A 113,569-nucleotide genomic window follows, 5' to 3' on the forward strand; every position below is an offset into this window, starting at 1 on the left:
TGCGGGCCCGCTCGATGGCCCGCTCCTTCGCGGCCCGGACGTACGGCCCGGACGCCGCACGGGCGGTCGGGGAGTACGAGACCTTCGCGACGACGCTCGCGTTCCTGCGCCACCGGGCCGAGCGGGGCATCACGGACCAGGACTTCGCGGCCCGCGAGCAGGAGCTGCTGCACCACCTCTGGCAGCGCCGGCAGGTCGCCTCGCCCGCGCTGACCTACGCGGCGCGGGCCACCGGCCGGGTCTGGGCGCCGCCGCAGTACCTGGACTACGGCGGCTACAACCCCTACCGCAGCTAGTGTTCCGACTCGGGCGACCTTCGCCCTGGGGCGACGCCCGGCAGGACGACGACTCGCGGCGTCGCCGAATCAACCGGGTAGGCCCCCCTACGAGCTCGATCCGGCGCCTCGCGGTCCACCGCACCACGGCGCGGCCTCCGAGGGCCCGGTACGACGGAGCCGCGAGCAGCGGAAGGTGCCCGCGGCCGGGCCTGGGATGCCTCCGCTCAGACGGAGAGGCCCTTGCTCGCCAGCCAGGCCGCCGGGTCCACACCGTCGCCGCCCGGGGTGTGCACCTCGAGGTGCAGGTGCGGGCCGGTCACGTTGCCGGTGGCGCCCACCCGGCCGATCGTGTCGCCGGTGCCCACCGACTGGCCCACGGAGACGGTCATCGAGGACAGGTGGCAGTACCAGACCTCCGTGCCGTCGGCCAGCTCCAGGACGATCCGGTAGCCGTACGAGCCCGACCAGCCGGCCGACATGACCGTGGCACCGTGCACCGCCTTGACCGGGGTGCCCGTGGGGGCCGCGAAGTCGAGACCGGTGTGATAGCCGGAGGACCACATCGAGCCGGCCTGGCCGTACGTCGAGGTCAGCGTGTAGGACGAGGTGGGCAGCGAGTAGCTCGCCGCGAGCTTGGCCAGGCGCTCCGCCTCTGCCTTCGCCGCGGCCTCCTCCTCGGCCTTCTTCTTCGCCTCGGCCGCCGCCTTCTCCGCCGCGTCGGCCTTGGCCGCCGCCTCGGCGGCGGCCTTCTCGGCCGCTTCCTTCTCCGCGGCGGCCTTCTCGGCGGCGTCGGCGGAGACCTGCTGCTGCTCGGCCTGCTGGAGGATGCGGGCGCGCAGCGCCTCGCCGGCGTCACCGCCCTCGCTCTTCGCGGCGCCGGCTTCGACGGGCGCCGCGACCGAGGCGGTGAGCGCGTGCAGGTCGTTGCCGGTGCCCGCGGTCGCGTCCCGCTCCTCGTCCCCGGACATCAGCGCGGCGACGCCGGGCAGATCGGCGGCGTCCGGCAGGTCGAGGTCGGGGAGGGCTATGGAGACCTGGGGGCGCTCCTGCGCGGTGGCCAGGCCGCCCGCGCCGACGGCCGCGATCACGCCGACGCCGAGCACGGTGGAGGAACGGGCGAAGCCGGAGCGCTGCTTCACCACGCGATGACGGCCGCCGGACCGGCTCTGCCGCTGGAGCGATTCCTCGGTGGGGTTCCACTCGCCCGACGTCGTGGCGTCGGGGTCGGTCCCGGCGGCACCCGAGGCACCAAACGCATGGAAGGGGGCTTCGGGGGCAGGGGTGTTGGACGCCACGGAGGCGTACTCCTTTCCTTCCTTGCCGCCTACCGGGTTAGCTGACGGGTTCGGAGCAGGAAGGTCTCCTACGGGCGCTGTCGCACGAGTGCGAAGGCGTCCGATTCACCCCAAATAGTGGTTCCCCGGTTCCCTTTCGGGATTCGGCGCGTGCGCACGGTGCCGTCTCTTGCGACGGCTGGGACAACCGCGCTGCGTTATCGAACGTTAATAGACGCGGGGGTCCGATTCCAAGCCGTTCCTCTTGATCGTTCAGGAGATTGATGCAGTACAGGGCGATTTGACCGGCGCTCAGGAGCCAATCACGAAACACCCCTTATCTGATGGTGCGTCAATTGTTATCTCAGTGATACCCCCCGACTACGGATGGTCACCCGCGCCGGCCCGCCCTCCCCGGCCGCCCGCGACGGGCGCTCAGGGGACCACCGGCATCGTCAGGCGCCGTACCGGCTGCCCGTGCGCCGGCCGGGCCACGGCGAGCAGGGCCATGTCGTCCGTCGAGCCACCTCCCGTGTACCGGCGGATGTCGCCGACGAGCGCGTCCAACAGCTCCTCGGGCCCCGGAAAGATCCGCCCGGTGAGCCGGGCCGCGGGCTCGTAGAAGACGCCCTCGGCATCGCGCGCCTCGGACAGCCCGTCGGTGTAGAAGAGCAGCGTCGCCCCCGGCGGGTACGGGGTCTCGTCGACGTGGTCCGGCCAGGCGGCCAGCTCGCCCATGCCGAGCGGCAGCGCCTGCCGGCTGGGCTCCAGATGCCGCAGACCACCGTCCTGGTACAGCAGCAGCGGCTCCGGGTGCCCCCGGTTCACCACACGGACCAGCCCGTCACCACGCGGGATCTCGGCCAGGACCGCGGTGGTGAACCCCTCCACGGCGTCCAGGTCGTCACGGCGTGTGCCCTCGCGGGTCAGTGCCCGCTCCAGCCGCTGCGCCACTCCCTCCAGCGTCGCCTCCTGGTCGGCCGCCTCCCGGAACGCGCCGACGAGCACGGCGACCGCCTCCACCGCCTCCAGCCCCTTGCCCCGCACGTCACCGACGACCAGCCGCACGCCGTACGGGGTGTCCTGCACGGCGAACAGGTCGCCGCCGATGAACGCGTCGGCCTGCGCGGCCTCGTAGCGCGCCGCGATCCGGAGCCCGCCGATCCGCTCGGTGGGCGTGGGCAGCACCGCCTTCTGGACGGTCTCGGCGATCACCCGGGCCGAGGCGAGCCGTTCGCCACTGCGCCGCACGACCCGGTTGATGAGCAGCGCCAGCCCGGAGACGGTGACCACCGTGAGGGTCTCGGTGAGGCTCGGGACCTGACCGCTGGTGCCGTTGTACGCATGCAGACCGAGGCTCGCGAGCACGGCGGCGATTCCGGTCAGCAGCGTCGTCAGAGGCGAGAAGAAGGGCGCCGCGGTGAGCGGCGCGGCCGAGAACATCGGGGAGGCGGTATAGCCGGCCGGGGTGGCGAGGTCGAACAGCACCCCGCCGACGATGATCAGCGGAGGCAGGGCACGGATGAACCGCCGGGCCCGCTCGCCACGCGGACGCGACGGGCCGACGGACCCGCCACCCGCCGTTCGCTGCCCCACCTGTGCTCTCCTGCCCGGTCCTCACACGGCGACGGACCGTGCCGCGCCTTCCCAGCCTGGGTGCCGCCGCGCCGGGCAGCGACCTCCCGTGCTCCGATCGGGGGAGCAGAGGTGCTGCGGGTGCTGTGGCGAAGGCACCGGGCGCCGGGCGCGGCGTGGCCCTTCGGCCCGCCGGGCGGGCCGGAGGGCGGCGCTACAGGTTCCGCTCCGCGTAGACGGTCATCGCGTCCCGGACCAGCAGCGCCGTACCCTCGCCGTGCCGGTCGTAGGTGGCGGCGAAGCGCGGGTCCTCGACGTACATGCGGCCGAGCCCGATCACGTACTCCTTCGTCGGCGACGTGGTGACCGACAGCCAGGCGAACTGGCGCTGGGCGATGGCCTGCACCTCGTCGCTGCCGGCCTCGAGACCGGCGCGCGCGGCCTGCCCGAAGTCGCGGGCGATGCCGGCCTGCCGGTCCATGAACGCCTGCTGCTCCGAGGCACTGAGCGAACGCCACCAGCGGTCGCCCGCGCGGTAGGCGTCGGCGCCCCATCGTTCGGTGACCTCCTCCTCGTACCGCGTGTGGTCGAACCCGTCGAATACTTCCTCGGCCATGAGCTCTTCTCCTTTCTCGGTCTTGTGGAGAGTGGTCCGGACGGCCTCGATCTGCCGCCCGATGCGTTCCCGTTCCTGTTCCAGCAGGGAGAGATGGGTGCGCAGGGCGGCGGACGTGTCCCGCTGCCCGTCCAGGACCTCGCCGATCGCGGGCAGCGAGAGCCCCAGCTCGCGCAGCAGCAGGATGCGCTGGAGCTGCACGAGCGCCGCCTGGTCGTAGTACCGGTAACCGTTGGCGCCGATCCGGCTGGGCTCCAGCAGTCCGAGCTCGCCGTAGTGGCGGAGCGTGCGGCTGGTGGTGCCTGCCTTCCTGGCGATCTCTTGGATCGACCACTCCATACCGAGAACGCTAGAACTTGACGCTGCGTGAAGGTCAAGCGGAACAGAGCGGGCCGTCCCGGACCGGCGACGGCCCGGCTCGCGGGAGGGGACGCTCCAGGGGAACACGACGAAGGCCCGGATCCGACTGGATCCGGGCCTTCGTTCGCTACTGAGTAGCGGGGACAGGATTTGAACCTGCGACCTCTGGGTTATGAGCCCAGCGAGCTACCGAGCTGCTCCACCCCGCGTCGGTGAATATGACCTTACGGCATGGGAGGCAGATCCGGAAATCCACTTCCTCAGCAGCCGCAGTCCCCGGCGTCGGCCGGCGCGGTCAGGGGGTCCGCGCCCCTCCGCTCGGGACCTTCCCACGTCTCGTACGCGAAGCCCTCGCGCACCCAGTACTCGAAGCCTCCGAGCATCTCCTTGACCTGGTAGCCCAGCTCGGCCAGAGCGAGCGCGGCGCGGGTGGCGCCGTTGCAGCCGGGGCCCCAGCAGTACGTGACCACCGGCACGGACTTGTCCAGCAGCTGCTCCGCCCGCTCGGCGATCAGTGCCGTGGGCAGGTGGATCGCGCCGGGAACGTGTCCCTGGTCCCAGGAGGCGGTGGAGCGCGAGTCCAGCACCACGAACCCGGGGTCGTCGGCGTCGGCCAGGGCGGCAGCGACGTCGGACACGTCGGCGTGGAAGGCGAGACCGGCGGCGAAGTACGCGACCGCGACGGCGGGCGGGGCGGGCGGGGTGCGAAGTACGGCGTTGGCCTGCGCTGTTGTCGTCATGCATGAAAACCTACGGTCGAAGATCACCGCGCTGAAGGGACGTTGCCCGGAGCCGTGGCCGATCGCCCGGGGAATTCCGCGCGTTCGCCGCCGCGGAGCAGGGATCTCACGGAGCGGACCACGGGCGGCCGGTCGGCTGTCCCATCCGGCGGTTGCCCTCCATCCCGCCGATGACGGGTCACGACGAGGGAGAGGCACCCATGGACGAGCAGGACCTCCTGGCCGAGCGCTTCCAGGCCGACCGCGGTCATCTCCGCGCGGTCGCCTACCGGATGCTCGGCTCGTTGAGCGAAGCCGAGGACGCGGTCCAGGAAGCGTGGCTCAGGCTCAGCCGGTCCGATGTGCGCGAGGTACGGAACCTCAGCGGCTGGCTGACGACGGTGGTCGGCCGGGTCTGCCTGGACATGCTGCGCTCGCGCACCGCACGCCGTGAGGACCCGCTGGAGCACCACGTCCCCGATCCGGTGGTGAGCCGCGCCGAGGACGCCGAGGGTCCGGAGGACGAGGCGCTGCGAGCCGACTCGGTGGGCCTGGCGTTGCTCGTGGTCCTGGAGGCGCTGGGGCCCGCCGAACGGCTCGCCTTCGTGCTGCACGACATGTTCGCGGTGTCCTTCGAGGAGATCGCACCGATCGTGGGGCGCACCCCGGCCGCCACCCGGCAGCTCGCGAGCCGCGCCCGCCGCCGCGTCCGGGGCGCGGCCCCGGACGGAGCCCCGGACGCCACGCGGCAGCGCCGGGTCGTCGACGCCTTCCTGGCGGCCTCGCGGGACGGCGACTTCGAAGGGCTGCTCACGGTCCTCGACCCGGACGTGGTCCTGCGGGCGGACGGCGGCTCGCTCCGCGCGGGTGCCTCCAAGCTGGTGCGCGGAGCGGAGGCGGTCGTCCGGCAGGCCCTCGCCTTCGCCCGCTTCCGGCACAGTTCCCTGCCGGTGGTGGTCAACGGCTCCCCCGGTGTCGTGTCCCTGCAGGACGGGCGCCCCGCGGCCCTCATGGCCTTCACGATCGACGGCGACCGGATCGTCGAGATCCACATCCTGGCGGACCCGGCCCGTCTGGCGGCTCTGCCGCTCGGCGGTCCCCGTGACCGGCACCCCCGCGCCGACGGCGGGTGACCCGGCCACCGCATACTCTCCGGAGGCGTGGCTTGCCGCTGTGCCGGCCGCCGCCGAGAGCCCGGAAGTCGCCTCGATCGAGCGCTGGTCCACCGCCCCGGAACCGGGCTCCCAGCGGGGCGTGACGGTGAGCTTCCACAACGCGGCGCGGGTCTTCGCGGGGCGTGACGGTGAGCCTCCACAACGCGGCGCGGGTCTTCGCGCGCCGGCTCCGAGGTCTCCCCGGATCGCCCGGGAGGCCGCACCATCTGTCAGCACCACCGATCGAGGAGGACTGATAGGCGATTCGCCCCGGCCAGGTTGAGGGCAACTGCCCCGTCTGTGGCGCTGGAACGGGGGCCCCGTCCCGCGCGCCGACGGCGACGCACCAGCGTGGCGGAACCGGCACGGAGACCTGCTCCGGCAGCGGCCGGCCCGCCCCGTAGCCACCGCGCCCCGGTCGGGGTCGGGGGAGTGCGAGGCCCCCGAGAGCGTTCGGACGTCCGCTCTCGGGGGCTTCTTCGTCTGTACCTCGGCTGAGCATCGGCTGAGCAAGACCCTCTCCGCCGCCCTCAAATGCGTGTGGGCCCAGGTCAGATGGTCTCTGACCTGGGCCCGGTGCGTAGGCCGCGTGGGACTCGAACCCACAACCAACAGATTAAAAGTCTGCTGCTCTGACCAATTGAGCTAGCGGCCCGCCGCCCCAGCATAGCCGCACGACCGGGTCGGGATCTCGGCCATATCCCCGATGCCGCGAGCCGGGCCCCGCCCGGGGGTGGAGGGACGGGTGCGGGGAGGGTTCCGGAGACGCCCGAAGGCCCGCCCCTCTTCAAAGGGGCGGGCCTTCGCTACCGGTTCGCCGTCGCCCGAGCGACGGCCACGGCTCGGTCAGCCGTTGCGCTTCCAGCGCGGCTTCTCGTCACGGCGGCCGAAGGAACCGGTGCTGGTGCCGGTGCCGCGGTGCTCACCGCCGCGGTGGTCGTCACGACGGCCGTACGGGCGGTCGCCGCCCGAGCGGAAGCCGCCGGAGGGACGGTCGTCACGACGGTCGCGGTTGAACGGACGGTCGCTGCCCCGGTGGTGGCCGCCGGAGGGGCGGTCGTCGCGGCGGAAACCGCCGCGGTCACCGCGGTCACCGCGGTCACCGCGGTCGCCGCGGTCGTCACGGTTGAAGCCGCCCGAGGGACGGTCGTCCCGACGGAAACCACCGGACGGACGGTCGTTGTCCCGACGGAAACCACCCGAGGGACGGTCGTCACGACGCTCGAAGGAACGGCCACCACGGTCGTCACGACGGTCGTCCCGGCGGAAACCGCCACGGTCGCCGCGGTCGTCACGGTTGAAGCCGCCCGAGGGACGGTCGTCCCGACGGAAACCACCGGACGGACGGTCGTTGTCCCGACGGAAACCACCGGACGGACGGTCGTTGTCCCGACGGAAACCACCCGAGGGACGGTCGTCCCGACGCTCGAAGGAACGGCCACCACGGTCGTCACGACGGTCGTCGCGGCGGAAACCGCCCCGGTCGCCGCGGTCGCCGCGGTCGTTGCGGCGCTCGAAGTTGCCGCGCTCGTCGCGGGACGCCGGACGCTCCTCGCGGCGCTCGGCCTGGGCGGCGGCCTGCGCGGCGGCGGCGATCTCGGCCTCGGCGGCCTCGGTCACCTCGGCGATCGCGGCCTCCGGGTCCTCGCCCCGCTCCCGCGCGGAACGGGCGACCAGGCGGTCGGCCTCCTCGCGGAGCTCGACGGCGCGGCGCTGGAGGCGCTCCAGCTGCTTGGTGAGGTCGGCGACCTCACGCTCGGCCTGCTTGGCGGCGTTGTTCGCGGAGTCGGCCTGGACCTCGGTGAGTGAGCGCGCACCGGTGATCTCGGCGACCTCCGGGTCGAACGCGCCCGCACCGCCGACGATGTGACGCGAGGCGTCGACGCCCGCGTCCTCCATCAGACGGAAGATCTGGCGGCGCTGGTGCGGAAGCGCCAGCGAGACCACGACACCCGAGCGGCCGGCTCGCGCCGTGCGGCCGGAGCGGTGCAGGTAGTCCTTGTGGTCGCCGGCCGGGTCCACGTTGAGGACCAGGTCGATGCCGTCGACGTGGATACCGCGGGCGGCGACGTCGGTGGCGACCAGCGCGTTGACGTATCCGTCCTTGAAGTCGGCCAGCACGCGGGTACGGGCACCCTGCGTCATGCCGCCGTGCAGCGCGTCCGCCTTCACACCGGACTCGACGAGCTGCTCGGCGATGCGGTCGGCGCCCAGCTGGGTGCGGACGAAGATGATCGTGCGGCCCTTGCGGGCGGCGATGGCGGCGGTGACCGGAGCCTTGTCCTTCGGCTTCACGACGAGCACGTGGTGGCTCATGGTGGAGACGTTGCCCTGGGCGCTGTCGACCTCGTGGCTGACCGGGTCGACCAGGTAACGCTTGACCAGCGTGGAGATCTCGTTCTCCATCGTGGCGGAGAACAGCATGCGCTGGCCGCCGGCCGGGACCTGGTCGAGCAGTTCGGTGACCTCGGGCAGGAAGCCCAGGTCGGACATCTGGTCGGCCTCGTCGAGAACGGCGACCTCGACGTTCTCCAGGGAGCAGGCGCCGCGGTTGATGATGTCGCGCAGTCGGCCCGGGGTGGCGACGAGGATGTCGACGCCGCGCTCCAGGGCGTAGATCTGGTTGCCCATGGACGTACCGCCGCAGACGACCTTGATCTTCAGGCCGAGCACGTCGCCGTACGGCTGGAGGGCGTCCGCGACCTGCATCGCGAGCTCACGGGTCGGGGTGAGGATGACCGCGCGGGGCTTCTTCTTCTCGGTCCGGCCGTCGGCCAGCCGGGCCAGGGTCGGCAGGCCGAACGACAGGGTCTTGCCGGAGCCGGTACGGCCGCGGCCGAGGATGTCCTTGCCGACCAGGGCGTCCGGGATGGTCGCCGCCTGGATCGGGAAGGGAGTGGTCACGCCGTTCTGCGCGAGCTTGCGCACGACGCCCTCGGGCAGGCCCAGCTCGGCGAAGGTGATCGTCGGCTCCGCGGGCTCGTCGGTCTCGACGGCGCCTTCGGCCGCCTCGTCGGCGAGTTCGGCGAGTTCGGCGACGACGGTCTCGGGGGCCTCGGGGGCCTCGGGGGCCTCGACGATCTCGTCGTTCTCGGGCATGACGGCGTGGTCAGAACTGAAAATGGACATGCGAAATGCGAAACCTTCCGGAGTCTCGGCACGCGCCCGTCAACTCCGTGAATTACGCAAATCGACCGCCTCAATGCGGTCCAGCCACGGCTAGGGAGAGTACGCGCCACACGGCGCTCTTCTGTTTCGGCGCCGGGCAATGGGATCAAACGATCTATAACCATACGCACCCTCCCCGCCTCAGCGCAAGTCCGGTCCCGTCATGCCGGTCCGACCTGCGGCGATGCCTCCGGCTCCATCGACACACCCGACCTCTCGGCCGCCTTCATGGCACCCATGTGGGTGTCCGCGCCGGGTGTCACGGAAGGCAAAAAGGTGGGCTCCGCCGTCGGCTCCTGTGTCGGGTCCGGATCGGCCGTCGGTTCGGGGGTCGGTTCCGGCGACCTGGTGGGGGTCGCCGTACCACCGCCCGGCGCACCGGGCCCGCCGGCGCCTCCCGCGCCACCGGCCTCGCCGGGCCCGCCCGGGTCGTCCGGCTCGGGGAGCGGCTTGCCCCCGCCCGGACCGGCCGTCGGGACCGTCGAGGGACTGCCGGAAGGGGACGGCGAACCGCTCGCCACGGGTGACTCGCCGCCCTCGCCGTCCGCGTCCGGCGCACTCCGGCCGGAGAGGTCCCGCCCGTTCCCGCCGTTCCGGCCCGAGACCCCGATCCCGCCGTCGGACTCGGCCGCCACACGCCGCTCGCGCGCGGACTCGCCGGGCGCCGGTGTGGCGGCGTCGTCACCGACGCTCATGCAGCCGCTCAGACCGGCGCAGGCGGCGACCGCGAACGCGGCGGCGGCCCATCTCACAGGGGTGGGGAAAGGGCGCACGGGGCACCTCCAGGGCGCGACAGGGCAGGACGCAGGACGTTTCGCTGCCCAACTCCCTTCGCACCGCGAGGGACACGCCCAGCGCCCCGCCAGTGCGGCCCCGTTACCGTCCCGTGTCCGGCCGGGGACGGGGCCGGTGCGCGGTGACGGACGCCCGCCCGCCCTTCGCGCCCCGCGCTGAAGGCCGGTGACGACGCAGGGACGACACCGGGGACGGGGCGCGGGGCCGGTGCGTCGCCGCGGTCCGGCCGGAGGGACCGTCAGGGGATCAGCCCCAGCCCAGTTCGTGGAGCCGCTCGTCGTCGATGCCGAAGTGATGGGCGATCTCGTGGACCACGGTCACGGCGACCTCGTGGACCACGTCCGCCGGGGTCTCGCAGAAACGGAGGGTCGAGCCCATGTAGATCGAGATGCGGTCCGGCAGGACCCCCGCGTACCACTCGCCCCGCTCCGTCAGCGGAGTCCCCTCGTAAAGCCCCAGAAGCTCCGGATCGTCGGCCGGGGGCTCGTCCTCCACGAACACCGCCACGTTGTCCATGATCCGCGTCAGTTCGGGCGGGATCGTGTCCAGGGCGTCGGCCACCAGCTCTTCGAAGGCTTCTCGCGTCATCTCCAGCACAAGGCCCATTCTCCGCGAGCGACGTCCCGCCCACGGAGGGAACGCGGATGAGCACACGGAGGGGAATGCGGAGGGAAGGCGCGAGAAACCCGGACGGCCGGCGGCGGAGGCCGGGGCGGACCGCGCACGTCACGCGCGTCGGGCGCCCGGGCACCGCGCGCGTGGCGGTCCCGGGCGCCCGTCGCACCCGGGGGAAACCGTTTTGGCGATAGCGGCCGGCATCCCATATGCTTCTCACGTCCCCGACGCGCTGCGAAGCGCCCAGGTGGGCCCTTAGCCCTCATCGTCTAGTGGCCCAGGACGCCGCCCTTTCAAGGCGGTAGCACGGGTTCGAATCCCGTTGGGGGCACGCATCACCATGTGCGAGACTCGTTCTCGCACATTGCAAGGTCCTGTGGAGCAGTTGGTTAGCTCGCCACCCTGTCAAGGTGGAGGTCGCGGGTTCAAGTCCCGTCAGGATCGCTGAGGCTCCTCGGAGCCTCGTGGCTGGGTAGCTCAGTTGGTACGAGCGATCGCCTGAAAAGCGATAGGTCGCCGGTTCGACCCCGGCCCCAGCCACAAACGAAGGCCCCCGTCCGATGGACGGGGGCCTTCCTCGTGTCCCTGGACGCCCGCCCGCTCGCGAGAACGGCGGGCGGGGGCGGTGCCCGGCCGCACCGACGGCCGGGCACTCTCGCGTCAGGCCCGCTCGCTCCGGCGCCCGTCCGGGGCGCCGCGCCGACCGCGTACCGCGAGTACCAGCGCCACCACCGCGACCACCCCGACGAGCAGCGCCCAGTCCGGGACCAGGGCGCTCACCGACGCCACCCGCTCCTCCACCGCGAACGAGACGTCCACCGACAGCAGCCCCGGCAGGGCGGTCGTTCCGTCGAAGACCAGGAACACCGCGCCGAGGACCACGAAGAAGAGCCCCGACAGCAGGGAGGTGCTGTGCAGCTCGAAGCGGCCCGCCCGCAGGGTCCGGCCGCGCAGCCAGCGCCGCCGGCCCAGGTCGAACCGCTCCCAGAGAAGCGCCAGCAGGAAGAGCGGGACCGCCATGCCCAAGGCGTAGACCGCGAGCAACAGCCCGCCGTAGACCGGGCTGCCGCTGACCGCCGCCACCGTCAGCACGCTGCCGAGGATCGGGCCGGCGCAGAAGCCCGCGAGGCCGTAGACCAGACCGAGGGCGTAGACGGAGAGCGCGGTGGTCGGGCGGATCCGCCCGCTGACCTCGGCGAGCCGGCGGGAGGCGAAGCCCATGCCGAGGATCTGGAGCACTCCGAGCACGATGATCAGCCAGCCACCGAGGGCCACCAGCAGGTCCCGGTGACCGTAGAACAGGCGCCCGGCGAAGGACCCGGCCGCACCGAGCGGGACGAGCGTGGTGGCCAGGCCCGCGTAGAAGACGCCGGTCCGGGCGAGGAGCCGGCTCGTCGAGTCGATCGAGTACGCGAAGAAGGCCGGGAGCAGCAGGGCGCTGCACGGACTCAGCAGGGCGAGGAGGCCGCCGAGGAGCGCGGCCGGATAGCCGATGTCGGTGCTCATCGGCCGGGCGTCGCCGTCGCCGTCACCGCGGGCCGCGCCGGTTTCGCCGCCGCCGCGTCGGCCGCGGCCTCGATGGCCCGCTCGAAGGTCTCCTCGGGCTGGGCGCCCGCGATGGGTCGCCCGTTGACCAGGAACGAGGGCGTCGCGGTCGCCCCGATCGAGTAGCCCTGCTCCTGGTCCTCGCGCACCGCCGCGCGGGCCTCGGCACTGCCCGCGTCCCGGGTGAAGCGCGCCAGGTCGGGGACCCCGGCCTGGCGTGCCAGAGCCGCGAGACGCTCCTCGCCGAAGCCCTTCTCCTTGGCTCCCTGGGCGTAGGCGGCGCGGTGGAACTCCCAGAACCTGCCCTGCCGGCCGGCGGCCCACCCGGCACGGGCCGCGGCCTCGGACTCCTCGCCGAAGAGGGGGAAGTTGCGCCACTCGATGCGCAGGGTGCCGTTCTCCACGTATTTCTTCACCAGGGCGGGTTCCGTGTCCCGGGCGAACTTCGCGCAGTAGCCGCACTTGAAGTCGGCGTACTCGATCAGGACCACGGGGGCGTCCGCCCTGCCGAGGGCGAGCGGGTCGGCCGCGTCCCGGCGGGCGTACGCCTCCAGTGCCGGATAGACGCCGTCACTCGGGTCGGCGGAGACCTCGGCGACGGTCGACGAGGAGCCGGCGGAACCGTCCGAGGAGGGCTTGGTGGCGGTGTAGGAGGCGTACCCGAGCAGCGCGGCGGCGACCGCCACTCCCGCGACGATCGCGAGCGGCCGGGACTTCGCACCGGAACCGGAGGAGGCGGGGGAGGACGCGGAAGGGGAAGGGGACATGCGGAAACACTCCTGGACATGGAGGAAGAGGGCGGACGGCGACGGCGGCCGGCCTCTACACGCGCAGGATCGACAGTTCCACGGGGGACGGCGGGGCGAGGTCCGGCGGTGTCCGGCCCGGCGGTACGGCGTGGACGTCCTGGTCCGCGCCCCGGTCCGCGGTGGCCCGGCCCCCGGCGAGCCCGGACGGCGGCTCTCCGAGGCCGTGCGGGCGCGGCGGCGTGGCCGGACGGGCGGCGCCTTCGGCGGGATGCCGCTCACCGCAGCCCGGTGCCTCGCTCCCGGTGCCCGTGACCACCGTGCGGGCGGGGACGGCCGCGGCCGTCCCCGCCCGCACGGTGCCGGTGGGGTCGCTCGCTCCGGGGCGTCCCGTACCGTCCGTGCCGCATCCCAGGGCCACCAGCAGGACACCCGCGAGCGCGGCGAAGGACGCGAGCGCGCGGGCGGTGCGGGACATCGGGAGACCTCTCTCGGGGCTGCCCGCGATACTACGGGCCGCCCACGGCGCGTCCGGGGAAATCGGTTCGCCGGTTCTCGGCGCGGGGTGCGATCCTGGACTCCGTATGTCTACTTCCTTCGCCGCCCTCCAGTCCCTCCTGGCCGAGGTCTCGCTGCGGGACGCCCACCGGCTCGGCCGCCGCCTCGAGGGCGCTCGCCGCATCCGCAAGCCAGAGGCCCGTGAGGCCGTCCTGGACGAGATCGCCGCCGAGGCCGGCAAGGCCAAGGAGCGCACCGACGGGCGGGCCTCCCGCGTGCCCGTCGTCACGTACCCCGAGCAGCTGCCCGTCTCCCAGAGGAAGGACACGATCCTGGAGGCGATACGCGACCACCAGGTCGTGATCGTCGCCGGCGAGACCGGTTCCGGTAAGACGACGCAGATCCCGAAGATCTGTCTGGAGCTGGGCCGGGGCGTCCGGGGCATGATCGGTCACACCCAGCCGCGCCGGATCGCCGCCCGCACCGTCGCCGAGCGCGTCGCGGAGGAGCTGCGGACACCGCTGGGCGAGGCGGTCGGCTGGAAGGTCCGGTTCACCGACCAGGTGAATCCCGACGCGACCTTCGTGAAGCTGATGACCGACGGCATCCTGCTCGCCGAGATCCAGACGGACCGCGAGCTGCGCGCCTACGACACGATCATCATCGACGAGGCGCACGAACGGTCCCTCAACATCGACTTCCTGCTCGGGTACCTGGCCCAGCTGCTGCCCAGACGTCCCGACCTGAAGGTCGTCATCACGTCCGCGACCATCGACCCCGAGCGCTTCTCCCGTCATTTCGGGGACGCCCCGATCGTCGAGGTCTCCGGACGCACGTACCCGGTCGAGGTCCGCTACCGCCCCCTCCTGGAGGAGGACGGCGACGAGGCGGACCGGGACCAGATCACCGCGATCTGCGACGCCGTCGACGAGCTCCAGTCCGAGGGTCCGGGCGACATCCTGGTCTTCCTCTCCGGCGAGCGGGAGATCCGCGACACCGCGGACGCGCTGCTGAAGAAGCAGCTCCGCAACACCGAGGTGCTCCCGCTGTACGCCCGGCTGAGCCACGCGGAGCAGCACCGCGTCTTCCAGGCCCACTCCGGGCGGCGGATCGTCCTCGCCACCAACGTGGCCGAGACCTCGCTGACCGTGCCCGGCATCAAGTACGTGATCGATCCGGGTACCGCCCGGATCTCCCGCTACTCCCACCGCACCAAGGTGCAGCGGCTGCCCATCGAGCCTGTCTCCCAGGCCAGCGCCAACCAGCGCAAGGGCCGCTGCGGCCGTACGTCGGACGGCATCTGCGTCCGGCTCTACTCCGAGGACGACTTCCTCACCCGCCCGGAGTTCACGGACGCGGAGATCCTCCGCACGAACCTCGCCTCCGTCATCCTGCAGATGACCGCGGCCGGCCTCGGCGAGATCGAGAAGTTCCCCTTCATCGACCCGCCGGACCACCGCAACATCCGCGACGGCGTGCAGCTCCTGCAGGAGCTCGGCGCGCTGAACCCGACCGAGAAGGATCCGAGGAAGCGGCTGACGGAGCAGGGCCGCAAGCTGGCCCAGCTTCCCGTCGACCCGCGGCTCGCCCGGATGGTCCTGGAGGCCGACCGCAACGGATGTGTCCGCGAGGTCATGGTGATCGCGGCGGCGCTGTCCATCCAGGACCCGCGCGAGCGGCCCTCCGACAAGCAGGCCCAGGCCGACCAGCAGCACGCCCGCTTCAAGGACGAGACCAGCGACTTCCTCGCCTTCCTCAGTCTCTGGCGTCACATCCGCGAGCAGCAGAAGGAGCGGGGCTCCTCCTCCTTCCGCCGGATGTGCAAGCAGGAGTACCTGAACTTCCTGCGCATCCGGGAGTGGCAGGACATCTACGCGCAGCTGCGGACCGTCGCGAAGCAGATGGGCATCCACCTCAACGAGGAGGACGCCCCGGAGCAGTCGGTGCACGTCTCGCTGCTCGCGGGTCTGCTCTCGCACATCGGCATGAAGGACATGAAGACCACCGGCGGCGAGACCGGCAGGACCACCGGCCGGGAGGGCGCGAAGAGCCCGGGGAAGAACGAGTACCTCGGCGCACGCAACGCCAAGTTCGCCGTCTTCCCGGGTTCGGCGCTGTTCCGGAAGCCGCCGCGGTTCATCATGTCCGCCGAGCTGGTGGAGACCTCGCGGCTGTGGGCCCGGGTCAACGCGCGTGTCGAGCCGGAGTGGATCGAGCCGCTCGCCGAGCACCTGGTGAAACGGACGTACAGCGAGCCGCACTGGGAGAAGGACCAGGCGGCGGTGATGGCGATCGAGAAGGTCACGCTCTACGGCGTGCCGATCGTGACCGACCGCAAGGTCAACTACGGGCGGATCGACCCCGAGGTCTCCCGCGACCTGTTCATCCGCAACGCGCTGGTCGAGGGCGACTGGCGCACGCACCACAAGTTCTTCGCCGACAACCGCAAGCTCCTGACCGAGGTCGAGGAGCTGGAGCATCGTGCCAGGCGCCGGGACATCCTGGTCGACGACGAGACGCTGTTCGACTTCTACGACCAGCGGGTGCCCGAACACGTCGTGTCGGGAGCGCACTTCGACTCCTGGTGGAAGCACAAGCGCCGTGAGGAACCCGATTTCCTCGACTTCGAGCGCGAGATGCTCATCAACGAGAAGGCCGGGGCGGTCACCAAGGCCGACTATCCCGACTCCTGGCGCCAGGGGCCGCTGAAGTTCCGGGTGACCTACCAGTTCGAGCCGGGCGCGGACGCGGACGGCGTGACGGTCCACATCCCGCTCCAGGTGCTGAACCAGGTGACCGACGAGGGCTTCGACTGGCAGATCCCCGGGCTGCGGGAACAGGTCGTCACCGAGCTGATCCGTTCGCTGCCCAAGCCGGTCCGGCGCCACTACGTCCCGGCGCCGAACTACGCGACGCGCTTTCTGGACGCGGCCGTCCCGCTCCAGGAGCCGTTGCCGTCCACGCTGGCCCGAGAGCTCCAGCGGATGGTCGGCGTCCCCGTGGCGGCGGAGGACTTCGACCTCTCCCGGGTACCCGACCACCTCAAGATCACTTTCCGGGTCGTGGACGAGCGGCGCCGCAGGATCGCCGAGGGCAAGGACCTGGAGGCGCTCCGGCTCCAGCTGCGCCCCAAGGCCCGCCAGGCCCTCTCCCAGGCCGCGGCCGCGGCCACGGGCGGCCCCGGCGGCTCCGGGCAGTCACTGGAGCGCACCGGCCTCACGGACTGGACGATCGGCGCGCTCACCCAGGTCTTCGAGACCCGGCGGGCCGGCCAGCCGGTCAAGGCGTACCCGGCGCTGGTGGACGCCGGCGACACCGTCTCGGTGCGTCTCTTCGACACGGAGGCCGAACGGGCGGCGGCGATGTGGCGGGGCACCCGGAGACTGATCCTGCTGAACATCCCGGTGAACCCGGCCAAGTTCGTCTCGGACACGCTGACCAACCAGCAGAAGCTGGCGCTGTCCCGCAATCCGCACGGCTCCGTCCAGGCGCTGTTCGACGACTGCGCGACCGCGGCGGCGGACAAGCTGATCGCGGACCACGGCGGTCCGGTCTGGGACGAGGAGTCCTTCCGGAAGCTGTTCGACAAGGTGCGCGCCGACCTGGTCGACACGACGGTGCGGACGGTGGGTCAGGTGCAGCAGGTCCTGGCGGCCTGGCATGCCTGTGAGCGGCGGCTGAAGGGTGCGAACAGCCTGGCGCTGATCGACAACCTGGCGGACGTGCGCGAGCAGCTGGCGCGGCTGATGCCGGCCGGCTTCGTCACGCGGACGGGCCTGCGGCGGCTGCCGGACCTGATGCGCTATCTGGTGGCGGTGGACCGGCGGCTCCAGCAGATGCCGACGGGCGTCCAGCGGGACACCACGCGCATGCGGAAGGTCCACGAGATGCAGGACGAGTACGCCTGGCTGCTCGAACAGCTCCCGCAGGGCCGCCCCGTGCCGAAGGAGGTCACCGACATCCGCTGGATGATCGAGGAGCTCCGGGTCAGCTACTTCGCGCACGCCCTGGGCACGGCGTACCCGGTGTCGGACAAGCGGATCGTGAAGGCGATCGACGCGGCGGCACCCTGACGGGGAGCTCGCCGTCGGTGAGTTCGACCGGACCCTCTGACCTGCTGTACAGTCTTCCTCGCAGCCGCTTTCCAGGAAGCAGCGGCATCTGGTCCTGTGGAGCAGTTGGTTAGCTCGCCACCCTGTCAAGGTGGAGGTCGCGGGTTCAAGTCCCGTCAGGATCGCCGTCATGAAAGGCCCGCACCGTTCGGTGCGGGCCTTTCGTTGTGTTCCCGCGTATTGACGGCGCGGCACGGAGGCGGGTACCCCAGACTCAGGGAGTCGGGGGCCCACACCGGAGGTGGTCGCGCATGGCCGCGGCGTCCGAAGCACGGCAGTCCAGGCACGAGACACGCGCGCTGCTGCGCGCCCATCTGGCGGCGGCGTCCCGCTACGGCCACATCACCCGGCAGTGCTCGGTCTGCCACCGCCTCCTGCGGCTCGCGATGGAGCTTCCCGACCCCGACGACACCGATCCGGCAGGGGACGAAGGTCCCACCGGCCCGTGACCAACGGCGGGTTGGACATCCTCCCGGAAGTGGGAGGCTGGTCACTGACAAGGCTTCACCCCTGTGACGGGTGTCACTGAAGGAGTTTCGGGAGCCCCCTCACTTACACCCTCCCTACACTCACCCGATTTAATATGTGCAATTGCACCACCCTTCACACCGAGCACGCGGACACCCCGGCGGACCCCCTCGCGGGCACCCGCCCAGGCTCGCCCGCGGACACACACCAGGCACCCCACGCGGGCACAAAAAAGATCGCGCTGGACCCGGCGGAGTCCAGCGCGATCGATGACCGGGAGCCTGTTGGGGCAGGCGCCGGCCGAAAGAGCAAAAAGATGGGCTCTCCAGGTTGGGGGACCCGGATACGCCCGGTCGAACGGGGTGTTGCGTGTTGCGTCAGGTACCTCAGGCCTCGCTGCGCTGCTGCGGAATGCCCGCCAGCAGTGCGCGGACCTCAGCCTCGCGGTACCGGCGGTGTCCACCCAGGGTGCGGATGGACGTGAGCTTGCCGGCCTTCGCCCAACGGGTCACCGTCTTCGGGTCCACGCGGAACATCGTGGCGACCTCGGCAGGGGTCAGCAGCGGCTCGGCATCAGGGGTGCGAGCGGTCATGAGCGGCCTCCTCGGGAGAACCGAACCTTCTCGGTTCTTTCCTCTAAATTCTGCACCTTGACCCGCGTTGCCCGAAATGGCAGAAGCGGGCCGAGTCGGTTATAGGACGAACGGCTTGTCCTCGGCACTACAACTACACCATCCGTCCAGCCACGTCGGCCAAACCGATGGAATTGCCCTCGCAGGTGTTCATCAGCGGCGGAAGTCGATGGACCATGCCATAACGGACAGTCACGCGCCTGTGACGATCAGTCACAGGGCGATCAGGAGTCATCAGACCCCCCATAGAGTGCAATGCTGAGCGTTCCGCCCACACTTGGACGGAAGGAACCCTCCCCGGACTCCTTGTCCTATTTTGGCACGAGGGTGGGCGATGGGCGCAAGGGCGCCGTAAGTGCGATCCGTCACGCTTGAGCCAAAGGCCCGGATCGGGACCTACGTCCTGCCACCCCCGCCCCAAGATCCCCGCGGCACCACACCGAGGTCCCGCGACGCTTAATGATCATTTACATCAGGCGGACGCGTCTTGTCGATGATCAATTCGCGAACTGCAGGTTCCGGATCGCCCGCCAGCGCTCCGCGAGACGCCCGTACGCCTCGCTCGCGCCCTCCCCGTCACCGTCCCGCAGCGCCGCGATCCCCTCGGCCACGTCGGCCGCCGAGCGGTCCTCCGTCAGCCTCTCCGGCGACAGCGCGTGCACCAGACCGCCGTAGTCCAGTTCCACCAGGGCGCGCGGATGGAACTCCTCCAGCCAACGCCCCACCTCGACCAGCCCCTCGGTCAGCGGCCCCTCGTCGAGCGACTCGCGCAGCGTCCGCAGCGCCCGCGCCAGCCGGCGCCGCGCCTGCACCATCGGTGTCCGGTAGCGGAAGACCGTCGCACGGGCGCCCGGCCCGTCCGTGCCCGGCACGTACTCCCGCTCCTCGTCCGCGAAGAGCGTGAACCAGCGCACCGGCACCTGCCACAGCGCCGTCCTGATCCACGGCCGCGCGTCCGGGTTCCGCTCACGCCAGCGCTCGTGGTCCGCCGTCACCTGCGCGCGCACCACCGGCGGCAGCATCGCGTCGAGCACCGTCGGCGGCAGCGTCCCGTCCAGCTCCGACAGCGCCAGCCAGCCGCGCAGCCGGGTCCGCCACGGGCAGACCACGACCACCCCGTCGACCAGCGCGACGAAGGCGTCCCCGCTTTCGTGGACGGGCACCGGGACGGGCGGGGTCGGCAGCAGGTCCGCGAGCGAGCGCCGCAACTCCTCCTGTGCGCCCGGCGTCTCCGCCCGGCGCGCGTAGCGGGCCCAGTGGTCCCGCTCGGCCTCCGGAAAGGCCGCCAGCGGCTCGTACACCCGCAGATAGGAGGTGTACGGGACAAGGAGGTTCGACGCCGCCGGCATGTGGCAGATCCTTCCATGGAGGTACTCCGTGAGAGGTGATCCTGAGCACTGCGCCCGATCTACGCGCGCGTAGGACTTACTCTCTTGCCGAAGCGGCCCCGAAACGGGCCGCCCGAGCCCCTTCCCCACCCGCCAGGAGGGGCGTACAACCGCCGCTTCGTACTTGGGAGTCACCACCGTGACCGATGTGACCGACGGCGTCCTGCACACCCTGTTCCACTCGGAACAGGGAGGCCACGAGCAAGTCGTGCTGTGCCAGGACCGCGCCTCCGGCCTGAAGGCCGTCATCGCTCTTCACTCCACCGCTCTGGGCCCGGCCCTCGGCGGCACCCGGTTCTACCCGTACGCGTCCGAGGAGGAGGCCGTCGCCGACGCACTGAACCTCTCCCGCGGCATGTCGTACAAGAACGCCATGGCCGGACTCGACCACGGTGGCGGCAAGGCAGTGATCATCGGAGACCCGGACACGGTCAAGAGCGAGGAACTCCTCCTCGCCTACGGCCGCTGCGTCGCCTCCCTGGGCGGCCGGTACGTGACGGCCTGCGACGTCGGCACCTACGTCGCCGACATGGACGTCGTGGCCCGCACCAACCGGTGGACCACCGGCCGCTCCCCCGAGAACGGCGGCGCGGGAGACTCCTCGGTCCTCACCGCCTTCGGCGTCTTCCAGGGCATGCGCGCCTCCGCGCAGACGCTGTGGGGCGACCCGACCCTGCGCGGACGCAAGGTCGGCGTCGCGGGCGTCGGCAAGGTGGGCCACTACCTCGTCGAGCACCTCCTGGAGGACGGCGCCGAGGTCGTCGTCACCGACGTCCGCGAGGAGTCGGTACGCCGGATCACCGACCGGTTCCCGCAGGTGTCCGTCGTCGCCGATACCGACGCGCTGATCCGCGTGGAGGGCCTGGACGTCTACGCCCCCTGCGCGCTCGGCGGCGCGCTGAACGACGACACCGTGCCGGTACTGACCGCGAAGATCGTCTGCGGCGCGGCGAACAACCAGCTCGCGCACGCCGGCGTCGAGAAGGACCTCTCGGAGCGCGGCATCCTCTACGCGCCCGACTACGTCGTCAACGCCGGTGGCGTGATCCAGGTCGCCGACGAGCTGCACGGCTTCGACTTCGACCGGTGCAAGAAGAAGGCCACGAAGATCTTCGACACCACGCTGGCCATATTCGCACGTGCGAAGGACGACGGCATCCCTCCGGCCGCCGCCGCCGACCGGATCGCCGAGCAGCGCATGGCCGAGGCGCGCCTCGGCTGAGAGCCCGTCGGGTGGCCTTCGGCCGGCAGGCTCTGAGACGTGAGGCCGGGGCCCTCCCCCGGCCGATCTCGGCGGACCGGCCCGCCGAAGGTCCTTTGGACGTTCACCCAGACCGAGACAAGACTCACCCCGGTCGGCGGGTCGGCCGCCGAGAAGAGGTTAAAATCGCGATTGACCAGCGAGGACGGGGCGCCTCGATGGTTCTGTACCGAGGCATGTGATGCGGACGGCGTACCGTATGGCCACGGAAGCAGGTACCGTTGAAGCCCTACGGACCGGTCTCTCCACCGAGAGCCCGTTCCGAACTATGAACGCGTGTCAAGACTCTGGGGCCGTCGAGCCCCGTCACCGAGGGGGTCGAGCCATGGGGCGCGGCCGGGCAAAGGCCAAGCAGACGAAGGTCGCCCGCCAGCTGAAGTACAGCAGCGGCGGGACTGACCTCTCGCGTCTGGCCAATGAGCTGGGCGCTTCGACTTCGAGCCAGCCGCCGAATGGCGAGCCGTTCGAGGACGACGACGAGGAAGACGACCCGTACGCGCAGTACGCGGATCTCTACAACACGGACGATGAGGACGAGGACGACGAGTCCGGTCCCGGCGCGTCGTCCCAGCGCCGCGCTTGACCTCGTAAAGAGCGCTGCTTCACAAGGAAACCCGGTTCGGAAACCCCGGACCGGGTTTTCGTGCTGTCCGTTTCCGGACGCGGACGTACGGGCGTCCCGGAGATCGCCTCCGGAACGCCCGCGGTCGGGTCCTACCGGGCGTAGTCGCCCACCAGCTCCGCGCCCGTGGTGTGGTCGCCACGTTCGGTGATCTCACCCGCGACCCAGGACGCGACGCCCCGGTCGGCCAGCGTGGTCAGCGCCGCGTCCACGGACTCGGCCGGGACGACGGCCATCATGCCGACGCCCATGTTGAGGGTCTTCTCCAGCTCCAGTCGCTCCACCCGGCCGGCGGTGCCGACGAGGTCGAAGACCGCGCCCGGGGCCCAGGTCGAGCGGTCGACGGTGGCGTGCAGACCGTCCGGGACGACCCGGGCCAGGTTGGCGGCCAGACCGCCGCCGGTGATGTGGCTGAAGGCGTGCACCTCCGTGGTCCGGGTGAGCGCCAGGCAGTCCAGGGAGTAGATCTTCGTCGGCTCCAGGAGCTCCTCGCCCAGGGTCCGGCCGAGCTCGTCGACCTGCTGGTCGAGGGTCATGCCGGCCCGGTCGAACACCACGTGGCGGACGAGCGAGTACCCGTTGGAGTGAAGGCCCGAGGACGCCATGGCGATGACCGCGTCACCCGTACGGATACGATCCGCGCCGAGCAGCCGGTCGTACTCGACCACGCCCGTGCCGGCGCCGGCGACGTCGAAGTCGTCGGGTCCCAGTAGCCCGGGGTGCTCCGCGGTCTCCCCGCCCACGAGGGCGCAGCCGGCGAGGACGCAGCCCTCGGCGATGCCCTTGACGATGGCGGCGACCCGCTCCGGGTGGACTTTGCCGACACAGATGTAGTCGGTCATGAAGAGCGGCTCGGCCCCGCAGACGACGATGTCGTCCATGACCATCGCGACCAGGTCGTGGCCGATCGTGTCGTACACGCCCATCTGGCGGGCGATGTCGACCTTCGTGCCGACGCCGTCGGTGGCGGAGGCGAGCAGCGGACGCTCGTAGCGCTTGAGGGCGGAGGCGTCGAAGAGGCCGGCGAATCCGCCGAGGCCGCCGAGGACCTCGGGGCGCTGCGTCTTCTTCACCCATTCCTTCATGAGCTCGACGGCGCGGTCACCCGCTTCGATGTCGACGCCCGCGGACGCGTAGGAGGCACCGGTGGTCTCAGACATAGGTGAGAGCTTTCGTGTCGTTACTGCGGTACTGCGGGGGTCTTACGGGCGACGGAGCGCGTCGGCGGCCGCGGTGGCGGCGGGTCCGGCGGCCAGCTCGGTCTCCAGCAGCTGCTTGCCGAGCAGCTCGGGGTCCGGCAGCTCCATCGGGTACTCGCCGTCGAAACAGGCACGGCAGAGGTCGGGCTTCTCGATCGTCGTCGCCTCGATCATCCCGTCGAGGGAGATGTAGGCGAGCGAGTCCGCGCCGAGGGACTTGCCGATCTCCTCGATCGACATGCCGTTGGCGATCAGCTCCGCGCGGGTGGCGAAGTCGATGCCGAAGAAACAGGGCCACTTCACCGGCGGCGAGGAGATCCGGATGTGGATCTCGGCAGCGCCGGCCTCGCGGAGCATCTTGACCAGGGCGCGCTGGGTGTTGCCGCGGACGATCGAGTCGTCGACGACCACCAGGCGCTTGCCCTTGATGACGTCCCTGAGGGGGTTCAGCTTCAGCCGGATGCCGAGCTGGCGGATGGTCTGGGAGGGCTGGATGAAGGTGCGGCCGACGTAGGCGTTCTTCACCAGGCCCGCGCCGAAGGGGATACCACTGGCCTCGGCGTAGCCGATGGCCGCCGGTGTGCCGGACTCCGGTGTCGCTATGACCAGGTCCGCCTCGACCGGGGACTCCCCGGCCAGACGCCGGCCCATCTCCACACGGGAGAGGTACACGTTACGTCCGGCGATGTCGGTGTCCGGGCGGGCCAGGTACACGTACTCGAAGACACAGCCCTTCGGCTTCGCTTCCGCGAAGCGAGAGGTGCGGATGCCGTTCTCGTCGATCGCGATCAGCTCGCCGGGCTCGACCTCGCGGACGAAACTGGCGCCGCAGATGTCGAGAGCGGCGGACTCGGAGGCGACGACCCAGCCACGCTCCAGCCGGCCGAGGACCAGCGGGCGGATGCCCTGCGGGTCACGGGCCGCGTAGAGGGTGTGCTCGTCCATGAAGACGAGGGAGAAGGCGCCCCGGACGTCGGGGAGGACCTTCGCGGCGGCCTGCTCGATGGTGAGCGGCTTGCCGTCCTCGTCGACCTGTCCCGCGAGGAGTGCGGTGACGAGATCGGTGTCGTTGGTGGCGGCCACCCGAGTGGTGCGGCCTTCCTTCTTGGGAAGGTCGGCGACCATCTCGGCGAGCTGCGCCGTGTTGACGAGGTTTCCGTTGTGGCCGAGCGCGATCGAGCCGTGGGCTGTCGCCCTGAACGTCGGCTGCGCGTTCTCCCATACGGAGGCCCCGGTGGTCGAGTAGCGGGCGTGACCGACCGCGATATGACCTTGGAGGGAGCCGAGAGAGGTCTCGTCGAAGACCTGGGACACGAGGCCCATGTCCTTGAAGACGAGGATCTGGGAGCCGTTGCTGACCGCGATTCCCGCGGATTCCTGACCCCGATGCTGGAGGGCGTAGAGCCCGAAGTACGTGAGCTTTGCGACCTCTTCACCCGGAGCCCAGACCCCGAAGACGCCGCAAGCGTCCTGAGGGCCCTTCTCGCCGGGAAGCAGATCGTGATTGAGTCGACCGTCACCACGTGGCACGCCTCCGAGTGTAGGCGAGGTCGACCACTGGTCCGAATTGGCGATATCCGCGGGGCCCGGTTCTGGTGTGATCGCACGAAGTGATCCACCGGCCTTCGCGGAAGGACCCCGGAAGGGCGCACGGGCCAAGGGGCGCACGGGTTCGGAGCTCTCACCGGGCAAGCGCCACGAGCGCTCTACCGGCGAGTAACACGGGGCTCGATCGCCCCCCGATGTGACGGAGTTCGCAACGCCGGAGGCCGCTGGACCCCGGCGGAGCACGCCGTACCCGGGCCGGCCCGTCAGGAAGCGGCGGCCGGGGAGGGTTTCGCGACCGCCACGAAGCCCCCGCCGCCGGGCGCGGTGAGCGTGAGACCGCTCCGGTTCCGCTCGTACGCCGCCGAGTCGCCGAAGACCTCGTACAACTTCGTCTCGAGCTGCATCTCGGGACCGGTGCAGCGCATCCGGGTGGTCGTGATCTCCCCGAAGGAGATCGTCCCGGCGGAGACCTCCGCCTGGGTGGAGAAACGGTTGCAGCCGAGACTGCCCCGGACCGCGCCGTCCTCGTCGATGACGAAATACGCCGTGCCCTCCGAACCCCGGGGCAGCGACGCGGCGGAGTCGCCGCTCAGCAGGGAGTCGACGGTCCAGGTGGTGCCGCGCAGCGGGGCGGGCGGTGCGGCGGTGAGCGCCAGGACGGTGCCGCCGTCGGACGAGGTGAGGGTGAGCCGCTCGCCGTGGAGCTCGGCCCCGAGCGGATCGGCGAAGACCTTCCGGAGCGTGTCCTCGAAGGCCGCCGGTCCGCCGGTGCACGCCTTCTCGGTGGTCTGCTCCTGCCGCACGGTGAGCGTGTTCCCCTCGACCGTCACCCGGGCGCCGAAGCGGTTGCAGCCGGTGTCGCCCGAGGCCCGGCCGTCCCGCGCGATGTCGAGGTGGGCACCGGCGGGGGCCCGGGTCTCCTCGCCGGCGACGGTCACGGTGTCGAAGGACCAGTCGGCACCGGTGACGGGCACGTCCGGGGCGACCGTGCCGGCGCCCGGAGCGGAGCCGGCCCGTTCGGATCCGCACGCCGAGAGCACGACGAGCGAGGCCAGGGCGGCGATGGCCGTGGTGGTACGCGTCTTCAGCATGGTGATGGGACGGGCGGACGCCACGGACGGTTCCGCCCGCCGGACGGTCCACCGCAGGCCACCCGAGGCTCAGCGCAGGATCGGCAGCAGCCCCGCCAGGTCCGCCCGCTCGCCGCTCGCCGTGACCTTCGCCGCGGCCAGCGCCTCGGCCCAGCTCGTACGGCCGGTGGCCAGGCGGATCCAGGTGAGCGGGTCCGTCTCGACCACGTTGGGCGGGGTGCCTCGGGTGTGCCGGGGTCCCTCCACGCACTGGACCACCGCGTACGGCGGCACCCGGAACTCCACCGCGCCGCCCGGGGCGCGCACCGCGAGCGCGTCCGCGAGCAGCCGGGTGCCGGCGGCGAGCGCCTGCCGGTCGACCGGGATGCCGAGCCCGGTCGCCGCGTTCAGGTCGTCGGTGTGCACGACGAGTTCGACGGTCCGGGTCACCAGGAAGTCCGCCAGCCGCATCGCGCCGTACCGGGTGGGCACCAGCCGCTCGTCGGAGGCGCCGACGATGCGCTCCTCGTACCGCGACGCCGTCCGCTCGTACAGCCCGGCCGGATCGCTCGCGTCGATCACCCGGGTGTCCTCGTCGATCCGCGCCGCGGCCCGGCCCGCCGCCGAGGGCCAGTCGAGCAGCCCCAGTTCCCGCTCCGCCGGTTCGGGCTCGTCGAGGTGCCGGGCGACGGCCTCGACCACCGACGCCACGTGCACGGCCAGCTCCCGTACGGTCCAGTCCCCCACCCGGGTCGGCCCGTCGAGCTGCTCCGGGGTGAGACCCACGACCGCCTCGCGCACGTTCCGGAACTGGGCGAGCACGGCGGCCCGCGTCTTGGCGGAGTCGTACCCGCGGATGCGTTTCCTGACCGGTGGCATGAGGGCGAGGGTAGTCCGTTCCGCATGGCAGCGAGGCCCGCCGCGGCGGACACTGGAAGGGACCGGAAGCAGTCCTCGCACGCGTACGAGAGGGGTCGAGCGATCATGGCTGTCCACCCGGACAGTGCCCTGGTACGCCAGGGCTACGAGGCGTTCGTCAAGGGAGACATGGAGACGCTGGGCTCCCTGATGACCTCGGACTGCACGCACCACGCTCCCGGCGCGAGCCGGATGTCGGGGCACTTCAAGGGCCGGGACAACGTCCTCGGCATGTACAGCAGGATGGCCGAGCTCACCAACGGTTCCATGCGGGTCGAGCTGGAGAGCGTCTGCGCCGACGGGCGCGGGCACGTCATCGCCGGCCACACGTTCCACGCGGAACGCGGGAACCGTGGCATCGAGATGAAGGGCGCGCTCTTCTTCACCATCATCGGAGGCAAGTTCTCGGACATCGACGAGTGCGTCGAGGACATCGACGAGGCCGACGCGTTCTGGGATCAGGACGTCTGAGCGCCGCGGCCGGGGCGGCGGCGAGGCGCCTTCGGGGCGGGAGGCCGCCGGCGGGCGCACCGCCCCTCCCGGGCCACCGCCCCCCACCGCGCCTTCCGGCACCACGGCCCGGCCGAAGGGGTGGGAGACGGCGGGACGCACGAGAAGCCCCGGCCGGGGACCCGAAGGTCCGGCCGGGGCTCCGCGCGGTACGACCGGTCAGGCCAGCAGGCCCGGAATCGTCGCCTCGTGGGCGACGCGCAGCTCCTCCAGGGAGACGCTGAACTCGCCCTGCACGTCGACCTCTTCGCCGTCCACGACACCGATCCGGGTGACGGGCAGGCCGCGGGCGCCGCACATGTCGGTGAAACGGAGTTCCTCGCTGCGCGGGACGGACACGACCGCGCGGCCGGCCGACTCGCTGAAGAGGAAGGTGAAGGCGTCCAGTCCGTCCGGGACGACCAGGCGCGCGCCGGTGCCACCGCGCAGGCAGGACTCGACGACCGCCTGGACCAGCCCACCGTCGGACAGGTCGTGCGCCGCGTCGATCATGCCGTCGCGGGAGGCGGAGATCAGGATCTCGCCGAGCAGCTTCTCCCGGTCGAGGTCCACGGCCGGCGGCATGCCGCCGAGGTGCCGGTGGACGACCTCTGACCAGGCCGAGCCGCCGAACTCCTCGCGCGTGTCGCCGAGCAGGTAGAGGAGCTGGCCCTCTTCCGCGAAGGCGATCGGCGTCCGGCGGTTGACGTCGTCGATCACGCCGAGCACGGCCACGACCGGCGTCGGGTGGATGGCGACCTCGCCGGTCTGGTTGTACAGCGAGACGTTGCCGCCGGTGACCGGGGTACCCAGCTGGAGGCAGCCGTCCGCGAGACCGCGGGTGGCCTCGGCGAACTGCCACATCACGTCCGGGTCCTCGGGCGAACCGAAGTTCAGGCAGTCCGAGATGGCGAGCGGCTTGGCGCCGGAGGCGGCGACGTTGCGGTACGCCTCGGCCAGCGCGAGCTGCGCACCCGTGTACGGGTCGAGCTTCGCGTACCGGCCGTTGCCGTCGGTCGCCATGGCCACGCCGAGGTTGGTCTCCTCGTCGATGCGGACCATGCCCGCGTCCTCGGGCTGCGCCAGGACGGTGTTGCCCTGGACGAACCGGTCGTACTGGTCGGTGATCCAGGACTTCGACGCCTGGTTCGGGGAGGAGACCAGCCTCAGGACCTGATCCTTGAGCTCCTCGCCGTTCTGCGGCCGGGGCAGCTTGCCCGCGTCGTCGGCCTGGAGCGCGTCCTGCCACTGCGGCCGGGCGAACGGCCGGTGGTACGTCGGGCCCTCATGGGCGACGGACCGCGGCGGGACGTCCACGATCTGCTCACCGTGCCAGAAGATCTCCAGACGCTCGCCCTCGGTCACCTCGCCGATGACGGTGGCGATGACGTCCCACTTCTCGCAGATCTCCAGGAAGCGGTCGACGTGCCGGGGCTCGACGATCGCGCACATCCGCTCCTGCGACTCGCTCATGAGGATCTCCTCGGGCGAGAGGGAGGCGTCGCGCAGGTGCACCCGGTCGAGCTCGACACGCATGCCGCCGGAGCCGGCGGAGGCCAGCTCGGAGGTGGCGCAGGACAGCCCGGCACCGCCGAGGTCCTGGATGCCGGCGACCAGCTTCTCCTGGAAGATCTCCAGGGTGCACTCGATGAGGAGCTTCTCCTGGAAGGGGTCGCCGACCTGGACCGCCGGGCGCTTCGTCGGCTTCGTGTCGTCGAAGGTCTCGGACGCGAGGACCGAGACACCGCCGATGCCGTCGCCGCCGGTGCGGGCACCGTAGAGGATGACCTTGTTGCCGGGGCCGGACGCCTGGGCGAGGTGGATGTCCTCGTGCTTCATCACGCCGATGCAGCCGGCGTTGACCAGCGGGTTGCCCTGGTAGCAGGCGTCGAAGACGACCTCGCCGCCGATGTTGGGCAGGCCCAGGCAGTTGCCGTAGCCGCCGATGCCGGCGACGACGCCGGGCAGCACGCGCTTGGTGTCGGGGTGGTCGGCCGCGCCGAAGCGCAGCGGGTCCACGACGGCGACCGGGCGGGCGCCCATGGCGAGGATGTCGCGGACGATGCCGCCGACGCCGGTGGCCGCGCCCTGGTAGGGCTCGATGTACGAGGGGTGGTTGTGCGACTCGACCTTGAAGGTCACCGCGTACCCCTGGCCGACGTCGACGACTCCCGCGTTCTCGCCGATGCCGACGAGCATGGCGTCGTTCTCGGGGGTCTTCTCGCCGAACTGCTTCAGGTGGACCTTGCTGCTCTTGTAGGAGCAGTGCTCGGACCACATGACGGAGTACATGGCGAGCTCGGCGCCGGTGGGACGGCGGCCGAGGATCTCCCGGATGCGCTCGTACTCGTCCTGCTTGAGTCCGAGCTCCTTCCACGGCTGCTCGGCGTCGGGCGTCCCGCCCGCGTGCTTGACGGTGTCGAGAGTCATGCGTTGACCAGCTTCTTCAGGATCGAGGTGAAGAATCCGAGGCCGTCGGTACGGCCGGTACCGATCAGCGGCTCGACGGCGTGCTCGGGGTGCGGCATGAGGCCGACCACGTTGCCCGCGGCGTTGGTGATGCCGGCGATGTCGCGGAGCGAGCCGTTGGGGTTGCCGTACCCCTCGACGGCCGGGCCGTCGGCCAGGTAGCGGAAGGCCACCCGCCCCTCGGCCTCCAGCTCGTCGAGGGTGTGCTCGTCGGCCACGTACCGGCCGTCCACGTTCTTGAGCGGAACCCGGATCTCCTGGCCCTGCTCGTAGTCCACCGTCCAGGCGGTCTCCGCGTTCTCCACCCGCAGCTTCTGGTCGCGGCAGATGAAGTGGAGGTGGTTGTTGCGCAGCATCGCGCCCGGCAGCAGGTGGGCCTCGGTGAGGATCTGGAAGCCGTTGCAGATGCCGAGGACGGGCATGCCGGCCTTGGCCTGCTCGATGATCGTCTCCATCACCGGCGAGAAGCGGGAGATGGCGCCGGCCCGCAGGTAGTCGCCGTAGGAGAAGCCGCCGGCGAGGACCACGGCGTCGACCTGCTTCAGGTCCTTGTCGCGGTGCCAGAGGGAGACGGGCTCGGCACCCGCCAGACGGGCGGCACGCAGCGCGTCCTGGTCGTCGAGCGTTCCGGGGAACGTGACGACGCCGATGCGTGCGGTCACGACTCCACCTTCACGACGAAGTCTTCGATCACGGTATTGGCAAGGAAGGTTTCGGCCATCTCGTGGATGCGGGCGAGGGCGGCGTCGTCGACCGGCCCCTCCACCTCCAGCTCGAAGCGCTTCCCCTGACGGACGTCGGCGATCCCGGCGAACCCGAGGCGGGGCAGCGCACGCTGCACCGCCTGTCCCTGCGGGTCGAGGATCTCCGGCTTGAGCATGACGTCGACTACGACGCGTGCCACTGGCACTCCCGGTGGTGTGTTGCGTGGGCGGTTCCCTCAGCGTACCTGCCTCCAAATTCTACGCGGGTAGAAGTCTGGAGGACCCTACAAAAGACACGAAAGACCCACACGGAAAATTCAAGTGAAATATCGCGCGCCCCATTGCGGCGGGACACGCGCATGCAATTGGCTGGGCTTCACACTGTGAGGGCTTCCGCTGTACAAAGGAATACAGGGGAAAGCAGCATTGCCCCGGGGCAGCCGTCAAGCCGGTTTCGCCGCACGTCAGAGGCGCCCAAGGCGCCGACAGGGCACGGCGTACCGCAGGAAAGGACCGATATCCGTGGCTCAGCGAGTAGTGGTCACTCTCTTCGACGACATCGACGGCGGAGAAGCAGCGGAAACGGTCACGTTCGGCCTGGACGGGAAGATGTACGAGATCGACCTGAATCCCGCCAATGCAAAGAAACTACGCAAGGCGCTGGCACCCTACCTCGCGGCCGGCCGGAAGCAGACGGGCCGGACGACGGTGGGGCGGGCCGGCGGGCCGGGTGCACCCGTCACTTCGTACAAGCACACCGCGCTCGCCCCCGACCCCGCGGCGGTCCGCGCCTGGGCCCAGTCCCACAAGATGGACGTGCCCGCCCGCGGCAGGATCCCGAAGCGGGTCTACGAGGCGTTCCGCGCGGCCGGGTGAACCGGGTGCGCCATCACTCCGCCCGTGCCGGCGCACCCCCGCACCGAAAGCGTCGCGCCCGCCCGCCCGTACGGACGCGCCCGCGAGGTCCATCGGCACGGCGCCCCCCGGGAACGGATTTGCATTGCACCCCCGCTGATCGGCTAGAGTCTGGATCACGCCGAGGGGCGAGGCCGCAGGGCCGAACCTCACGCAGCGTGCGGGTGTAGTTCAGTAGTAGAACATCCCCCTTCCAGGGGGAAGGCGCAGTGTGCAATTCCTGTCACCCGCTCTGCACCGAAGGACCGACCACTCCGGTGGATCGGGTACAGTGGTGCTCGCACCGCCCGGTGAAAGCCGGTCGGAGGCATGCGGACGTGGCTCAGTTGGTAGAGCATCACCTTGCCAAGGTGAGGGTCGCGAGTTCGAATCTCGTCGTCCGCTCGGAAAAGAAGCCCCGGTTCTCAGGAACCGGGGCTTCTCCGTGTTCCGGGTCCGCGCATCGCGAGGGCGGAGACCGTCCGACCTCGGGCGGACCGGCTGGTGAGGGCCGCCACAGGACCCTTCGGTCCCCGCCACGGAAAACCTTGGGTATAGTTGGCTCCGCGCTACGGCGCATGCGGACGTGGCTCAGTTGGTAGAGCATCACCTTGCCAAGGTGAGGGTCGCGAGTTCGAATCTCGTCGTCCGCTCGGAAAAGAAGCCCCCGGCCCTCTCGGACCGGGGGCTTCTTCGTGTCCGGGCTACGACCAGGACGTGCCGGTCAGCAGCTCGTACGCCTCGATGTACTTGGCACGGGTCGCCTCGACGATCTCCTGCGGCAGCGCGGGCGGCGGCTGCTCGCTCCTGCGGTCCCAGCCGGAGGCCGGCGAGGTCAGCCAGTCGCGGACGAACTGCTTGTCGTACGAGGGCTGGGCGCGGCCCGGCTCCCAGGCCGCGGCCGGCCAGAAGCGGGACGAGTCCGGGGTGAGGACCTCGTCGGCGAGGACCAGACGCCGCCCGTCCGCGGTGTGCTCGAAGCCGAACTCGAACTTGGTGTCGGCGAGGATGATCCCGCGCTCGCGCGCCACGTCGCGGGCCCGCGCGTAGACGGCCAGCGTCGTCTGGCGCAGCAGCGCCGCGGTCTCCGGGCCGACCTGGCGGGCGACCTCCTCATACGACACGTTCTCGTCGTGGTCGCCGACGGCGGCCTTCGTGGCGGGCGTGAAGATCGGCGCGGGCAGCTCGGAACCGTCGCTGAGCCCCTCGGGCAGGGTGAGACCGCAGACCGTGCGGGAGTCCTCGTACTCGAGGAGGCCCGAACCGGTCAGGTACCCGCGGGCCACGCACTCCACCGGGACCATCTCCAGCGACCTGCAGACCAGGGTGCGCCCCTCCCAGTCGGCGGGGGCACCGGCCGGGACGTCCGTGGACAGGACGTGATGGGGTACCAGGTCCCGCAGCAGGTCGAACCACCACAGCGAGAGCCGGGTGAGGACCCGGCCCTTGTCGGGGATCTCGGTCGGCAGTACCCAGTCGTACGCGGACATGCGGTCACTGGCCACCATGACGAGGTCGCCGGCCTCGTTCCGGTAGAGGTCACGCACCTTGCCCGTGTGGAGGTGGGTCAGGCCCGGGACCTGGACAGGTTCGGGCTTTTCTACGAATCCGGACACGGTTCCTCCGCGTAGGTTGATCCAGGAGCGGTTCGATTCTCTCGCACCCGGACGCGGAGCCCGTGGCCGGGCCCGCTCAGTCCCTCTTACAGATGCGGTCCAGCAGATTCGCCGTGGCGCGCTGGATCCGCGCGTCGACATGGCCCGGGCGGTCCAGGGCCGGCGACCAGGCGAAGGTGCCGGAGGCGAACACCCAGGCGCCGGACGGGGCCCGGTACAGCGAGGTCTCCTGGTGGCGCAGGGCGCCGTCGCCGTCCCGGTAGGGCGAGTGGGCGAGCAGGATGCGGCCCTCGTGCTGGGGCAGCGCGGTCCGTGGGAAGTACCGGTCGGCCTCCCCGGCGACCAGCCCCGGGATCTCGTCGCCGTCGCCCGCGCCGGTGGCCTCCCAGAGCCAGTGGTCCGCGTTGCGGACGACCAGGGGGTGCGGCTCGGGCACCCTGCCCGCGTACTGGATGCCGAGGAGCTGCTGCTCGGGCCGGTCGATCTCCCGCCAGAGCGCGGGCTTGCCCGGACCTCGACGCTTGCGGCACGTCAGCAGCCGGTCGGGGACCCCGGACGGGGAGGGCCCCAGCTCCACCTGCCAGTACATGGTGTTGGCGGACAGGAACACGAGCGAGGTGCCCTGTTCGCTGGCCAGCTCGACGGTCCGGCGCATGGGGACGGACCAGTACTCGTCATGGCCGGGGAAGACCAGGCCGCGGTAGCGGGTGGGATCGACCCGGCCCGCGTGCAGGTCGCGGGTCTCGGCGTAGGCGAGGTCGTAGCCGTAGCGTTCGGCCCAGCGGATGAAGTCGTACGCGTGGCCGACGTGCAAGGGCAGCCCGGCGCCGGCGTAGGGCCTGTCGAAGGAGACCGTCGCGGCGGCGTCCTCCTCGCCGAGGAGCCGGCCCTGCTCGTCCCAGGCGTGGTAGAGGCTGGCCCCGGTCCGGCCGTCCTCCGGGTAGAGGTTGTACGCCTGCCAGGTCACGTCCGGCAGGATCAGGAGCAGATCGGCGGGGTGATCGTCCCGGACCGTGAAGGGGATGTGGGAGCGGTGGCCGTCGGCCGTGGTGAGCACGGCGACATACGCGCCGATCGACCAGTAGGCCGGGATCTGGAGGCGCCAGGACTGCCACCAGTGATGGCAGGAGACGGTGCGGTCCGCCGTCAGCGGGGCCGGCTGGACGATCCCCGACAGACGCGGACTGGTGGTGATCTTGGCGGCGCCGTCGCCCGCGTAGTGACCGATGCGGTAGATGTCGACCGAGAACTGCTGCGGCGGGTCCACCGTGATGTGGAAGTCGATCGCCTCGCCGGGTGCCACCGCTCCGTCGGAGGCGAACCCCTTGACCTGGCGGCGGACGTCGTCGGCGGTCCGCGGACCGCCACCCGCACCACGGGCCAGGGTGGCGTCGGCGTACCAGGGGACGACCTGCCCGGTGTCGTCGAAGTAGTTCTCCGACCCGCGCAACCAGGGCAGCGGGCCCTGACCGAAGGGGTCCGTGACGGCATGGGCGAGTGCGCCCGATTCCCACCGCCTGATGTGCTCCGCCCCCATACCGCGCCCCTCCCTCGACTCCCCCGGTTCGTCGGCGGCCCATTCCGGCCGTCGTTGTATGGCTCATTCGGCCTCTGTCAGTGCCGGTCCCCAGCACATCACATAACGCACGCACTCCGTCACCGTTCGTCGCTAATCGACGTGAGTGGAAGACAAGCTTCCGGGGGCGGGGGCGGAGTGGAGGCCGGTCAGGGCGCGTGAGGGCAGGGAAGGCCGGGGTGGCGGCGAGCATGGCCGGCGGGGTGCGGGGGCGGTGGCGGCCGGGACGGGGCCGGGGAGGGGAGGGAGCCCGGCGTAGGTCCCGGTGGCCGGTACCGCTCGGTGCGGGCTGGGTGGGAAGCGGAGCCGGTGCGGGGGTACGCGGGGAGCGGAGCCGGTGCCGGGGGCGGCGCCGTCGGGTCGCTGCCGCCCGCTCGGGGGTGGGGCCGACGGCAGCGGGAACGTCCGCTGCGGAGCCGCGGTCGCGGAGTCCGGTCTCAGACGAGTCGGACGGGCTTCTCCGGGCGGACCCCGGTCGCGGTGAGCCAGGCACGCAGCGGCTCCGGGTCGCCGCCTTCGACGAGAGCCAGGACGCGAGCGGTCAGGTCCGTGTTCCGCTCGCCGCCGACGAGCAGCGCGGGGCCGTCGAGCCAGTCGAGACCGGGTGCGGCGCCCGCGGTGTCGACCGCGGCACAGCAGACCATCGCCGCCACGTGGTCCGCGAGCAGGTCACGTCCGGTGCGGGGCGGCTGGAGCGGGAAGAGCGGCAGCGGTTCGCCGCCGTCCGCCCCGTTGTCGCCCCAGGCTCCTCCGGGCGGGCCGGGGACATGGGCGGGGGGCATCGCCGTCTCCTCGCGGGCGAGCTGTGCGGTCAGCGCGGCGGCGAGGGCGTCGGCGGCGGGGTGCGGCTCCTCGTCCCCCTCGCCTCCCTCGCCTCCCTCGCACACGGCGGCAACGGCGGGGGCGGTGGCCCCGTCGGGCATGCCGTCGGCCCGGTCGCGGAGAGGCTCGTGATCGTCGGACGAGACGTGCAGGGCGCCGTCGGCCGCACCGGTGTCCGGGTCGCCGGGCAGCGCCAGGTGGGCCATCACGCGGGTCAGGGTGGGGCCGTCGGCGGGCCCCGGTTCGCCGCCGCGCTGAGCACCCAGGTCGCCCGCGGGACGGACGCCCAGCTGGTCCAGGACCTGGTGGAGACGGGCGGCGTCGGCACGCCACTTCCGGTCGACGACCTCCTCCGGGTACTGGTCCCAGTCCACCGGGGACCAGTCCGGGCCGGACTCCGCGGGGCCGCCGTGGAAGAGCCGGGCGGCCAGTAGCGACGTGGCCTCGTCGACGGCACCGGGCTGCTCGAGGAGATCGCAGGCCGGACGCTCGCCGAGCCGGGTGGTGAAACCGTCGGCGAGCCGGTCGCGGCGGGAGAGTTCGGACAGGGCGGAGACCACGCCGACGTCCAGCCGGGAGGGCCAGCGCCCCATCCGCCAGGCGGGCAGCGCGACCCTGGTGAGCAGCCGGTCCCAGCCCGCGTAGGCGAGGCCGACCTGCTCCTGGGCGACGATCCGGACGCCGTAGTCCACGGCCTGCGCGCGCTCGGAACCCGCCGCGGCGACCCCTCGCTCCATCTCCAGGGCGTGTCCGCGGCAGCTCCGCAGCAGCACCCGGGCGATCCGGCCGACACCGCGGGCGCCGAGCCGGCTGACGGGGTCGAGTCCGGGACGGCGGGGCGCGGCGACGGCCGCGTCCAGTCCCTGCACGAAGCGGCGCGCCTCGGCTATGTCGGTCTGGGCCGCGGGCCCCGTACCGGCGACGACGGGGGCGAGTACGGCGCGCAGCTCCCCGACGCGCATCCACCAGAGGAAGGGCGAACCGACGACGAGGACGGGGGCGGGGGCGGGGGCGGAACCCCGGGGGCGCCGCCGGCCCCGGCCGTGCGCCGGATGCGTGCGGTCCTCGAGCCAGCTGTCGCAGTCCGGCGTCAGGGCTATGGCGGAGGGCGCGGGCACCCCGAGCCGGTCGGCCAGGTCCCGGACCATCCGGTAGAGATCGGGGGCGGCGCTCTCCGCGAGTTCCACCGTCGGCGTGACGGCGGGCCGGGAACGGGCGACGACCAGTGCCACGGCCGCCGCGACGACCAGGACGACCAGCGCGAGCACGGTCGTCACCCAGCGGGCGGCGCCCCAGCCGGGGCCCGTGAAATGGCCGGTGACACCTCCCGCGTACAGGATCACGGCCGCGGCGGCGGGAAGCAGCGCGGCGCCCAGTGCCCTGCCGCGGACGCGGAGTACGGCGAGGGCCCTGGTGCGCGCGGCGCGCGCTCCCATCTCCTCGCCGACGACGGAACCGGTACCGGACACGCCGTACCTCACCCCCTGCCCTGGTCGGGACTGCCTGTGGCGGTGTTGCTCACTCCCCCACTGTGGCACCCGGCACGGACATCGCAATGCCGGTGGGCCAAGTGCCGGAACGCCTGCGCCGCACCCTAGTTGGGGCGTCGACAGGCGTCATCCGGATGGCCCAGCGTCACTCGATGGAATGGCTTTGGGTAAAGGTGATGGCGTCAGGCGGCCGAGGGGTTCACTCCCCCGCGGCCTTGCGCGCGATGTCCGTGCGGTGCTGCGAGCCGTCCAGGCGGATGCGGCCGACGGCCGTGTAGGCGCGCTCCCGGGCCTCCTTCAGATCGGCGCCGGTCGCCGTGACCGACAGGACGCGTCCGCCGGCGCTCACGATCGCTTCGCCGTCCCGTCGGGTGCCGGCGTGCAGCACGTAGGCGTGCGGGGCGTCCTGCTCCGCGACCTCGCCGAGGCCCTCGATCGGGTCGCCCGTGCGCGGGGTGGCGGGGTAGTCGTGCGAGGCGACGACCACCGTGACGGCCGCGTCGTCACGCCAGTTGAGCGGCGGCTCGTCGTCGAGGGTGCCGTTGGCCGCGTTCAGCAGGACGCCGGCCAGCGGGGTCTTGAGCCGGGCCAGCACCACCTGGGTCTCGGGGTCGCCGAAGCGGGCGTTGAACTCGATGACCCGCACCCCGCGTCCGGTGATCGCCAGACCCGCGTAGAGCAGTCCCTGGAACGGCGTGCCGCGGCGGCGGAGCTCGTCGACCGTCGGCTGCAGGACGGTGGCCAGGACCTCGTCGACCAGCTTGGGGTCGGCCCAGGGCAGCGGCGAGTACGCGCCCATACCGCCGGTGTTCGGGCCCTCGTCGCCGTCCAGCGCGCGCTTGAAGTCCTGCGCGGGAGTCAGCGGCAGGACGGTCACACCGTCGGTGATCGCGAAAAGGGAGACCTCGGGGCCGTCCAGGTACTCCTCGATGACGACCCGGCCGCAGGCGAGCGCGTGGGCGCGGGCCTCGGCGAGTTCGGACGTCACCACGACGCCCTTGCCGGCGGCGAGACCGTCGTCCTTGACGACGTAGGGGGCCCCGAAGGCGTCGAGCGCCTCGTCGATCTCGGCGGGGGTGGTGCAGAGGTAGGAGCGGGCGGTGGGCACGTTCGCGCCCGCCATGACGTCCTTGGCGAACGCCTTGGAGCCCTCCAGTCGCGCCGCCTCACGGGACGGGCCGAAGCAGGGGACTCCGGCCGCGCGGACGGCGTCGGCGACACCGGCGACGAGCGGTGCCTCCGGACCGACGACGACGAGGTCCGCCTGGAGGTCGACGGCGAGTCGCGTGACCGCGCCGCCGTCCAGCTGGTCGACGGGGTGCAGCTCGGCCACCTCCGCGATTCCGGCGTTGCCGGGCGCGCAGTGCAGAGCGGTGACGTCGGGATCGAGGGAGAGAGAGCGGCACAGGGCGTGTTCGCGGGCGCCGCCGCCGATGACGAGGACCTTCACGCCAGCCAGGGTAGCCCGCGGGACGGGATGCCCCTTGTGCGGGCCACCGAGCGAGACGCCCCTACTCGTTCGTGTATTCCTCCACAACGGTGGCTCCGAGCTCGCGCACGATCAGGTCGTGGCCGGAGAGCGCGGAGTCGACCAGGTCGGGATCGTCCTCCTCCGGCACGTCGTCCTCAGGCGCGACGGGCGGCGGCACCGGGCGCGCGGGCGAGGCCGGCGGCGCGCCCGGGGGCTGCTCCCGGACCGGGGGCGGCGCGGCCGGAGCGGGCGCCTGGCGCACGGGCGGGGCGGCCGACGGGGGGGCCGCCTGCTCGAAGGACGGCGCGGGAGGCGGCGAGGAGGCCGGCCGGCCGCCGCCGAAACCGGTCGCGGCGGGCGGCGGCGTGGCACCGCCGGAGGGATCGATGATCGCCTCGATCTTCCACTGGACGTTGAACTGCTCGGCCAGGGCCTGCCGCAGCACGTCCTCGCTGCCGCTGCTCGCGAAGTTGTCACGGGCGCCGGCGTTCAGGAACCCGAGCTGCAGGGTGGTGCCGTCGAAGCCGGCGACCTGTGCGTTCTGGCTGAGCAGGATCCAGGTGAAACGGCGGCGGTTCTTCACGGCTTCGAGGATCGCCGGCCACATGTTCCGGACCTGCGCCGCGCCCTGACCGGCCATGGGCGCGGCGGGGGCCGCCTGGGCGGCGGGGGCGGGCTGCGGCGGGGGCGAACCCTGTGCCGGGGCGTGCGCGGGAGCCTGCGCGGAGGCGGAGGCCCCCGGCCAGGCACCGGGGGCGGCCGCGCCGGGCCAGGCGCCGGGCCGCGGGGCCTCGGCGGGCGGCGTTGCCGGACGGGCGGGGGCCTGGGGCGGAGCCGGAACCTGGGGCGCGGGGGCCTGGTCCGGCTCGACCGTCCGGGGGCCGGGGGCGTGCGTCCGCGCGGCCGGAGGCGGCGGGGCCATCGGCGTGTGCGCGTCGGGGCCGGGCACGTAGCCCAGGGGCGGCGCGGCCGGTGTGGCCGAGAAGACGGGCCCGGGCGCGGCGGCGGCCCCGCGCTCCAGGCGGTCGACCCGGGCCTGCAGCGACCGCTCGTCGTCATAGGCGGCGGGCAGCAGCACCCGCGCGCAGATCAGCTCCAGCTGCAGTCGCGGTGAGGTGGCACCGCGCATCTCGGTCAGTCCGCTGTTGACGAGGTCGGCGGCCCTGCTCAGTTCGGCCGCACCGAACACGGACGCCTGGGCCTGCATGCGCTCGACGACATCGGCCGGAGCGTCGATGAGCCCCTTCTCCGCGGCGTCGGGCACGGCGGCCAGGATCACCAGGTCGCGCAGCCGTTCCAGGAGGTCGGAGACGAAGCGGCGGGGGTCGTTGCCGCCCTCGATGACCCGGTCCACCACTTCGAAGGCCGCCGCGCCGTCGCCCGAGGCGAAGGAGTCGACGACGGAGTCGAGCAGGGAGCCGTCGGTGTAGCCGAGCAGTGACGTCGCCATGGCGTATGTCACACCGTCTTCGGCGGCGGCGGCCAGCAACTGGTCCATGACGGACATCGAGTCACGCACGGATCCGGCACCGGCGCGCACGACGAGGGGCAGCACCCCGTCCTCGACCGGGATGCCCTCGCGACCGCAGACCTCACCGAGGTAGTCCCGCAGGGTGCCCGGCGGGACGAGCCGGAAGGGGTAGTGGTGGGTCCGGGAGCGGATGGTCCCGATGACCTTCTCGGGCTCGGTCGTGGCGAAGATGAACTTCAGGTGCTCGGGCGGCTCCTCGACCACCTTCAGCAGGGCGTTGAAGCCCGCCGAGGTGACCATGTGCGCCTCGTCGATGATGTAGATCTTGTAGCGGCTGGACGCCGGGCCGAAGAACGCCTTTTCCCGCAGGTCACGGGCATCGTCCACGCCACCGTGCGAAGCCGCGTCGATCTCGATGACGTCGATGGAACCCGGCCCGTTGCGCGCCAGGTCGCGGCAGGACTGGCACTCCCCACAGGGGGTGGGCGTGGGCCCCTGCTCGCAGTTCAGACAGCGGGCGAGGATGCGTGCGCTGGTCGTCTTCCCACAGCCACGCGGCCCGCTGAACAGGTACGCGTGATTGACCCGGTTGTTCCGCAGGGCCTGCTGCAGGGGGTCGGTGACATGCTCCTGCCCGATGACCTCGGCGAACGACTCGGGGCGATAGCGGCGGTACAGCGCGAGAGACGACACATCTACGAGGTTATAGGCGCCCACCGACAACCCGGGAACGCAAGCGCCCCCCACGCACCCGCCAGAGCCGACCTACCCTTGCTGCCTTCCGGCCCTGGGGGAGTTCAGTCAGATAGCGCCACGTGAGGGGCTGCGCCCAGGGTACCCGATCCCGAGGGCCGTCCGGTCCCCCGACCCCCACCCCGGGAAGCCGGTCTGGATCACGTTCGCGAGCACCCCTCAGCGTCTTGTATTGTTTGCGGCGGAGGATTCGCCTAGTGGCCTAGGGCGCACGCTTGGAAAGCGTGTTGGGGGCAACCCCTCACGAGTTCGAATCTCGTATCCTCCGCCAGTGCCTCACCGGGCACGTTGTCGAAGGGCCCCACCGTTCGCGGTGGGGCCCTTCGACGTGCGTGGTCTCAGTTTTGGTCTCAGTTGCCGTTCGCCCCTGGTCTGGGGGCCGGCCCTGTGCCCGCTCGGTGCGGCATGGCTCATGGGGCACACACTGAGGAACAGAGACGCCACCACCCGTCACCACCCATGTGCGCTCCCTCACAGAAGGAGGAGCGCACGCAGCTCCTCGTCTCTCAGCAGGGCGAGGACCTGAGGGTCCGTATCCACGAAGATGGCGTCGGCGTTTTCGGAGACGGCCTTGTGCAACGCCGCGTAGCAGACATCGGCGAAGGGCTGGTCTCGCATGCGCCAGACGTGGAAACGCATATCGTCCGGTCGGCCCTCGTCCCGCGCACGTGCCCACTCCTTGAGGTCGCCACCCAGGCTCCGCCAGGCACCTTCCCGGGCCCTTGGGCGCTTCCCCTCATTGAGCCCGCACACGTCGATCGTCCACTGGCCTTTCTTCGAGCCTTCGACCGCGCGGTAGAGGCCACTCTCCAGCTGTAGATCGAGATGCTCCACGGGGTCGTCGCGCGTCGGATCTACAAGGAGGGAGCCGACAAGCCCATCGCTCCTGTGCTGATCTCTCTTGAACCGAGAGTTACAGGTGGAGCAGGCGAGCAGAAGGTTCGGCCAGTAGAACGTCCGGAGCGCACACCGAGACTTGGGAACGAAGTGGTCGACCGTGTCGGCCATGTGGTTGCCGCAGTACATGCAACAGTCCAGGCCCGGGGCCATGGTCTCAAGCTCGTCCTTCACCGGCCGATAGACGTCCCGGCGTACGGTTCTCCGGTCCCACATCCGGTCGGCGTGCTCGATACGTTCGGCTATCGGAGTGCCCGCGAGTTCCTGGGTCAGCCTCACGAGGGAGGATTCCAGTTCGGACGACAGGCGCTGCCGTACGAGTTTGATCACGTACTGCCGGCCCCCCGTCTCCTTGCCCCCAGATCGAGCTCGTCCAGGCGTGTGGACTGCGAGCTTGCCAACTCCCTGCGCAGTTCGCGGAACCTCTGCATCGCCGTGGAGTCGGCCCGCCCCGTCGCAACGTCGTACTCGAGGTCGGCCAATTCCTCCCGCATCGCCTCCGCACGGCGGGAGAACGGCGACTCCAACCCAAAGAAGTCCGACAGAACCGCGTCATCCCCCGTGCCGTAGACGACCCGGCCGTAGATCTTCTCGTCCACTACCTCTGGCGGAACTTGCTCCTCCGGGCCAGGAAGCCTGATCAGCCCACCTGGATCGGCAGCCTGGCAGATGTACGGGCTGTGTGTGCTGACGATGAACTGCACGGCGGGGAAGTGAGCCTTGAACCACTCGCCAATGCGCTGCTGCCAGGACACATGGAGGTGCGCGTCAACCTCGTCGATGAGGACGACCCCTGGGTGAGGCAGATACGGCCGGCCGCCTTCCCGGCGGAGCTCCAAGGTCCCGTAGGCAGCGTGCATCTGCCGTGCAACATCTAGGACAAGCGCGGTGACGGTCCGCAGGCCATCGCTCATGCGCCGCAGTGCGGTGAGCGGGCCCTCACCGTCAACGCGCCGCAGCCACAACCCGCGCGAGGTGACCTCCTCGACGCGGAAGTCCCCTGGCAGCAGCTCGTCGTTGAGGAGTGCGAGCACCGAATCGAGCAGTTGGCCAGCCCCAGCTTCGCCTTCCAGTTGGCGAAGACGCACAGATACGAGCCAATCGACCGACTCTGTAAGTGCCGACTGTTCCTCGAAGAGAGTGCGTAGGGCCGCGGCACGGTCTAGGTTCTGCGCGTTGCGTTCATACAGGCCCGTGCCAGTCAGCCGCCGGAAGGGCCCATACCCCGCGTGAAACCAGCCTGCCGGAGGCGAGGGCGACCACAGCAAGCGGGCAGTCTTGGTGCCCTCGCGAACGGCGAAACTCGCCCGGGTCGGGGGCTGATCGTCGGGGGCAAGCGGCTCCCGGTCGGGTTTCCACAGGACCGCGACCATCAATCGACTGGAGGAAGGAGGAGCCCCGAGGTCGGCCTCCGCCTCGGTACGGAGGGTCAGCTCCGCGGAGCCACGGGTCTGCCCGAACGAGAGATGATCCTCGATCTCGTCATCCAGTCGGCTGGCTCGCTCTGGCCCCGCCAGCGCCAGGGCGATCGTTCTCAGCAGGGTTGTCTTCCCCGAACCGTTCCGCCCTGCGAGGACCGTCCATCCAGCGAAGGTCCCGTCTGGGCGGGTGAAGTCGAGGTCGCAGGCGCGAGCGCCGTGGAACCCACGCACGCCGTCGAGCCGGAGCCTCGTCACATACACCGGACTACCCTTTCCCTGACCTTCCCTGACCTTCCCTGACCTTCCCTGATCCACCGGGCCGCGGGCCCGCCGCAATCTACCGCCCACTGTACGGACGCGCGCTGACAGTGCCCTGTGCCGGTCCGTGGCCGGATCCTGGCGGTCGGCGTCCGCGAGCCCGCGCACGCACCGTACGCGCGTACGCGGGCTGATGTAATGAGTGGGGCTGGCGAGTCGTGACACGTCGGAAGCACGGAGCAACGAAGTACGGGGAGGGGCCGTGAGCGCTGCTGGTACGCAGGCGAGCGACAGAGCCGAGAGGGCTCTGCGCGAAGCCGGATGGCGGGTGTGCGCCCCGCACGAACGTGACCTCAAACCGGACGCAACGGCGGTCCGCGCTGATCACCCGGACACCCCTGATCTCCGTGTCTATCTCCTTTACGTCAATCGCGACCTCAGCGGCCTCGTCGTGGCGGGGGCGGACACAGCTGATCCCCATGACCTGGTCACCGAAGCTGATCGACTCGCCGCGCCGCTCACTGAACAGCACCCCAAGCGAGCCTGGCAGGGACGCCCCTTGGCCTTCCGCTATGGAACCAATGGCTCCGTCTGGCGCTTCCGTAATTCCCTCGACGCCGAATGCCTTGACGGGACACCTGCTCCCGGAGCCCCGCAGGGCGGAGCGCGCAGCCGCTACGTATTCGCGCCGGCCCGCCCGGTCACCATCGCCCGCTGGAAGCGTGAAGCCATACGCGATCCCGAGGCGCCGACCCTGCGGGCCCGGCTGAGGCGGCTACCCGCCATCCTCCTCGACCCACAGCGGCAGCTGTACAACGCTCAGCGCCGCGCCGTCGAGGGCCTGGAACGCTCCTTCGCCGCGGACCGCCCTCGCGCCCTTATCCAGATGGCGACAGGCGCCGGTAAGACGTACACCGTCGTTCAGGCGAGCCACCGGCTACTCAAGCACGCTCAGGCTCACCGGGTGCTGTTCCTCGTTGACCGCAACAACCTGGGCCACCAGGCTTTCCTGGAGTACCGCGACTTTCTTCCGGCAGACTCGAAGAAGCCGCTGCACGCGGAATTCCCGCTCAAGCACCTCTCGGGCGGCAAGTCGGGGCTGGTCGGCTCTGACAAGATCGTGATCACCACGATCCAGCGGCTTTGGTGCAAGCTGTCAGGCCAGGCACCGCCCGAGCCTGGCAGCGAGGACGAGAAGAAGTTCGAGGCGGGTGGCACCGCAGGGCTCGGAGCCGAACTTCCCAAGGTCCATTACTCGGCCGACCTCCCACCCGACTACTTCGACTTCATCGTCATCGACGAGTGTCATCGCTCCATCTATGGGCGCTGGCAACCTGTTCTGGAGTATTTCGACGCGCACATCGTGGGCCTGACCGCGACCCCGATCGGGCCGACGTTCGCCTTCTTCCACGACAACCTGGTAAGCCAGTACACGTTCGATGAGGCCGTCGCCGATGAGGTCAACGTCGACTACGACGTCTACCGCATCTCGACCCGGATCACGCGTGATGGCTCGACGATCCCGGCCGTGACGGAGACAGTCGCACCCGACGGCACGATCGAGCAGGTGAACACCGTCCTGGCTCATGTGAACCGCGTGACGCGTGAGCAACACTGGCGCCAGGAGGACGAGGACGACGAGTACACGCCCGCCGAGCTCAACGCGCGGGTGGAATCCGCCAGCCAGATCCGCACGATCATCCAGACTTTCAAAGACCAGATGTTCACCGAGATCTTCCCGCCGGATGTCGACCCGGAGACCGGTGAAGTGATCCACGAGCGGAAACACGTCCCCAAGACGTTGATCTTCGCAGCAACCGACAAGCACGCCGACTCGATCGTGCGAGAGGTTCTCCGAGCCTGGGGGGAAGGAGATGGATTCTGCAAGAAGATCACCAGTGCGGCAGAGCAGCCGGGCAAGGCTATCCGTGACTTCCGCAACAAGCACGAGACTCGAATCGCTGTCACTGTGGACATGATCGCCACTGGTACCGACATCCCCGCCCTGGAGTGCCTGGTCTTCATGCGGGACGTCCGGACGTGGTCGTACTTCGAGCAGATGAAGGGCAGAGGCGCTCGGACCATCAAGCCGGAGGACCTGAAGAAGGTCACGGAGGATGCTATCCGCAAGGATCGCTTCGTTATTGTCGACACGGTCGGCGTGACCGAGCACTCCATGGTCGACGCGCGGCCCTTGGTCCGGGATGGGCAGCCCGAAATTCCCAGTCTGGAGCGACTCCTCAAAGCATGCGCGGACGGACGTCCGCTGTCGGTCGACGATGTCGCTACCCTGGCTGGCCGCCTGAGCCGCCTCGGGCAGCGCCTAGACGACGACCAGCTCACCCGGATCGAGGGCAGCACAGGCGGGCGGAAGCTGACCGAGCTGGTGACCGAGCTGGTCCTGGCGACCGACCCGGACCGCCTGGCAGGGCGGCGGGTGCGAGCAACGGTGGCGGACGATGAAATCGCACTCGGGCAGGGTGAGAGCCATGAGGAGTCGGCCAACAGCTCGGGCGACGCTGTGGTGACCGAGGCGCTGCGTCCCTTCGTGGAACGCGAGGCGCTGCGCGAAGCCCTGCTGGAGGCTGCCAGGGCCCGCCGCTGGATCAAGATCGACCACCTAAGTCAGGACGGCGGCGTGATCGCCGAGGGCGTGACGGACGTCATGCGCGCCGAGCGAACGATCAAGGACTGGCGCGCGTACATGGAGGATCAGCGGGAACGGTTCACCGACCTCCGGATCGCCTTCGAGCAGCGCCGGCCACTGAGCGAGGTACGAACGCGAATCGAGGAGGTCCTGAGCCTGGTCAGCCCACCGCAGCAGCGCTGGACCGACCAACAGCTGTGGAAGGCATACGTCGACTTCGGCATCGCCCGCGCACGACGGCGCAGGGGCGCAGGTCTGCCTGAGCTGCTGTCGGTGCTGCGGTTCGAGCTGGGACTCGATGGGAACGAGTTCCGGCCATATCGGGATACCGTGGACCTCCGCCTCCAGGAGTGGCTCGCGCGTCAGGAGACGGCGGGGGCAACATTCACAGAGGAGCAGCAAGAGTGGCTGCGGCGCATTGTCGGCGTGGTTGCCACGTCGGCGACCGTATCGCTGGAAGCGCTGGACCAGCATGCGCTGTGCCGGGCAGAGGGCGGCTGGAGCAGGTTCAGGGAGGTGTTCGAGGGAGGCCCGCGAACACCCGATGAACTAATTGACGAATTGGATCGGGAACTGGGTGCGTGAGCGTGGAGAGCAGTGAAGGGGGCCTGGAGGCACCAGGGGGCACGGAGAGCGCGGGGCTGCCGGAGGGGTGGGCCTGGGTCAAGCTCGCGGACATTCTGAGCGAACCCACGACCAATGGCCGCTCAGTGCGGTCGGACGACGACGGTTTCCCGGTCCTCAGGCTCACTGCGCTCAAGCGCGACGGCGTCGACTGCAGCGAGCACAAGCTGGGCGACTGGACGGCTGAGGAGGCTGCGCCCTACCTGATCCAACCGGGCGATTTCCTCGTAAGCAGGGGAAACGGATCGCTCAGCCTGGTGGGCCGGGGCGCCCTGGTCACGTCAGTGACAGAACCTGTCGCGTTCCCAGACACAATGATCCGCATCCGCACCAGCCCAGACCACGTGGACCCGCGATTCCTGGCGCACCTCTGGAGTTCCCCGGCCATCCGTCGGCAAGTCGAGAAGTCGGCCAGAACAGGCACCGGCATCCACAAGGTCAGCCAGGCAGCCGTTCAGGAAGTTGAGTTCGCTCTGCCTCCGACGGCCGAGCAGCACCGCATCGCCGACGCCCTGGACGCACGACTCTCGCATTTGGACAAGATCGAGTCGCGCCTCATGGCTGCCCAGCGGCGTCTGAATCATCTCCGCAACTTCGCCATGACCGCCGCAGCGACGGGTGTCCTGGCCTGGGATGCCGACTCGCAACACCTTCCCATCGCCGGCGCCCCAGGGGTGAAAGACGGCACGCTGCCTCTGCTTGCCTCAGGTTGGCGCTGGACCCGGCTCCAAGACATCGCCGATGTTGTCGGCGGAGTCTCCAAGGACTCCAAGAACCAACACGACCCAGCCCTTCCCGAGGTGCCATACCTGCGCGTGGCCAACGCCCAGCGTGCTCGCCTGGATCTCTCGCAGGTGTCCAAGATCCGCGTTCCGCCAAAGACGCTCGCGAAACTCCGTCTCCGTGACGGGGATCTGCTGATGACCGAGGGCGGCGACCGAGACAAACTCGGACGCGGCTGGATCTGGGCGGACGAGATCGAGGACTGCATCCACCAGAACCACCTCTTCCGCGCCCGGATTCTGGATCAGGCCACGCATCCCAAGCTCCTTGGCTGGTACGTGAATTCAGCCGCACGCTCCTGGTTCGAGGACAACGGCAAGCAGAGCGTCAACCTCGCTTCAATCAGCATCTCCAAGGTCAAGATGCTCCCGGTCCCGGTGCCTCCGCCGGACGAAGCGGAGCAAGCGGGCTTCGTTGAACTGGGTGAGCGAGTCCTAGCGCGCTTCGATCGCCTTGTAAGCGCCTGCGAGAAGGGCCTCGGAAACGCCGCCGCCCTCCGCCGAACCCTCCTCTCCGAAGCCCTTTCTGGCCGCCTCCTTCCTCAGGACCCGGACAACGAGTCCGCAGAGGACCTCCTCAAGCGCATTCGCGCCGAGCGTGAGGCCGCCGAAGTTGAGCGGAAGGCTGCACGAAGGGCGGCCGCCCAAGCCAAACGGAAGCGGCACGTCGGGTCCAAGGCGCCTGCCCCCGCGGACACGCCACCACCGCCTGCCCCCACTTCCGACACCCTCCTCCCCGAGGGCGAACAGGACACCCTCCCCCTGGAGTTCACCGCGTGAAGCTGGAAGCTCGCCGTCTCGTCGACCGGCTCTGGAACTACTGCAACGTACTGCGCGACGACGGCGTCTCAAGCCTTGAGTACCTGGAGCAGCTCAGCTTCTTGGTGTTCCTCAAGATGGCCTCCGAGATGGAGGAAGCTGGCAAGCCCCTCTCCGAAGACAAGCGGCGCCACGTCCTGCCCGATACCGAGGAGTGGCGCGGTCGAGGGTGGCCGGAGCTGCTGGACCTCACGGGCAGCGCGCTGGAGGAGGAGTACACCCAGCTGCTCGCCGACCTTGGCAAGCAGGACGAGGGCCAGAACACCACCCTGGGCCTGATCTTCCGCCGGGCCCGCAACCGCCTGCAGAACCCGGCTAACCTCCGCCGCCTCATCGTGGACCTGATCGACAAGGAAGACTGGTTCAGCGCCAGCAAGGACATCAAGGGCGACGCCTACGAGGCGTTGATCGCCCGCTCCGCCGAAGACACCAAGGCCGGCGCCGGGCAGTACTTCACGCCCCGAGTCCTCATCGAGTCCATCGTGCGGTGCATGCGACCCGCTCCAGAGGACACGATCACGGACCCGGCCTGCGGAACCGGGGGCTTTCTGCTCGCAGCGCACGACTACATCGTGCAAGAGTACGGCGATGACATGTCCACGGAGGAATCCGCCCGTTTCGACGAAGGCGCCATCTGGGGCACTGAACTCGTCCCAGCGACGGCTCGCCTCGCGGCGATGAACCTGCTTCTCCACAAGATCGGCCGCCCAGACGGCAAGCCCCTCATCCACGTGGAGGACGCACTCGCCAAGCCTCCCGCCAAGCGCGCCTCGATGGTCCTTGCCAACCCGCCCTTCGGCAAGAAGTCCTCGATTGTGATCACCAACATCGACGGCTCGGTCAGCCGCGAGGACATGTCGTACCACCGCAAGGACTTCTGGGAGACGACTACCAACAAGCAGTTCAACTTCGTCCAACACATCGCGAATCTGCTGACCGACAATGGACGGGCTGCAGTGATCCTCCCGGACAACGTCCTCTTCGAAGGCGGCCGAGGGGCGAGCATCCGCCGCGAACTACTCAAGCGCTACAACCTCCACACCATGCTGCGCCTGCCCGCCGGCATCTTCTACGCGGGCGGAGTGAAGGCCAACGTCCTATTCTTCGATGCCGCCCCGCCCCGCCGCAGCGACGATGAGCCCCCGCACACCAAGCAGCTGTGGGTGTACGACCTGCGCACTGGTAACCGCTTCACTCTGAAGCAAAACCCGCTGCTTCCGGGGCACCTCGAGGACTTCGAGAAGCGTGCGTTCGGCGTCGGAGAGTGTGCTCTTGACACCGCCATCGCCCGCCGTGAGTCCGAGGGGCGCCTCCAGGTGTTCGACGGCGCCGAACTCGTTACCACGAAGGACGTCAACCTCGATATCGGCCTGATCGAGTCGGATGCGGCGGAGGCCAAGTCTCTAACCGAGTTGACGCTCGCGCTCTCCGCGGACCTGCGCGGAGCTCTGGCCGAACTGGAGAGCCTGGCAGCAGACCTGAACGTGAAGCTGTCGTCATCGGCGTGACAGCTGAGGCAAACGAGCCCTGTCCAAGACTGGTCAGGGCTCGTCCGCTCACCGTCCGGCTACCACTCGTCGGTGTCGCCGTACTTCCCCGGGTTCTGGGCACGGTCCACAGCCTGTGCACAAGCCTCGGCGAAGGCCACCTCCACGGCAGCCTTGTCCGTACCTCGCACCTGGGCCTCGACCTCCTGGCCCGTGCCGGGGCGACGGGCCGTGCGCCAGGCTGAGGCGCGGTCGGTGTAGCGGTCGCTCTCGAACTCCCAGGCCGACACCGACCACTGCTCCGGGACGGCGGTCGCCGCGCGCTCCCCGCCGGGGAGGAACAGGGCTCGGGCGTGGAAGACCACGGCCCTCTTCGGCACACGGTCGCGGATGGCGCTCGCGCCGCCGGGACCCTGGTGTTCCCAGCGCCAGCGGTCCCATTCCTCGACCTCGGCGGTGTGGTCGGGCCAGTCCTCGCTCCACCGCGCGACGACCTCGTCGGCGTGCTCTCGGTGGAGGAAGGGGACGCGCCGTTCGCCAAGGTGAGCGACGTGTACCACCAGTTCGGCGGGGACGGGACTCTGGCCGGCCTCCGGCGCAACGCTTCCCTCGCTCTGGTCCGTACCCCACAGGAGGCCGCCGACCTTGGCGGCGGTGTCCTTGAGGACACGGCTGGTCAGATGCTGGTAACGGCGGCGCATCCGGGCGGACTTGCCCGGCTCCCAGCCCATGATGGAATCGACGACCGCGTCGGAGACGCCGAGAATAAGCAGGACGGTCGCCGCGGTGTGGCGGGCGTCGTGAAGGCGGGCATCGCGGACGCCGGCCGCCTTCAGCAGCTCCTTCCACTTGTGGTAGTCCGTGTTCGGGTTCAGGGGCTCGCCGGTGGGCGAGGTGAACACGTACCCCTTCTCCGTCCACAGGTCCCGGGCCCGGGCTCGCTCGCGTGCCTGATCCTCCTTGTGTTGGCGTAGGAGCTGGAGGAGTTCGTCGGGGGCCCCGATAGGCCGTTGGCCGGCGCGGGACTTGGCGTTCTTCGTCTCGCGCCGGGTGTTGATCTTCTGGGGGCAGAAGCCGGGCTTGCGTCCGCAGCGGTCGCCGCAGCCGTGCTTGTAGCGGGGCCGCAGCCGGCCACGGCGTACGCGGATGACGCCCAGCTCGAAGTCGACGTCCTCCCACTGCATGCCAAGGACTTCACCCTGGCGCAGGCCGAGGGCGAGCGCGATGACCCAGCGGGCGGTGTTTCGGTGCTTGGCGGCCTCGGCAAGCAGGTGCTGAACCTCCTCGACCGTGTACGGCTCGACCTCCTCCTCTTCAACCTTGGGGGCCTTGGCGATAGACGCCGGGTTCGAGGTGAGGTGCTGGCGGCGCACGGCCTCGTTGAGAGCGGTGCGGATCGTGCGGTGGGCCTGGTGGGCGGTGCCAGCGGCGCTGCCGTTTTCCTGCATCCTCTTGTAGAAGCGCTCCAGGTGCTCGGGTTCGAGCTTCTCCAGGCGGTGGGCGCCGAGGCCGGGGATGAGGTGGTGGTTCACCGCGACGCGGTAGCCGTCAATGGTGTTCTCCGAGACGTGCGCGGCGGCGATGTTCTCGACCCAGTGGGTAAGCCACGTTTTCACGGTCCAGGTCTGGCCGGCCTTGCGGATGGCGCCTTTGTCGCGCTGGCGCTCCAGCTCGCGGACGACCTTGGTGACCTCGGGTCGGGTCTTGCGGCTGACGTGGCGGCGGTCCGGGGTGCCGTCGTCCTTGACGCCGACGGTGACGCGGCCGTGCCAGCGGCCGTCTTTGCCGAGGTAGATGGTCGAGGCACCGTTGGGCTGGCGGGACTTCGGTGCGGAGGCTCGAGTCACGCGGCGGCCCCGAAGTCGGTCGCCGACAGACGGCGGGCGAGGAAGTCGTTCACCGCCTCTGCTGGGATGCGGCGCAAGCTTCCGATCTTGACGGAGGCGATCTCGCCGGAGGAGACGTACTCGTACAGCTTGGTGCGACCGATGCCGATCCGGCGGGCGGCCTCGGCGACGGTGAGGGCGACCAGGGTCGTGTCGCCGGAGGATCGCCGCTCGGCCATCAGGCTGCGCAAGGCGCCCTCGGGGACGTCCAGGAGCTGGGCTATCTGGGAAACGGGCAGGGCGGACTGCGACAAGGGGTACTCCTCCCGCCGGCATCACGGCGTCGCGGGAGCGGCAACTCCCGTCGGCCTGGCCGGTGGCGTCGTTCAGGGATGGATGGATGGTGATCGTCGGCGACGGAGGTCGCCACGCATGAGGTTTCTCGGCGTTCGTAGCGCCGGGAGAAGGCAACCGCCGGCTACTCACCGGCAGGTGGCTGCTCCTGGTTTCGCAGGTGTGCTCGGGACGGGTGCATGCTCCTCTGCAGCGCCCGTTCTTCGAGCCGGAGGAGTTCGTCGACCTGTCCTCTCTGCTCGGGTCCCTTGTCCCCGTAGGCGTTGAGTTCCATGTCGATCTCGTGCAGGTCCATCTGATTCCGGTCGATCGCCGCTCGCAGTTGGCGGTACTCCCGCGTCATCTGGACGTACTCATGGGCAAGCTGGCGGATGCGGGGTGTGGCCAGCTCTCCTGGCGGTCCGGTCAGGTCCTGCATGGTGATGTCGAAGACCTTGCAGAAGCCGAGCGCCTCGTCGAGGTTGACCCTGCGGCGCGGCTTGCCGCTCTCGATGCGCCAGATCGCCGACTGGTTGATCGGATGGCCGGCAGCGGCCATCTCCTCGGCGAGCTTCACCGTGCTCCAACCGCGGACCTCGCGCTCCAGCTTGATGCGTGCGGCGACGTGTTCCTCCGGTAGAGGACGACCGGGGCCGGCGCGCTCCGCACCTTCCTCACCGCTCATGCGCACCTCCCTTCACACGACAACCGGGTCCACTGGGGCCAGCGTCCACAACTAAACATCATTGCGGAGTGAAATGCAAGGCGTTGCGTTGCCGAAAATCTCGGCTATGGTCATAGTCCGCCGTACAGCGGTGGACGACTCCGCACACGCAAGCGGCCCCGGTGCTACGAACACCGGGGCCGAAGTAGAGGCTCCACCGCACAACCATCCATCCCTGAACGATCGAAACCGGCACCGGCCGGGGTTGCCGCCCCGTAATGGCCTGCCGGGTGAGGAGCTCTATGCCTCAGGGTACGACCCTGCCGCCCCAGACGCCATCCCGCTTCGGCGAGGACTCCACGCCGATGGAGCCTCCCTTCAACGTGGACGCCGAGTGCGCGATCCTCGGCGCCTGCATGCACCAAGCCGACGTCATTGACGCGGTCAGGCCCATCCTCGGTGACGACGCGTTCTACCGGCCCGCGCACGAAACGATCTGGCGCGCCCTCCTCGCCCAGCACCGCGAGGACAGGCCGACCGACCCGATCGTCCTCACCGAACTGCTCCAGCAGCAAGGTGACCTGCAGCGGGTCGGCGGCGCGGCCTACGTGTTCCAGCTCGCCAACGCGCCCTACGGCACCGGCAGCGCGGCGCACCACGCGGAGATCGTCCGCGAGAAGGCCGACCTGCGCCGCCTGGTGACCTCCGCCGTACGCACCCTCCAACGGGCCCAGGAGCCCGGCGCGGATCCCGAGGCGATACGCAGCGAGGCCGAAGCGGATTCGCGCCGAACGCGAGCGCGCGCTCGCCTCGGGGCAGGGGCGGCTGTCCCGCTTCGCCACCGACGGATGGTCGTTCGTCAAAGAGAGCGGCGCGGACGCCGAGCCCCTGTGGGGCACCCGCGAGAAGAGCCTCTGGGCCCCTGGCGAGAGCCTGATGATCGTCGGCGCTCCGGGCGTCGGCAAGACGACCCTGGCCCACCAGGTGATCTTCGCCCGCATCGGCTTGCAGGAGACCGTCCTGGAGATGCCCGTCGCCCCCAGCAGGCGCGTGCTCTACCTGGCGATGGACCGGCCCAAGCAGATCGCCAAGGCCATGGCCCGCCGCGTCTTCCCCACCGACGAGAAGATCCTGCGCGAGCGGCTCGTGGTCTGGGAAGGTCCCCTGCCCGCCACACTCGACAAGGAGCCCGACCTCCTCGCCGACCTCGCCGCCGCCCACCAGGCCGACACCATCGTGATCGACAGCCTCAAGGACGCGGTCAGCACGATGGTCGATGACAGCCTCGCGGTGGCCTTCCACAACGCCCGCATGCGTGCCATTCGCAACGGCGTGGAGATCCTGGAGCTGCACCACCAGCGCAAGGCCACCGCCGACGCGCCGCGCGGCCAGCGCCCCAGCCTGGACCAGGTCTACGGCTCCACCTGGTTCACCTCCGGCGCGGGCAGCGTCCTGTTCGTCACCGGCCGGGCAGGGGACCCCGCGGTCACCCTGCACCACCTCAAGACCCCTACCGGTGAAGTCGGTCCCCTGGACGTCACGCACGACCACGTGCGCGGCACCACCACCGTCGACCCCACCAAGGACCCCGCTGTCCTGCTGCGCAACGCCCCCAACGGGCTGACCGCACGCGACCTGGCGACCGTCCTCATCGGCGGGGGTGACCCCGAACGTGCCGACATCGAGAAGGCGCGACGCCACCTCAGCCGCCTCGTCGACAGCGGCCTGGCCACCAAGGCAGAGGGCATCGCCGGAGGGGTCGGAGGCGGCCAGCAGGCCCGCTACTACGCCTCCGCCCGCCACCTCACCGCCGTCGGCTGAACCTCGCACCGACCCCCGCGGAGCGTTCACGCGACCGTACACGCGGCCCCTGCGCCCGTACACCGCCGTAACCCGCTCACAGCGCACACGCTCACCGCAAAACCACAGGTAGAGCGATCACGCGAGCGTCCACGCCGTACACGCGCCCAGGCGATCACGCGCGGGGCCCCCTTTAGAAGGGGGCCCGCGTGTACGCCCCTCTCCGTGAACGCCGTGATCGCCGCCTCACCTCCCTCGGAGTAGCCCCGTACATGCCCCCTGCCACGACCGACACGCTCGCCATCGCTTCACTCCCGTACACCGATAGTCCGCTCCTGGCCGTAGCCGCCTCGGCCGTCGTCGCCGGCGGCCTGCTTGCCGGCCTGTGGTCCCGACGGTCGGGCGGCCAACGCCGCACCCACGACCGGAAGCGGCGTCTCTCGGCCGCAGTCCTCACAGCGACCGTGGCAGCGCTGGTGTGCACCGCTTACAGCGCCGACACGAGCTGGCGGTTCGCCGCCCACTACCTCGGCATGCGCAACACCGCCGAGCGCACCGCGATGTTCGCCGCCGCCGAACTCGCCCTGTTCTCGATGGCGCTGATGGCCCGCCAGAACCTGCACGGGCCGAGGCAAGCGGCCGGCCTGCCCGGAGTCCTGGTCTGGGTGATCACCGCCATGCAGACCATCCCCGCCTACGCCGAGTCCGGCCCGGTCGGCGGCACCGTGCGCGCCTTCACAGGCCCCGTGATGGCCGCCGTGCTGTGGCACCTAGCCATGGGCATCGAGCTGCGACAGCGGACCCCCGACGCCGCCTCCCGCGGGCTCGCCGCCGTCCTCACACGGCAGGCCCGCGAGCGGCTGCTCGCCCGCCTGGGGATCGTCGAGCAGGACCAGGGCGCCGCCGAGATCATCCGGGACCGGGCCACGCAGCGGGCCGTCGCCCTGGCCGCCCGCCTCGCCGAGATGCCCCCCGAACAGCGCACCAAACGGGCAGGCCGACGAACCGTGCGCCGCCTGTCCAAGGCCCTCGCCCGCTCCGGCATCGACGCCGACCCGCGCCGCAACGAGCAGCTGCTACGCCAGCTCGCCACCCGCCGCCAAGCAGCCGCCCTGGCCACCATCGACCTGCCCGGGCGCTGGACCACGCCCGTCGGGCAGCCCGCAGCACCGCCCGGCCGCTCCCGGGCGAACGCCGACGAGCGGGCAGAGGGCAACGGGCGGGCAGAAGACCGGCCCCGCCCGCACCCATCAGATCCGGGCGACGAGGAACCCCACCCGGGCGCCCGCCCGCAATCCGCCCGCCCGAATCGCACCGCCCGCTCCGGCCCGGAACCCGCAGCCCGCCCGCAAGAGGCGGCTCCGCCGCCCACGGGCAGCGGCTCGCGTACCCCACCGGGCAGGCCCGGTACGCCGAAGTCGAAGCGGCCGGGCCGCAAACCCCGCGCCTCAGACAAGATCCTCCGTGACTACGCCCACCGTCTCCACGACGAGCACGGCCGCCTGTCCCGCGACTCCCTGGAACAGGTCGTACGCGACGACGGATACAGCGTCGCCAGCGACCACGCTGGCGAGATCGTCCGCGCGGTCAAGGCCGAACTGAGCGCCTCCCGCGACGGCTGACGACCACCTGGCTCAGCCCCGCCCCTCCACACCTCCGACAGGAGACTCATGCACCACGCGCGCCACGAACCCATCACGCCCCAGCAGCAGTCGCCCACCACCCCAGCCCACGGCACAGCAAGTTGGAGGTTCGGACACTCCCCCGCTGGGGGTGCGTCCGAACCCGAGCCCGCCCCGGGGGTGGCGGGCAGCCTCCCGCGCCAGGGGGCGCGGGAGGCAGGGGCTGCGACCGGGGGCGGATCGCAGCCTGGCAGGCGCCGGGGCAAGCCCGTATCCGCGCGCCCAAGCAGCGTCCCGCGCACAGCGTCCGCCTCAGCGACGCCGAGCACGCGACCATCGCCGCCGGCGCCGAAGCGGTCGGCATGAGCATCGCCGGCTTCCTCGCCCATAGCGCCCTCGCAGCCGCCCGCGACCTCAACCGCACCGCAGCCACCATCGCCACCCGTCAGGACACCCTGACCGCCCTCTTCGCGCTCCGACGTCAGCTCGGGTACGCGAACAACAACCTCAACCAGGCCGCCCGTGCCCTCAACAGCGGCACCTACCCCGACGGCCTGGAGGACACCATCGCTGCCGTCAAACGTGCCGTCGACGACGTACGCCACATCACCGCCCGCCTCACCGACCCGAACGCCGAAGGCACTGCCACTTGATCCCCTCCATCCACAAACAGGGCCGCGACACCGCCCGCCTCCTCGCCTACCTCTACGGCCCCGGCCGCCGCGAGGAACACACCGACCCACACCTCGTCGCCTCGTTCGACGGCCTCGCCCCTGACCCTGGCCGCGACCCGAACGCCACCCTCGCCGACCTCGCCCAGCTCCTGGACGAACCCCTGCACCTCCTCGCCGAAGACACACGCCCCGCCACACACGTGTGGCATGCCTCCGTCCGCGCCGCCCCCGGTGACCGCACCCTCACCGACGCCGAGTGGGCCGACATCGCCCGCCGCGTCATCGCCGCCACCGGCGTAGACCCCGGCGACGGTGCAGGGTGCCGCTGGGCAGCCGTCCGCCACGCCGACGACCACATCCACCTCATCGCCACACTCGTCCGCGAAGACGGCCGCCGCCCCGACCACCACCGCTCCGCCAAGCGCGCCCAGGCCGAATGCCGCCACATCGAAGCTGAATACGACCTGCATCGTGTGAAGGCCGGCGACGGCACCGCCGCCAAGCGCCCCACCAGCGCCGAACGCCACAAAGCCGACCGCCGGGGCCAGCAGCGCACCCCGCGGGAGGAGCTCCGCGAGGCGGTCCGCCGCTCGGTGGCCGGCGCGGCGAGCGAAGAGGAGTTCTTCGACCGCCTCGCCGCAGCCGGCCTGCTCATCCGGCGCCGCATCGCACCGTCGGGCGACACCCTCGGCTACACCGTCGCCCTCCCCGGCGACCGCAACGCCAAGGGCGAACCCGTCTTCTACCCCGGCTCCAAGCTCGCCCCGGACCTCTCCCTGCCCCGCATCCGTGAACGCTGGACCACTCCCTCGGACGCCACCACCCAGCAGCCGACCCTGCCGCCAGTGACCGGGCCCGCGTCCGCACGCCGACGCGCCACCAACGCCGCCTGGCAGGCACTGCTCGTCATCGACCACGGCGACGACGGCATGGCCGCCGCCCAGATCGCCGCCACAGGGGAAGTCCTCGACGCCCTCGCCAAGACCTCCGCCGCCCACACCCGCCACGAACTACAAGCCGCCGCCACCGCGTTCGAACGCGCCTCCCGCTCCCACATGCGCGCTGCACGAGGCCACGACCACGCCCTTCGCCAAGCCGCTCGCGACCTCGTCCACAGTGGCTCGGCCTTCGGCCGCGGAGAGGACGGCGCCACCACGGCCATGGCGCTCGACATGCTGATCTTCCTCGCCGTCGCCGCCGCGAACTGGCACGCCAAGAAGCAGCACGCCCAGCAGGCCGAGGCCGCCCACCGGGCCGCCGCACACCTGCGCGCCGCCTACGAGGCCGCCGCCAGCCAGCCCATGGCCCTGCTCCACCAACGGGGAAGCCGCCTGGCCCCAGCCTGGCAACGCCACCACACCGCCGCCGTACGCCAAGCCCTGCCCGAACTTGCCGACCGCATCCTCGCCGAACCCGGCTGGCCCGCCCTCGCAGCCACCCTCAACGAAGCGCAGACCGCCGGCCACAATCCCACCACCCTGCTCACCCAGGCAGCCGCCCGACGGGAACTGGACACGGCGGAACGCACGACCGACGTGCTCGTGTGGCGGCTACGGCGAATGGCTGGCCTCCCCGCTGATCCTCAGAACTCCCGGGGCCAGCGAGCCAGCGGAAACCGCTCTGTCTCGTCGCCGGAACAGGCAGCGCAAATCGGGACCAGGCCCGTGAATAGCTCCCCGCGGCGACGCTGAACCGCAAAACCGAGCCGACAAAAGTAGCCGACGATCCCCGGTTAGGCTAACCGGGGATTCTCCAGACCATGGGTACATCGGCGCCCACCACCGCCCCGCCAAGGAGAACCCCTTTGCCCGCATCCACCCCTCGCCCCCACGTCATGGCCCTTCTCTTCGACACGGACTTCAATCGACCCTGGGGTGCCCGCACCTTCCGCCACCTCGACGGACGCCCCTTCACCGACGAGGAACAGGGCCTCGCCGACGACGCCACCCTCGAAGAACTCCAGGCCGCCGGGGTCCACGACCCCGAGGCCGGAGCCGAGGCCAAGGCCGCTGCGCACCAAATGGCCGAGCTCCTGTTCAAGTACGTCCTCCCGCACCGTGAAGCCCTCATCCCCTTCATGACCCACGAGGACATGCTCGAGTACGGCCGGTTGGAGACCATCGTCGCTGCGGGCGCCCACCGCCTCCGCCCTCACAAGGACTGAGCACACAGGCACGGCACCAGCTCAAGAACCGGCGGCCGGTGGTCGGCAGTGCTCCCCACCACCGGCCGCACCCCGTCGTCCGGCCGGACGGCCCCGCTCAAGTCAGACCGCGAGACCACGTGTCCCAGCCGCCGTCATCGCCGACCACCGTGAGCTGGTCGCCGAGCTGTTCGTAAGCTCCGGCCTAGGGACAGGCCAGGTGTAGCGGCAGCCGGCCTCAGGGGACAAAGGTCGTGAGACAGCACTGCCGTCCCCACAGAAACCCTGTGCGCGCAGCGAGCAAATTACTGATAGTTGCTGCATGGATGCGATTGACGCTGCGTGTGCCGTTGTAGAGGAACACCACCCTGACGCTCGGGCTGCGTTCCTGGGAGGCAGCGTCGTGACGGGCCGCCGCACGGCGATGTCAGACCTGGACATCGTGGTACTGCTCCACTGAGCTCCAGCCCCGTACAGGGCAAGCCTGAGGAACAACGACTGGCCGGTGGAGCTGTTCGTGCATACCGAAGCGACCTGGCACGCGTACGTCGAGCGGGAAGTACGCAAGCGCCGGTCGCCGCTGCTCTGGATGTGTGCCGACGGGCTGCTGCTCTTCGACACCGATGGAGTCGGGGCGCACCTCGCCGCTGAGGCCCGGAAGCTGGCCGCCGCGGGACCACCCATGGCGTCGGCCGAAGAAATCGATGACTGCCGCTACGCGATCACCGACCTGCTCGACGACCTCGCGGGGAGCACCGCCCAGAGCGAGCAGTTGTTCATCGCCACCGAACTGGTACGACGGACCGGCGAATTGGCGCTCACCATCAGCGGATCTTGGGGTGGAGGCGGGAAGTGGCTGGCACGCCGCCTTGAGACCGCGGCACCGGGACTCAGCACGCGCCTGCACCTCGGCCTACGCGAGGTGTTGGACGGGCGGATAGAACCCCTCGTGGCCGTCGTGGACGAGGTGGTGGCCCAGGTCGGCGGCCGGTTGTGGGTCGGCTACAAGCGCGGTGGAACGCCATGAATGATCTCGTAAGGCGAGGGAGTCGAGCATCCACCAGCTCCGCCGAGATCGTGATTACTGCCCTTGCAGGGCCGGACGACGGCTGCGGCGTACTCGTAGAGTGAGGCCCGCCCTGGTCACGGGGCTCATGCCGCGGGGGACGGCAGGCACTTCCGAGCCAGGGCGGGGGCTTAACTTCGGCGGAGGAACCTGCTGTGGCCCCGATGCCTGCCGGTACGCCGTGCGGAGGGTGGTTCCAGGGCGGGGGTCTCGCTCGGCCGGTCAGGGCGAACCGGTTCATCCTTGCTGAGGATGGACTGCCAGACCCGTTCCTGGAGCACACGGATGCACGCGCCGCACGCGTACATGGGCGCCTGGGCGCCGGCGACGCTCGCTGGGCCGATCCACAGGACACGGGTCCACTGCTGGCCGCAGTAGAGCCAGCAGAAGCCGTCGACCCACTTGTTGGCGTCGTCCGTGGTTGCCGGCGCGGGCAGACCTCCGCGGGCGAACTCGGGAATCACCCTGTGCGGTAACGCGACTTCCGTAAGCATCACTTGTCCGCCTTCGGGATCAACGGCTTCGGACCGTCGCGGAGGGGGCCTCCTGCTTCTCGGCATCGGCGAAGAGGAGGGTGGGCTCGGCGAGGATGTCGCGTCCCGCCTCGCTCTTGTAGATCTCGTCGACGCTGCCGAACCGGGCGTCGGAGTAGTCGAGGTCGAGCAGGGCCGCCGCCTGCCGGACGGATGCCTCGTCGGGTCCCTCGATCTCCAGGAAGGTGGGGAGGTCGGGCCAGGTGTCGAAGTCGAAGGCGACCTCGCCCAGGCGCCACTCCTCGCGGTAGTTCTCCTGGTAGCGGACCTCGGTGAGGCCGAGGTGGCGGAGGATGTCGGCCATGGCGTGCAGGTCGGTGACCTCGGTCTCGATCTCGGTCGTGCCGTCGATCGTGGTGGCGTCGGTGACCTGCTTGAGCGTGAGCGTCGAGCGGGTGCCCTCGTCCCGCAGGCGGAGCCACGCACCGCCGTCGAGGGCGTCGTTCTCGAAGATCTTGCGGGTGAGGAGGGTCCGCGGGAACGCCTGGACGGCGCCGAGCGTGGTGAGCTTGGCCTGAAGGTCGGCGACGTCGACGGCCAGGAACTTCGCCTCGTACTCGTGCTTCATGAGTCCTTCTTCCGTATCAGTGGGGGAGGGTGGACGTACGGGCCGCGAGGAACAGGCCCATCCGGTGGGTGTGGTCCTGGAGCTGGCCGATGTGTGCCCGCTCGGTGAACTCGTTCGTGCGCAGCGTCAGCAGCACGTTCCAGTCGCCGATGAAGTGGTGCCGCAGGCGTTCGGGGGAGGTGTAGTGCTCGACCAGGTGGTGGCGTTTCTCGACGGGCATCATGAACTCCGCGCCGAACAGCCCGCCCGGACGGACCAGACGCTGCATGCGATCGACGAACTCGGCGAGCGGGCGATGGTGGTTGGCACTGTAGTGCCATGAACAGCTCGTCCAGACTGCGTCGCACGGGATGTTCAGGGGCTCGCCCTGTAGGAAGTCCTCCTCTACGACCCGTACGCGGTCGTGGAGTTCTTCGAGTTTCAGCCGGTCGATCAGGCCCAGCGCGTGGGCGTGATTGTCACCCGGGAGGTGGACCTCTCCACCGTGCAGGGCGAGCGCGTCGCGTTCGATGGCGAGGACGCGGTATCCGGCGGCTGCGAGCGGCAGGACGAACTTTCCGTCGCTCGCGCCGACGACCGCGACAGTGGCGTCAGGGGCAACCCGCTCCTTCAGCGTGGCGAGGAACTGGGGGAAGAAGGTGAGGGTGTGCTCCCACAGGCTCTGTGTCTGCACGGGAGTGCGCTCCTTGCGTGTCGGTGGCGACGATCGCCTGGAGGACCTCGTCGGGGCTGAGGTCCGTGGTGTCCACGCGGTGCATCGGGAACGGGGCGTAGGCGTCGGTCACCCGGTCCGTGACGGTCTCGACGAGGGCGTCCCAGTGGGAGACCGGCTTGTCCCGCGAGGCGAGGCGGCGCTGGCGCTCGTCCTCGGCGCAGACGAGGTGGTAGGTGACGGGCTGGGGCAGGGCGGGCGGCAGTGTGATGCCGAGGCCGGCTCCGAGGGCGCGGTGGTTGGCCAGGCAGCGGGCGAAGTAGCTCTCCACGACGACGGGGACGCCGGCCGTCAGGTGGCGCCGTATCTCGTCGGCCGCGGTGAACAGCGCGGAGAGGTAGAAGCACATCCGCGCCTCGACATTCCTCCGCTTGTCCACCTCACGCCTCAAGGGCTGGAAGAAGGGTGGCACGGTGGGGACGAGGACGGCTTCGCGGGCCTCGGCCAGCATCGGCGCGATAGTCGACTTCCCCGTGCCCCGTAAGCCTTCGAGGCTCTCGAACAGCGGGTTGTCAGGCACGGGCGTACACCACGTCCGGCACCGCGAGCGTGAGCTCGTCCGTGGCGGAGGGCCGGTGGACGATGTGGTTGGCGGACTTCTCGTACCAGAACGCGTGCGAGTCCTTGCCGACGGCCTTGCAGGACATGGTGAGCGCGCCGCGCGGGTCGGCCTCGATCCGTTCGATCTCACCCGGGCCGTCGGCCGGCGCGCAGATCTCCGGGGCGCCGTGCTCGGACAGGTCCTCGTCGACGATGACCTCGATGGACAGGTCGGCCGTCTGGAGTTCCTCGCGGAGCCTGCTGTAGGCCGTCGAGTCGGTGACCAGCAGTTCCGGGTGCTCAGCGGCGTTGCCGACCGCCCGCAGGTGGTGCAGTTTCAGTTGACGCACCCCGAAGCGCGTGAGGGTACGTGCCAGGGGCAGCACTTCGTTGATGTTCTGGGAAGTGACCGTCATGGTGACCCCAGTGGGGACACCGAGCCGTCGGGCGAGGGCGAGGGCTTCGAGCGCGCTCTGGTAGCTGCCGACCTTGCGGATACGGTCGTTGGTCGAGCCGATCCCTTCCAAGGAGACGCGCAGCAGGTCCAGGTGGGGAGCGATCTCGGTCAGGCGGCGCTCGATCCGGTACCCGTTGGTGCAGATCTCGACCTGCTGGCCGAGTTCCTCCTTGGCGTGGCGGACGACCTGGGCGAGGTCCCTGTAGACGAACGGCTCCCCGCCGAGCAGCGTGACGGCCTCGGTGCCGTACTGCTCGCGCATCAGCGTGATGATGTTGATGGCCTGCTCGGCGGTGAAGGCGTCGGCGTGCTGGAGCCTCTTGCCGTGGAAGCAGTGGTCGCACTCGAAGTTGCAGCGGTACAGCAGCTGGAGGTAGAGCATCCGGATCTTCCGGATCCCGGTGACTTCGCCGATCACGTGGGCTCCTTGGGCTGGTTGCCTGATGGGAGCCCTGATAGTGGCCGAGCGTCCGGGGACCGCGTCACCGCGTCTAGGGACAGCCCAAGGACGTCCTGGGACGTTTTCCGTGCACCGCGAAGGTCTCCAGGATTTCCAGGAGTTCTGCGGTGTCCGAGAGATCCGACAGGACCACGGACGCGCCGGCGGCGGCCAGCTCCTCGGAGCTGTGGATGCCCGAGGCGACGGCGATGATCCCGGAGTCCGTGGCGAGGGCGGCCTCGACATCTCGCGGTGTGTCCCCCACCAGCACGGCGGGCACGTCGGCCGCCACGTCGTGGAGCCGCCGGGCCCGCTCGCGGGCCACCGCTACAAGGTCGGGACGGAGCTCAGCGTCAGCGCCGTAAGCGCCAGCGGACAGGTCCAGCAGGGGATCGAGACCGAAGGCGGACAGCTTCACACGGGCGTTAGCGGCGATGTTGCCGGTCAAGACCGAGGACACCCAGTCGTCATGTGCCGAGGCCGCCTTGAGCGCCTCGCGCACGCCTGGAAGAGCGGTCCCCCGTAGCCGGAGATCGTCGAGGCGCTCCTCCCCAGCATGGGCTAGGGCGGCCTCGACAGCGGGCCAGTCCGGCTCGGGCAGACCGTCCCGAAGGAACATGTCGCGCAGGATCAGGCGATCCGTACGCCCCTCGGTTCGTGCCGGCCCAGTTGGCTGACGTCCCGCGAGGGCCGCGAAAGCGGCGGCGTAGATCTCCTTGCTCACCCCCGCGTTCTCGATGAGGGTGTGGTCGATGTCCCACAGGACGATGAGCTCCATGCCGCCAGGGTAGGTACCTGACGCGACAGAGGTCCCACAAGAACGTCCCATAACGTCCTTGCGTGATCACGCCGGGCACCGCTTCCATAGCTCTGTGAACGACCGACTGCACTCCGTGCTCGCCCAGCGCGGCGTCTCACCCGAATCGCTCGCGGAAGTCTGCGAGGTGGACCCCAAGACGGTAAGTCGGTGGCTCGGCGGGCGCGTTCCCCACCCACGCCACCGCTTCCGGGTCGCTCGCCACCTGAGGGTGGAGGAGACGTTCCTCTGGCCCGCCCCGCCACGGCGGGCCGCGCGGTCCGGTGGGGGATTAGGTGCCGAGCTCGTCGGCACCTACCAGAACCGCGCGAGTGTCCCGCGGGACATGTGGATCTCCCTGCTCCGGGAAGCCCGAGAGGAGATCGGCGTCCTCGTCTTCTCCGGCACCTTCTTCGCGCAGTCCAACCCGCACGTCGCCAAGATGCTCGCCGAGCAAGCTTCCGGCGGCGTCCGAGTACGGCTGTGCTTCGGCGACCTCGAGGGGCAGGCGGTCGTCATCCGGGGCCGAGAAGAAGGCATCGGCGACACACTGGCCGCCAAAATCAGGGCCTCCCTGACGTACTACCGCCCGCTCCTGGCCGAGGCCGGATGCGAGGTGCGGCTGCACGACACCACCCTCTACACGTCTCTGTTCCGCTACGACGACAACCTGCTGGTCAACCCGCATGTGTGGGGTCAGCCGGCCAGCGCCAACCCCCTGCTCCACCTCAACAAGGTTGACGACACGGGGTGGTTCGCCAACTACGCTCAAAGCTTCGAAGCCGTCTGGGCCGGCGCGCGGCCCTGGACACCCGACCAGGAGGGAACCGCCGCACATGGGCAGGACTGAGTATTACAACGACCCCGCCGCCCCGAAGGCGAACACCCTCATCCCCGCCAGCAACCTGCTCGTCGTCGACGACAACGGTGCCATCCTTCTTCAGCGCCGTCGCGACACTGGCCAGTGGGCTCTCCCGGGCGGTGCTCAGGACATCGGCGAGACCGCCGCTCAGTGCGCGGTGCGGGAGTGCCTGGAGGAGACCGGCATCGTCGCCGAGATCACTGGATTCCTCGGCGTCTACACCAACCCGAACCACATCGTCGCCTACACCGACGGTGAGATCCGCCAGCAGTACGAGAACACGTACATCGGCCGCCCCGTCGGCGGTGAGCTCACCATCAACGACGAGGCCGATGGCGTCCGCTTCGTCCAGCCGGCCGACCTCGACGAGTTCGACATCCACGCCAGCATGCGCCAGCAGATCGGCGACTACCTCGCCGGCACCTACCCCTACCTGGGCTGAGCCGCCAACGCCGCCTCCACCTGCTCTACGGCGGCGAAGATCTCAGGCGCCGCCCGACGGATGAACCGCCCGACGATGCTGTCGGCTCCGTAGCGGCCGAGGATCTCCGCGACCCGTTCCTGCGCGGTGGTCCGGCGGCCGTCGGGCGTGGTCCTCATGTCGCAGTAGACCAGCGCGTCGACCAGCAGTGGCTCCTCCAGCAGCGGGAACTCCGCCGCGAGTTCTTCCCGGAGCCCACGCTCCTCGGCCTCCAGCAACGCGAACGAGTGGTTCGCTACCAACCGCACCAGCCGCTCATCAGCGCCGTGAACGTCACGTAGAAACCGGGCGCCGTCGAGCGGGTGGAACCCCGTCGCGGCCAGCCGGGGCGCGTACCCCACGTCATGCAACGTGGCGGCGGCGACCAGCAGGTCGGCATCCTTCCCCAAGATCCGCCCGACCTCGGCCGCTCGGGCTGCGACTCCTTGGCTGTGCGCCCATCGCCGGGGGAGCGCATCACCGAGCTCAACCTCCGCGACCCGCCTGGCCCAGTCCACCATCACCTCGTCCATGGCCCACTACATGCCCTGAAGGAGTGGCTGCCAGTCGTACTGGCTCTCGACCTGCAGGCGGAAGCGGGAACATCACCATTCTGCTTGTAGGCGCTCGGCGGGACCGGTACGACGGTCACCATGTACCGATGGTCGCCGCTCAACAATCGACAGCTGGCCTTGCTCACCCGCATCGGAGAGGGAACGGATCCCGTCACCTCGGCGAGCCCGGAACTCGCCCACACCGCCCGTGCCCTCAAAGGCCGGGGCCTCATCACCATGCCCAAGCACGGTGGGAATTGGCAGGCGGCGATCACCGATGACGGTCACTTCTACCTGGAACACGGCCACCACCCGGACCGGCCCGAGCCAGCCCCGCGCAAGCAACGACCGGCAGCCGCCGAGCCGACACCGGAGGCTGCGGCGCCTCCCCGTCGGCGGGCGACGCCCCCGCCCGAGGCGAAGCCAGCGCCAGCGCGCCCCGCGAAACCGCCACGGCAGTCGCCGGTGGAAATCGGCACTGCTTTGATCGCGGAGGTGCAGAGGGCTGGCCGGATCCTCCGGATCCCGGATCCGGACGCCGAGGAGCGGGCCCGCTATCGCCGAGCGTTCGACGCCGCGCGGCAGTGTGCCCCGGAGGGCTACCACCTGAAGTACAGCGGACGGGCGAAGGGAGACTTCTTCCTCGGCCTGCTGCGGGTGACGGGCGAGGACGACACCGAGTGGAACCGAACCCGCCTGGCGCGCAGCCGTGTGATCACCGACGTCGAGGACGTGATCGCAGCGGTCACCGCGGATCACAGCGCCTTCGAGATCTCGGACGAGGTCCTCCCACGGGTGCTTTCTCTCCTTCGGCTCCTCGCCGAGCAGGCCCTCGCGGGGCACGGCGATATCGCGGTGTCGAAGAAGCGTAGACAGGTGCGGCCACTGCTCACGGTCCACGGCAGGACGTACGAGATCAGCTTTAAGGAACGGCAGAAGCAGGTCCGGTACGTGCCCACCCAGCCGGGCCGGCGGACGTACGAATGGCAGCGGGTCACCCCGGCCCACCGGCTCGAACCGTCCGGCGAGCTGGAGCTGCAGGTGGCCCAGCAATCGGGGTACAGCTACGGCTACCGCTACGGCTGGACGAAGGAATGGTCCGACACCGCCAAGAAACCGTTGGAGGACCAGATCGATGCCGTCCTTCGAGCACTGAAGGCCCGCGCGGAGGAAGAGGAGCAGGCCCGGCTGGCGCGGGAGGCGGAACAACAGCGTCAGCGTGAGGAGCGGGAGCGGCAGGAGGAGGAACGCCGCCTGCGAGAGGCCCAGGAAGAAGAGGAGCACCGCCGGCGGAAGGCGGAGAAGAAGGAGCGCACGCGGCAAGAATGGGAAGCGGCGGTCAGCGTCGCGACGATCAAGGCAGTGGACGCCGTACGGGTCGACCGGTTCGGCACCGCCCTGGGGCAATGGCGGGCCGCAGGAGAGATGCGGGCCTTCTGCGCCGCGCTCGACGAGGCCGCCTCCACCTCGGACGACGCCCACGAAGCCGAGCGGCTTCGCGAGTGGTCAGCGTGGGGGAAGGCGGAGGCTGACCGGCTCGACCCGACCGTGGCCGACAGGAGCCTGACCAGCCACAGCCTCCACGCGGAACCCACGAACGACCAGCTAAGGCCCTTCCTCGACGGCTGGCACCCGCAGCGGCCAGAGAAAGAGAAGCCTCCGAAGCAGGAAGAGCCCAAGGCGGAGGCTGAACCGCCCAAGCCGGAGCCGGAGCGGTGGCGCGGCTTCACCGACGAACGTCTGGACCAAGGCTGGAGATATGGACCCCAAGGTCGCGCTCAATGGTGGAGGCGATGACGCCGTGCCCGCGGTCACGTAGGGCCTTCACCGACTTTTCCACGAGCTTCCCGAGCCGGACGACCTCCTCGCGCAGGGCGACCAGCTCGTCGTACCGCTCGGCCTTGTCCTGGCCGCACCATTCCCGGACGGTCCGCAGGACGGCCGCTTCCGCGTCCAGCTTGCGGTCGTCCCGGCGGCTGTAGGAGTACCAGGAGGACTGCGTGCGCTCCTGATCAATGGCCTGCTGCCTGCGGTCCACCTCCGGAAGGATGTCCTCGGCGAGACGGCCGGCCACGAGGCGTGCGATGCGCTCGGTGACCGGCCACCCTGCCAGACACCTGCCGTGGCGGTTCTCGTAGACCATCGGATCGCCTCGCAGCTCCGCGGGATCCATGCCGACAAGGGGAGCGCTGCCGTCGAGACTGCCCATCTCCAGGATCCCTGCGTCCGCGACACTGCGCCGCAGTCGCAGCTTGCTCTTCGGGCGGACTAACCCGAGGATCAACCGTGCAGCCTCGAAGTCGGCACTCCCCCGCACATGCCGCGACGCCTCGGCCAGAGCGAGCTCGCTCGCGTCGTCCGCACGAAACGCCGCGACGTCCTCCCAGCGCGCCACCAGGGAAGTCGCGTCGACCCACTCCTGCAGTCCGGCGTCGTCACCGTCGAGGAACCGCACGTGGAGCCAATCAGCCCGGCCCCGACCGCCTACCCGTACGACCTCGACCCGACGAACCGGGCCGCCCAGCTCCTTCGGCCTCGCTCGGTAGGCCCAGTGCTCACCCATCTCCATGGGTCCATTGAGCCAGGTCTGTTGATCCAGCTGCCCCGCGATTGCCAAAACCAGCAGATGGAACTGAGCGCCACGGAGGTTCCTTCAGGGGCGATCAGGGGCCCAATACCTGTGCCATCTGCAGTCGAGCAACGCGTTGAGTCGTCCTGGCGGGTACTCAGCGTCCACGCGTCCCGGTCGAGGCTGGCCACGGTCGTTCCCCCTGCTCGTACGTCTCCTTCCACCGCTCCCGATGCCGGCGGTCCCCCTGCCCCAAGCCGTTTACCGCACCGAGTGACACCAGCGAGGCGCCGTTGTTCCACAGCCCGAGGTGATCACGGTGGACGGCGAGGATGTCGTTCTCCGTGGCGAACTTCTCCGCTGGCCCACTGAAGTACGTCGTGGCCACGAAGATCGCAACGTCGACCTTGAAGTGCACCTTCGCGCCGAGCAGGTCCCGGATCTCCCGGCTGGGGATCTTGCTCTTGGGCGTGTACCGCTTGCACTGGATCACCATGCTCCGCCCATCGGGAAGGATCCCCAGGACATCGGCCCCGTTGTCGTGAGAGCCGCCGACCCTCCGCACGTCGGTGCACCCGTCGCGTCGACACAGGTCCACGACGAAGTCCTCGAACTCCGTCCCCGTCATCGCGTCGACCTCGGTCAGCGTTCGGTGCCCTGCCTTCACCGCCTCGTCATGCCGCCACTGCCGATCACCGCCCCGGACGAACCGATCGGTGCGCCACAACCACCATCCACCTCCGGCGACGCCACCGAGAACGAGCGCACCGACGAGATAGGGCCAGATCACGCTCCAGAAGGCCACCAGCACGACGATGCTCAGGCCCCCAGCGAGGGCTCCGATCTTGAGTCGCTGCTGGCGTCGCTTACGCGCAGCCGATGCCCGTCGCTTCCGTGCCGCCGCCATGACCCTCCCTCTGGTCCGGCACAGCAGGATCAAGGACACGGGAACAATCCGTAAGGGTGCCGATCGGCCAGTGGCTGACAAACGGCGCTCTGACTCATACGGCAGAGGGACGGCTCGTCAACCGGTGATAGCCGAGATGACGCGACCAGGGACGCCGCTCCCAACCGTCGCTGACACGCCGCGTCCCTGTCCGCGTCTCCAGGAGCCCCTTGATCCACTACACATGCCGCCCCATACGCAGGCAACATGGATCTATGGACAGAGAGGCCGGCAGCCAACCGCGCCCGGAGAAGCACCTCAATTCGGTGCTGCTGCTGTATGACAAGCCGCTGTACCGCGACTGGGCGTTCTGGACAACGGTCGGCGTGGCCGGCATGACCGCTCTCGCCATGGGCACCAGCAGGGATCCAACAGCGACATCACTGCCTAGGTGGCTGGACACGCTCCTGGCCGTAATCATCTTCGCGATCCTTTTCGGAGTGGTTCCAGCATGGATTCGACTGCTCGTACGTCGATCTCGTGAGCATCGCTCTCGTCCCTCAGACCAGCGGCAGCCAGCCGACGGTCACGCCGCCGCAGCATCTGATTCGCAGCAGTGGCAACAGCGACCCCCGACCGGACCGCGGCGGCGTCGGACGATTCCCTCGACCTCTCCGCCTGAAGGTCCGCCCACCGCTGCAGCCTCGCTTCGGTCCGAGGAGAGCGCACGTATACCCGCGGAGCCGCCCAGCCCGGCGACGGCACCATTGCGCTGGGCCCGCATGGACGCCGACGGATTCGAGCGGTTGTTGTTCGACCTGCTTCGCAGCTCCCCCGAGTACCGGAACGTGCAGTGGCTCATGCACACACAGGCTGCGGACCGCGGACGCGACCTTTCGATGGATCGCGTACTCCATGACAGCGCTGGTGGCACTCACAGTGAACGGGTCATCGTCCAAGCCAAGCACTGGCTGAAGAAATCCGTGGACAGGTCAACGGTAGCGGCGACAGTGGCAGCCATGAAGTTGTGGGAACCGCCGGTGATCAGAATCCTGATCATTGCAACGAGCGGCCACTTCTCTGCAGATGCCGTCCAATGGACGGAGAAGCACAACAACAGCGGCACCGCACCGTTCATCGAGCTCTGGCCAGTGAGCAAGCTCGAAGCGTTCCTGGCCGCAAAACCGGGCCTCGCCGCAGCCCACGGCCTCCGGCCTCGCTGAGGAGGAGCACACGGCCGCGTTCAAACTCGACATCGTCATCATGACCGCGCTCTGGTCTCAGTTCTGGTCTCATTCGCCGCCGTCCGGGCTAGTCCAGGCGGAGCCGCCCCGATCACTCCGCCGCAGGTCAGGACGCCTACGACCTCCGCCGGACCCCCGTCCGAACATTTGGAAAGCGTGTTGGGGGCAACCCCTCACGAGTTCGAATCTCGTATCCTCCGCCAGTGCCTCACCGGGCACGTTGTCGAAGGGCCCCACCGTTCGCGGTGGGGCCCTTCGGCGATTCTCAGCCTCGTCGTCCTGGTCTTTGTCCACAACGGGTGCGTCCGGGGTCCCCCGATCGCCGCGCCGATCTTCCGGGCCACTTCCTTCAGGAGACGGTCGGGCACGTGGAGGTACCGCGCTCGCATCCTCGCGGCCCCTCCGGGCTCCCGTCCCATGATCTGGTCGATCACGCGGTCCGGGACGCTCAGCAGCATCAGCACCGTGCCGGCCGCATACCGAGCGTCGTGAGCGAAGTGGCCGACCGTCCTCAGCCCCCGGGATCGGTGACGCTTGCCCTGCCGCGGCTCGCGCTGCCGCATCTCCAGGTCGCCGAAGCACTGGCGGCGCTGCGTACGCCCGCGTCACGCGATGCCCTCGCGGAGCTGCTGGGAGCGGCCGACGGCGACAGCACTCGCGCGCTGGAGGCCGCACTGGAAGCCCTGACGGCCCGAACCCGTACATCCCACGACACCGCTGAACCATGAGAGGTATAGTTTTCTCCATAGTTGATATATAGGGAGGTGCACGGTGAGTCGGACGGTGATCGACCTCGATGACGAGCTGGTGGCAGATGTGGCCAAGGCCCTGGGGACCAGCACCAAGAAGGAGACGGTCAACACGGCCCTGCGCGAGGTACTGGAGAACAGGCGGCGCGCGCTGGCTCTGACGCGACTGCGCACAGCCACCACCGAAGGCGCGTTTGATCTGACCCTCTTCGAGGACAAGCGGAACTACCGACGTTGAACGCCGCTCTCTACCTGATCGACACCAGCGCCCTCGCCCGGTTCATGCGGGGCGACGCGGAGCAGTACGGCTGGGACCAGGCGGCAGCCGCCGGCCTCATTGCCACGTGCCCCATCACGGAGCTGGAGTTCTTCTACAGCGCCCGATCGGCCGCCGACCGGGCACGCGGCATCGAGGACGTCCGCCTGGTCTTCGGCTGGGTTCCGGTTGACGACCGCGCCTACGACCGGGCCTGGCAGGTCCAGGAGGTCCTCACCAAACAAGGCAAGCACCGCAGCGCCGGTGCGGTGGATCTCGTCGTCGCCGCGACCGCCGAGCTGCAGGGCCTCACGCTTCTGCACCGTGACCACGACTTCGAGTGCATCGCCGCGGTAACCGGCCAACCCCTCCAGTGGTACGGCCCCGAGGGGCGTAAGTAGTCAAGCCGTGGTTGGAGTTCTGGTCGCATTCGCCTCCGTCCGGGACCGTCCGTACGAAGGCGAATGCGGCCAGAACGCTCCGCCGCAGGCCAGAACACCCCCGACCCACCGCGGCCCCCCGGGCGAACACGTGGAAACCGTAGGCCCTCACGAAAGCAGGGCAAGCACCGCAGCGCCGGTGCGGTCGATGTCGTCGTCGCCGCGACCGCCGAGCTGCAGGGCCTCACTCTCCTGCACCGTGACCACAGCTTCGAGTGCCTCGCCTACACCGTCGACGCCTCCTCGGAGACGGCGAACGGCGGGGTCAACGGGCGACGACGTCGGGCACCTCACGCCGGAGTGCGGCCCGGGTCGCCGGTCCGTACCAGCCGGACGGATCGAGGGTGATCCCGCGGCTCCGCTGGTAGGAGGCGACCGCGTCGGTCAGCCGCTGGTTGTAGTTGCCGTTGACACGGCCCTCGTACCTGCCGAGCACCCGGAGCCGGTACTGCAGGTCCGCGACCTCGGGACCGCTGGCACCGCAGCACAGAGCGGCGGGGGTCCGCGACGGCGAAGCGGTCCGCGGACGGCCGGTGGAGGGGCACGGCGCCCCGGGAAGGTGCGGGGCTGCGCACCGGGTGCGGCCTCCCGCTGAGACGACGGGCTTCGGCGTGGTGACGGGCGCGGGTCTGGTGGCGTGGGGGCTCGCGGAGGGGGAGGGCGACCGCGAGGGCGTACCCGCGGCGGCGACGGTGAGTTCCTGGTCCTCGGCCGCCGGGCCACTGGGGGGCGGCGCGGTGGACGTCTCCGCGGCGGCCACCGAGGCGGTCGTCGCCTGCGGTGTCGCCCGCTGCTCGCTTCCGCCCGTCTTGAGCATGACGCCGGTCAGCGTGGTCGTCCCGACCACCGCCGCCAGCATGGCGACGGCACCCGCGACCCGGGCCGACCCGCTCCGGTCGGCGGCGTGCCGCGCCGAGGCCGCCTTCCTGTGGGACCCGCGCGCCCCGGGCACCTCCCGGGGCGCCGGGGCCGCGTCGACGGGGGGAGGGAGAACGACCGGGCGCAGCCGGAGAGTGTCGTCGCCGCACGGCGGACGCGGACCCGCGGGGCTGTCGGGTCCCCGGGGATGCCCGGGGTCCGGGGCGATGTGGTGCCGGGGCAGCGGTGCCCCGAGCGGACCGGCCGCGCGGTCGTCCCGCGCCGGGTCCCACTCCGGCCTCAGGGCTGTGTACGCCCGCATGATGCCCAGGGCGGGGCCGGGAGCGGTCCGGGCCCCCGCGTGCGGGTCCGCCGCGTACCGGTCGTGAGGGTCCCCCGCGTACCGGTCCGGTGTGCCGTCCGAGGATGACGCAGGGTGCGGCGGCGAGCCGAGGTAGGGGCGCACCCACGCCTGCGTGAACAGCTTCGTGTCGCTCCACTCGTGCGCGGCTGTACCGGCGCAGGGGCAGTCCGTACCCCGGGTCGGTCGGGTGGTGCCGCAGCGGGGGCAGCTCGGTCCGGACACGTCCATGCGTCCTCTCTCGGAGATCGATCTTTCCGGTGGGCCGAACACGGTCGGCTCGCGCGGTCAGCGGTCAGCGGTCAGCCGTCCGTACGCTCGCGCGGCGCCCGCGAGCAGCGTCACCGAAGCCGCCACCACTCCGGCAACCCGATGCGGACTGAGTCTCATGACGCTCCGCACTCCCTTGCCCCGCCCTTGGTCCGTCACGCTTCAGCGGAAGAGAGGGGATCGCCGCCGACACCTCCCGCGACTTTGCCTTCTCTTTACGAAGGGACTCGCTTCCCACCACCCGCCGTTCGCGCGCGAGGCGGGCCCCGGGGTGACGCGGGAGGGCCGTCTCCGCCGCCTTACCCGGCACGCGGCCGGGTGAGGAACGCGCGCAGCCGCGCACGCCCGGGGCCGGGGCCTCCTCCCGGAGTACGGAACGCCGCCGGGCAGCGCCCGCGGCGGAACGGGTGCGGTCGGGTCACCAGCCGGTGCGGAAAAGGCAGGGAGGGTGAGAGGTAGTAGTGGCGGGTCGTCGCGATGAGCGGGTCGTGCGGCTCGCCCCGGCCGGCCGCGGCCCATTCCTTGAGGCCCAGGTACATGTTGTCGCCGGTGAAGATCCCGGCCGTGCCCTTGTCGCCCTGCCGGTTGATCGACCGGATCGGCAGGCCGTCGGCGGGGTCACAGACGGCCTGCCGCACCGGGGCGCCGTCGACGGTGGTCCCGATGGGGGAGAGGCAGAGTCCCGTGCCCACGTTCCGGAGCATCACCCGGCGGCGCTTCTCCTGCGGGGTCACATCCCATTCCTGGTGGGGCGCGCCGGTACACGCCGCCTCGCGCGGCTGCGCCCCGCCTCCCCGCTGCCGCCAGGGATCTCCACGCACAGTCCCGTGGCGTCGATCCGCAGCCGCGTGCGGTCGGCGGGGCTGGCCGAGGCGGCCATCACGGACGGGCGGGCGGTCTCCGCGAGTGGACGGCCGGCACGGACGCCTCACACGCGGGCGAGGGCCGTTACACGGGGCCGGTCCACGCCGTCCCGGCCTGGCGGGTCCCGCCGGGCCGCCCCGGTCATTCGCCGACGGTTCCGGCCGCGATGCGCTGGCCCCGGGTGGCGTCGACGACGATCGGGATGCCGTCCGGGATCTGGCCCTTGAGGTCGGCCAGCAGTTCGTCGATCGGGGGGAGGTCCTCCGGCGTACGGACGTGCACGTAGATCGTCCTGGACTGGGCGTCCACGCTGGTGACCGAGGCCCCCTTGTCACCGGAGAGCCACGCGTCGGCCGCGTTCTTGACCCGGCCCGTCCAGGTGTTGAGCAGCAGGGTGAGCGTGGTGTTGGCGGCCAGGGGCAGGAACACCGCGACGAGCAGCACCGCGACCATGACGTACGCCCTGCGGGCGGACTGCACGACGCGTGTCGGGTCCGATCCGTAGCCGAGGGAGGCGAAGACCACCATGCCCGCGAACACCAGGGCGAAGAGGTTGGAGAGGAACAGCACCAGGGCGCCCAGGGCGAGCCACCCGGAACCTTGGCCCAGGCACACGCCGACCACCACCAGGGGCGGGACCAGGGAGATGGCGATCGCCACACCGGGCAGCACCGCGGCGACGTCCTTGCGCGCGAGCGCGACGGCGCCCGCGAATCCGGTCGCCAGCGCCGAGACCAGGTCCAGCACGCCCGGCGAGGTGCGCGAGGTGATCTGGTCGTTGGACAGCAGGTCGTAACTACCGGGCAGCACCAGCGAGAAGGCGATGCCGACCACGGTCACCAGCAGGCTGCCGAGGAGGACGTAAGAGATCGCCCCGCTGCGGCGCCGCTGCACCGCGCCGAGGGCGATGCCCATGATCGGCGTCGACAGGGGTGCGATGATCATGGCGCCGATCACGGTGGCGGTGGAGTTCGTCAGCACCCCGCACGCCGCGATCACCGCCGACAGGCCGAGCATCGTCCAGAACGCCGAACGCTTCGCTCCGGTGTCGCCCGACGACAGGTCGAGGTCGTCGGTCAGGTTCTCCAGGGACCGCATCTGATGGTTCGGCAGGACACGTTGGCGGATTCCGCTGAGCATGAGGCCAGTATTGGCGCGGCGGGCCCGGCCGCCCGGCAGGACACGGCCTCGTACCCGTGTGGGCACGACGCCCGGCGAGGACTCGGCGAGGCGGGGGCCCGGCACCGCGGGGGCACGGCACGGGCGAGGGCCCCCGGGACGCGGCACGTCCCGGGGTCCGACGGCGTGGCAGCCGGGGATGGGCGGCCAGGCCGATAGCCTCGGGCGTCGTGGGGGGACCGCCTGTTCAGTCGACCCCGGGAGGCCCCCATCTCCGGAACGAAGTCGGAAGCCTCGCCGTCCGCGCCGGGGAGCCAGCCGCGTGAGGCCGACGAACTGCGGGCCATACTGCGACGGCCCGAGTACCGCAGGGCGCTCGTCTTCTGTGGGCTGATCGGCATCCCGGTGTCCCTCATCGCGTTCTGGTTCCTCGTCGCGATCGAGCAGCTGCAGGACCTGTTCTGGACGGACTGGCCCCGGGACCTGGGCTGGGACCAGCCGCCCTGGTGGTGGCCGTTCCCGCTGCTGGCGGTGGCGGGCCTGGGGGTCGGGCTCGTCGTCGCACGGCTGCCGGGACGCGGCGGACACCTGCCGGCGGCCGGACTGAGCGTCGGCGGCATCACGGCGCAGTCGCTGCCCGGCGTCGTCCTCGCCGCTCTGCTCAGCCTGCCGCTGGGCGCCGTGCTGGGCCCCGAGGCACCTCTCATCGCCTTGGGTACCGGACTCGCGCTGCTCTTCGGCCGCCTGGTGAAGGCCCCGGAGACCAAGGCAGGCGGGGCACTGCTCGGGGCCGCCGGCGCCGCCGCGGCCATCTCGGCACTGTTCGGCAATCCCCTGGTCGGCGCGGTGCTCCTGATGGAGGTGGCCGGCGTCGGCGGTCCGCGGCTCTTCGCGGTGATGCTGCCCGCGTTGTTGTCGAGCGGGGTCGGGGCCCTGGTGTTCACCGGCTTCGGCCACTGGACCGGGCTGAAGACGGGAAGCCTGAAGATCGGGCTGCCTCCGGCGCCGCTGCTCGACGCCGGGGACGTGCTGTGGACCCTGCCTGTGGCCCCGCTCCTCGCCCTGTTCGTGCACGGGACCTTCGTCGGCGGCCGGTACGCCGCCGGGTTCGTGACGTCCCGCACGGTCCGCAACACCTTCCTGTGCGCGCTCGGGGCGGCCGGCTGCATCTCGCTCTACACGGTCTCCACCGGGCGTTCGGCACAGGACGTCGCCCTGTCGGGACAAGCCGCCCTGGCACGGCTGGCGGCCGACCCGCACTCCTGGTCGGTGGGCGCGCTCGTCGCCATCCTGGTCTTCAAGGGACTCGCCTATCTGCTCTGCCTGGGCAGTCTGCGCGGCGGACCGATCTTCCCGGCGCTGTTCCTCGGCGGTACGGCCGGTGTCCTGCTCGCCCCGCTGCCCGGATTCGGCGTGGTGCCGGCCATGGCGGTCGGCATGGCCGCGGCTGTCACCGCGGGCCTGCGGCTGCCGGTCAGCAGCGTGGTGCTGGTCGTGCTGCTGCTGGGGAACGGGGAGACCATCCCGGTCGTGGTGCTGGCCGCGGTCATCTCCTTCGTCGTGGTCGAACTGCTGCCGCCCGGCCCGGAGATCCCGCCGTTCGCCGAGAGCCCGGCCCGCCGCGCGCGTCGCTCCGGAACGCCGTGAGCCGCGCCCTTCGGAAAGCGGGTACGGGCGGGACCGGTCAGGCGCTCTCGGCCCGCACCCGCCCGGCCTTGACGGCGTCCAGCAGCGCCTGGTGGTCCCGCTCGTTCTGGTCCGCGTACGACTCGGCGAAGGTCGCCAGGGCCCGGTCGAAGACGTCTCCCCCGCCGAGATAGGCGGCGATCGCGATCCGGTCGCCGGAACAGGCGTGGGCGCGGGCCAGGGTGGCGCCGCACAGCCGGCCGAAGACCTTCATCCGCTTCGGCGACATGTTCTCGGCGACCGCGACCCCCTTCCAGTCCCGCAGCTGACGCACGTAGAAGTCCCGGCGGCGGCCGTCGATGCCCTGGACCCGTTCCCAGCCCAGGAAGATGTCGCTGGTGGCCTGCATGAGCCGCTGGCCCGTGACCACCCGCTCGCCCTGGGAGCGGTACGCGCCGGCGCCGGCGTACGGCGCGAGGACCGACTCGTCGGCCTCCTTGGCCTGGAGGAACAGCGGGTCCCGGTCGTCCTTGCCGAGCAGCAGGATGATCCAGCACCGGGTCCCCACGCTGCCGACGCCGACGACCTTGCGTGCCACGTCCGCCACCCGGTACGACTCCAGCAGGAACCGCCGGTCGGACGCCAGCGTGCGGCCGTAGGACTCGACGATCCCGCCGATCCTCCGCTCCAGCGCGTGCCGTTCGGCGCCGGGCATCAGATCGGCGAGGCGGACCAGCAACGGCGGGTCGGAGGCGATCAGTCGTCGTCCGCCGACGAGGTGGGTGAGCTTGTCGAACGCCTGGAGCGTGTCGTGCGACCGGGCCCGTTCCCGCGCGCGTTCCCAGCGGTCGCGGTCTGCCGCGCCCAGTGCCGGGGCGAACTGTCCTTGCAGTTCGTCGGCCTCGAAGCGGGTGTACCAGACGTCGAGGTTGCCGAGTCCGGCGAAGGCCCGCATGCGCTCGCGGTACGAGCGCACCGTCGCCCTCACCACGGACGCCCGCTGCCGGGCGCTGAAGCCGTTGGCGCGGCCGGCGATGACGAGACTGGCGGCGAGCCGCTTCACGTCCCACTCCCACGGGCCGGGCAGGGTCTCGTCGAAGTCGTTGATGTCGAAGACCAGCCGCCGCTCGGGAGAGGCGAGGAGCCGGAAGTTGAGCATGTGGGCGTCGCCGCAGAGCTGCGTCCGGATACCGCTGCGCGGGGTGTCGGCCAGGTCCGCGGCCATGATGGCCGCGGCCCCGCGGTAGAAGCGGAAGGGGGACTCGCTCATCCGGCCGTAGCGGATCGGTACGAGTTCCGGGACCCGTCTGGCCGACTGGGCCTCGATGATGTCCACCGGGTCCGTGCGCTGCGCCGACGGGGTGAACGCGGCGTGCCCGGAGCGGGGCGCGGCGGACCGGGCGGCCTTGCCGCGCGCCGCTCGTTCCTTCGCGGTTCCGTACCGCCCGGAGCGGCGCTCCGGGCGGTTCTTCGCGCTCATCGCGGCACCTCGGCTAGGTCGCGTCAGCGGCCTCGGCCGCTTCCAGCGAGGCGAGGAGGGCCGGAACCGGGATGCGTCCGGAGGCGACGAGTTGCGCGCCGCCGCGGCGCAGTGCGGCGGCGAAGGGGGCCGCCCACAGGTTCTCGTAGACCAGCAGCCCGGCGGAGTTCCCCGGCTCCACCGCGGCGGACGCCTCGTCCAGGTCGTCCTGGCCGACGAGTCCGGACCGGGCGCCCTCGAAGACGGTGAGGTCGAGTTCGCCGTCGCCGTCGAGATCGGAGATCTCGAGGCGGGCCACCGAGCCGTCCTCGTCCTTGCGGATGAAGACCATGTCGAGGACGCGGATGATGCCGCGGTCCACCAGGTCGACCAGGTGGGAGAGCCCCTCGCCCGTCATGCGGTTGCCCGGGAACTCCACCACCACGTAGTCGATGGGCCCCATCTCTTCGATGCGTTCGGTCACGGTGACGCCTTTCCCGCGTGGTTCCTCGTGGTTCCTCTGGATGGCCGATCCGCCTCCACCGGTGCTCCGGTGGCGGTGGATCAGGTGGTGATGTCGCGCGAGCCGCCGACGCACAGGGCCCAGATGACGAAGCCGTCGACCACGATCAGGACGAGGGCCCAGAACGGGTAGTACGGCAGCCAGGTGAAGTTGGCGAGCATCGCGACGGCCGCCACAGCGATACCGAGGATGCGGGCCCACAGCTTGCCGCTGAACAGGGCGAACCCCGCGAGCGTCACGATGATGCCGATGATCAGATGCATCCAGCCCCAGCCGGTGAGGCTCCAGGTGAAGGTGTAGTTCCGGGTGGTGACGAACACGTCGTCCTCGGCGATGGCGGCGATCCCCTGGAAGATCGCCATGATGCCGCCGATGATCAGCATGATCGCGGCGAACGTCGTCCAGCCCGACACCGCCCCGCCGGAGCCGGGCCGCTGCGTTCCTGTCTGCGTGGCCATCGTGTACTCCTCTGGACGAGACCGTCCGTCGGCCGGACCCGGCCGACGGCTGCCCCCACGAAATCCAGCCTGCCACGGGTACACGGGACCGGCAGTTCGGCACGAGCACGACATCCGCCCTGTGGTGGACCTCCGCGGCAGGCCGCCTCCCACCACCGCCGCACGAGGTCTCCGCACGAACCGTCGCACGAGGCCGCGGCCGGGAGGGCCCGCCGGCGCGGAACCCCCGTCTCCCATCGCCCTCCCGGCGTCGCACTGCGGCGCCGGGAGGGCGATGGGAGAATGGAGGGGTCCGGCGCGCCGGCAGCCCGGCGCCTGTTCTCAGCTACCTCGCTTCCCCCACGAGAGAGGACTTCGCCATGCCAGGTCTCCTTCGCGGAGTGGCCCGTACCGCCGTCGTGGCGGGCACGGCGACCGCCGTGTCCAACCGCGTGTCGCGGCGCCAGCAGGGCCGCTGGGCGGCCCAGTCGGGCTATCAGGAGCCACCGCAGCAGGCCGCCGCCGCGCCGCCGCAGGCCGAGCCGGCCGCCGCCCCGGCCGGAGACGCCATGGGCGACAAGATCGAACAACTCAAGCAACTCGGTGAGCTCAAGTCCCAGGGAGTCCTGACCGAGGCGGAGTTCGAGGAGCAGAAGCGCCGGCTGCTGGCGGGCTGACCGGACCGTTCGGCGGATCGCGGACGAGGGCGGACGCGGGCCGGGCCGGACCCGGACATACCGTCGGACGACCCGAAGAGCGCATCACCCTATGTAAAAGAGGCGGGTTGTTCCGTCATGTCACGGACGTGACGTCCGTCCGGTTTCTGGCACCTTGATACGCGCAGTAGCGCAGTGCGGAATCCGAACGGAATGGGGACGCCGGGATGGTGCGTGGACATCGAATCGCCGGGCGGAGGCGTCTCCCTCCCGGCTGGGCGGGCGCGAAGCTCTTCGCCGGGGTGACCGCGGGCGCGATCGCCTTCCTGTGCGGGTGCGACGTGCTCAAGCCGTACACACCGCCCCGCCCGGCGACGAAGGAGTCCCTCACCTTCTACCTGAGCCCGGACGGCGACGACGAGAACGACGGCCTGAGCGAGAAGACGGCCTGGCGCACCCTGGAGCGTGCCGACGAGGTGCCCTTCAAGCCCGGGGACCGGCTCCGGCTCAAGGGCGGCGAGCGGTTCACCGGGGAGCTGACCCTCGGCGAAGGCGAGGCGGGCGACGCCGCGAAACCCGTCGTGATCGACTCCTACGGCAGCGGGAAGGCCACCGTCGTCGCCCGCGGCACGGCGGGGATCACCGTCCACAACACCGGCGGCGTGGAGATCCGGAACCTGACGATCAGCGGTGACGGCACCGCGCGCCGCGACGAGGACGGCATCAAGTTCTACAACGACCTGACGGGCGGGAAGCTCCTGACGCACGTCAGGATCTCCGGGGTCGACGTGTCCCGTTTCCGGAACGGCATCAGCTTCGGCGCGGCCTCCGGCTCGCGGGGATTCCGCGACATCACGGTCACCGACTCGGCCACCCACCACAACCAGGACGCCGGGCTGGTCACCGCCGGCCCCCGCTTCGACGCCGACGAACCGTCCTACGCGCACGAGAAGCTCACGGTCAGCGAGGTGCGGGCGTACGCGAACGCGGGCGACCCCGAGGAGCACGAACGCAACACCGGCAGCGGCATCGTCCTCGGCAGCCTCAAGGAGGCGACCGTCCAGCGGTCCGCCGCCTACGACAACGGCGCACACTCCTCCGCCCGCGCGGACGAGGGGCCCGAGGGGATCTGGACGTACGACTCGACGCGGGTGGTCATCCAGAACAACGAGTCCTACCGCAACCGCACCGGCTCCCGCGTCGACGGTGGCGGCTTCGGCCTCGACAACAACGTGTCCGAGTCGGTGCTCCAGTACAACCTGTCCTACGGAAACGACGGGCCCGGCTTCCTCGTCTACTCGGGCGAGGCGACCGGCGCCCACCGGGACAACGTCGTGCGCTTCAACTACAGCTGGGACGACGCCCGCAAACTGCCCTTCTACGGCGGCATCGTGGCCTACGGCACCCGGCTGCGGAAACTCGACATCTACAACAACACGGTGCTCCAGCGGTCGCCCGAGGGCACCGGGGACGGCGAGCGGGCCCCGGCCCTGCGGCTGCGGGCCGGCATCAGCGACATCGGCATCCGCAACAACATCTTCCTCACCGACGGCGCGCCCGTGGTGGACTCCGACACCGCCTTCGCCCGGTCCCGGGTCCGGCTCCAGGGCAACGACTACCACAGCACCGGCCCGTGGAACCTGATCTGGGGCGGTACGGCCTTCTCCAGCCTGGCCGCCTGGCGCGGTGAGGCCGGGCAGGAGCAGCACGACTCGGCCCCCACCGGGACCACCGCCGACCCCTGCCTCGTCGACGCGGCGGCCCCGGTCACGGACCGGGCCGGGGCCGCCAATCTCGTCTCGACCTGCGCCGACCGGCTGACGGGCGCGTTCCCGCTGCGCTCCGTCGGTGTCGATCCCGGCCCGGTCGACTACTTCGGGGAACGGCTCAGCACCGTGCCGTCGGTGGGCGCTGCCGCCCCGCCGCGCTCGGACGGCTGAGAGCCAGCCCGGCCCGCGCGGGGCCGGGCAGCAGGGCGGGCGACGGCCTGCCCAGTGCCCGCACCGTCCAGCCGGAGGCCCGCCACAGGCCCATGTCGAGGTGGTTGCGGGCGTCGATCAGACGCGGTGTCCGCACCACCCGGGCCAGCTTCACCGGGTCGAGCTCGCGGTAGTCGCTCCACTCGGTCAGGTGGAGCACCACGTCCGCTCCGGCGCAGGCCCCGGAGGGCTCGTTCTCGTAGCGCAGTTCGGGATGGGCCAGCCGGGCGTTGTGGAGGCCCTCGGGGTCGTGGACGCGCACCTCCGCGCCCTCGCGGTGGATCGCCGCCGCCACGGCGAGGGCCGGCGAGTCGCGGATGTCGTCGCTGTTCGGCTTGAAGGTGGCGCCGAGCACCGCGATCCGTCGGCCGGTGAACTCCCCGCCCGCCAGGTCACGGGCGATGTCGACGGTGCGCCGCCGCTGGCGCTGGTTGACGGCGTCGACCTGCCCCAGGAAGCCCACCGCCTCCCCGACCCCCAGCTCCCGGGCCCGCGCGGAGAACGCCCGGATGTCCTTGGGGAGGCAGCCGCCGCCGAAGCCGAGACCCGCGTGGAGGAAGCGGCGTCCGATGCGGGTGTCGTGGCCGAGCGCGTCGGCCAGGGTGACCACGTCGGCCCCGGCCGCGTCGCAGACCTCCGCCATCGCGTTGATGAAGGAGATCTTGGTGGCGAGGAAGGAGTTGGCCGAGACCTTGACCAGTTCCGCGGTCGCCGGATCGGTGCTGACGTACGGGACCCGGTCCGCCAGCATCGGCGCGTACACCTCGCGCAGGACGCGGTCCGCGCGCGGCGAGGTGACGCCCACGACGATCCGGTCCGGCCGCAGGGTGTCCTCGACGGCGAATCCCTCGCGCAGGAACTCCGGGTTCCAGGCGACCTCGACCTCGCAGCCGGCGGGGACGATACCGCGCAGGCGGGCCGCGAGCCGGGGAGTGGTCCCCACCGGGACGGTCGACTTGCCGACGAGGAGATGGGCGCCCGTCAGGTGGGCGGCGAGGCCGTCGACGACGGCGTCGACACAGCGCAGGTCGGCGGCGTCCGATCCGGCCTGCTGCGGGGTACCCACGCAGACGAAGTGCACGTCGGCGAAGGCCGCAGCCTCGCTGAGCGAGGTGGAGAAGCGAAGCCGGCCCGAAGCCGTGGCGCGGGTCAGCACCTCGTCGAGTCCGGGCTCGAAGAAGGGCGGTCGTCCCTCGGCGAGGGCACGGATCTTCTCGCCGTCGATGTCGACGCCGAGGACCTCGTGCCCGATGTCCGCCATGCACGCGGCGTGCACGGCTCCGAGGTATCCCGTCCCGATGACGGTCATGCGCATGGGGGGTCTCCTGTCCTGCGACGTTGCGGAAGATGGGTGAAACGTCCCGTGCGTCCCCGCGGCCGGTGGGGCCGGTGGGGCCGGTGGTGCGGGCGCGCTGGAAGAAGGGGGAGCGGGCGGGGCGCTCCCGGCGGTCAGCCGGTCACATAGCCGTCGGGGTGAAGCTCCTGGAAGCGCCAGGCGTCCTCGCACATGGCCGCGAGGCCGCGCGTCGGGGACCAGCCCCAGGCCGCCGCCACCGCACCGGGATCGGCGACGAGTTCGGCGACGTCCCCGGGGCGGCGCCCGGCCACCTCGTACGGGACCGGCCGGCCGGAGGCGCTCCCGAAGGCGCGGACGAGGTCGAGGACCGACGAACCCACTCCCGTGCCCAGGTTGAACACCCGCAGCCCGTTCTCGTCGCCGAGGTGCTCCAGCGCGCGCCGGTGGCCCTCGGCGACGTCCACGACATGGACGTAGTCACGGATGCCGGTCCCGTCGGGCGTCGGGTAGTCGTCGCCGAAGACGGTGAGCCGCTCGCGACGGCCCACGGCGACCTGCGCCAGGTACGGCATGATGTTGTTCGGGACGCCCCGGGGGTCCTCGCCGAGCAGCCCGGAGGGGTGTGCGCCGACCGGGTTGAAGTACCTCAGTGCCAGCACACCGAGCTCCGGCAGGCGGTGGCAGGTGTCGGCCAGCACCTGTTCGCAGATCCACTTCGTGGTGGCGTACGGGTTGGTCGGGGCGGCCGGATCGGCCTCGGTCAGCGGCACCTTGGTGGCGTCGCCGTAGACCGAGCAGGACGAGGAGAACACCATCCGGCGCACCCCGTGCGCGTGCATGGCCGCCAGCAGCGCGGTCGTCCCGCCGACGTTGACGTCGTAGTAGGCGATCGGGATCCGGACTGACTCCCCCACCGCCTTCTTCGCGGCGAAGTGGATCACCGCGTCGATCGGATGGGCCGCGAAGACGGCGTCGAGCGCGCGCCGGTCCCGCAGGTCGGCGCGGTGGACGGCCGCGAGCGGGCGGCCGGCGATCTTCGCGACCCGTTCGAGTGCCTCCGGGGAACTGTTCGAGTAGTCGTCGACGACGACGACCTCGTAGCCGTGCTCCAGCAGTTCGACACATGTGTGGCTGCCGATGAATCCGGCGCCGCCGGTGACCAGGACCGTCGTGGGGGGCATGGGGGAGGTCCCTTCCATGAGCTCTGTGAGGGGGGTGGGTGGGACACGCGAGGGGCGGGACGGGTACGGGACGGCGCCGGAGGGGACGGCGGTCGGGGGCGGGCCGGATGTCACCAGCCGAAGAGGCCGGCGGCGTAGGTGGGGAACAGGCCGACGGCCAGGGTGAGCGGCAGCAGCGCCAGCGTGCCGAAGAACAGCGGCAGACGGGCCGTCACCAGGGCCTTGAACCGGGACACCCGCGCGGCACGGGCCATCCCGCCGACGTGCAGCGAGGCGACGGCGAGCGTGACGACCGCGTACGAGGACGAACCCAGGAGACACAGGAAGACGTACCCCGCCGCGGGGCCGGTGAGCTCACCGATGACCGCGCAGACGGACAGGGTGACGGTGATGAACAGGTAGGGCGCCACGAGCCGCAGCGGCAGCCGCTGCAGGCCGTCCGTCGACTTGGGCGTCACCTTGAAGACCACCGGCCGGGGCCGCAGCCTCTGCCACAGCGCCGCGCCGACGCCCCAGGCGACGAAGGGCCAGCGCGCCAGGCTGAACAGCCAGCTCTCCCAGCTGAGCACGGGGGCCTTCGCCGGACGGAGCAGACCGCGTCGGCGCACCAGCACGACGAGCAGGATCATCCACACGGACAGCGCCCAGTAGTGCCCCAGGAACGAGAGGTAGTTCACGTTGATCCACGGCAGACCGGTCACGGCCGCGATGGGGGGCAGGGCGAGCCCGGCGGACGTGGTCAGCGCGAGCAGCGGGTAGTAGGAGAGGGCGAAGGCGAACCGTACCCGCAGGGCGGGGCCCATCCGGCCCAGGTGGCGCGGCAGCAGACCGAGGAGCATCACCGCCAGGCTGCGGGACCACTGGAACTCCTGGGTGGCCATGGCGGCGAAGGTGATCGGGCCGTCGCCGTGCGCCTCGGCGTCGATGGCGAACGAGCCGTGCCAGCCGGCCGAGTTCAGGAGGAAGGTGGTCGAGAAGTCCTCGGCGAGTTCGGGTCCGATGCCTCCGATGTCCCGTACCGCCTCGGTGCGCACCGCGTAGTGGGAGCCGATGCACATGGGCGCGAGACCGGCGGTGTGACCCAGTTGCACCGCGCCGTGGAAGACGGCCTCACGGTGCAGTCTGCCGCGCACGGACCAGGAGACGTCGGCGTTGGCGTCGCAGACGCTGGGGGCGGCGACGTAGCCGATGGCCGGGTCCGCGAACGGCCGGACCATCTCCGCCAGGTAGGTCGGTGCGGGCACGTGGTCGCAGTCCAGCTGGGCGACCACGTCGTAGCGCTCGTAGCCCCAGTGGTCGTAGAAGAAGGCGAGGTTGCCCTCCTTGCAGCGGGTCCGGCGCGGCCAGGTCGTGCGGTGGTAGTCCGGCCGGTCCCGGCGGCAGGAGACGTGCACGCCCTGGACGGCGCACCAGTCGCGGATCTCGTCGGTCGGGTCCTCGTCGCACAGCCACACGTCGTAGTCGTTCGGGAAGTCCTGCCCGAGCATGGCTTCCAGAGTGGTCCGGGCGACGTCCCAGGGTTCCGAGGGGGCGCGGGTGACCACGAACGCGGTGCGCAGGCCGGGGACGGCGATCCGCGGGTCGAAGCGGCGCAGCCGGAGGACCGCGAGGAAGAAGTACAGGGGCAGCAGGGCCAGGTAGAGGAGCAGGGCGCTGTTGACGGCCAGGCCCACCCAGCCGTAGCGGTGCTCCGGCTGGAGCCACCAGGTCCAGAACCAGATGAGGCTGGACACCCATCCGATGCTCAGGAACGCGACCTTCATCCGGTCGCCCTTGCCGAACTGGCGGACGAAGCTCTCGGGACGGGTCCGCCGTGCCGGGCGCGGGTGGGCGAACACGGGTCCGTCGGCGGGAATCCCGGCGACGTTGCCGCGGGAGAGCGCGCGGATCCGGTCCTCGAGGGTGGGCTGGGTTGTCGTCGGGCCGGGGATGAGCCGGTCGGTCGTGGCGGCCTCGCCTACGAGTCCTGGCTCGGTCGGGGTCATGTGAGCGTGCTCCGAAAGGGTGCTCGGTGGGGCGGCGCGAGAGCCTCACGGCCGCCCTGGTGGGAAGGAGCCGGCGGGGAGCGGCACGGATGGGCGCCCGCTCCGCCGCCAGGGTGAGAAGGCGAAGGGTGGGGTCGTGGGGCGGGGTCGGATGCGTGGCGGCGCCGATGCCTCGCGACGGGCCGGGGTCGGATCCTTCCGGAGTCAGGCCGGTGCGGCGGCCGGTCGTGGAGCGCCGGAACGGCCGGCCGGCCGGGGCTCGGACCAGGTGACGGGGCGTACGTCCGCGGGCGCGGCGGCGCGGGTGTCGGGCGGGGCCGGGACGTCGGCGCGCGTGTCGGGCAGGGCGGCGGCCGTGTGCGGGGCGGGGAGCGGTGTCCCCTCCTCCTGGCCGCCCCGGATCACGCCGGCGGCGGCGGCGAGTTCGGCCGGCCGGGAGGCGAACCAGTCGGCCGTCCTGCGCAGCCCGTCCTCGATGTCCACCTCGGGCGTCCAGCCGAGCGCGCTCTGGGCCCGGGTGATCACCGGGCGGCGCCGGCACGGGTCGTCCACCGGCAGCGGGTGGTAGTGGATCTCCGAGGACGAGCCGGTGAGCTCCAGCACCGACTCGGCCAGTTCGGTGACCGTCCGCTCCACCGGGTTGCCCAGATTGAACGGGCCGGGCTCGGCCGAGTCGAGGAGGGCGACGAGACCGCGGACCAGGTCGTCGACGTAGCAGAAACTGCGGGTCTGCTTTCCGTCTCCGTAAATGGTCAGGGGCTCACCGGTGAGCGCCTGGGTGATGAAGCTGGAGACCACGCGCCCGTCGTGCGGGCGCATCCGCGGACCGTAGGTGTTGAAGATGCGGGCGATGCCGACGTCGACGCCGTGGGTGCGGCGGTACGCGAAGGAAATCGCCTCAGCGAATCGTTTCGCCTCGTCGTAGACGCTACGGGGCCCCACCGAATTGACGTTGCCCCAGTAGTCCTCGTCCTGCGGGTGGACCAGCGGGTCGCCGTAGATCTCGCTGGTCGACGCGAGAAGGAAACGGGCCCGCTTGTCCAGCGCCAGCCGGAGCGCGTTCTCCGTCCCCCTGCTGCCGACGGCGAGCGTCTCGAGCGGCTGGCGCAGGTAGTCGGGCGGGGAGGCGGGGCTCGCCAGGTGGGCGATGGCGTCGAGGGGGCCGGAGACCTCCACGGCGACACTGACATCGACACGGACGCATTCGAATGCCGGGTGATAGATCAGGTGTTCGATGTTTCTGGGGTCGCCTGTCGAGAAGTTGTCCAGACAGACCACGGAGTCGCCACGTCTCAGCAGCGCTTCGCAGAGATGCGACCCGAGAAAACCACTGCCACCGGTGACCGCAACGCGCATGCGATTCTCCAGGAATCGGGAACGAACGGGAAAGCCTCCGACGCTTTTCCGATGCCGACGGTGAACGCGCGGACGGAAGCGGCGAAGACTCACGGAATACGCTTGAAAAGAATATGGACATAAGTGGGATTTTCCGTGCATCGCAATTCGGGACTACGCCGATCGGACGCCCCGGCCCCGGCGGCGTTCCCTGGCCGAAGAGCACTCCCCGGCGCTCGGCGGGCCGGTCCGCACCCGCTCCGCTTCACTCTCCCGTGTGTCCCCACCGCGTGCCGGGCGCGCGGCACATCGCGCCGCCCCGGCCCCGCGCCCCGGCCCCGCCCACAGCACTCCCGCACACCGCGCCCAGGCCCCACCCATCACACCCGCCAGGGACACCCGCTCCGCCCTGTCGGTGCCCGGCGGCGGGGTGAACAGGACCAGCCGCTGTTCGCCAGGAGGACGCGTTCGTCCTGCGGGTGACGGGACTTCCTGTCGGTGCGACGGGCCATGCTTGCCCCATGGGCGAGAGACGACGTGTGATCACGGGGGACGAGCGACGGGCCCGGCTGGGCGTACGACACCGCCTGGCCGGCTCGGCGCGGGCGTCGGGTGCCGAGGAGGTGACCGACGCGCTGGTGGCGCTGCACGCCACCGATCCGGCCTCCGTCTTCCTGAGCGTGGGAGCACGGCTGCGCGCGCCCGGGGGCGGGGCGGACCCGGTCGCGGACCTGGAACGCGCCCTGTACACGGATCGCACGCTGACCCGGATGCACGGCATGCGCCACACCCTCTTCGTCTTCCCGAGCGGCCTGACCCCGGCCGTACACGCCTCCACGACCCGCGACGTCGCCGCCCGCGAACGCGCCTCGCTCGTCCGGCACCTGGCCGCGGGCAGCGCGTACGACGCGGCCTGGCTGGCCGAGACCGAGCGGCTGCTGCTCGCCGAGGTGACGGCGCGCGGCGAGGCGACGGGTGCCGAACTGGGCGAGGCCGTACCGAGGCTGCGCGCCCAGTACCTCCACGGCATCGGCACCCGCCAGGAGGGGCACCAGTCCCTCTCCAGCCGGCTGCTGCGCGTGCTCGGCATGGAGGGGCGGATCGCACGGGGCCGGCCGCAGGGCGGCTGGACGTCCAGCCGCTTCCGCTGGATCCTCGCCCCCGATCTGCCCGACCCGCCCGACGCGGACGCCCACGCCGCACTCCTCGGCCGCTGGCTGGCGGCGTGCGGACCGGCGACCGAGGCCGATCTGAAGTGGTGGACCGGGTGGAAGGTCACCGACGTCCGCAAGGCGCTGGCGGCGCTCGGCGCGGAGACCGTCGGCCTCGAAGAGGGCACCGGGCACGTGCTGCCGGACGACACCGTTCCGGTACCGGAGCCGGAGCCGTGGGTCGCCCTGCTGCCCTGCCTCGACCCGACGGCCATGGGCTGGAGCGGGCGCGACTGGTACCTCCGGCCCGCGCACCGGGCGGCGCTCTTCGACCGCAGCGGGAACATCGGCCCGACCGTGTGGTGGAACGGCCGGATCGTCGGCGGCTGGGCACAGCGCGCGGACGGCGAGATCGTCTGGCGGCTCCTCGACGACGTGGGCGCCGAGGCCGCGACCGCCGTCGCCGAGGAGGCGGCACGACTCTCCTCCTGGGTCGGTGAGGTCCGCGTGACACCCCGCTTCCGGACGCCCCTGGAAAGGGAGTTGACGGCCGGGCCGTGAGCGTCGGGAGCGCCCGCGGGGGCGGCGGCGCGGTCCGGGGCCGGTCCGGCCGCCCGCCCCCGAGCCCCTAGGCTGGAGGCCCGGACCGTGCAGACGGGGGAGCGGACAGTGCGTATAGAGCGGCACCGGGTCAGCGCGGCCAAGATCGCCGCGGCCCGCGAGGACTTCGTCGGCAGGATCAACCGGCGGGTCCGTTCGATGTCGAGGGCCGGCCGGATGACCACGTACGAATGGTGGCTGCTCTCCGAGGAGTTCCTCGACTACCTCGCGGCCCTGTCCGTCGAGGCACCCGACCTGCACACGCCGGAGGCCGAGACCGTCCTCAACGACGCCACCGAGGCCGCCGCCGGCGCCGTGGCGTTCGCCGCGTACTTCCCGCACGGCTCCTTCCAGGTGTTCCTCAACTACGTCGACTTCGGCATGGGTTACGAGCCGACGTCCGGCGCGAGCCCGGAATCCGTCACCGCCCAGGACTGGCTCGACGCCTTCTGCCTGGCCGTCCTCGCGGGCAAGGCCGAATGGCACGGCGAGGCATTCCACTTCGCCCGCCGAAATCCCCAGCGGGGCCGCACCGGCGAGCCGTCAGCGGAACTCATCAGCGGCCTGATGGCGTACGTCATCGGAGACCTCGGCGACGAAGGCCAGAACTTCCCGCCCTCGGCGGAGGAGCGACTCGCCGCCCTCGACGCCGCGCTCGCCCGTGTCCGGCACCGGGACGCCCACGCCGGCGCGGAGCCCGCCGACCACCCGCACCGTGTCGCGCTCCGCGCGCTGCGGGGCCTGGCCGACGGAGACCGGGACGCCTTTCACACCGGACTGGCCGCGCTGCTCGTGCCGTACGGCGCGCGCTCCGGGCCCGCCGCCGAGCCGCGCAGTCTGCTGCCGCTCCTGCCGCTGGCGCTGGCCGCTCTCGCCTACCGCCGCGAGGGCTGGCAGCCCCGCGTCGACACCCCTTACCTGCCGCGGGCGCTGGTCACCGGTTTCGAGGACGCGGGGCCGCGGGTGGAGGAGTTCGGACGCAACCGGCGCGCGGACGCCGTCGCCGCGCTGGCGGCGGGGACCCTGACCGTCGACCGGCCCACGAGCCCGGCGCCCCACACCGCCGAGGGAGAAGCGTGGTTCGAACACCGCACACGGGAGCGGCTCACCCCGCACCAGGAGCCGCTCGGGCTCGGGCACCTCTCCGAGGCCCTGGACCACCAGGGCCTCCTCTTCCGCCGGCGGGCCCGGCGCGCCGCTGACGCGACGGACCTCCAGCTCGGGAACCTGCGGCTGGCCTCCCGGCTGGGCGCCGCCGTCTTCCGTACGGCGCTCGCCGCCCCCGGCACCGACGTGGAGGTCGTCGTCGACGGTGTCACCCTCACCTGCCACGTCGCCTCCCCCGGCACGGACGCCGGCGCGAACGCCGGCCCCCACATCTGGCACACCGCGACCAACTTCGCCCTGATCACCGGCGCCCGCGAGGACCTCGCGCCGCTCGTCGTGGCGGGACCCGGCCGGCACGGAAGAGACTGCTCCGCCTTCGCGTCCTACCGCGCCGCCCTGCACGACTACCTGCGCGGCGCCGAACCGGAGGCCGGCGCGGAGCGCGCCGTGCACGACAGCGGGAGGGCGAAGTCCTGGGGCTTCTTCCCGCCCCCGGCCGTCCTCTTCTCCCAGCTGGTCGAGGGCGACGAGGAGAGTTTCAACCTGGCCCTCCTGGACGCGCTGGAAGCGCACCGCGACCACTACGCGGTCGCCGACCGCGCCGACGACCCGGACGCCGCCGTCAACCTCGACATCCTGGCCCTGACCTGCCACGCCCGTCGGCGGGGCTGGTCGATCCGGGTCGCCTCCCCCTACCTGCCGCCCCGGCTGCTCGCCGCCGCCGTGCCGTTCGCCTGAGAGCCTGTCGGGTGGCCTCTGACCGGGCGGTCACGCCTGGCACGCACGCTGCCGGCCGAAGGCCACCCGACAGGCTCTGACGCGCCTCGCGCTCCCACCCCGCGCTCCCCCGCTCCCGTCCTCGCGGGCGTGGTTCCCGCGGGTGGATTCCCGGGGGAATTCACGCGTGTCCCGCGGGGTGCCGGGCATTCCGGCCCGGCTCCGGCGTCCCCTGGGAGGGCAGACCCCTCAGGACGACCGAAGGAGCAGCGCGTGAAGTACCTCGTCATGGTGCAGGGAGCCCAGGCCGACTACACGGCGATGACCGGCCAGGGCTCCGACACGAGCCCGGCGTGGAGCGAGCAGGAGCTGCGGGCGATGTTCGCGTTCATGCAGTCGGTCAACGACGACCTCGCCGAGTCCGGCGAGCTGGTCGACGCCCAGGGACTCCTGGAGCCCGCCCGGACCCGCTTCGTGACCGCCGACCAGGACGGCCGTCCGGTGGTCGAGGACGCGCCTTACGGGGACGACGAGGAGGTGATCGCCGGGTACTGGGTGCTCGACTGCGAGAGCCTGGAGCGGGTCACCGAGATCGCCGCACGGGTGGCACAGTGCCCGCAGCCCGCCGCCGCGAGGATCCGCCCGGTGGTGATCCGGCCGATCGACAGCGGCGGCGAGGAGTGACGGCCCGGAGGAGGGACCTGACGGTCGGGGGGGCCGCCGGTCCCGCGCGGCCTGCCGACGTGACGCGTCCCGCGCCGCCGCGCGTGCGTCATCCGTCCGCTGTCCAGGCAGATTTGATGCCGGCGACCGCTGACGGCCCGGTCCGGCCCACCCGTCAGGGAGCGAAATCCGGGGGAAGGCCCACGGCTCCGTGTGAAAGGCTCCGTTGGCTCTGTCGACCCTGACGGGGCAAGGGGAGGGAACAGCAAGTGGAACCCACGGAGTACGTCGCTCGGCTGCGCGCGCAGGCGAGCGATCCGGGTATCGAGGAGGCGCTGCGCCGCGACCGGACCGTACGGCGCCGCACGTTCGCGCTGGCGGCCGGTGCGGGCGTACTGCTCCTGGCCGGATTCGGCTTCTGGCTGAGCGATGTGACGGGGGAGCGGCCGCCGTACGAGCCGTACGCCCCGCGGGCGCTCCGCGAGGAGCTCTGGCCCCCGGAGTGGCCGTATTCGGTCGACATGCCGTTCCGGGGCTCGCCCGCGGGCGGCTGGGCGGACGGGGCCGACGGGATCTACGTCCCCGCGGCCATGCCGTCCGGCGGGCTCACCGCCGAGAACGTGACCGCCGTGTTGGAGGATGTGAGGACGCTGCTCGCCGAGACCAACGTCTCGGAGCGGACCCTCGTCGGCGCTGAGCCCGCGACGGCGCTCGCGCTGCTCGATCCGAGCGGGATCGACGACGCCGTACGCGAGGACATGGTCACCCGCTTCGATCCCGAAGAGGTGTATCCGCACGAGACCGGAGTCAGGACACGGGGCATGATGACCTACGAGGTCTCGTCGGCGGGCGAGCTGGTGGTGCACGCCGACTACACCTTCGTCTACCCGCTGGTGCGGGCCGGACAGGGCCACGAGGTGCTCCCGGGCGTCCCCGAGGTGGCACGGATCGCCGTACGGCGCCGGATGACGTTGACGTCGAGGGACGGGAAGCTCGTCCTGGGTGACTACGCGAGCGAGGTAGGCAACCACGACTGCTCGGCGCCGAAGGACGGATACCTCCATCCGCTCTTCGCCGAGGGACGGTGGAAGGCAGCCCAGGCGGCCAAGGGGAACCTCGTCGACCCGTACGACGAGAAGCGGGTCCTCCCGGCCGGCCCCGGGCACTGCGTCACCCCGGCCTGGACCTGACACCCTCGCCGTGGAAGGCCGGGCCGCTCCGTGTGACGGCCGAGAACGTCACCGCGGCTGACGGATCAGCTGTCGGTGCGGACGGCTGAGGGGGAGCCGCCCGCACCTGATGCAATTCACGGCACTTGGAACCGGATAGCGCTCCGTTATGCTCGGTTCAGAGGCGCGCCGAGCAGGCGGGAACGAAGGGCCGGCGGACACGATGAACGCGAGGGACGTCCGGGAGAGCGGTACGGGCCGCGCGCGGGGACGACCCGCGCCGCCTGCCGGACCGGCCCCGCCCGGCCCCGCCCCCGGTGTCCCGGTGCTGGGCCTGCTGCCCGCCGAGGGCACTCCGGGTCCCGAGCGGGCCGACGCCGCGCGCAACCGGCGCAGGATCCTCGACGCCGCCGCCCGGCTCGTCGCCGAGGTCGGCCCCGACGCCGTCACCATGAACCAGGTCGCCCAGGCCGGCGGCATCGGAGTCGGCACGGTCTACCGCCGGTTCGGCGACGTGTCCCAGCTCCTGTGGGCGCTCCTGGACGACCGGGAGCGGCAGTTCCAGGAGGCGTACCTGAGCGGGCCGCCGCCGCTCGGCCCCGGCGCCCCCGCCGTCGAACGGCTGTCCGCCTTCGTCGACGCGCTCGTCGACCGCGTCCTCGAACAGCGCGAACTCCTGCTCGCCGCGCAGACGGCGGCTCCGAGCGCCCGCTACACGAGCGGCGCGTACCTGGCGATGCACACGCATGTGTCGCTGCTGATCGCCCAGGTCCGCCCGGGGGCGAACGGCGCGCTCCTCGGGCACCTGCTCCTCGCTCCGTTCTCACCGAGCCTGATGCACCACCTGTCGACGGAGCGGGACCTGTCCTCGGAGGATCTCAAGGCGGGCATGCGGGACCTGCTGGGCTTCGAGGACTGAGTCCGGGGGCCGGGCATCGGGGGCCGGGCCACGCCGGAAGGGCTCCGTCGCCCCGTCCGGGCCCGCTCCCGCCAGGCCGTCGGTGCGGCGCCTTGTCCGGGTGCACCGTCCACCCGCTGGAACCGCCCTGGACCGGACCGGTGTCCGGGCGCACGATCACGCCATGAACACGTACCTGATCCTGCACGGCTACCAGAACCACCGGCCCGCGGGGCACTGGCAGCACTGGCTCGCCGGGCAGCTCGCCGAGCGCGGCCACGAGGTCCGCTATCCACAGCTGCCCGAGCCCGACGCGCCCGTCCTCGAAGAGTGGCTGGCGGCGCTCCGGGAGCATCTCGGCCGCTCCGCGGGCGGCGGCCGGCCCGTCGTCCTGGCACACAGCCTCTCCGTCCTGCTCTGGCTGCGCGCCGCCGCGCTCGCCCCGGACGCCGTCGACGTCGAACGGGTGCTGCTGGTCGCCCCGCCCTCCCCCGCCGTCACCGCCTCGATCCCGGAGATCGCCGCCTTCGCCGACGGGCTCGACCTCGGCGTCCGGCTGAAGGCCCCCACCCGGCTCGTCTACGGGGACGGCGACCCGTACTGCCCCGAGGGAGCCGACGGGCACTACGGCGTCCCGCTCGGGCTGGACAGCGACCGCGTCCCCGCCGGTGCCCATCTGAATCCGGACTCCGGCTACGGCCCGTGGCCCGCGGTGCTGGAGTGGTGCGAGGACCCGGCGGTACGGCTGAGCGCCCGCTGAGCCTCCGGGCAGGGCGCCGCTCCCGGGGACCTCCAGCCCGTGCGAGGGGCGGCCGGGCGCGGGATGATCGGAGGATGACCGAGATCCATCTGGCGCAGCAGGCCGAGGCGGACGAACTCCTCGGCCGCAGTCCGCTTGCCGCGCTGGTCGGCATGCTGCTCGACCAGCAGGTTCCCATGGAGTGGGCGTTCTCCGGGCCGTACACCATCGCCCAGCGGCTAGGGGGTGACGACCTCGACGCGCACGAGATCGCCGCGCACGATCCGGACGCCTTCGCCGCGTTGCTGTCGGCGAAGCCGGCGGTGCACCGCTACCCCGGTTCCATGGCGAAACGGATCCAGCAGCTCTGCCGGTTCCTGGTGGACGAGTACGGCGGCGAGGCGGAGGCCGTCTGGGCGGACGCGGCCTCCGGCGAGGACCTGCTGGAGCGGCTGCTCGCCCTGCCCGGCTTCGGGAAGCAGAAGGCGCAGATCTTCCTCGCCCTGCTCGGGAAGCAGTACGGCGTGCGGCCCCGGGGCTGGCGGGAGGCGGCCGGCTCCTACGGCGACTCCGGGGCGTACCGCTCCGCCGCCGACATCACGGGCCCGGAGTCGCTGGCGAAGGTCCGTGCTTTCAAGCAGGAGGCGAAGCGGGCCACAAAAGCAGCCAAATCTGCAGGGAATTGATCGCTCCGCATGCCAATCCTGCTAAATGTGACATGAATTGTGGCGGATCTGTTCACAGGAGGCCCCAGAGATCGCTAACTTCCCTTCAACCTCGTTCGCCCGGGAAGGACCTCTGTGAACGCATCCCATCGCAGAGCCGCGGCCACTCTGGCCGCAGCCGCACTCGCGACCCCGCTCCTGCTGGCCGCCGCTTCCCCTGCCACCGCCAAGGCCGACCCAGCGGCCGCACCGGCCAGGGACGCCGCGAAACTGGCCAAGAAGCTGGTACGCAAGACGTCCGCCGAGGACGCCTACAAGCACCTCCAGAAGTTCCAGGCGATAGCCGACTCGGCCGGCGGCCATCGCGCGGCCGGCTCCCTGGGACACGACGCCTCCGCGGCGTACGTGTACCAGCAGCTCAAGAAGGCCGGCTACAACGTCGAGTACCAGAAGTTCGACTTCATGTACACGGAGACGCAGGCCGAGAAGCTCTCCGTGGTCTCGCCCGAACCGCGCGCCATCGAGATCAAGGCGATGACGTACACCAAGTCGACGCCGGTCGGCGGCATCAAGGCCGACCTCGCCGCCGTCCCGGTGGACGCCGACGGCACGACCGGCTGTGAGCCCGGCGACTTCACGTCCGGGACCTTCACCGGCAAGGTCGCGCTCATCAAGCGCGGTGGCTGTACCTTCGCCGCCAAGCAGCAGAACGCCGCCGCGGCGGGCGCCGTCGGCGCGATCATCTACAACAACACGGAGGGCGCGCTCTCCGGCACCCTCGGCGACCCGGCCTCCGGCAAGATACCGACCGGCGGTGTCACCCTGGCCGAGGGCGAGAAGCTCGCCGCCTCGCTGGCCGGCGGCCCGGTGAACGTCTCCCTCGAGATCCGCCAGATCCAGGAGAAGCGTTCCACCAACAACGTCATCGCGGAGACCAAGGCCGGCAACGCGGCCAACACCGTGATGCTCGGCTCCCACCTCGACTCCGTGACAGCCGGTCCCGGCATCAACGACAACGGCTCCGGCTCGGCGGGGCTGCTCCAGACCGCCCTGGAGCTCGCCAAGTCGAAGGCCAAGGTCCGCAACAAGGTCCGCTTCGCCTGGTGGTCCGCCGAGGAGAACGGCCTGCTCGGCTCCGAGCACTACGTGGCCGAGATGAGCGAGCTCGACAAGAAGGAAGTCAAGCTCTACCTCAACTTCGACATGATCGCCTCGCCGAACTACGGCCTGTTCGTCTACGACGGCGACGACTCGGACGCGACCGGCGCGGGCCCCGGCCCGCAGGGTTCGGCGCAACTCGAGCGTGACATCACCGACTTCATGGACAAGCAGGGCCACCCGCACGAGGGCACGGACTTCACCGGTCGCTCGGACTACGGCCCGTTCATCGAGGTCGGCATCCCGTCGGGCGGCACGTTCACCGGCGCCGAGGGCATCAAGACCCCGGCCCAGGCGGCCAAGTTCGGCGGCACCGCGGGCGTCGCCTACGACGTGAACTACCACGCGGCCGGCGACGACCTGTCGAACATCGACATGACGGCCTTCGACGTCAACATCGACGTCATCGCCAACGCCGTGGGCACCTACGCCCACGACATCAGCTCCCTGCGCAAGCCGGTCGTCTCCACCCCGACCACCGGCGACGCGGGCAGCGGCGGCGGCCTGCACGACGACCACCACGAGGTCACCGAGTAGACGGCGGCCCGCACCACGGTCTCAGGTGGGCCCCGGGGCGACCCGGGGCCCACCCGCGTGGTCGGGACCCGTCCCCCGCCTCACGGCAGCGCCCCCGGATCGAGTGCCGGACCGGTGAACGCGCGGCCGGCGGCGATCTCCCCGACGGCCCCTCCGGAGGGCCTCCCGGAGCGGCCGGAGGCCGCTCGCCCACACTCATCGCAGGACCCCGATTCCGGATCTGGGACAGTTTGCCCCGGCATCGCACCGCGCCCGCTTGGCTGCGCCGGGAGCCACTCGCCCGGTAGGCTCTCCGTGTGATCTTCAAGCGCATCGGAAACGGCCGGCCGTATCCCGACCACGGCCGGGAAAGCACCCGGCAGTGGGCGGACGTGGCACCGCGCCCGGTCCGCCTCGATCAGCTGGTGACCACCAAGGGCCAGCTGGACCTGGAGACGCTGCTCGCCGAGGACTCGACCTTCTACGGCGACCTCTTCGCGCACGTCGTGAAGTGGCGCGGCGACCTCTACCTCGAGGACGGACTGCACCGCGCCGTGCGCGCGGCCCTCCAGCAGCGCCAGGTGCTGCACGCCCGCGTGCTCGAAATGGACTGACAGCCTCCGCCGTTCTGACCCTTTCGGGGTTTCTGCCCGTCCATCCGGACGCGATCACATGATCGTCAAGTATCCAACGCCGACGGGCGGCATTACGCTGCGTTCATGAGCATGCTCACTCCCCCCGGCATGGGCGGAAAGTACCGCATCACAGGGGACACGTACCCGCGTATGCGCCGCCCCCGGCGTCGACGCAGGATCGTTCTCTCGACCGTGGCCGCCGCGGTCGCGCTCGGCGCGGCGGGGTGGGGGACCCTTCAGCTCGTCGACGTCTTCTCCGGCGGCGGGACGAAGGCGACGGCGGGCACCGCACCCGACTGCAAGCCCGTCGTCAATGCCTCCGCGGCGCCCGCGCCCTCCCCGCTGCCCAAACCCGCGCAGATCACCGTGAACGTCTACAACGCGACCCCGCGCAGCGGCCTCGCCAAGACGACGGCCGACGAACTCGAGAAGCGCGGTTTCGCCATCGGCGAGATCGGCAACGCGCCGGCCGCGTACGACAAGAAGGTTCCGGGGGCCGGCATCCTGCTGGCCGCGCCCGGGGCCGGCAACGGCGCCTTCTCGGTCCTCGGCACCCAGTTGAAGGGAGCCACGACCAAGACGGACGCCCGGACGACCGCGGACGTGGACCTGATCCTGGGCACGGCCTTCAAGTCCCTGGACGCCCGGACGACGGCCGACGCGGCCCTGGTCGCCCTGAACAACCCGAAACCCGCGCCCGCGCCGTCCTGCTGACACCGGGTCCGCCGCGGCGTCCCTCCCGGGTCCGGTACCGGACCCGGGAGGGACGGACGAAGACCCCCGGGAGGTCGCTCAGTCCACCGAGCCGTACATGCGGTCGCCCGCGTCGCCCAGACCGGGAACGATGTAGCCGTGCTCGTTGAGACGCTCGTCGACCGAGGCCGTCACGACCGTCACCGGGGTGCCCGCCAGCTCGCGCTCCATGACCTCGACGCCCTCCGGGGCGGCGAGCAGCACGACGGCGGTCACGTCGTCCGCGCCGCGCTTGATCAACTCGTGGATGGCGGCGACGAGCGTGCCGCCGGTCGCCAGCATCGGGTCGAGGACGTACACCTGGCGCCCGGAGAGGTCCTCCGGCATCCGTGTCGCGTAGGTCGACGCCTCCAGCGTCTCCTCGTTGCGGATCATGCCGAGAAAGCCGACCTCGGCGGTCGGGAGCAGCCGCACCATGCCGTCGAGCATGCCCAGCCCGGCCCGCAGGATCGGGACCACCAGGGGACGCGGGTACGACAGCTTCACGCCCGTCGTGGGCGTCACGGGGGTCTCGACGTCGACCTGCTCGGTCCGCACGTCCCTGGTGGCCTCGTAGGCGAGCAGGGTGACCAGTTCGTCGGCGAGCCGGCGGAAGGTCGGGGAGTCGGTGCGCTTGTCGCGCAGCGTGGTGAGCTTGTGGGCGACCAGCGGGTGATCGACGACGTGGAGACGCATGGTCCAACAGTAGCCCGCACTGGCGTCGACCCACGCCCGGGAGGGAAGGTGGTGACAACAGGGATTCATGGTGTGGGGTGGTGTGGCTGATGCCGGACCCGAAGGAACCGTCCGGGGCCGCCGCGGGCGGTGGCGACGAGCGGCCGGAGACGGACGCGGAGCGCCGTCGGCGGCGCGCCCAGTTCCTGCGCGAACTCCACGAGGCGAAAGCACTGCGCGACCGTGTGCAGCCGCGGCGCGCGCGGGCGGCCCGCATGCGTCAGGCGATGCGGATGCGCACCTTCCGTTGGTGAACCGGTGCCGGCCCGGGTCGGCCCGGACCGCCGGACCGGCGGCCCTCTCGCGTTCGCGCCCCCTTCACGCCCCGGCCGTACGCCGGGCACCGCGCGCGGCCGGGACCCGGCCCGCCCGCCGGCCCGAACCAGACTGATGCACGACGCAACAACCGAAGACCTCTCCTCTGGCCGCTCTTTCTGCCACGATGCCGACTGGGCGGGGCATCAGGAGCCCACCGCCGGATCGTCACACCTCTGATCAGTGGGAGAGTCACGGTGTACTTCGCCGCACTGCTCGCGCGCACCGAAGACGGGTGGGAAGCGAGCGACACAGAGCTCGACGACGTGGAGACCCTGTCGGATCTGACCGACCTGGCCCGTGAGGCCGGGGCGGACGACGACACAGTGATCGTCTTCATCGAACAGGAGGACGCCTGGTTCGGCCTCCTCCGGATCGAAGGGGAGGAGGACCCGCGCATCTACGTGTCGGACGGGGCGGCCGCCGCCCGGTCCTCGTACGGAGAGATCCTCACCAGGGAGCTGCTCGGCCACGACCGGGACGCCGACGACCTGGACGCCCTGGACCTCGACGGCACGGAGGACGGAGAGCCCCCGCACCACGAGGACGACGAGGACCCCCTCGCGGACACGGACGCCGTACCGGCCGCCCCGGTGGGCGACCGGCTCATCCTGGCGGACCTCGGCCTGTCCGAGCCGGACCTGCTGGCGCTCACCACCGACGTGCTGGCCGAGATCGCGGACGCGCTGGGCGCCGCGGAGGTACTGGAGACCGTGCGCTAGTGACGGAAGCAGGACGGCCGGCACCGGGCCCCGCACCGGGCCCGGGTGCCGTACCGCGTACGGGCACCGGAAGCGGGGCGGAACACCGCTCCGGCGCCGTGTCCGACCCGGTGCGCGACCCCTGGCGTGACGCCATGCTGCTCGCCCTCGCGGAGGCCGGCCGGGCCGTGCCGGCGGGTGACGTGCCGGTCGGCGCGGTCGTGCTGTCCGCGGACGGCACGGTCCTCGCCACCGGCTTCAACGAACGCGAGGCGAGCGGCGATCCGACCGCCCACGCCGAGGTCCTGGCCCTGCGCCGGGCCGCCGCGCGGACCGGGGAGTGGCGCCTGACCGGGTGCACGCTCGTGGTGACCCTGGAACCGTGCGTGATGTGCGCGGGGGCGCTCGTGCAGTCCCGGGTCGAACGGGTCGTCTTCGGCGCGTGGGACGACAAGGCCGGCGCCGCCGGTTCGCTCTGGGACCTCGTCCGGGACCGCCGGCTCAACCACCGGCCCGAGGTGGTCCCGGGGGTGCTCGGCGAGGTGTGCGCGGACCGGCTCAGCGCCTTCTTCCGGGCGCGCTGATCCCCCCGCGACCTGCGCGGGGATACGGATTTCATCGCAGGGGCACCTTTGGGCTAAGCTCTCTCTCGGTAGCGTGTCCGAGCGGCCGAAGGAGCTCGCCTCGAAAGCGAGTGTGGCGTAACCCGTCACCGTGGGTTCAAATCCCACCGCTACCGCCAGAAAGCCCCTCCGACGTGCAAAACACGACGGAGGGGCTTCTTCGCGCTCGCGGACCCGGCGGCACCGACCCCGTGCGGGCCCCGAGTCCGGCGGGCGCACCAGCCCTCAGGGTGACGACCACGAAGGAAGAAGGGGACGGGATGAACGGCGACCCGCTGTATCACTGGCTACTACCGGCCCTGTCCACGGTCCTCGTCCTGCCGGTTCCGGTGGCGGTCCTCGCCGGGTGGACACCGCCGTGGATGCGGCACCGGAGGGCCGGCCTGCGACTGCGCGCCTACGCCGTTCTGAACATCTACGCCTTCCTGCTCCTCAGCGGCGTCCCCCGGATCACCGACGCGTCGTTCCGGACGGTCATGAGCTGCGCGACCGTCGGCTTCGGCTTCCTCGCCGCCGCCGTGGTCCTGTTCCTGCTCGCCGACCGAAGGGACACGAGGGCCCGGACGTTCGCCCTGTCACGCCCTGGGAGGACGGAGGAACCGACGCCTCCGCCCGGCCCTCCGAGGGCCGGCGAAGGGCCTGGATCACCGGGTCCTTGGTCCGCGAAGACCCGGTGAGACGGCTCGGCTAGACTCACGCGACGCTCAGCGGAGACGGACAGGGGAGGGCGCGACAGATGGCGCAGGCGAAGAAGATCGCGCTCTATGCGGTCGTGGTCTTTGTGCTGTACACGATCATCAATTCCCCCAGCCGGGCCGCCGATCTCGTCCAGGTAGGGTTCGAGGGCATATCGAGCGCCGCGCAGGGTGTCGGCGAGTTCATGACCGAGCTCATCAACTAGGAGTGCCCGTGATCCGCCATCTGGTCCTCTTCAAGCTCAACGACGGCGTGCGGCGCGACGAGCCCCGCGTGGTCGCCGGGGTGGAGGCATTCCGGGCGCTCGGCGGGACCATCCCGGAGCTGACGTTCTGGGAGTGCGACTGGAACATCACCGACCGGCCGATCGCGTACGACTTCGCCATCAACTCCGCCGTCGAGGACACCGACGCCCTGCGGCGCTACCTGGACCACCCCGCTCACCAGGCAGGTGTGGCGCAGTGGCGCGAATTCGCCACCTGGGTGATCGCGGACTACGAGTTCTGACCCGTCCGAGCTCATTCCCGAAGGCCCTCCGCCCTCCTCGGCGGGGGGCCTTCCGGCGTCCTGACCTCCCCTTTCCGTTCAACTTGCCCTCAACACGTGGTTATACGGTGCTTGCACACAGTGGACATGTCTTGTGATGCTATGACCGCTTTTGACGGATGAGTTGACCGTAGTTGACCAGCTAGACCAGCCGAAGGGGTGGCGTGAACGTGCCGGCCAGTGCAGCGCCTCAGGTCCCGCCCCAGAACGAGGCCGGCGGCCCGGACACCCCGCGCCCCCGCGCGCAGAGCAGCCGCGGGGCGGACACCCGGGCACTCACCCAGGTGCTCTTCGGCCAGCTCAAGGGGCTGGAACCGGGCAGCCCTGAGCACAACCGGGTCCGCGGGGCCCTGATCGAAGCCAACCTGCCGCTGGTGCGGTACGCGGCGGCCCGCTTCCGCTCCCGCAACGAGCCGATGGAGGACGTCGTCCAGGTCGGCACCATCGGCCTCATCAACGCCATCGACCGCTTCGACCCCGACCGGGGCGTGCAGTTCCCGACGTTCGCGATGCCCACGGTCGTCGGCGAGATCAAGCGCTACTTCCGCGACAACGTCCGGACCGTGCACGTGCCACGCCGGCTGCACGAGCTCTGGGTCCAGGTCAACGGCGCCACCGAGGACCTGACGACCGCTCACGGACGCTCCCCGACCACCGCCGAGATCGCCGAGCGGCTGCGGATCGGCGAGGACGAGGTGCTGGCCTGCATCGAGGCCGGACGTTCCTACCACGCGACCTCCCTGGAGGCGGCCCAGGAAGGCGACGGTCTGCCGGGCCTGCTCGACCGCCTCGGCTACGAGGACCCCGCGCTCGCCGGGGTCGAACACCGCGACCTGGTACGCCATCTCCTCGTCCAGCTGCCCGAGCGGGAGCAGCGGATTCTGATGCTCCGTTACTACAGCAACCTGACGCAGTCGCAGATCAGTCAGGAGCTGGGAGTCTCCCAGATGCACGTGTCAAGACTCCTCGCCCGGAGCTTCGCCCGTTTGAGGTCCGCAAACACGATCGAAGCGTAACCAGGACGGGTAGACCGGTTCGGAGGAGTCGCGCGCCGCCCCACATGCCGTACACCCCTTGTTTCCTGCGGATTTCCGCCGTTACGTTGTCGACAAGTCACTACAGCGTGTTGCCGACATGTGACATTCTGCTGGAACCGCGTTTGCCGCAGCTCCGCCTCCGGTATTCAGGTGGAGGCTGCGTTCCTCCGATGGTCGTGGCCGCCGCGACCGTCCGCGACCTCAAGGGGGTGGCATGTCCGCAGAACAGGGCAGCTCGAAGGTGCTCACGCTCACGCCCGTGCTCGCGCACACGCCGGAAGAGACCCGTGTGCCGGAACGGGAGCAGGTGCGCGTCCCCGCGCCCGGCCCGGCCGAAGAGCCCGCCGCACCACCGGCCGTCTCCCCGGAAACCCTCGACACCCGCACCCTCTCCCGTTCCCTGTTCCTGCGGCTGCGCGCCCTGGACGACGAGGGCGTCGCGGCGGACAGCCCCGAACGCACCTATGTCCGGGACACGTTGATCCAGCTGAACCTGCCGCTCGTGCGGTACGCGGCGGCCCGCTTCCGCTCCCGCAACGAGCCGATGGAGGACATCGTCCAGGTCGGCACCATCGGCCTGATCAAGGCGATCGACCGCTTCGACTGCGAACGCGGCGTGGAGTTCCCGACGTTCGCGATGCCCACGGTCGTCGGCGAGATCAAGCGCTTCTTCCGCGACACCTCCTGGTCGGTGCGGGTGCCGCGCCGGCTCCAGGAGCTGCGGCTCGCGCTCACCAAGGCCAGCGACGAACTCGCGCAGAAGCTGGACCGCTCACCGACCGTCCCCGAACTCGCCGCCGCGTTGGGGGTGTCGGAGGAGGACGTCGTCGACGGCCTCGCCGTCGGCAACGCGTACACCGCCTCCTCCCTCGACTCGCCCTCTCCCGAGGACGACGGAGGGGAGGGCTCGCTCGCCGACCGGCTGGGCTACGAGGACACGGCACTGGAGGGCGTCGAGTACCGCGAGTCGCTCAAGCCGCTGCTCGCCAAACTCCCGCCCCGGGAACGGCAGATCATCATGCTACGGTTCTTCGCCAACATGACCCAGTCGCAGATCGGCGAAGAGGTCGGCATCTCCCAGATGCACGTCTCGCGCCTGCTGACACGCACCCTGGCGCAGCTTCGCCAGGGCCTGATCGCGGACTGAAGCCGAGTCCGCTGAAGCCGAGTCCGCTGAAGCCGAGCTCCTACAGTCGGGACCCTGAAGTGAGCACGTAGCCTTCCTTGCTGATGGTTCGTCAGTCACACTGGCGTCCATGCGGCGGCAGAGGTCACTTCTGGCGGTGGTCGCGCTCTGCCTCGGCGGGGCGGTGACCGCCTGCGGCGGAGGCGGCGGGGAGGGCTACGCGGCGGTCGGCGCGGGCGCTTACCCGAAGGGCACGGTCCCACCGTCGGGCACGGTCACCCTGGTCCCGCTGGACGGTCCGTCGGCCGGCGGGACCGCCTCCGGAGCCTCGCCCACGGGCCCACGACCGCCGGGGGCCTCCACCGCCCCGGACTCGGACGCCCCCGGACGAGGCCGGGGCGCGGGGTCACGGTCGGACACGGACTCCGGGCCGCGACCGGGTGGATCCACATCGACCTCCGGCGGCCGGGAGACCACCACCCGCCCGGGAGAGGGGACTTCAGCGCCGTCCGCTCCGTCCCGCCCCGGCACCAGCCCGCCCGGGGCGACCGCCCCGCCGAGTCCCGGCACCACGTCACCGGCGCCGCCTCCCGTCCCGGCCGCGCTCACGGTCTCGGCGCCCATCCGCACGGCCGCGGACAAGCGGTGGTGCGAGCGCGTCACGGTCGCCTTCCACAACACCGGCGGCTCCTCGGCGGCCTCGGGCACGGTCACCTTCGCCACGCACGTCATCGGATCGCTCGGAATCGACTGGGCGACGGTCACCTCCTCGCAGCCCCTGCCCGCCCCGATCGCGGCGGGCGCCACACGTACCCGGACGTACACCGTCTGCCTGGACTCCTGGCGGGTGCCGTTGGGGATGCACGTCGACACCCGCGGGGTCACGGCGACCTGGCGGTGACCCGTGCCGCGTCAGCCGAGGCCCGCTCCCGGGTGCGCGCCCGCCAGATGCCGGCGCAGCAGCACGTTCGCGTCCGTCTCCGCACTCCAGTCACACCGCGACCGGGCGGCGGCCCGCTCCTCGACCAGCCCCGCGCACTCCGTACAGCCGGGCGCGGGAACGGGCGGCCGGCTCAGGTCGTACGCGACACCGGCCCGCGCGTTGGCGGCGCGCACCCCGGCGCTCAGCCGCTCGGCCGGAGTGGCAGGCCGCACCCGACCCGGGTCGGCCTGCCACTCCCGCCCACCACCGACCGGCCGCAGCATGGCGTACGGCCCGGCCGGCCCCCGGTACTCGCCGACCCTGCGGGCGACGGGGTCGTAGACCAGCCCCCCGCGCTCCATCCCTGACATTCCTCAGCTCCTCACCCGATCGGGCGACTACTCCGTGTGGCTCAAGCGTTGCTCAATGGAACGAGCGGTCACAACGCCGACGGCGTGCCAAGGGCCCACTGTCACGAGGGAGACGGAGTGAGCCGACGAAACGCCCAGACGGGCCCGGCCGCCACGACGGCGGGTGTCTTCGGGGAGCTGCTCAAGCACTTCCGGGAGGCCGCCGGGCTGACGCAGGACGGCCTCGCGCGCCAGATCCCCTGCGACCGCTCGCAGGTGGCCCGGGTGGAGGCGGGGACACGGGTGCCGCAGGACGCGTTCGCCCAGACCTGCGACGAACTGCTACGGACGGGCGGGGTGTTGCTGCGCCTGTGGGGCCGGATCGACTGGTACCCGGAGGTGGAGCACCCGGACTGGTTCCGGCGACGCGCGGAGATGGACGCGCAGGCCGTCGCCCTGCGGGAGTACCAGGTGCAGGTGATCCCGGGGCTTCTGCAGACGGAGGAGTACGCGCGTGCGCTGTTCTCCCGCGCGGCCACCGGAAACGAGCTGGAGGAACGCGTCCGGGCCCGGCTCAGCCGCCAGCAACGGTTCCTCGCGGAGGACGGGCCGCTGTACCTGGCGGTGCTGGACGAGAGCTGCCTGCGGAACGTGGTGAGTGATGCGGCCCTGATGCATGCGCAGTGCGGACATCTCCTGAGAGTCGGCAGGCTGCCCAACATCCGTATTCACGTGGCCCCGACGGGTCTCGGCGAGCTCATCCGCCCCAAGACGTCGATGTCGCTGATCACGCTCCCCGACGGGGCGTTCTGGGTGTACTCGGAGTCCCTTGACCGAGGGCATTTCAGCGATGCTCCGGCCACCCTCGCACGACACAGCCAGACCTATGATGTGTTGAGAGCGGACGCTCTGTCAGCCCTGGAGTCCGCTGCTCTGATCCGCGACGTGATGGAAGGATACGGGCAGCATGCAGTTGCACGAACCGAGCGCCGCAACCTGGATCAAGAGCAGCTACAGCGACAGCGACGGTGGCAACTGCCTCGAAGTCGCCCCCGGGTTCCCCGGCCTCGTCCCCGTACGTGACAGCAAGGCCCCCGAGCGCCCCGCCCTGCTCATCCCCGGCCCGGCCTGGGCGGTCTTCGTCGCCGGGCTCCAGGACTGAACGGCCCTTCGGGGCCGTGCGTCTTCGGCCGGACGTCTCGGGGTCGCGTATTTCGGGCCGCACGCCCCCGGCACTCCGGTCCGCGGGAGGAGCCCGCGGGTGCCGGCGGCGCTCCTCCCGGTCGTCCGGGGGAATCCGTCAGCCCAGCGCCAGCCAGGCCACGCCCGCCAGGACGGCGATCACGGCGATCACGCCCACGATGAGTCCGACCCGTGGGCCGGTCGAGGGGGCCGCCTGCCGACCGGGCTGCGGGGCACCCTCATCGACGAAGGCGCGGAACATCTGGGTGTTGCCGGAGGGGTCGTAGTTGCCTTCGGGGCCCTGACCCTGCGGTGCGTGGGGATTGTGTGCCATGGGGCAGGACCCTAGCGAACCGGGGGTTCCGCCCCCAACCCCCGCCCACCCCCGGGTCCGTTCCAGGGATTCTTCCCCTGCCGGGAGCCTCGCCTCGGTCGTGCTTTGCCGATTCTTTAGCGGCGTTTGACCGATTTAGTTTGCCTGAAGCAACCATCCATCTCTATGGTTGCCCTAAGCAACAACATGCATGGGGTGCCCGTTGGAGACGCAGAACCGGTACGAGAACCTCGCCCGCCAGGTGAGCGCCATCGGCGCCGTGAAACGCGGTGTCGCGCGCGTCCTGCCCGCCGAGTGCCAGGGCGCGTCCGCCGCCGTGCTGGCGCTCCTCCACCATCACGGAGACATGCGCATGAGCCGGCTCGCCGAGCTCATGGCGGTCGACCTGTCGGTGTGCAGCCGTCATGCGGCCCACACCGTGGAGCACGGCTGGGTGGAGCGCCTGCCGGACCCGGGAGACCGGCGCTCCCGGATCCTGCGGCTCACGGCCTCCGGCCGGGACATGCTCGACGAACTCAACGAGCGGGTGACACAGACATTCGCCCGCACCCTCGCCGAGTGGTCCGACGACGACGTCGAACTGCTCACCACACTGCTGGCCCGCCTCCGCGACTCCTTCGGGGACTGCCGGGCCCCCCACGCTTGAAACTCCGGAACAAAGGAACTCCATGGCTACGACCACGTCCGACGTCGGCGTGCGGGACGGCGACACCGGTCACGGGGCCGGCGCCCCCATGACGCACCGGCAGATCATGGAGGCGCTGTCCGGGCTGCTGCTCGGCATGTTCGTCGCCATCCTGTCCTCGACGATCGTCTCCAACGCCCTCCCGCAGATCATCACCGACCTCGGCGGCGGCCAGTCCGCCTACACCTGGGTCGTCACCGCGGCGCTGCTCTCGATGACCGCGACGACGCCGCTGTGGGGCAAGCTCGCGGACCTCGTCTCCAAGAAGCTGCTCGTCCAGATAGCCCTGATCATCTACGTCTCGGGCTCGGTCGTCGCCGGTCTTTCCCAGAGCACCGGCATGCTCATCGCCTGCCGCGTCGTCCAGGGCATCGGCGTCGGCGGCCTGACCGCCCTCTCCCAGATCATCCTGGCCGCCATGATCGCTCCGCGGGAGCGCGGCCGGTACAGCGGCTACCTCGGCGCGACCTTCGCCGTGGCCACCGTGGGCGGCCCGCTGCTCGGTGGTGTCATCACCGACACCGACTGGCTCGGCTGGCGCTGGTGCTTCTACGTCGGCGTGCCCTTCGCGCTGATCGCCCTGCTGGTGCTCCAGAAGACCCTGAAGCTCCCCGTGGTGAAGCGTCGGGTCAGGGTCGACTGGACGGGCGCCTTCGTCATCAGTGCCGCGGTGTCGCTCCTGCTCATCTGGGTGACCTTCGCGGGTGACAAGTACGACTGGATGTCCTGGCAGACGGTCGTCATGGTCGGCGGCTCGGTCCTCCTCGGCGCCCTCTTCGTGCTCGTCGAGTCGCGGGCGTCCGAGCCGATCATCCCGCTGCGGCTCTTCCGCAACCGCACCATCACCCTCGCCTCGCTCGCCTCCCTCTTCGTGGGTGTGGCGATGTTCGCCGGCACGGTCTTCTTCAGCCAGTACTTCCAGCTGGCCCGGAACGAGTCGCCGACGATGTCCGGCGTCCTGACCATCCCCATGATCGGTGGCCTGTTCGTCTCCTCCACCGTCTCGGGCCTGGTCATCACGAAGACCGGACGCTGGAAGGCGTGGCTGGTCGCGGGCGGCGCGCTGGTGACCGGCGGCCTCGGCCTGCTCGGCACGATCCGCTACGACACGGCGTACTGGCACATCGCCGTCTTCATGGGCGTCATGGGCCTGGGCCTGGGCATGATGATGCAGAACCTCGTGCTCTGCACGCAGAACCAGGTCGCCCCGTCCGACCTCGGCTCGGCCTCGTCCGTCGTCACCTTCTTCCGCTCGCTGGGCGGCGCGGTCGGTGTCTCGGCGCTCGGCGCGGTCATGGCCCACCGGGTCACGCACTACGCCCAGGAGGGCCTGGCCGCACTCGGCCCCAAGGCCGGGTCCGCACTCGGCCAGGGCGGCGGCGGCATCCCGGACATGGACAAGCTGCCGGCCCCGATCCGCACGGTCATGGAGAGCGCGTACGGACACGGTGTCGCCGACGTCTTCCTGTACTCGGCGCCCTTCGCACTGCTCGCCTTCCTCGTGACCCTGTTCATCAAGGAGGTCGCCCTCAAGGGCGGCGGCAGCACGGCGAGCGCCTCGCGGGAGGACTGACACACAGGGCTCCCGGCCACGCTTCGAGCGGAGGCGCGGCCGGGTCGGGTACGGAGCGGCGGGCAGGGGACGGCCCGCCGCTCCGTCGTGTCACGCCCCGATGTGCCGTATCCCGTCGTGTCGTTCCCGGCGGTGGCACGGTACCGGTGGCCGGCGCCGACAGGGCTCACCCCCGGCACGGCGTACGGGACAGGGTCGCGCACACCGCACCAGGGGCCTCCGATGCCGTACGGGAATGCTCGCCCGGGCTACTTCTTCCGCGTCAGGTCGTAGAAGGTGGTGCCGTCCAGCGTGACCTGCTCGAAGGTGTCGGAGACCCACGTGGAGATCTCCGCGCTCGTCCCGCCGCCGGGCCCCCTGCCACCGCCACCACCACCGGCGACGAAGTAGTGGATCTTCCCCTGAGCCACGTACTGCTTGAACTGGGCGAGCGTCGGGGAGGGGTCGCTGCCGTTGAAGCCACCGATCGCCATCACCGGCTTCTCGGTGGAGAGCTGGTATCCGGCGGCGTTCTGGGCGCCGATCGCGGCGGCGACCCAGGTGTAGTCGTCGGCGCCTTCGAGGAGCGCGGCCCTGGCCTCGGAACCGACCTTCGCGCTGTTGAGCAGCCCGCCGGCGCCGCCGGGACCGCGACCGCCGTCCTGCCCCTGGCCACCGGGCAGCTGACCACCGGGGCCCTGGCCGTTCGGACCACCGGGCAGCTGACCGCCAGGGCCCTGGCCGTTCGGACCACCGGGCAGCTGACCGCCCGGCAACTGACCACCGTTCTGGCCGTTCCCGCCGTTCCGGCCACCCGGGAACCCACCGCCGGGACCGCGCCCGTCCTGACCGCCCTGACCGCCCTGGCGGCCCTGACCGTCCTGGCCGGCGCCGCCGGCGATCGGCATCCGGCCACCGCCACCCGGCCCCCGGCCGCCCATCGCGCCGCCCGCCGGGCCCGCCGTCACGATCGAGCCCTGATGGCCCTCGTCGAGCGTCGCCAGCGTGTACGCAAACGGCCCCGCGAGACCGGCCGCGAGACCGAGACCGGCGACCCCGAGCCCCAGACGACGGTCCACCCGTCCGGCGAGCAGCAGCCCGAGCGCCGCGACCGCCCCCGCGATCAGCACCGTCCAGCGCAGCCACGGCAGCCACTCCGGCGTCCGGCCGAGCAGCACCCAGCCCCACACCACCGTGACCGCGACCGTCACCGCGAGCGCCGCCGAGGCGGCGAACCGGGTGCGCTCCTCCCACAGCACGCCCACACCCATGCCGACCAGCGCCGCGATGTACGGGGCCAGGGCCACCGTGTAGTACTCGTGGAAGATGCCGGCCATGAAGCTGAACACCGCCAGCGTCATCAGCAGCGCACCACCCCAGGCCAGGAACGCGGAACGGGCCGTGTCCGTGCGCGACGCCCGCCGGGTGACCAGCAGACCGGCGACCAACAGGATCAACGCGGCCGGCAGGAGCCAGGAGATCTGTCCGCCGATGGAGTCGTTGAACATCCGCCCCACGCCGGTCTCGCCCCAGCCACCGCCACCACGTCCCGGCATACCGGCCCCACCGGCCGTCTCGGCACCGCCGGGCACACCGCCGCCGCGCGCCCCGCCGCCCACACTCCCGGTCTCCTCACCGTTCAGCCGACCGAGGCCGTTGTAGCCGAAGGTGAGCTCGAGGAAACTGTTGTTCTGCGAGCCGCCGACGTACGGCCGGGAGGACGCCGGCCACAGCTCGACCAGAGCCACCCACCAACCGGCCGACACGACCATCGCGCCCCCCGCGAGAGCCAGCCGGCCCAAACGCCGGCCCAGCCCGGCCGGCCCGCACACCGCGTACACCAGGGCCAGCGGCGGCAGGATCAGGAACGCCTGGAGAGTCTTGGCGAGGAACGCCAGACCGAACGCGACCCCCGCGCCCACCAGCCACGCCTTCCCGTCCTTCTCCAGCGCGCGCAGGACGCAGTAGACGGCGACCGTCATCAGCAGCGCGAGCAGCGCGTCCGGGTTGTTGAAGCGGAACATCAACGCGGCCACCGGCGTGAGCGCGAGCACCGTGCCCGCGATCAGGCCGGCCCCCGCACCGAACCTGCGCCGGACCGCCGCGTACAGGACGGCGACGGTCGCCACGCCCATCAGCACCTCGGGCACCAGGATCTGCCAGGACCCGAGTCCGAAGAAACGGACCGACAGCGCCATCGGCCAGAGCGCGGCCGGCGGCTTGTCGACGGTGATGGCGTTGGCCGCGTCGAGCGAACCGAAGAAGAACGCCTTCCAGCTCTCGCTGCCGGCCTGGACGGCCGCCGAGTAGTAGGAGTTGGCGTAGCCGGAGGCGCTCAGGTTCCACAGGTACAGCGCGGCGGTGACCAGCAGCAGGCCGAGGAACGCGGGCCGCGCCCAGGGGGCGTCGTCGGGCCGCCCGCGCCAGAGCCGCGCGGGCCACGGCCGGACGGGCCGGGTGGAAGTCGTCGAGGTCATCGGGAGGTCCTTGCCGTGGAGTCGGAGTCCGGGAAGACCCAGAGGCGGAAGAGGAGGAAGCGCAGCACGGTCGCGGCGAGGTTGGCGGTGATCAGGACCGCCAGCTCGGTGGAGTGCGCCGGATCGCCGGTGGCCGCGCCCAGGGCGGCCAGCGAGCCACTGGTCAGGGCGAGTCCGATACCGAACACGACCAGCCCCTGCGCCTGGTGGCGGACCGCGCGGTCCGGGCCCCGCACGCCGAACGTCAGGCGCCGGTTGGCCGCGGTGTTCACGACCGCGGAGACCAGCAGGGCGGCGGCGTTGGCGAGCTGAGGACCGGCGGCCGTACGGAACAGCGAGTAGAGCGCCAGGTAGAACAGGGTGGACAGCGCGCCCACCACACAGAAGCCGACCAGCTGGCGGGCCAGACCACGCGGCACCCCGGCCAGCCCCCGGTCCCGGGGGTCGTCCCCGAAGGGGCGTGCGAGGCGGTCCAGCGGCAGCGAGCCGGTCGCGAGCGCCCGGCCCACCCGCCAGACACCCTTCAGGTCCTCGCTCGCCGTCCGCACGATGTGGACACTGGACTCGGGGTCGTCGACCCAGTCGACGGGAACCTCGTGGATCCGCAGCCCGGCCCGCTCGGCGAGCACCAGCATCTCCGTGTCGAAGAACCAGCCGGAGTCCTCGACCATCGGCAGCAGCCGCTCCGCCACCTCCCGCCGGATCGCCTTGAACCCGCACTGCGCGTCGGAGAACCGGGCGGCCAGCGAGCCGCGCAGGATCAGGTTGTACGCCCGGGAGACGAACTCCCGCTTCGGCCCCCGCACGACCCGTGAGGACCGCGCCAGCCTGGACCCGATCGCCAGGTCGGAGTGACCCGAGATCAGCGGCGCCACCAGCGGCAGCAGCGCGTTGAGGTCCGTCGACAGGTCCACGTCCATGTAGGCGAGGACCGGCGCGTCCGAATGGGACCAGACCGTGCGCAACGCCCGGCCGCGCCCCTTCTGCTCCAGGCGGACGGACCGCACCTCGGGCAGCTCGCCGGCGAGGCCCGCCGCGACCACCGGCGTGCTGTCGGTGGAGGCGTTGTCCGCGACCGTGATGCGGAAGCCGTAAGGGAAGGTGCGGGAGAGGTGCTCGTGGAGCCGCAGGACGCACGGCTCCAGGTCCTTCTCCTCGTTGTAAACGGGAATCACCACGTCGAGGACGGGCCGCCCGGCCGCGCCCACCGGCAGGTGTTCCCGGGCGGGAAGTGTGCCGGGCGTGGGTCCCGTTGTCGATTGGGTTCGCATGACACAGACACTCGCCGCAGCCGCTGTCACGGCCGTGTGATGAGCCTGTGCCCCGCCTGTGAGTCGGCCGGCGCGGCGGATTCCGCGCCGGGGCCGCCCGGCCCGCGGACGGGCAGGGTCACCGCGAACACGGTCGCGCCCGGCCGGCTGCGGACGTCCACCTCACCGCCGTGCGCGAGGGCGACCGCCCGGACGATGGCCAGGCCCAGCCCCGTGCTCCCGCCGCCCGCCTGCCGGGCGCGGGACGCGTCACCGCGGGCGAAACGCTCGAAGACGTGGGGCAGCAGACCCTCGGGAATGCCGGGCCCGTCGTCCTCGACCTCCAGCACCGCACGGTCACCGTCCCCGCGGACCCGGGCCGTCACGGTGGTGCCGGGCGGCGTGTGAGTGCGGGCGTTGCCGAGGAGATTGACCAGCACCTGGTGCAGGCGGGCCTCGTCGGCCTCCACGGACACGGCGGCGTCCGGGAGTTCGAGCCGCCAGCGGTGACCGGGCCCGGCGGCGCGCGCGTCGGAGAGCGCGTCCACCAGCAGCGGCGCCAGATCGGTTCCCCGGTACGACAAGGGGCGCCCCGCATCCAGCCGGGCGAGCAGCAGCAGATCCTCCACCAGCCCCGTCATCCGGGTGGCCTCGGACTCGATCCGGCCCAGCGCGTGCCGGGTGTCGGGCCCGCACTCCTCCCCGCCGCGCCGCGTCAGCTCCGCGTAGCCGCGGATCGAGGCCAGCGGCGTGCGCAGTTCGTGGCTGGCGTCCGCGACGAACCGGCGGACCCGGGTCTCGCTCTGCTGGCGGGCGTCCAAGGCGGAGTGGACGTGGTCGAGCATCCGGTTGATAGCCGCGCCGACCTGACCGACCTCGGTACGCGGATCGGCC

At 71.0% G+C, this 113,569-nt stretch carries 102 protein-coding genes, 11 tRNA genes, 1 other RNA gene, 4 pseudogenes and 1 riboswitch (2 of these 119 cut by a window edge); of the genes and pseudogenes, 60 read left to right on the plus strand and 58 right to left on the minus strand.

Features of this window, described 5'->3' with window-relative positions:
* Positions 1-296: the 3' portion of a PrsW family intramembrane metalloprotease gene (locus OG393_RS14185; RefSeq protein ID WP_327375026.1), read on the plus strand. The gene continues 1,015 nt to the left of window position 1, outside the view; the window shows 296 of its 1,311 coding nt (coding positions 1,016-1,311); its start codon lies beyond the left edge, outside the window; it ends in the stop codon at positions 294-296.
* Positions 297-502: 206 nt separating this feature from the next.
* Here the strand turns inward: OG393_RS14185 and OG393_RS14190 are convergent, their stop codons facing one another.
* The 5 genes from OG393_RS14190 to OG393_RS14210 form a co-directional block, all read right to left on the minus strand.
* A complete protein-coding gene (locus OG393_RS14190) occupies positions 503-1,573 on the minus strand; it encodes a M23 family metallopeptidase (RefSeq protein ID WP_327375027.1) in 1,071 nt (356 codons plus the stop codon).
* Between the two features lie 11 nt (positions 1,574-1,584).
* Positions 1,585-1,732: riboswitch (cyclic di-AMP (ydaO/yuaA leader) on the minus strand.
* A gap of 255 nt (positions 1,733-1,987) precedes the next feature.
* A complete protein-coding gene (locus tag OG393_RS14195) occupies positions 1,988-3,148 on the minus strand; it encodes a PP2C family protein-serine/threonine phosphatase (RefSeq protein WP_442817306.1) in 1,161 nt (386 codons plus the stop codon).
* Between the two features lie 193 nt (positions 3,149-3,341).
* Positions 3,342-4,082, minus strand: a complete 741-nt coding sequence (locus OG393_RS14200; RefSeq protein WP_327375028.1) for a MerR family transcriptional regulator — start codon at positions 4,080-4,082, stop codon at positions 3,342-3,344.
* Between the two features lie 156 nt (positions 4,083-4,238).
* Positions 4,239-4,312: transfer RNA gene (locus OG393_RS14205), tRNA-Met, on the minus strand.
* 51 nt (positions 4,313-4,363) lie between these two features.
* On the minus strand, positions 4,364-4,843 hold the full coding sequence (locus OG393_RS14210) for a rhodanese-like domain-containing protein (RefSeq protein WP_327375029.1): 480 nt from the start codon (positions 4,841-4,843) through the stop codon (positions 4,364-4,366).
* 200 nt (positions 4,844-5,043) lie between these two features.
* On the opposite strand from OG393_RS14210, the gene sigJ reads away from it, so the two are divergent.
* Positions 5,044-5,955 carry an RNA polymerase sigma factor SigJ gene (gene sigJ, locus OG393_RS14215; RefSeq protein WP_327375030.1) on the plus strand — a complete coding sequence of 304 codons (912 nt, stop codon included), beginning with the start codon at positions 5,044-5,046 and terminating at the stop codon, positions 5,953-5,955.
* Positions 5,956-6,557: 602 nt separating this feature from the next.
* On the opposite strand, the gene OG393_RS14220 is transcribed toward sigJ, so the two are convergent.
* The 4 genes from OG393_RS14220 to OG393_RS14235 all read right to left on the minus strand — a co-directional run bounded on the left by OG393_RS14220 (position 6,558) and on the right by OG393_RS14235 (position 10,536).
* A tRNA-Lys gene (locus tag OG393_RS14220) sits at positions 6,558-6,631 on the minus strand.
* A gap of 191 nt (positions 6,632-6,822) precedes the next feature.
* A complete protein-coding gene (locus OG393_RS14225; protein ID WP_327375031.1) occupies positions 6,823-9,105 on the minus strand; it encodes a DEAD/DEAH box helicase in 2,283 nt (760 codons plus the stop codon).
* A gap of 200 nt (positions 9,106-9,305) precedes the next feature.
* Positions 9,306-9,917: a hypothetical protein gene (locus OG393_RS14230; RefSeq protein WP_327375032.1), complete on the minus strand. Its 612-nt coding sequence runs from the start codon at positions 9,915-9,917 to the stop codon at positions 9,306-9,308.
* Positions 9,918-10,185: 268 nt separating this feature from the next.
* On the minus strand, positions 10,186-10,536 hold the full coding sequence (locus tag OG393_RS14235; RefSeq protein WP_327375033.1) for a metallopeptidase family protein: 351 nt from the start codon (positions 10,534-10,536) through the stop codon (positions 10,186-10,188).
* A 276-nt stretch (positions 10,537-10,812) separates the two neighbouring features.
* On the opposite strand from OG393_RS14235, the gene OG393_RS14240 reads away from it, so the two are divergent.
* From OG393_RS14240 to OG393_RS14250, 3 genes are all read left to right on the plus strand, one after another.
* Positions 10,813-10,885: transfer RNA gene (locus tag OG393_RS14240), tRNA-Glu, on the plus strand.
* 39 nt (positions 10,886-10,924) lie between these two features.
* A tRNA-Asp gene (locus OG393_RS14245) sits at positions 10,925-10,998 on the plus strand.
* Positions 10,999-11,020: 22 nt separating this feature from the next.
* Positions 11,021-11,094: transfer RNA gene (locus OG393_RS14250), tRNA-Phe, on the plus strand.
* A 120-nt stretch (positions 11,095-11,214) separates the two neighbouring features.
* Here OG393_RS14250 and OG393_RS14255 read toward each other — a convergent pair.
* Genes OG393_RS14255 through OG393_RS14265 form a run of 3 tightly spaced genes read right to left on the minus strand, consistent with a single transcriptional unit; the run spans position 11,215 to position 13,323 of the window.
* Positions 11,215-12,060, minus strand: a complete 846-nt coding sequence (locus OG393_RS14255) for a cytochrome c biogenesis CcdA family protein (protein ID WP_327375034.1) — start codon at positions 12,058-12,060, stop codon at positions 11,215-11,217.
* On the minus strand, positions 12,057-12,866 hold the full coding sequence (locus tag OG393_RS14260; RefSeq protein ID WP_327375035.1) for a DsbA family protein: 810 nt from the start codon (positions 12,864-12,866) through the stop codon (positions 12,057-12,059). Before OG393_RS14260 ends, OG393_RS14255 begins: the two co-directional genes overlap by 4 nt.
* A 55-nt stretch (positions 12,867-12,921) precedes the next feature.
* Positions 12,922-13,323, minus strand: a complete 402-nt coding sequence (locus OG393_RS14265) for a hypothetical protein (protein ID WP_327375036.1) — start codon at positions 13,321-13,323, stop codon at positions 12,922-12,924.
* Positions 13,324-13,429: 106 nt separating this feature from the next.
* Here OG393_RS14265 and hrpA point away from each other — a divergent pair, with 106 nt between their 5' ends.
* The 3 genes from hrpA (at position 13,430) to OG393_RS14280 (ending at position 17,904) form a co-directional block, all read left to right on the plus strand.
* Positions 13,430-17,416, plus strand: a complete 3,987-nt coding sequence (gene hrpA / locus OG393_RS14270; protein ID WP_327375037.1) for an ATP-dependent RNA helicase HrpA — start codon at positions 13,430-13,432, stop codon at positions 17,414-17,416.
* 90 nt (positions 17,417-17,506) lie between these two features.
* Positions 17,507-17,580, plus strand: a tRNA-Asp gene (locus OG393_RS14275).
* Positions 17,581-17,706: 126 nt separating this feature from the next.
* A complete protein-coding gene (locus OG393_RS14280; protein ID WP_442817307.1) occupies positions 17,707-17,904 on the plus strand; it encodes a DUF6274 family protein in 198 nt (65 codons plus the stop codon).
* A gap of 405 nt (positions 17,905-18,309) precedes the next feature.
* Here the strand turns inward: OG393_RS14280 and bldC are convergent, their stop codons facing one another.
* A complete protein-coding gene (gene bldC, locus OG393_RS14285) occupies positions 18,310-18,516 on the minus strand; it encodes a developmental transcriptional regulator BldC (RefSeq protein ID WP_003949541.1) in 207 nt (68 codons plus the stop codon).
* Positions 18,517-19,052: 536 nt separating this feature from the next.
* Positions 19,053-19,904 carry a hypothetical protein gene (locus OG393_RS14290; RefSeq protein ID WP_327375038.1) on the minus strand — a complete coding sequence of 284 codons (852 nt, stop codon included), beginning with the start codon at positions 19,902-19,904 and terminating at the stop codon, positions 19,053-19,055.
* A gap of 178 nt (positions 19,905-20,082) precedes the next feature.
* Here OG393_RS14290 and OG393_RS14295 point away from each other — a divergent pair, with 178 nt between their 5' ends.
* Positions 20,083-21,165, plus strand: a complete 1,083-nt coding sequence (locus OG393_RS14295) for a Leu/Phe/Val dehydrogenase (protein ID WP_327375039.1) — start codon at positions 20,083-20,085, stop codon at positions 21,163-21,165.
* 364 nt (positions 21,166-21,529) lie between these two features.
* Entirely contained in the window at positions 21,530-21,787 is a 258-nt protein-coding gene (locus OG393_RS14300) for a DUF3073 domain-containing protein (protein WP_327375040.1), read from the plus strand.
* A 131-nt stretch (positions 21,788-21,918) separates the two neighbouring features.
* Here OG393_RS14300 and purM read toward each other — a convergent pair whose 3' ends face one another.
* The 4 genes from purM to OG393_RS14320 all read right to left on the minus strand — a co-directional run bounded on the left by purM (position 21,919) and on the right by OG393_RS14320 (position 26,522).
* Entirely contained in the window at positions 21,919-22,986 is a 1,068-nt protein-coding gene (gene purM, locus OG393_RS14305) for a phosphoribosylformylglycinamidine cyclo-ligase (protein WP_327375041.1), read from the minus strand.
* A gap of 42 nt (positions 22,987-23,028) precedes the next feature.
* Positions 23,029-24,555 carry an amidophosphoribosyltransferase gene (purF, locus tag OG393_RS14310; RefSeq protein WP_327375042.1) on the minus strand — a complete coding sequence of 509 codons (1,527 nt, stop codon included), beginning with the start codon at positions 24,553-24,555 and terminating at the stop codon, positions 23,029-23,031.
* Between the two features lie 281 nt (positions 24,556-24,836).
* Positions 24,837-25,688, minus strand: coding sequence for an META domain-containing protein (locus OG393_RS14315; protein ID WP_327375043.1), 852 nt, complete (start codon positions 25,686-25,688; stop codon positions 24,837-24,839).
* Positions 25,689-25,733: 45 nt separating this feature from the next.
* The gene (locus OG393_RS14320) at positions 25,734-26,522 is read right to left on the minus strand and encodes a maleylpyruvate isomerase family mycothiol-dependent enzyme (RefSeq protein WP_327375044.1); all 789 of its coding nucleotides are present in this window, start codon (positions 26,520-26,522) and stop codon (positions 25,734-25,736) included.
* Positions 26,523-26,627: 105 nt separating this feature from the next.
* Here OG393_RS14320 and OG393_RS14325 point away from each other — a divergent pair, with 105 nt between their 5' ends.
* A complete protein-coding gene (locus tag OG393_RS14325) occupies positions 26,628-27,032 on the plus strand; it encodes a nuclear transport factor 2 family protein (protein WP_327375045.1) in 405 nt (134 codons plus the stop codon).
* 198 nt (positions 27,033-27,230) lie between these two features.
* Here OG393_RS14325 and purL read toward each other — a convergent pair whose 3' ends face one another.
* Genes purL through purS form a run of 3 tightly spaced genes read right to left on the minus strand, consistent with a single transcriptional unit; the run spans position 27,231 to position 30,423 of the window.
* The gene (gene purL / locus OG393_RS14330; protein WP_327375046.1) at positions 27,231-29,480 is read right to left on the minus strand and encodes a phosphoribosylformylglycinamidine synthase subunit PurL; all 2,250 of its coding nucleotides are present in this window, start codon (positions 29,478-29,480) and stop codon (positions 27,231-27,233) included.
* On the minus strand, positions 29,477-30,181 hold the full coding sequence (gene purQ / locus OG393_RS14335; RefSeq protein ID WP_327375047.1) for a phosphoribosylformylglycinamidine synthase subunit PurQ: 705 nt from the start codon (positions 30,179-30,181) through the stop codon (positions 29,477-29,479). Before purQ ends, purL begins: the two co-directional genes overlap by 4 nt.
* Positions 30,178-30,423, minus strand: a complete 246-nt coding sequence (gene purS, locus OG393_RS14340; protein WP_015035032.1) for a phosphoribosylformylglycinamidine synthase subunit PurS — start codon at positions 30,421-30,423, stop codon at positions 30,178-30,180. The genes purQ and purS overlap by 4 nt, the downstream gene beginning before the upstream one ends.
* A 322-nt stretch (positions 30,424-30,745) precedes the next feature.
* Here purS and OG393_RS14345 point away from each other — a divergent pair, with 322 nt between their 5' ends.
* The 4 genes from OG393_RS14345 (at position 30,746) to OG393_RS14360 (ending at position 31,770) form a co-directional block, all read left to right on the plus strand.
* Positions 30,746-31,099 (plus strand): histone-like nucleoid-structuring protein Lsr2, encoded by a 354-nt coding sequence (locus tag OG393_RS14345; RefSeq protein WP_327375048.1) that lies wholly within the window; start codon positions 30,746-30,748, stop codon positions 31,097-31,099.
* 199 nt (positions 31,100-31,298) lie between these two features.
* Positions 31,299-31,370 (plus strand) — tRNA-Gly (locus OG393_RS14350).
* A 79-nt stretch (positions 31,371-31,449) separates the two neighbouring features.
* Positions 31,450-31,522, plus strand: a tRNA-Gly gene (locus tag OG393_RS14355).
* A 175-nt stretch (positions 31,523-31,697) separates the two neighbouring features.
* Positions 31,698-31,770 (plus strand) — tRNA-Gly (locus OG393_RS14360).
* A gap of 51 nt (positions 31,771-31,821) precedes the next feature.
* Here the strand turns inward: OG393_RS14360 and OG393_RS14365 are convergent.
* The 6 genes from OG393_RS14365 to ffs all read right to left on the minus strand — a co-directional run bounded on the left by OG393_RS14365 (position 31,822) and on the right by ffs (position 40,391).
* A complete protein-coding gene (locus OG393_RS14365; protein ID WP_327375049.1) occupies positions 31,822-32,733 on the minus strand; it encodes a phosphoribosylaminoimidazolesuccinocarboxamide synthase in 912 nt (303 codons plus the stop codon).
* A 76-nt stretch (positions 32,734-32,809) separates the two neighbouring features.
* Positions 32,810-34,270, minus strand: coding sequence for a N,N-dimethylformamidase beta subunit family domain-containing protein (locus OG393_RS14370; RefSeq protein ID WP_327375050.1), 1,461 nt, complete (start codon positions 34,268-34,270; stop codon positions 32,810-32,812).
* 476 nt (positions 34,271-34,746) lie between these two features.
* Positions 34,747-36,567: a hypothetical protein gene (locus OG393_RS14375; protein WP_327378426.1), complete on the minus strand. Its 1,821-nt coding sequence runs from the start codon at positions 36,565-36,567 to the stop codon at positions 34,747-34,749.
* Between the two features lie 253 nt (positions 36,568-36,820).
* On the minus strand, positions 36,821-38,071 hold the full coding sequence (gene purD / locus OG393_RS14380) for a phosphoribosylamine--glycine ligase (RefSeq protein WP_327375051.1): 1,251 nt from the start codon (positions 38,069-38,071) through the stop codon (positions 36,821-36,823).
* A gap of 61 nt (positions 38,072-38,132) precedes the next feature.
* The gene (locus OG393_RS14385) at positions 38,133-40,256 is read right to left on the minus strand and encodes a DNA polymerase III subunit gamma and tau (RefSeq protein ID WP_327375052.1); all 2,124 of its coding nucleotides are present in this window, start codon (positions 40,254-40,256) and stop codon (positions 38,133-38,135) included.
* Between the two features lie 36 nt (positions 40,257-40,292).
* Positions 40,293-40,391: signal recognition particle sRNA small type (gene ffs, locus OG393_RS14390), an RNA gene on the minus strand.
* 108 nt (positions 40,392-40,499) lie between these two features.
* Here ffs and OG393_RS14395 point away from each other — a divergent pair.
* A tRNA-Ser gene (locus OG393_RS14395) sits at positions 40,500-40,587 on the plus strand.
* Positions 40,588-40,787: 200 nt separating this feature from the next.
* Here OG393_RS14395 and OG393_RS14400 read toward each other — a convergent pair.
* Together OG393_RS14400 and OG393_RS14405 are read right to left on the minus strand one after the other, a co-directional pair.
* A complete protein-coding gene (locus tag OG393_RS14400; protein ID WP_327375053.1) occupies positions 40,788-41,543 on the minus strand; it encodes an HNH endonuclease in 756 nt (251 codons plus the stop codon).
* Complete coding sequence (locus OG393_RS14405) at positions 41,540-42,895, minus strand: AAA family ATPase (protein ID WP_327375054.1); 1,356 nt, start codon at positions 42,893-42,895, stop codon at positions 41,540-41,542. The genes OG393_RS14400 and OG393_RS14405 overlap by 4 nt, the downstream gene beginning before the upstream one ends.
* A gap of 259 nt (positions 42,896-43,154) precedes the next feature.
* On the opposite strand from OG393_RS14405, the gene OG393_RS14410 reads away from it, so the two are divergent.
* Genes OG393_RS14410 through OG393_RS14420 form a run of 3 tightly spaced genes read left to right on the plus strand, consistent with a single transcriptional unit; the run spans position 43,155 to position 49,272 of the window.
* Positions 43,155-46,124: a DEAD/DEAH box helicase family protein gene (locus tag OG393_RS14410; protein ID WP_327375055.1), complete on the plus strand. Its 2,970-nt coding sequence runs from the start codon at positions 43,155-43,157 to the stop codon at positions 46,122-46,124.
* Positions 46,121-47,725, plus strand: a complete 1,605-nt coding sequence (locus OG393_RS14415; RefSeq protein WP_327375056.1) for a restriction endonuclease subunit S — start codon at positions 46,121-46,123, stop codon at positions 47,723-47,725. Before OG393_RS14410 ends, OG393_RS14415 begins: the two co-directional genes overlap by 4 nt.
* A complete protein-coding gene (locus OG393_RS14420; RefSeq protein ID WP_327375057.1) occupies positions 47,722-49,272 on the plus strand; it encodes a class I SAM-dependent DNA methyltransferase in 1,551 nt (516 codons plus the stop codon). Before OG393_RS14415 ends, OG393_RS14420 begins: the two co-directional genes overlap by 4 nt.
* A 59-nt stretch (positions 49,273-49,331) precedes the next feature.
* Here the strand turns inward: OG393_RS14420 and OG393_RS14425 are convergent, their stop codons facing one another.
* From OG393_RS14425 to OG393_RS14435, 3 genes are all read right to left on the minus strand, one after another.
* Entirely contained in the window at positions 49,332-51,098 is a 1,767-nt protein-coding gene (locus OG393_RS14425) for a tyrosine-type recombinase/integrase (protein WP_327375058.1), read from the minus strand.
* Complete coding sequence (locus OG393_RS14430; protein ID WP_327375059.1) at positions 51,095-51,391, minus strand: helix-turn-helix domain-containing protein; 297 nt, start codon at positions 51,389-51,391, stop codon at positions 51,095-51,097. Before OG393_RS14430 ends, OG393_RS14425 begins: the two co-directional genes overlap by 4 nt.
* Before the next feature lie 164 nt (positions 51,392-51,555).
* Positions 51,556-52,095: a helix-turn-helix transcriptional regulator gene (locus tag OG393_RS14435; protein ID WP_327375060.1), complete on the minus strand. Its 540-nt coding sequence runs from the start codon at positions 52,093-52,095 to the stop codon at positions 51,556-51,558.
* Positions 52,096-52,376: 281 nt separating this feature from the next.
* Between OG393_RS14435 and OG393_RS14440 the strand changes: the two are divergent.
* The 6 genes and pseudogenes from OG393_RS14440 (at position 52,377) to OG393_RS14465 (ending at position 59,340) form a co-directional block, all read left to right on the plus strand.
* Positions 52,377-53,895 (plus strand): annotated as a pseudogene (locus tag OG393_RS14440) (DnaB-like helicase N-terminal domain-containing protein).
* 251 nt (positions 53,896-54,146) lie between these two features.
* Positions 54,147-55,496, plus strand: coding sequence for a hypothetical protein (locus OG393_RS14445; protein WP_327375061.1), 1,350 nt, complete (start codon positions 54,147-54,149; stop codon positions 55,494-55,496).
* Between the two features lie 362 nt (positions 55,497-55,858).
* Positions 55,859-56,149: a mobilization protein gene (locus OG393_RS14450; protein ID WP_327375062.1), complete on the plus strand. Its 291-nt coding sequence runs from the start codon at positions 55,859-55,861 to the stop codon at positions 56,147-56,149.
* Positions 56,146-57,861: a relaxase/mobilization nuclease domain-containing protein gene (locus OG393_RS14455; protein WP_327375063.1), complete on the plus strand. Its 1,716-nt coding sequence runs from the start codon at positions 56,146-56,148 to the stop codon at positions 57,859-57,861. The genes OG393_RS14450 and OG393_RS14455 overlap by 4 nt, the downstream gene beginning before the upstream one ends.
* Positions 57,862-57,974: 113 nt before the next feature.
* Positions 57,975-58,334, plus strand: coding sequence for a hypothetical protein (locus tag OG393_RS14460; RefSeq protein ID WP_327375064.1), 360 nt, complete (start codon positions 57,975-57,977; stop codon positions 58,332-58,334).
* A gap of 463 nt (positions 58,335-58,797) precedes the next feature.
* Positions 58,798-59,340: a nucleotidyltransferase domain-containing protein gene (locus OG393_RS14465; RefSeq protein WP_327378427.1), complete on the plus strand. Its 543-nt coding sequence runs from the start codon at positions 58,798-58,800 to the stop codon at positions 59,338-59,340.
* A 170-nt stretch (positions 59,341-59,510) separates the two neighbouring features.
* Here OG393_RS14465 and OG393_RS14470 read toward each other — a convergent pair whose 3' ends face one another.
* From OG393_RS14470 to OG393_RS14495, 6 genes are all read right to left on the minus strand, one after another.
* Positions 59,511-59,873, minus strand: coding sequence for a hypothetical protein (locus OG393_RS14470; RefSeq protein WP_327375065.1), 363 nt, complete (start codon positions 59,871-59,873; stop codon positions 59,511-59,513).
* A gap of 19 nt (positions 59,874-59,892) precedes the next feature.
* Complete coding sequence (locus OG393_RS14475; RefSeq protein ID WP_327375066.1) at positions 59,893-60,480, minus strand: class IV adenylate cyclase; 588 nt, start codon at positions 60,478-60,480, stop codon at positions 59,893-59,895.
* A gap of 16 nt (positions 60,481-60,496) precedes the next feature.
* Positions 60,497-61,153, minus strand: a complete 657-nt coding sequence (locus OG393_RS14480) for a class I SAM-dependent methyltransferase (protein ID WP_327375067.1) — start codon at positions 61,151-61,153, stop codon at positions 60,497-60,499.
* Positions 61,071-61,712: an AAA family ATPase gene (locus OG393_RS14485; protein WP_327375068.1), complete on the minus strand. Its 642-nt coding sequence runs from the start codon at positions 61,710-61,712 to the stop codon at positions 61,071-61,073. Before OG393_RS14485 ends, OG393_RS14480 begins: the two co-directional genes overlap by 83 nt.
* Positions 61,705-62,607, minus strand: a complete 903-nt coding sequence (locus tag OG393_RS14490; RefSeq protein ID WP_327375069.1) for a radical SAM protein — start codon at positions 62,605-62,607, stop codon at positions 61,705-61,707. The genes OG393_RS14485 and OG393_RS14490 overlap by 8 nt, the downstream gene beginning before the upstream one ends.
* A 73-nt stretch (positions 62,608-62,680) precedes the next feature.
* Positions 62,681-63,406, minus strand: a complete 726-nt coding sequence (locus tag OG393_RS14495) for an HAD family hydrolase (RefSeq protein ID WP_327375070.1) — start codon at positions 63,404-63,406, stop codon at positions 62,681-62,683.
* 94 nt (positions 63,407-63,500) lie between these two features.
* On the opposite strand from OG393_RS14495, the gene OG393_RS14500 reads away from it, so the two are divergent.
* Positions 63,501-64,274: an XRE family transcriptional regulator gene (locus OG393_RS14500; protein ID WP_327375071.1), complete on the plus strand. Its 774-nt coding sequence runs from the start codon at positions 63,501-63,503 to the stop codon at positions 64,272-64,274.
* Positions 64,261-64,728, plus strand: coding sequence for an NUDIX hydrolase (locus OG393_RS14505; RefSeq protein WP_327375072.1), 468 nt, complete (start codon positions 64,261-64,263; stop codon positions 64,726-64,728). The genes OG393_RS14500 and OG393_RS14505 overlap by 14 nt, the downstream gene beginning before the upstream one ends.
* Here OG393_RS14505 and OG393_RS14510 read toward each other — a convergent pair.
* Positions 64,716-65,279 (minus strand): HD domain-containing protein, encoded by a 564-nt coding sequence (locus OG393_RS14510; protein ID WP_327375073.1) that lies wholly within the window; start codon positions 65,277-65,279, stop codon positions 64,716-64,718. The genes OG393_RS14505 and OG393_RS14510 overlap by 13 nt on opposite strands.
* Positions 65,280-65,399: 120 nt before the next feature.
* On the opposite strand from OG393_RS14510, the gene OG393_RS14515 reads away from it, so the two are divergent.
* Positions 65,400-67,097 (plus strand): PE-PGRS family protein, encoded by a 1,698-nt coding sequence (locus tag OG393_RS14515; RefSeq protein ID WP_327375074.1) that lies wholly within the window; start codon positions 65,400-65,402, stop codon positions 67,095-67,097.
* Here OG393_RS14515 and OG393_RS14520 read toward each other — a convergent pair.
* Both OG393_RS14520 and OG393_RS14525 read right to left on the minus strand, forming a co-directional pair.
* Complete coding sequence (locus OG393_RS14520) at positions 67,027-67,869, minus strand: PE-PGRS family protein (RefSeq protein WP_327375075.1); 843 nt, start codon at positions 67,867-67,869, stop codon at positions 67,027-67,029. The two genes, OG393_RS14515 and OG393_RS14520, sit on opposite strands and share 71 nt — an antisense overlap.
* Before the next feature lie 157 nt (positions 67,870-68,026).
* Positions 68,027-68,776, minus strand: coding sequence for a restriction endonuclease (locus OG393_RS14525; protein WP_327375076.1), 750 nt, complete (start codon positions 68,774-68,776; stop codon positions 68,027-68,029).
* Positions 68,777-69,030: 254 nt separating this feature from the next.
* Between OG393_RS14525 and OG393_RS14530 the strand changes: the two genes are divergently transcribed.
* Positions 69,031-69,978, plus strand: a complete 948-nt coding sequence (locus OG393_RS14530; protein WP_327375077.1) for a restriction endonuclease — start codon at positions 69,031-69,033, stop codon at positions 69,976-69,978.
* A gap of 291 nt (positions 69,979-70,269) precedes the next feature.
* On the opposite strand, the pseudogene OG393_RS14535 reads toward OG393_RS14530, so the two are convergent.
* A pseudogene (locus OG393_RS14535) lies at positions 70,270-70,490 on the minus strand (site-specific integrase); the annotation flags it as partial.
* Between OG393_RS14535 and OG393_RS14540 the strand changes: the two are divergent.
* From OG393_RS14540 to OG393_RS14555, 4 genes and pseudogenes are all read left to right on the plus strand, one after another.
* Complete coding sequence (locus tag OG393_RS14540) at positions 70,488-70,727, plus strand: hypothetical protein (RefSeq protein ID WP_327378629.1); 240 nt, start codon at positions 70,488-70,490, stop codon at positions 70,725-70,727. The pseudogene OG393_RS14535 and the gene OG393_RS14540 overlap by 3 nt on opposite strands.
* Positions 70,728-70,770: 43 nt before the next feature.
* A complete protein-coding gene (locus OG393_RS14545) occupies positions 70,771-70,986 on the plus strand; it encodes a type II toxin-antitoxin system VapB family antitoxin (protein WP_327375078.1) in 216 nt (71 codons plus the stop codon).
* Positions 70,983-71,405, plus strand: a complete 423-nt coding sequence (locus OG393_RS14550) for a PIN domain nuclease (protein ID WP_327375079.1) — start codon at positions 70,983-70,985, stop codon at positions 71,403-71,405. Before OG393_RS14545 ends, OG393_RS14550 begins: the two co-directional genes overlap by 4 nt.
* Before the next feature lie 153 nt (positions 71,406-71,558).
* Positions 71,559-71,669, plus strand: a pseudogene (locus OG393_RS14555) (PIN domain nuclease); the annotation flags it as partial.
* A gap of 40 nt (positions 71,670-71,709) precedes the next feature.
* Here OG393_RS14555 and OG393_RS14560 read toward each other — a convergent pair.
* The 3 genes from OG393_RS14560 to OG393_RS14570 all read right to left on the minus strand — a co-directional run bounded on the left by OG393_RS14560 (position 71,710) and on the right by OG393_RS14570 (position 74,937).
* Positions 71,710-72,888, minus strand: coding sequence for a peptidoglycan-binding domain-containing protein (locus OG393_RS14560; RefSeq protein WP_327375080.1), 1,179 nt, complete (start codon positions 72,886-72,888; stop codon positions 71,710-71,712).
* 344 nt (positions 72,889-73,232) lie between these two features.
* On the minus strand, positions 73,233-73,667 hold the full coding sequence (locus OG393_RS14565; protein WP_327375081.1) for a hypothetical protein: 435 nt from the start codon (positions 73,665-73,667) through the stop codon (positions 73,233-73,235).
* A 271-nt stretch (positions 73,668-73,938) separates the two neighbouring features.
* A complete protein-coding gene (locus tag OG393_RS14570; protein ID WP_327375082.1) occupies positions 73,939-74,937 on the minus strand; it encodes a DUF389 domain-containing protein in 999 nt (332 codons plus the stop codon).
* A 324-nt stretch (positions 74,938-75,261) separates the two neighbouring features.
* On the opposite strand from OG393_RS14570, the gene OG393_RS14575 reads away from it, so the two are divergent.
* Complete coding sequence (locus OG393_RS14575; protein ID WP_442817415.1) at positions 75,262-76,563, plus strand: chloride channel protein; 1,302 nt, start codon at positions 75,262-75,264, stop codon at positions 76,561-76,563.
* 37 nt (positions 76,564-76,600) lie between these two features.
* Here the strand turns inward: OG393_RS14575 and OG393_RS14580 are convergent, their stop codons facing one another.
* From OG393_RS14580 to OG393_RS14590, 3 genes are all read right to left on the minus strand, one after another.
* Positions 76,601-78,022, minus strand: coding sequence for a DUF2252 domain-containing protein (locus tag OG393_RS14580; RefSeq protein ID WP_327375084.1), 1,422 nt, complete (start codon positions 78,020-78,022; stop codon positions 76,601-76,603).
* Between the two features lie 13 nt (positions 78,023-78,035).
* Complete coding sequence (locus OG393_RS14585; RefSeq protein WP_442817416.1) at positions 78,036-78,464, minus strand: DUF6325 family protein; 429 nt, start codon at positions 78,462-78,464, stop codon at positions 78,036-78,038.
* A 101-nt stretch (positions 78,465-78,565) separates the two neighbouring features.
* Complete coding sequence (locus OG393_RS14590; protein ID WP_327375086.1) at positions 78,566-78,982, minus strand: DUF7144 family membrane protein; 417 nt, start codon at positions 78,980-78,982, stop codon at positions 78,566-78,568.
* Between the two features lie 359 nt (positions 78,983-79,341).
* Here OG393_RS14590 and OG393_RS14595 point away from each other — a divergent pair, with 359 nt between their 5' ends.
* A complete protein-coding gene (locus tag OG393_RS14595) occupies positions 79,342-79,638 on the plus strand; it encodes an SHOCT domain-containing protein (protein ID WP_327375087.1) in 297 nt (98 codons plus the stop codon).
* Positions 79,639-79,844: 206 nt separating this feature from the next.
* The gene (locus OG393_RS14600) at positions 79,845-81,557 is read left to right on the plus strand and encodes a right-handed parallel beta-helix repeat-containing protein (RefSeq protein ID WP_327375088.1); all 1,713 of its coding nucleotides are present in this window, start codon (positions 79,845-79,847) and stop codon (positions 81,555-81,557) included.
* Here OG393_RS14600 and OG393_RS14605 read toward each other — a convergent pair.
* The 4 genes from OG393_RS14605 to OG393_RS14620 form a co-directional block, all read right to left on the minus strand.
* Complete coding sequence (locus OG393_RS14605) at positions 81,505-82,911, minus strand: UDP-glucose dehydrogenase family protein (protein ID WP_327375089.1); 1,407 nt, start codon at positions 82,909-82,911, stop codon at positions 81,505-81,507. The genes OG393_RS14600 and OG393_RS14605 overlap by 53 nt on opposite strands.
* A gap of 134 nt (positions 82,912-83,045) precedes the next feature.
* Positions 83,046-84,074 (minus strand): UDP-glucose 4-epimerase GalE, encoded by a 1,029-nt coding sequence (galE, locus tag OG393_RS14610; protein ID WP_327375090.1) that lies wholly within the window; start codon positions 84,072-84,074, stop codon positions 83,046-83,048.
* 110 nt (positions 84,075-84,184) lie between these two features.
* Positions 84,185-86,059: a glycosyltransferase family 2 protein gene (locus OG393_RS14615; protein WP_327375091.1), complete on the minus strand. Its 1,875-nt coding sequence runs from the start codon at positions 86,057-86,059 to the stop codon at positions 84,185-84,187.
* A gap of 204 nt (positions 86,060-86,263) precedes the next feature.
* Complete coding sequence (locus OG393_RS14620; RefSeq protein ID WP_327375092.1) at positions 86,264-87,415, minus strand: UDP-glucuronic acid decarboxylase family protein; 1,152 nt, start codon at positions 87,413-87,415, stop codon at positions 86,264-86,266.
* A 500-nt stretch (positions 87,416-87,915) separates the two neighbouring features.
* On the opposite strand from OG393_RS14620, the gene OG393_RS14625 reads away from it, so the two are divergent.
* The 10 genes from OG393_RS14625 (at position 87,916) to OG393_RS14670 (ending at position 98,126) form a co-directional block, all read left to right on the plus strand.
* Positions 87,916-89,106: a winged helix DNA-binding domain-containing protein gene (locus OG393_RS14625; protein ID WP_327375093.1), complete on the plus strand. Its 1,191-nt coding sequence runs from the start codon at positions 87,916-87,918 to the stop codon at positions 89,104-89,106.
* A gap of 108 nt (positions 89,107-89,214) precedes the next feature.
* On the plus strand, positions 89,215-90,990 hold the full coding sequence (locus tag OG393_RS14630; protein ID WP_327375094.1) for an immunity 49 family protein: 1,776 nt from the start codon (positions 89,215-89,217) through the stop codon (positions 90,988-90,990).
* Positions 90,991-91,242: 252 nt separating this feature from the next.
* Positions 91,243-91,653, plus strand: coding sequence for a YciI family protein (locus OG393_RS14635; RefSeq protein ID WP_327375095.1), 411 nt, complete (start codon positions 91,243-91,245; stop codon positions 91,651-91,653).
* Positions 91,654-91,901: 248 nt separating this feature from the next.
* Complete coding sequence (locus OG393_RS14640; protein WP_327375096.1) at positions 91,902-92,822, plus strand: hypothetical protein; 921 nt, start codon at positions 91,902-91,904, stop codon at positions 92,820-92,822.
* 202 nt (positions 92,823-93,024) lie between these two features.
* On the plus strand, positions 93,025-93,720 hold the full coding sequence (locus OG393_RS14645) for a TetR/AcrR family transcriptional regulator (RefSeq protein WP_327375097.1): 696 nt from the start codon (positions 93,025-93,027) through the stop codon (positions 93,718-93,720).
* 163 nt (positions 93,721-93,883) lie between these two features.
* Positions 93,884-94,459: an RBBP9/YdeN family alpha/beta hydrolase gene (locus OG393_RS14650; protein WP_327375098.1), complete on the plus strand. Its 576-nt coding sequence runs from the start codon at positions 93,884-93,886 to the stop codon at positions 94,457-94,459.
* Positions 94,460-94,533: 74 nt separating this feature from the next.
* Positions 94,534-95,124 carry an HhH-GPD-type base excision DNA repair protein gene (locus OG393_RS14655; protein ID WP_327375099.1) on the plus strand — a complete coding sequence of 197 codons (591 nt, stop codon included), beginning with the start codon at positions 94,534-94,536 and terminating at the stop codon, positions 95,122-95,124.
* 114 nt (positions 95,125-95,238) lie between these two features.
* A complete protein-coding gene (locus OG393_RS14660; protein ID WP_327375100.1) occupies positions 95,239-96,798 on the plus strand; it encodes a M28 family metallopeptidase in 1,560 nt (519 codons plus the stop codon).
* Between the two features lie 296 nt (positions 96,799-97,094).
* Positions 97,095-97,391 (plus strand): type II toxin-antitoxin system VapB family antitoxin, encoded by a 297-nt coding sequence (locus OG393_RS14665; protein ID WP_009067182.1) that lies wholly within the window; start codon positions 97,095-97,097, stop codon positions 97,389-97,391.
* Between the two features lie 105 nt (positions 97,392-97,496).
* A complete protein-coding gene (locus tag OG393_RS14670) occupies positions 97,497-98,126 on the plus strand; it encodes a LytR C-terminal domain-containing protein (RefSeq protein WP_327375101.1) in 630 nt (209 codons plus the stop codon).
* Between the two features lie 78 nt (positions 98,127-98,204).
* Here the strand turns inward: OG393_RS14670 and upp are convergent, their stop codons facing one another.
* On the minus strand, positions 98,205-98,840 hold the full coding sequence (gene upp, locus OG393_RS14675; protein ID WP_327375102.1) for a uracil phosphoribosyltransferase: 636 nt from the start codon (positions 98,838-98,840) through the stop codon (positions 98,205-98,207).
* Positions 98,841-98,929: 89 nt separating this feature from the next.
* On the opposite strand from upp, the gene OG393_RS14680 reads away from it, so the two are divergent.
* The 10 genes from OG393_RS14680 to OG393_RS14725 all read left to right on the plus strand — a co-directional run bounded on the left by OG393_RS14680 (position 98,930) and on the right by OG393_RS14725 (position 104,824).
* The gene (locus tag OG393_RS14680; protein WP_327375103.1) at positions 98,930-99,133 is read left to right on the plus strand and encodes a hypothetical protein; all 204 of its coding nucleotides are present in this window, start codon (positions 98,930-98,932) and stop codon (positions 99,131-99,133) included.
* A gap of 258 nt (positions 99,134-99,391) precedes the next feature.
* Positions 99,392-99,916 carry a tRNA adenosine deaminase-associated protein gene (locus tag OG393_RS14685; RefSeq protein ID WP_327375104.1) on the plus strand — a complete coding sequence of 175 codons (525 nt, stop codon included), beginning with the start codon at positions 99,392-99,394 and terminating at the stop codon, positions 99,914-99,916.
* Entirely contained in the window at positions 99,916-100,479 is a 564-nt protein-coding gene (gene tadA, locus OG393_RS14690; RefSeq protein ID WP_442817308.1) for a tRNA adenosine(34) deaminase TadA, read from the plus strand. Before OG393_RS14685 ends, tadA begins: the two co-directional genes overlap by 1 nt.
* A gap of 67 nt (positions 100,480-100,546) precedes the next feature.
* Positions 100,547-100,637, plus strand: a tRNA-Ser gene (locus OG393_RS14695).
* Positions 100,638-100,778: 141 nt separating this feature from the next.
* A complete protein-coding gene (locus tag OG393_RS14700; protein ID WP_327375105.1) occupies positions 100,779-101,195 on the plus strand; it encodes a hypothetical protein in 417 nt (138 codons plus the stop codon).
* 59 nt (positions 101,196-101,254) lie between these two features.
* Complete coding sequence (locus tag OG393_RS14705; RefSeq protein WP_187282703.1) at positions 101,255-101,419, plus strand: hypothetical protein; 165 nt, start codon at positions 101,255-101,257, stop codon at positions 101,417-101,419.
* Positions 101,420-101,427: 8 nt separating this feature from the next.
* A complete protein-coding gene (locus tag OG393_RS14710) occupies positions 101,428-101,721 on the plus strand; it encodes a Dabb family protein (protein WP_327375106.1) in 294 nt (97 codons plus the stop codon).
* Between the two features lie 209 nt (positions 101,722-101,930).
* Positions 101,931-102,776 carry an RNA polymerase sigma factor SigF gene (locus tag OG393_RS14715; RefSeq protein ID WP_327375107.1) on the plus strand — a complete coding sequence of 282 codons (846 nt, stop codon included), beginning with the start codon at positions 101,931-101,933 and terminating at the stop codon, positions 102,774-102,776.
* 235 nt (positions 102,777-103,011) lie between these two features.
* Positions 103,012-103,944 carry an RNA polymerase sigma factor SigF gene (locus tag OG393_RS14720; RefSeq protein WP_327375108.1) on the plus strand — a complete coding sequence of 311 codons (933 nt, stop codon included), beginning with the start codon at positions 103,012-103,014 and terminating at the stop codon, positions 103,942-103,944.
* A gap of 109 nt (positions 103,945-104,053) precedes the next feature.
* Positions 104,054-104,824, plus strand: a complete 771-nt coding sequence (locus OG393_RS14725) for a hypothetical protein (protein WP_327375109.1) — start codon at positions 104,054-104,056, stop codon at positions 104,822-104,824.
* Positions 104,825-104,835: 11 nt separating this feature from the next.
* On the opposite strand, the gene OG393_RS14730 is transcribed toward OG393_RS14725, so the two are convergent.
* The gene (locus OG393_RS14730) at positions 104,836-105,207 is read right to left on the minus strand and encodes a hypothetical protein (RefSeq protein WP_327378429.1); all 372 of its coding nucleotides are present in this window, start codon (positions 105,205-105,207) and stop codon (positions 104,836-104,838) included.
* Positions 105,208-105,333: 126 nt separating this feature from the next.
* On the opposite strand from OG393_RS14730, the gene OG393_RS14735 reads away from it, so the two are divergent.
* Together OG393_RS14735 and OG393_RS14740 are read left to right on the plus strand one after the other, a co-directional pair.
* Positions 105,334-106,278 carry a helix-turn-helix domain-containing protein gene (locus OG393_RS14735; RefSeq protein ID WP_327375110.1) on the plus strand — a complete coding sequence of 315 codons (945 nt, stop codon included), beginning with the start codon at positions 105,334-105,336 and terminating at the stop codon, positions 106,276-106,278.
* A pseudogene (locus OG393_RS14740) lies at positions 106,247-106,357 on the plus strand (DUF397 domain-containing protein); the annotation flags it as partial. The gene OG393_RS14735 and the pseudogene OG393_RS14740, both read left to right, overlap by 32 nt.
* A gap of 138 nt (positions 106,358-106,495) precedes the next feature.
* Here the strand turns inward: OG393_RS14740 and OG393_RS14745 are convergent.
* Positions 106,496-106,711, minus strand: coding sequence for a hypothetical protein (locus OG393_RS14745; protein WP_327375111.1), 216 nt, complete (start codon positions 106,709-106,711; stop codon positions 106,496-106,498).
* Between the two features lie 190 nt (positions 106,712-106,901).
* On the opposite strand from OG393_RS14745, the gene OG393_RS14750 reads away from it, so the two are divergent.
* Positions 106,902-107,357, plus strand: a complete 456-nt coding sequence (locus tag OG393_RS14750; RefSeq protein WP_442817309.1) for a MarR family winged helix-turn-helix transcriptional regulator — start codon at positions 106,902-106,904, stop codon at positions 107,355-107,357.
* Positions 107,358-107,379: 22 nt separating this feature from the next.
* Positions 107,380-108,969 (plus strand): MDR family MFS transporter, encoded by a 1,590-nt coding sequence (locus tag OG393_RS14755; RefSeq protein WP_327375113.1) that lies wholly within the window; start codon positions 107,380-107,382, stop codon positions 108,967-108,969.
* A 248-nt stretch (positions 108,970-109,217) separates the two neighbouring features.
* On the opposite strand, the gene OG393_RS14760 is transcribed toward OG393_RS14755, so the two are convergent.
* The 3 genes in view from OG393_RS14760 to OG393_RS14770 are tightly spaced (at most 26 nt apart) and all read right to left on the minus strand, a layout consistent with a single transcriptional unit that may run on beyond the window.
* A complete protein-coding gene (locus OG393_RS14760) occupies positions 109,218-111,425 on the minus strand; it encodes an ArnT family glycosyltransferase (protein WP_327375114.1) in 2,208 nt (735 codons plus the stop codon).
* Positions 111,422-112,696 carry a bifunctional glycosyltransferase family 2/GtrA family protein gene (locus tag OG393_RS14765; RefSeq protein WP_327375115.1) on the minus strand — a complete coding sequence of 425 codons (1,275 nt, stop codon included), beginning with the start codon at positions 112,694-112,696 and terminating at the stop codon, positions 111,422-111,424. The genes OG393_RS14760 and OG393_RS14765 overlap by 4 nt, the downstream gene beginning before the upstream one ends.
* Positions 112,697-112,722: 26 nt before the next feature.
* Positions 112,723-113,569, minus strand: the end of a protein-coding gene (locus tag OG393_RS14770) for a sensor histidine kinase (RefSeq protein ID WP_442817310.1). It continues 974 nt past the right edge of the window; 847 of the gene's 1,821 nt are visible here — the last part of the coding sequence; the start codon falls outside the window, past its right edge; its stop codon occupies positions 112,723-112,725.

Source organism: Streptomyces sp. NBC_01216 (assembly GCF_035994945.1).
Taxonomy (GTDB): domain Bacteria; phylum Actinomycetota; class Actinomycetes; order Streptomycetales; family Streptomycetaceae; genus Streptomyces.

What these genes read in the sequence shown, in the direction of transcription:
- OG393_RS14650 (WP_327375098.1), top strand. Translation starts at nt 93,884, where the DNA reads ATGAACACGTACCTGATCCTGCACGGCTACCAGAACCACCGGCCCGCG.
- OG393_RS14585 (WP_442817416.1), bottom strand. Translation starts at nt 78,464, where the DNA reads ATGGGGCCCATCGACTACGTGGTGGTGGAGTTCCCGGGCAACCGCATG.
- OG393_RS14595 (WP_327375087.1), top strand. Translation starts at nt 79,342, where the DNA reads ATGCCAGGTCTCCTTCGCGGAGTGGCCCGTACCGCCGTCGTGGCGGGC.
- OG393_RS14255 (WP_327375034.1), bottom strand. Translation starts at nt 12,060, where the DNA reads ATGAGCACCGACATCGGCTATCCGGCCGCGCTCCTCGGCGGCCTCCTC.
- OG393_RS14200 (WP_327375028.1), bottom strand. Translation starts at nt 4,082, where the DNA reads ATGGAGTGGTCGATCCAAGAGATCGCCAGGAAGGCAGGCACCACCAGC.
- OG393_RS14670 (WP_327375101.1), top strand. Translation starts at nt 97,497, where the DNA reads ATGAGCATGCTCACTCCCCCCGGCATGGGCGGAAAGTACCGCATCACA.
- OG393_RS14760 (WP_327375114.1), bottom strand. Translation starts at nt 111,425, where the DNA reads ATGACCTCGACGACTTCCACCCGGCCCGTCCGGCCGTGGCCCGCGCGG.
- bldC (WP_003949541.1), bottom strand. Translation starts at nt 18,516, where the DNA reads ATGACCGCTCGCACCCCTGATGCCGAGCCGCTGCTGACCCCTGCCGAG.
- OG393_RS14645 (WP_327375097.1), top strand. Translation starts at nt 93,025, where the DNA reads ATGAACGCGAGGGACGTCCGGGAGAGCGGTACGGGCCGCGCGCGGGGA.
- OG393_RS14615 (WP_327375091.1), bottom strand. Translation starts at nt 86,059, where the DNA reads ATGACCCCGACCGAGCCAGGACTCGTAGGCGAGGCCGCCACGACCGAC.
- OG393_RS14300 (WP_327375040.1), top strand. Translation starts at nt 21,530, where the DNA reads ATGGGGCGCGGCCGGGCAAAGGCCAAGCAGACGAAGGTCGCCCGCCAG.
- OG393_RS14510 (WP_327375073.1), bottom strand. Translation starts at nt 65,279, where the DNA reads ATGGACGAGGTGATGGTGGACTGGGCCAGGCGGGTCGCGGAGGTTGAG.
- OG393_RS14755 (WP_327375113.1), top strand. Translation starts at nt 107,380, where the DNA reads ATGGCTACGACCACGTCCGACGTCGGCGTGCGGGACGGCGACACCGGT.
- OG393_RS14625 (WP_327375093.1), top strand. Translation starts at nt 87,916, where the DNA reads ATGGGCGAGAGACGACGTGTGATCACGGGGGACGAGCGACGGGCCCGG.
- OG393_RS14600 (WP_327375088.1), top strand. Translation starts at nt 79,845, where the DNA reads ATGGTGCGTGGACATCGAATCGCCGGGCGGAGGCGTCTCCCTCCCGGC.
- OG393_RS14605 (WP_327375089.1), bottom strand. Translation starts at nt 82,911, where the DNA reads ATGCGCATGACCGTCATCGGGACGGGATACCTCGGAGCCGTGCACGCC.
- OG393_RS14370 (WP_327375050.1), bottom strand. Translation starts at nt 34,270, where the DNA reads ATGGGGGCGGAGCACATCAGGCGGTGGGAATCGGGCGCACTCGCCCAT.
- OG393_RS14745 (WP_327375111.1), bottom strand. Translation starts at nt 106,711, where the DNA reads ATGGCACACAATCCCCACGCACCGCAGGGTCAGGGCCCCGAAGGCAAC.
- OG393_RS14475 (WP_327375066.1), bottom strand. Translation starts at nt 60,480, where the DNA reads ATGAAGCACGAGTACGAGGCGAAGTTCCTGGCCGTCGACGTCGCCGAC.
- OG393_RS14450 (WP_327375062.1), top strand. Translation starts at nt 55,859, where the DNA reads ATGAGCATCGCCGGCTTCCTCGCCCATAGCGCCCTCGCAGCCGCCCGC.
- upp (WP_327375102.1), bottom strand. Translation starts at nt 98,840, where the DNA reads ATGCGTCTCCACGTCGTCGATCACCCGCTGGTCGCCCACAAGCTCACC.
- OG393_RS14320 (WP_327375044.1), bottom strand. Translation starts at nt 26,522, where the DNA reads ATGCCACCGGTCAGGAAACGCATCCGCGGGTACGACTCCGCCAAGACG.
- OG393_RS14580 (WP_327375084.1), bottom strand. Translation starts at nt 78,022, where the DNA reads ATGAGCGCGAAGAACCGCCCGGAGCGCCGCTCCGGGCGGTACGGAACC.
- OG393_RS14705 (WP_187282703.1), top strand. Translation starts at nt 101,255, where the DNA reads ATGGCGCAGGCGAAGAAGATCGCGCTCTATGCGGTCGTGGTCTTTGTG.
- OG393_RS14435 (WP_327375060.1), bottom strand. Translation starts at nt 52,095, where the DNA reads ATGAGCGGTGAGGAAGGTGCGGAGCGCGCCGGCCCCGGTCGTCCTCTA.
- OG393_RS14725 (WP_327375109.1), top strand. Translation starts at nt 104,054, where the DNA reads ATGCGGCGGCAGAGGTCACTTCTGGCGGTGGTCGCGCTCTGCCTCGGC.
- OG393_RS14765 (WP_327375115.1), bottom strand. Translation starts at nt 112,696, where the DNA reads ATGCGAACCCAATCGACAACGGGACCCACGCCCGGCACACTTCCCGCC.
- OG393_RS14470 (WP_327375065.1), bottom strand. Translation starts at nt 59,873, where the DNA reads ATGCTTACGGAAGTCGCGTTACCGCACAGGGTGATTCCCGAGTTCGCC.
- OG393_RS14260 (WP_327375035.1), bottom strand. Translation starts at nt 12,866, where the DNA reads ATGTCCCCTTCCCCTTCCGCGTCCTCCCCCGCCTCCTCCGGTTCCGGT.
- OG393_RS14680 (WP_327375103.1), top strand. Translation starts at nt 98,930, where the DNA reads ATGCCGGACCCGAAGGAACCGTCCGGGGCCGCCGCGGGCGGTGGCGAC.
- OG393_RS14505 (WP_327375072.1), top strand. Translation starts at nt 64,261, where the DNA reads ATGGGCAGGACTGAGTATTACAACGACCCCGCCGCCCCGAAGGCGAAC.
- purL (WP_327375046.1), bottom strand. Translation starts at nt 29,480, where the DNA reads ATGACTCTCGACACCGTCAAGCACGCGGGCGGGACGCCCGACGCCGAG.
- OG393_RS14530 (WP_327375077.1), top strand. Translation starts at nt 69,031, where the DNA reads ATGGACAGAGAGGCCGGCAGCCAACCGCGCCCGGAGAAGCACCTCAAT.
- OG393_RS14655 (WP_327375099.1), top strand. Translation starts at nt 94,534, where the DNA reads ATGACCGAGATCCATCTGGCGCAGCAGGCCGAGGCGGACGAACTCCTC.
- OG393_RS14290 (WP_327375038.1), bottom strand. Translation starts at nt 19,904, where the DNA reads ATGCCGGCGGCGTCGAACCTCCTTGTCCCGTACACCTCCTATCTGCGG.
- OG393_RS14520 (WP_327375075.1), bottom strand. Translation starts at nt 67,869, where the DNA reads ATGGAGATGGGTGAGCACTGGGCCTACCGAGCGAGGCCGAAGGAGCTG.
- OG393_RS14280 (WP_442817307.1), top strand. Translation starts at nt 17,707, where the DNA reads ATGGCCGCGGCGTCCGAAGCACGGCAGTCCAGGCACGAGACACGCGCG.
- OG393_RS14375 (WP_327378426.1), bottom strand. Translation starts at nt 36,567, where the DNA reads ATGGGAGCGCGCGCCGCGCGCACCAGGGCCCTCGCCGTACTCCGCGTC.
- OG393_RS14515 (WP_327375074.1), top strand. Translation starts at nt 65,400, where the DNA reads ATGTACCGATGGTCGCCGCTCAACAATCGACAGCTGGCCTTGCTCACC.
- OG393_RS14570 (WP_327375082.1), bottom strand. Translation starts at nt 74,937, where the DNA reads ATGCTCAGCGGAATCCGCCAACGTGTCCTGCCGAACCATCAGATGCGG.
- hrpA (WP_327375037.1), top strand. Translation starts at nt 13,430, where the DNA reads ATGTCTACTTCCTTCGCCGCCCTCCAGTCCCTCCTGGCCGAGGTCTCG.
- OG393_RS14225 (WP_327375031.1), bottom strand. Translation starts at nt 9,105, where the DNA reads ATGTCCATTTTCAGTTCTGACCACGCCGTCATGCCCGAGAACGACGAG.
- OG393_RS14265 (WP_327375036.1), bottom strand. Translation starts at nt 13,323, where the DNA reads ATGTCCCGCACCGCCCGCGCGCTCGCGTCCTTCGCCGCGCTCGCGGGT.
- OG393_RS14445 (WP_327375061.1), top strand. Translation starts at nt 54,147, where the DNA reads ATGCCCCCTGCCACGACCGACACGCTCGCCATCGCTTCACTCCCGTAC.
- OG393_RS14700 (WP_327375105.1), top strand. Translation starts at nt 100,779, where the DNA reads ATGAACGGCGACCCGCTGTATCACTGGCTACTACCGGCCCTGTCCACG.
- galE (WP_327375090.1), bottom strand. Translation starts at nt 84,074, where the DNA reads ATGCCCCCCACGACGGTCCTGGTCACCGGCGGCGCCGGATTCATCGGC.
- OG393_RS14325 (WP_327375045.1), top strand. Translation starts at nt 26,628, where the DNA reads ATGGCTGTCCACCCGGACAGTGCCCTGGTACGCCAGGGCTACGAGGCG.
- OG393_RS14620 (WP_327375092.1), bottom strand. Translation starts at nt 87,415, where the DNA reads ATGCGCGTTGCGGTCACCGGTGGCAGTGGTTTTCTCGGGTCGCATCTC.
- sigJ (WP_327375030.1), top strand. Translation starts at nt 5,044, where the DNA reads ATGGACGAGCAGGACCTCCTGGCCGAGCGCTTCCAGGCCGACCGCGGT.
- OG393_RS14750 (WP_442817309.1), top strand. Translation starts at nt 106,902, where the DNA reads ATGGGGTGCCCGTTGGAGACGCAGAACCGGTACGAGAACCTCGCCCGC.
- OG393_RS14720 (WP_327375108.1), top strand. Translation starts at nt 103,012, where the DNA reads ATGTCCGCAGAACAGGGCAGCTCGAAGGTGCTCACGCTCACGCCCGTG.
- OG393_RS14730 (WP_327378429.1), bottom strand. Translation starts at nt 105,207, where the DNA reads ATGGAGCGCGGGGGGCTGGTCTACGACCCCGTCGCCCGCAGGGTCGGC.
- purM (WP_327375041.1), bottom strand. Translation starts at nt 22,986, where the DNA reads ATGTCTGAGACCACCGGTGCCTCCTACGCGTCCGCGGGCGTCGACATC.
- OG393_RS14590 (WP_327375086.1), bottom strand. Translation starts at nt 78,982, where the DNA reads ATGGCCACGCAGACAGGAACGCAGCGGCCCGGCTCCGGCGGGGCGGTG.
- OG393_RS14210 (WP_327375029.1), bottom strand. Translation starts at nt 4,843, where the DNA reads ATGACGACAACAGCGCAGGCCAACGCCGTACTTCGCACCCCGCCCGCC.
- OG393_RS14495 (WP_327375070.1), bottom strand. Translation starts at nt 63,406, where the DNA reads ATGGAGCTCATCGTCCTGTGGGACATCGACCACACCCTCATCGAGAAC.
- OG393_RS14525 (WP_327375076.1), bottom strand. Translation starts at nt 68,776, where the DNA reads ATGGCGGCGGCACGGAAGCGACGGGCATCGGCTGCGCGTAAGCGACGC.